This window comes from Endozoicomonas acroporae, from assembly GCF_002864045.1.
Classification (GTDB): domain Bacteria; phylum Pseudomonadota; class Gammaproteobacteria; order Pseudomonadales; family Endozoicomonadaceae; genus Endozoicomonas; species Endozoicomonas acroporae.
Genome location: NZ_PJPV01000024.1, coordinates 1 through 95,468, shown reverse-complemented (window position 1 = coordinate 95,468; position 95,468 = coordinate 1). Strand labels below are relative to the sequence as shown.

Annotated in this window: 75 protein-coding genes and 1 pseudogene; 28 read left to right on the top strand and 48 right to left on the bottom strand. The window is 48.6% G+C overall.

The window, feature by feature from the left end:
* Positions 1 to 222: 222 nt before the first annotated feature.
* Positions 223 to 903, top strand: a complete 681-nt coding sequence (locus tag CX664_RS04580) for a YdcF family protein (protein ID WP_101745593.1) — start codon at positions 223 to 225, stop codon at positions 901 to 903.
* On the opposite strand, the gene CX664_RS04575 is transcribed toward CX664_RS04580, so the two are convergent.
* Positions 891 to 1,229: a hypothetical protein gene (locus CX664_RS04575; RefSeq protein WP_101745592.1), complete on the bottom strand. Its 339-nt coding sequence runs from the start codon at positions 1,227 to 1,229 to the stop codon at positions 891 to 893. The two genes, CX664_RS04580 and CX664_RS04575, sit on opposite strands and share 13 nt — an antisense overlap.
* Before the next feature lie 138 nt (positions 1,230 to 1,367).
* Between CX664_RS04575 and CX664_RS04570 the strand changes: the two genes are divergently transcribed.
* Positions 1,368 to 2,342: a hypothetical protein gene (locus CX664_RS04570; protein ID WP_101745591.1), complete on the top strand. Its 975-nt coding sequence runs from the start codon at positions 1,368 to 1,370 to the stop codon at positions 2,340 to 2,342.
* A gap of 250 nt (positions 2,343 to 2,592) precedes the next feature.
* On the opposite strand, the gene CX664_RS25550 is transcribed toward CX664_RS04570, so the two are convergent.
* The 6 genes from CX664_RS25550 to miaB all read right to left on the bottom strand — a co-directional run bounded on the left by CX664_RS25550 (position 2,593) and on the right by miaB (position 8,772).
* The gene (locus CX664_RS25550) at positions 2,593 to 2,904 is read right to left on the bottom strand and encodes a hypothetical protein (protein WP_145999818.1); all 312 of its coding nucleotides are present in this window, start codon (positions 2,902 to 2,904) and stop codon (positions 2,593 to 2,595) included.
* Between the two features lie 296 nt (positions 2,905 to 3,200).
* Positions 3,201 to 4,763, bottom strand: coding sequence for an apolipoprotein N-acyltransferase (gene lnt, locus CX664_RS04560; RefSeq protein ID WP_101745589.1), 1,563 nt, complete (start codon positions 4,761 to 4,763; stop codon positions 3,201 to 3,203).
* Positions 4,763 to 5,605, bottom strand: a complete 843-nt coding sequence (locus tag CX664_RS04555; protein WP_101745588.1) for an HlyC/CorC family transporter — start codon at positions 5,603 to 5,605, stop codon at positions 4,763 to 4,765. Before CX664_RS04555 ends, lnt begins: the two co-directional genes overlap by 1 nt.
* Before the next feature lie 79 nt (positions 5,606 to 5,684).
* Positions 5,685 to 6,152, bottom strand: a complete 468-nt coding sequence (ybeY, locus tag CX664_RS04550) for an rRNA maturation RNase YbeY (protein ID WP_101745587.1) — start codon at positions 6,150 to 6,152, stop codon at positions 5,685 to 5,687.
* Positions 6,152 to 7,321: a PhoH family protein gene (locus tag CX664_RS04545; protein ID WP_101745586.1), complete on the bottom strand. Its 1,170-nt coding sequence runs from the start codon at positions 7,319 to 7,321 to the stop codon at positions 6,152 to 6,154. Before CX664_RS04545 ends, ybeY begins: the two co-directional genes overlap by 1 nt.
* A 101-nt stretch (positions 7,322 to 7,422) precedes the next feature.
* Complete coding sequence (gene miaB, locus CX664_RS04540) at positions 7,423 to 8,772, bottom strand: tRNA (N6-isopentenyl adenosine(37)-C2)-methylthiotransferase MiaB (RefSeq protein WP_101745585.1); 1,350 nt, start codon at positions 8,770 to 8,772, stop codon at positions 7,423 to 7,425.
* A gap of 382 nt (positions 8,773 to 9,154) precedes the next feature.
* Here miaB and CX664_RS04535 point away from each other — a divergent pair, with 382 nt between their 5' ends.
* On the top strand, positions 9,155 to 9,481 hold the full coding sequence (locus CX664_RS04535; protein WP_101745584.1) for a DUF1820 family protein: 327 nt from the start codon (positions 9,155 to 9,157) through the stop codon (positions 9,479 to 9,481).
* Positions 9,482 to 9,568: 87 nt separating this feature from the next.
* A complete protein-coding gene (locus CX664_RS04530; RefSeq protein WP_101745583.1) occupies positions 9,569 to 11,989 on the top strand; it encodes a hypothetical protein in 2,421 nt (806 codons plus the stop codon).
* Positions 11,990 to 12,366: 377 nt separating this feature from the next.
* Here the strand turns inward: CX664_RS04530 and CX664_RS04525 are convergent, their stop codons facing one another.
* The 5 genes from CX664_RS04525 to CX664_RS04505 form a co-directional block, all read right to left on the bottom strand.
* Complete coding sequence (locus CX664_RS04525) at positions 12,367 to 13,011, bottom strand: hypothetical protein (protein ID WP_101745582.1); 645 nt, start codon at positions 13,009 to 13,011, stop codon at positions 12,367 to 12,369.
* Positions 13,012 to 13,034: 23 nt separating this feature from the next.
* Positions 13,035 to 13,424, bottom strand: a complete 390-nt coding sequence (locus CX664_RS04520) for a DUF4019 domain-containing protein (RefSeq protein ID WP_101745581.1) — start codon at positions 13,422 to 13,424, stop codon at positions 13,035 to 13,037.
* 35 nt (positions 13,425 to 13,459) lie between these two features.
* Entirely contained in the window at positions 13,460 to 14,755 is a 1,296-nt protein-coding gene (gene hemL, locus CX664_RS04515; protein WP_101745580.1) for a glutamate-1-semialdehyde 2,1-aminomutase, read from the bottom strand.
* A gap of 80 nt (positions 14,756 to 14,835) precedes the next feature.
* Complete coding sequence (gene thiE, locus CX664_RS04510) at positions 14,836 to 15,480, bottom strand: thiamine phosphate synthase (RefSeq protein WP_101745579.1); 645 nt, start codon at positions 15,478 to 15,480, stop codon at positions 14,836 to 14,838.
* 121 nt (positions 15,481 to 15,601) lie between these two features.
* Positions 15,602 to 16,918: a dicarboxylate/amino acid:cation symporter gene (locus CX664_RS04505; protein ID WP_241698166.1), complete on the bottom strand. Its 1,317-nt coding sequence runs from the start codon at positions 16,916 to 16,918 to the stop codon at positions 15,602 to 15,604.
* 389 nt (positions 16,919 to 17,307) lie between these two features.
* Here CX664_RS04505 and CX664_RS27725 point away from each other — a divergent pair, with 389 nt between their 5' ends.
* Positions 17,308 to 17,442, top strand: a complete 135-nt coding sequence (locus tag CX664_RS27725) for a hypothetical protein (protein WP_276328470.1) — start codon at positions 17,308 to 17,310, stop codon at positions 17,440 to 17,442.
* Here CX664_RS27725 and CX664_RS04500 read toward each other — a convergent pair whose 3' ends face one another.
* On the bottom strand, positions 17,443 to 17,994 hold the full coding sequence (locus CX664_RS04500; protein WP_101745578.1) for a GNAT family N-acetyltransferase: 552 nt from the start codon (positions 17,992 to 17,994) through the stop codon (positions 17,443 to 17,445).
* Between the two features lie 72 nt (positions 17,995 to 18,066).
* Here CX664_RS04500 and CX664_RS04495 point away from each other — a divergent pair, with 72 nt between their 5' ends.
* On the top strand, positions 18,067 to 18,483 hold the full coding sequence (locus CX664_RS04495; protein ID WP_101745577.1) for a hypothetical protein: 417 nt from the start codon (positions 18,067 to 18,069) through the stop codon (positions 18,481 to 18,483).
* A 91-nt stretch (positions 18,484 to 18,574) separates the two neighbouring features.
* Here the strand turns inward: CX664_RS04495 and ohrR are convergent, their stop codons facing one another.
* Positions 18,575 to 18,985 carry a transcriptional regulator OhrR gene (gene ohrR, locus CX664_RS04490; protein ID WP_276328469.1) on the bottom strand — a complete coding sequence of 137 codons (411 nt, stop codon included), beginning with the start codon at positions 18,983 to 18,985 and terminating at the stop codon, positions 18,575 to 18,577.
* Positions 18,986 to 19,143: 158 nt separating this feature from the next.
* On the opposite strand from ohrR, the gene ohr reads away from it, so the two are divergent.
* Both ohr and CX664_RS04480 read left to right on the top strand, forming a co-directional pair.
* Positions 19,144 to 19,566: an organic hydroperoxide reductase Ohr gene (gene ohr, locus CX664_RS04485; protein ID WP_101745575.1), complete on the top strand. Its 423-nt coding sequence runs from the start codon at positions 19,144 to 19,146 to the stop codon at positions 19,564 to 19,566.
* Positions 19,567 to 19,755: 189 nt separating this feature from the next.
* Positions 19,756 to 20,610: a C2H2-type zinc finger protein gene (locus CX664_RS04480; RefSeq protein ID WP_101745574.1), complete on the top strand. Its 855-nt coding sequence runs from the start codon at positions 19,756 to 19,758 to the stop codon at positions 20,608 to 20,610.
* A 67-nt stretch (positions 20,611 to 20,677) separates the two neighbouring features.
* Here CX664_RS04480 and CX664_RS04475 read toward each other — a convergent pair whose 3' ends face one another.
* The 8 genes from CX664_RS04475 to CX664_RS04445 form a co-directional block, all read right to left on the bottom strand.
* Positions 20,678 to 21,394 (bottom strand): START domain-containing protein, encoded by a 717-nt coding sequence (locus CX664_RS04475; protein WP_163371228.1) that lies wholly within the window; start codon positions 21,392 to 21,394, stop codon positions 20,678 to 20,680.
* 446 nt (positions 21,395 to 21,840) lie between these two features.
* Entirely contained in the window at positions 21,841 to 23,610 is a 1,770-nt protein-coding gene (locus CX664_RS04470) for an SGNH/GDSL hydrolase family protein (RefSeq protein ID WP_101745572.1), read from the bottom strand.
* A 22-nt stretch (positions 23,611 to 23,632) separates the two neighbouring features.
* Complete coding sequence (locus CX664_RS25545; protein WP_180966373.1) at positions 23,633 to 24,097, bottom strand: C2H2-type zinc finger protein; 465 nt, start codon at positions 24,095 to 24,097, stop codon at positions 23,633 to 23,635.
* Positions 24,098 to 24,376: 279 nt separating this feature from the next.
* A complete protein-coding gene (locus CX664_RS04465) occupies positions 24,377 to 25,405 on the bottom strand; it encodes a hypothetical protein (protein WP_145999816.1) in 1,029 nt (342 codons plus the stop codon).
* Between the two features lie 206 nt (positions 25,406 to 25,611).
* A complete protein-coding gene (locus tag CX664_RS04460) occupies positions 25,612 to 26,112 on the bottom strand; it encodes a hypothetical protein (protein WP_101745570.1) in 501 nt (166 codons plus the stop codon).
* 152 nt (positions 26,113 to 26,264) lie between these two features.
* Entirely contained in the window at positions 26,265 to 27,374 is a 1,110-nt protein-coding gene (locus CX664_RS04455) for an anhydro-N-acetylmuramic acid kinase (RefSeq protein WP_101745569.1), read from the bottom strand.
* Positions 27,375 to 27,797: 423 nt separating this feature from the next.
* Positions 27,798 to 29,243 carry an OapA family protein gene (locus CX664_RS04450; protein WP_101745568.1) on the bottom strand — a complete coding sequence of 482 codons (1,446 nt, stop codon included), beginning with the start codon at positions 29,241 to 29,243 and terminating at the stop codon, positions 27,798 to 27,800.
* A gap of 202 nt (positions 29,244 to 29,445) precedes the next feature.
* Positions 29,446 to 30,480, bottom strand: coding sequence for a hypothetical protein (locus CX664_RS04445; protein WP_145999815.1), 1,035 nt, complete (start codon positions 30,478 to 30,480; stop codon positions 29,446 to 29,448).
* Positions 30,481 to 30,873: 393 nt separating this feature from the next.
* Here CX664_RS04445 and tyrS point away from each other — a divergent pair, with 393 nt between their 5' ends.
* A complete protein-coding gene (tyrS, locus tag CX664_RS04440; protein ID WP_101745566.1) occupies positions 30,874 to 32,181 on the top strand; it encodes a tyrosine--tRNA ligase in 1,308 nt (435 codons plus the stop codon).
* 181 nt (positions 32,182 to 32,362) lie between these two features.
* On the opposite strand, the gene amrA is transcribed toward tyrS, so the two are convergent.
* Positions 32,363 to 32,956 (bottom strand): AmmeMemoRadiSam system protein A, encoded by a 594-nt coding sequence (gene amrA, locus CX664_RS04435; RefSeq protein WP_101745565.1) that lies wholly within the window; start codon positions 32,954 to 32,956, stop codon positions 32,363 to 32,365.
* A 161-nt stretch (positions 32,957 to 33,117) separates the two neighbouring features.
* Positions 33,118 to 33,897: an AmmeMemoRadiSam system protein B gene (gene amrB / locus CX664_RS04430; protein WP_101745564.1), complete on the bottom strand. Its 780-nt coding sequence runs from the start codon at positions 33,895 to 33,897 to the stop codon at positions 33,118 to 33,120.
* Between the two features lie 432 nt (positions 33,898 to 34,329).
* Here amrB and amrS point away from each other — a divergent pair, with 432 nt between their 5' ends.
* From amrS to CX664_RS04410, 4 genes are all read left to right on the top strand, one after another.
* The gene (amrS, locus tag CX664_RS04425; protein WP_101745563.1) at positions 34,330 to 35,430 is read left to right on the top strand and encodes an AmmeMemoRadiSam system radical SAM enzyme; all 1,101 of its coding nucleotides are present in this window, start codon (positions 34,330 to 34,332) and stop codon (positions 35,428 to 35,430) included.
* A gap of 127 nt (positions 35,431 to 35,557) precedes the next feature.
* Positions 35,558 to 35,827: a type II toxin-antitoxin system TacA family antitoxin gene (locus CX664_RS04420; protein WP_101745562.1), complete on the top strand. Its 270-nt coding sequence runs from the start codon at positions 35,558 to 35,560 to the stop codon at positions 35,825 to 35,827.
* Positions 35,828 to 35,844: 17 nt separating this feature from the next.
* A complete protein-coding gene (locus CX664_RS04415; RefSeq protein WP_241693331.1) occupies positions 35,845 to 36,357 on the top strand; it encodes a GNAT family N-acetyltransferase in 513 nt (170 codons plus the stop codon).
* Between the two features lie 34 nt (positions 36,358 to 36,391).
* Positions 36,392 to 36,820 carry a YkgJ family cysteine cluster protein gene (locus CX664_RS04410; RefSeq protein ID WP_101745560.1) on the top strand — a complete coding sequence of 143 codons (429 nt, stop codon included), beginning with the start codon at positions 36,392 to 36,394 and terminating at the stop codon, positions 36,818 to 36,820.
* Between the two features lie 295 nt (positions 36,821 to 37,115).
* Here the strand turns inward: CX664_RS04410 and adhP are convergent, their stop codons facing one another.
* From adhP to malQ, 6 genes are all read right to left on the bottom strand, one after another.
* Positions 37,116 to 38,135, bottom strand: coding sequence for an alcohol dehydrogenase AdhP (gene adhP, locus CX664_RS04405; protein WP_101745559.1), 1,020 nt, complete (start codon positions 38,133 to 38,135; stop codon positions 37,116 to 37,118).
* Positions 38,136 to 38,267: 132 nt separating this feature from the next.
* A complete protein-coding gene (locus tag CX664_RS04400) occupies positions 38,268 to 39,617 on the bottom strand; it encodes a carbohydrate porin (RefSeq protein WP_101745558.1) in 1,350 nt (449 codons plus the stop codon).
* A gap of 531 nt (positions 39,618 to 40,148) precedes the next feature.
* Entirely contained in the window at positions 40,149 to 40,640 is a 492-nt protein-coding gene (locus tag CX664_RS04395) for a DUF2244 domain-containing protein (protein ID WP_101745557.1), read from the bottom strand.
* Between the two features lie 410 nt (positions 40,641 to 41,050).
* Positions 41,051 to 44,479 carry a pullulanase-type alpha-1,6-glucosidase gene (pulA, locus tag CX664_RS04390; RefSeq protein ID WP_101745556.1) on the bottom strand — a complete coding sequence of 1,143 codons (3,429 nt, stop codon included), beginning with the start codon at positions 44,477 to 44,479 and terminating at the stop codon, positions 41,051 to 41,053.
* Between the two features lie 29 nt (positions 44,480 to 44,508).
* A complete protein-coding gene (locus CX664_RS04385) occupies positions 44,509 to 45,288 on the bottom strand; it encodes an outer membrane protein (protein ID WP_101745555.1) in 780 nt (259 codons plus the stop codon).
* A 202-nt stretch (positions 45,289 to 45,490) separates the two neighbouring features.
* Complete coding sequence (gene malQ, locus CX664_RS04380) at positions 45,491 to 47,737, bottom strand: 4-alpha-glucanotransferase (RefSeq protein ID WP_101745554.1); 2,247 nt, start codon at positions 47,735 to 47,737, stop codon at positions 45,491 to 45,493.
* Positions 47,738 to 47,868: 131 nt separating this feature from the next.
* Between malQ and CX664_RS04375 the strand changes: the two genes are divergently transcribed.
* The 3 genes from CX664_RS04375 (at position 47,869) to CX664_RS04365 (ending at position 49,074) form a co-directional block, all read left to right on the top strand.
* The gene (locus CX664_RS04375) at positions 47,869 to 48,207 is read left to right on the top strand and encodes a hypothetical protein (RefSeq protein WP_101745553.1); all 339 of its coding nucleotides are present in this window, start codon (positions 47,869 to 47,871) and stop codon (positions 48,205 to 48,207) included.
* A 30-nt stretch (positions 48,208 to 48,237) separates the two neighbouring features.
* Entirely contained in the window at positions 48,238 to 48,468 is a 231-nt protein-coding gene (locus CX664_RS04370) for a hypothetical protein (RefSeq protein ID WP_101745552.1), read from the top strand.
* 174 nt (positions 48,469 to 48,642) lie between these two features.
* Positions 48,643 to 49,074, top strand: a complete 432-nt coding sequence (locus CX664_RS04365) for a hypothetical protein (RefSeq protein ID WP_145999814.1) — start codon at positions 48,643 to 48,645, stop codon at positions 49,072 to 49,074.
* A 686-nt stretch (positions 49,075 to 49,760) separates the two neighbouring features.
* Here CX664_RS04365 and CX664_RS04360 read toward each other — a convergent pair.
* From CX664_RS04360 to malE, 4 genes are all read right to left on the bottom strand, one after another.
* Positions 49,761 to 50,897, bottom strand: a complete 1,137-nt coding sequence (locus CX664_RS04360; RefSeq protein ID WP_101745550.1) for an ABC transporter ATP-binding protein — start codon at positions 50,895 to 50,897, stop codon at positions 49,761 to 49,763.
* A 103-nt stretch (positions 50,898 to 51,000) separates the two neighbouring features.
* On the bottom strand, positions 51,001 to 51,891 hold the full coding sequence (gene malG, locus CX664_RS04355; RefSeq protein WP_101745596.1) for a maltose ABC transporter permease MalG: 891 nt from the start codon (positions 51,889 to 51,891) through the stop codon (positions 51,001 to 51,003).
* Positions 51,892 to 52,169: 278 nt separating this feature from the next.
* Positions 52,170 to 53,726, bottom strand: coding sequence for a maltose ABC transporter permease MalF (gene malF / locus CX664_RS04350; protein WP_101745549.1), 1,557 nt, complete (start codon positions 53,724 to 53,726; stop codon positions 52,170 to 52,172).
* Between the two features lie 34 nt (positions 53,727 to 53,760).
* Positions 53,761 to 54,978: a maltose/maltodextrin ABC transporter substrate-binding protein MalE gene (gene malE, locus CX664_RS04345; RefSeq protein ID WP_101745548.1), complete on the bottom strand. Its 1,218-nt coding sequence runs from the start codon at positions 54,976 to 54,978 to the stop codon at positions 53,761 to 53,763.
* Positions 54,979 to 55,685: 707 nt separating this feature from the next.
* Between malE and CX664_RS04340 the strand changes: the two genes are divergently transcribed.
* The 4 genes from CX664_RS04340 (at position 55,686) to dmsD (ending at position 61,846) form a co-directional block, all read left to right on the top strand.
* The gene (locus CX664_RS04340; protein ID WP_101745595.1) at positions 55,686 to 58,151 is read left to right on the top strand and encodes a glycogen/starch/alpha-glucan phosphorylase; all 2,466 of its coding nucleotides are present in this window, start codon (positions 55,686 to 55,688) and stop codon (positions 58,149 to 58,151) included.
* Positions 58,152 to 58,153: 2 nt separating this feature from the next.
* Positions 58,154 to 60,361: a 1,4-alpha-glucan branching protein GlgB gene (gene glgB, locus CX664_RS04335; protein ID WP_101745547.1), complete on the top strand. Its 2,208-nt coding sequence runs from the start codon at positions 58,154 to 58,156 to the stop codon at positions 60,359 to 60,361.
* Positions 60,362 to 60,408: 47 nt separating this feature from the next.
* Positions 60,409 to 61,158 (top strand): class I SAM-dependent methyltransferase, encoded by a 750-nt coding sequence (locus tag CX664_RS04330; protein WP_101745546.1) that lies wholly within the window; start codon positions 60,409 to 60,411, stop codon positions 61,156 to 61,158.
* A gap of 94 nt (positions 61,159 to 61,252) precedes the next feature.
* Complete coding sequence (gene dmsD / locus CX664_RS04325; RefSeq protein WP_101745545.1) at positions 61,253 to 61,846, top strand: Tat proofreading chaperone DmsD; 594 nt, start codon at positions 61,253 to 61,255, stop codon at positions 61,844 to 61,846.
* A gap of 155 nt (positions 61,847 to 62,001) precedes the next feature.
* On the opposite strand, the gene ydiJ is transcribed toward dmsD, so the two are convergent.
* On the bottom strand, positions 62,002 to 65,079 hold the full coding sequence (ydiJ, locus tag CX664_RS04320; RefSeq protein ID WP_101745544.1) for a D-2-hydroxyglutarate dehydrogenase YdiJ: 3,078 nt from the start codon (positions 65,077 to 65,079) through the stop codon (positions 62,002 to 62,004).
* Positions 65,080 to 65,131: 52 nt separating this feature from the next.
* Here ydiJ and CX664_RS04315 point away from each other — a divergent pair, with 52 nt between their 5' ends.
* Entirely contained in the window at positions 65,132 to 65,560 is a 429-nt protein-coding gene (locus tag CX664_RS04315; RefSeq protein ID WP_244910623.1) for an RDD family protein, read from the top strand.
* 58 nt (positions 65,561 to 65,618) lie between these two features.
* Here the strand turns inward: CX664_RS04315 and CX664_RS04310 are convergent, their stop codons facing one another.
* The 10 genes from CX664_RS04310 to CX664_RS04265 all read right to left on the bottom strand — a co-directional run bounded on the left by CX664_RS04310 (position 65,619) and on the right by CX664_RS04265 (position 82,838).
* Positions 65,619 to 66,395 carry a hypothetical protein gene (locus CX664_RS04310; RefSeq protein WP_101745542.1) on the bottom strand — a complete coding sequence of 259 codons (777 nt, stop codon included), beginning with the start codon at positions 66,393 to 66,395 and terminating at the stop codon, positions 65,619 to 65,621.
* Between the two features lie 7 nt (positions 66,396 to 66,402).
* Positions 66,403 to 67,449, bottom strand: coding sequence for an AAA family ATPase (locus tag CX664_RS04305; protein WP_101745541.1), 1,047 nt, complete (start codon positions 67,447 to 67,449; stop codon positions 66,403 to 66,405).
* Positions 67,442 to 68,593, bottom strand: coding sequence for a DUF262 domain-containing protein (locus tag CX664_RS04300; RefSeq protein ID WP_206679220.1), 1,152 nt, complete (start codon positions 68,591 to 68,593; stop codon positions 67,442 to 67,444). Before CX664_RS04300 ends, CX664_RS04305 begins: the two co-directional genes overlap by 8 nt.
* 207 nt (positions 68,594 to 68,800) lie before the next feature.
* Positions 68,801 to 70,852 (bottom strand): protease Lon-related BREX system protein BrxL, encoded by a 2,052-nt coding sequence (gene brxL / locus CX664_RS04295; RefSeq protein WP_101745539.1) that lies wholly within the window; start codon positions 70,850 to 70,852, stop codon positions 68,801 to 68,803.
* A gap of 34 nt (positions 70,853 to 70,886) precedes the next feature.
* Entirely contained in the window at positions 70,887 to 73,154 is a 2,268-nt protein-coding gene (locus CX664_RS04290; protein ID WP_101745538.1) for a PglZ domain-containing protein, read from the bottom strand.
* A 12-nt stretch (positions 73,155 to 73,166) separates the two neighbouring features.
* Positions 73,167 to 76,838 carry a BREX-1 system adenine-specific DNA-methyltransferase PglX gene (gene pglX, locus CX664_RS04285; protein WP_101745537.1) on the bottom strand — a complete coding sequence of 1,224 codons (3,672 nt, stop codon included), beginning with the start codon at positions 76,836 to 76,838 and terminating at the stop codon, positions 73,167 to 73,169.
* Positions 76,839 to 76,842: 4 nt separating this feature from the next.
* On the bottom strand, positions 76,843 to 80,505 hold the full coding sequence (gene brxC, locus CX664_RS04280; protein WP_101745536.1) for a BREX system P-loop protein BrxC: 3,663 nt from the start codon (positions 80,503 to 80,505) through the stop codon (positions 76,843 to 76,845).
* A 24-nt stretch (positions 80,506 to 80,529) separates the two neighbouring features.
* Complete coding sequence (locus CX664_RS04275; protein ID WP_101745535.1) at positions 80,530 to 81,078, bottom strand: hypothetical protein; 549 nt, start codon at positions 81,076 to 81,078, stop codon at positions 80,530 to 80,532.
* Complete coding sequence (locus tag CX664_RS04270) at positions 81,062 to 81,874, bottom strand: BrxA family protein (RefSeq protein WP_244910622.1); 813 nt, start codon at positions 81,872 to 81,874, stop codon at positions 81,062 to 81,064. The genes CX664_RS04275 and CX664_RS04270 overlap by 17 nt, the downstream gene beginning before the upstream one ends.
* A 397-nt stretch (positions 81,875 to 82,271) precedes the next feature.
* The gene (locus tag CX664_RS04265; protein ID WP_101745534.1) at positions 82,272 to 82,838 is read right to left on the bottom strand and encodes a DUF4202 domain-containing protein; all 567 of its coding nucleotides are present in this window, start codon (positions 82,836 to 82,838) and stop codon (positions 82,272 to 82,274) included.
* 111 nt (positions 82,839 to 82,949) lie between these two features.
* On the opposite strand from CX664_RS04265, the gene CX664_RS04260 reads away from it, so the two are divergent.
* Together CX664_RS04260 and CX664_RS04255 are read left to right on the top strand one after the other, a co-directional pair.
* On the top strand, positions 82,950 to 83,618 hold the full coding sequence (locus CX664_RS04260; RefSeq protein WP_101745533.1) for a Rossmann-fold NAD(P)-binding domain-containing protein: 669 nt from the start codon (positions 82,950 to 82,952) through the stop codon (positions 83,616 to 83,618).
* A gap of 104 nt (positions 83,619 to 83,722) precedes the next feature.
* Positions 83,723 to 85,417 (top strand): VRR-NUC domain-containing protein, encoded by a 1,695-nt coding sequence (locus CX664_RS04255; protein ID WP_145999813.1) that lies wholly within the window; start codon positions 83,723 to 83,725, stop codon positions 85,415 to 85,417.
* Between the two features lie 56 nt (positions 85,418 to 85,473).
* Here the strand turns inward: CX664_RS04255 and CX664_RS04250 are convergent, their stop codons facing one another.
* Positions 85,474 to 85,992, bottom strand: a complete 519-nt coding sequence (locus CX664_RS04250) for a hypothetical protein (protein WP_101745531.1) — start codon at positions 85,990 to 85,992, stop codon at positions 85,474 to 85,476.
* Positions 85,993 to 86,309: 317 nt separating this feature from the next.
* Here CX664_RS04250 and CX664_RS04245 point away from each other — a divergent pair, with 317 nt between their 5' ends.
* Positions 86,310 to 87,485, top strand: a complete 1,176-nt coding sequence (locus tag CX664_RS04245; protein ID WP_101745530.1) for an RING finger domain-containing protein — start codon at positions 86,310 to 86,312, stop codon at positions 87,483 to 87,485.
* Positions 87,486 to 87,690: 205 nt separating this feature from the next.
* Entirely contained in the window at positions 87,691 to 88,845 is a 1,155-nt protein-coding gene (locus CX664_RS04240) for an RING finger domain-containing protein (protein WP_145999812.1), read from the top strand.
* A 346-nt stretch (positions 88,846 to 89,191) separates the two neighbouring features.
* Here the strand turns inward: CX664_RS04240 and ettA are convergent, their stop codons facing one another.
* Positions 89,192 to 90,859: an energy-dependent translational throttle protein EttA gene (gene ettA / locus CX664_RS04235; protein WP_101745528.1), complete on the bottom strand. Its 1,668-nt coding sequence runs from the start codon at positions 90,857 to 90,859 to the stop codon at positions 89,192 to 89,194.
* Positions 90,860 to 90,968: 109 nt separating this feature from the next.
* Here ettA and CX664_RS27350 point away from each other — a divergent pair.
* The 3 genes and pseudogenes from CX664_RS27350 to CX664_RS04225 form a co-directional block, all read left to right on the top strand.
* Positions 90,969 to 91,088, top strand: a pseudogene (locus tag CX664_RS27350) (transposase); the annotation flags it as partial.
* Positions 91,089 to 91,288: 200 nt separating this feature from the next.
* Positions 91,289 to 92,239, top strand: a complete 951-nt coding sequence (locus CX664_RS04230) for a hypothetical protein (RefSeq protein ID WP_101745527.1) — start codon at positions 91,289 to 91,291, stop codon at positions 92,237 to 92,239.
* A 245-nt stretch (positions 92,240 to 92,484) separates the two neighbouring features.
* The gene (locus CX664_RS04225; protein WP_101745526.1) at positions 92,485 to 93,903 is read left to right on the top strand and encodes an SET domain-containing protein; all 1,419 of its coding nucleotides are present in this window, start codon (positions 92,485 to 92,487) and stop codon (positions 93,901 to 93,903) included.
* 49 nt (positions 93,904 to 93,952) lie between these two features.
* Here CX664_RS04225 and CX664_RS04220 read toward each other — a convergent pair whose 3' ends face one another.
* Positions 93,953 to 94,798, bottom strand: a complete 846-nt coding sequence (locus tag CX664_RS04220) for an SET domain-containing protein (protein ID WP_163371296.1) — start codon at positions 94,796 to 94,798, stop codon at positions 93,953 to 93,955.
* Positions 94,799 to 95,468: the final 670 nt, after the last annotated feature.

The window sequence follows — 95,468 nt, the reverse complement described above, 5'->3', positions numbered from 1 at the left end:
CACGGCAACTGCTCCTGCGTTGCCCTAGCTTCTGCATCCATGCAGTCGTGCGGTTGCGATAAATTGGTCTAAAAATTCCTGCTTCTTCGTCAAATAGCCCCGCTATTCTCCTCAGAAGCAGAAATTTTTATCCTCAATTTCTCGCAATCCTCGCTACGGGGTCGCCTAGACGGACGCTTAAGTCCGACAGGCTCCTAGAAAAACAAATGGACTCCTTTTTTCATGTTGCTGATTTGGCTGATCATAATGGGACTGATTTTTAAGTCATGGATTGCCTGGCTGGTACTGGTCATTCTTTATCTGTTCTCAACCCAGCCGGTTGCATCGCTGCTTATTCGCAGTCTTGAGCGTTACCCGGTCTTTACGCCGGGGCAAACACAACCTGTAGAGCCTCAGGCAGTGGTGATTCTTGGTGGTGGTTTACCTCGTATCAGTCCCGAGATGTCAGGATTTCGCCCTTCCATGTTTACCCTGGAGCGACTCCGTTATGGCGCATGGCTGAGCCGTCAGACTGAGCTGCCGGTGATGGTCAGTGGTGGCGGTTTCCGACCGGAAGCCGCCATCATGGCAGAAAGTCTTAAACATGATTTTGCTGTGGAAACCCGGTGGTTGGAGGATCAAAGTACTACAACCTGGGAAAATGCAGTGTATGCCCGTGCAATGCTGCCTGAGGATATTCAGTCGGTTTTACTCGTGACCCATGGCTGGCATATGCCAAGGGCCGTTCTCAGCTTTGAACGAGCGGGTTTTCAGGTGATTCCGGCACCGGGTATGCTGGCCAATGCCTCAAAAGATTTTCGTATCAGTCGATGGTTGCCCAGTGCCCGTCATTTGAGCGACAGTGAACGTGCTTTCAGAGAGTACGCCGGGTATTTATGGTACTGGCTGATCTATCGCAGCTGATTGTTGTGTTTAACCTCGAAGGACAGCCTGGAATGATCGCCGGGTATTTCATTAAACGCGTCTAATACTTGCTGGTTATCCCAGATACTTTCCAATACTTTGGTCTTCAATGGCAGCTGAGAATACAAAATAGTGTTTTCGAGCAACCAGCCATCCCGTTCATAATCCACCGCATCCAGCGAGGCCTGCTGGTCATTCAACAGGAGGTCTCTCAGGCAATATTCCGCTTTGAAGCGAGTCAGCTCCAGTGTTGCTCCGGCTACCTGATAACTCTGAACCACTGCATCCGCTGTGACCGGCTGGCCATTTAATGGCAGGCCCTGCACACCTGGACTTTAAATATCGCCGTTTGACCTTGCAGTGACTTTCCGGTTCCATTTTTTTTATAAGGAATGTTGGACGAAACTTTTTGCTGGATTGCCAATCAAAAGATCAAACTACTTTAGCGTCGAGAGGATATTTTGATGGATGCCCCCGTAACTCAGCCTGTTGATCCGTACAGACATGTGTCTGGAGAGGCGATTGCCAGTGGTGGAATTGCTTCAACTATGGAGCAAGAGGTGCTTGATTTTTCCAGGTGCCGACACGTATCTGATTTTGCTGATAAGGCAAAACCTCTGGCTTCTATGGCTGTTGAAGCATTACGTATTGGCAGGGATGTTGAGTGCCCTTTTGGCATGAACCCTCTTCATTGGGCATGTGCTGCAGCAGATTCTCAGGCATTTCAGGTGATTTGTAATTCAGTTTCCCGTGAGCGGATTGTATCACTGTTTAATGAGCCCAATGGGGCCAGATCAGTCGATGAAATTGCCTATGAAGTTGCTGGTAAAGTGGGTCCGGCAATCAACCGGGACTGTCCGGATCAAATACTGGTTTTTCTGTTAAACAGTGCTCCCGAAGCGCTGCGGGCGGAATATCACCAACTGTTTCGATCCATCAAGGCAATATTAACTCCGGGGGATTTAAAGGGACAGGCTGCCAATAATACGGGTAATAACCGGTTCAATCTGGCAGCCGGTGGCAGGGAGGAGGTTGTGCGGTGGTACTGTGATATGTTCAGGGCTGACCCTGACTATCAAATCGCCATCAATCATCCGACCAATGCGGGTGTAAGACCACTTCATCACGCAGGCAGAAGTGAACATCCCGAGAGGGTTAAAGTATTTGCATTATTGTTAGCAGAAGGAGCCTGGCCGAGTTTGGGAAATCTGGATAACCAGGGTAATTCGCCATTGGATCATCTCAAGCCTGATGAGCAGATGATTGATCAGATAATGGGTTATGTTGTGGAATATCTGGGATTATCCGGGCTGGAAGAAGATGTAAGACAGAGCAGGCTGGAAACGATAGTGTCTGAACTTATCGTTGCGTTTGAACGATTTGAGCAGGAGATGGATTTAATCAGAGGCGTCGCTCTTGGGAGGACAATGGCTCCTTAGGAATTGTCTTTTAATAAGTTCCCGATTTCCGTTCACCCTGAGTGCTGAGCTTGTCGAAGTATCGAAGGGTCGTGCCACCGAACTTCGACAAGCTCAGTCCGAACGGAGTCAGGCAATGAAAATAGGGAAGTTATTTCCAGACAACTCCTTAGGTCGGGATTTCGCCATTATTTTTTTATTTTCAGGCATTAAAATAAACAGAAAAAACCAGTCAGTAGAACCGGCCATAGGGCCGGTTGAAAAATTTCTATTAATGAAAAAGATTAAAATATTTCGAATCTGACTCGGCAGTATTGTGTTGTTGAACTTCAACCCGACCTTTGCTCGTTGCAACCACCTTGCAATATTTTTCATCAGACGTTACCCAGGTTAAATAATGGGATTCTTTGCTATGTCCCTTATCTACTGTCACTCTGACAAGTTCAGGCTGACCTGAAGAAGGGAATATTCTAAAACAAACTTCTGCTCCCGAACCATTTATGCGATACCAGTCGGTAATAATGACTGAGGCCATAGAGGTATTGGCTGTGATTATACTGATTAGTAATAATAATGTTTTCATGTCTTCTCCTTAAGCTATCTTATGGAAAACCATAAAAGGCCAGTTTCCAGCCTGGCCCGATGTATACTCAAGGTTTTCCGTTCATTAATGCTGAGTTATTTGTCAACGGTATTAAATTAGCAATTTGCGTTGACATAAATCACTAACCGTTTAGTTAGTTGCGATAACACCTTGTTCTTTTCAGGGGGGGGAGGCATTAAGAGGCTGTTTTAAAAATCTTTCGGTTTACTCCGCTGTCACTCTATTTGGAATGACAGCGAAGTAAAGCAACCGGTTTTCTGCAATATTGCTTCACTTTATTGACGTCTTTTCCGAAGATTAAAATACAGCGGTAGTATAACCATCAGAAAGCCATGTAATAACACCAGCCAGGAGCCGTAGACCATAAACGGCGTCTGCCCGGTCCGAACCTCTGCGGTTGCTGACAAAACACCATGGGTAAAGCGTGGAATCGTTTTTACCACACGTCCCTTTTCATCAATCAGGGCGGTAATGCCGTCATTGGTGGCCCGGATCATAAAGCGTCCGGTTTCCAGGGCTCGCATCCGGGCAATCTGGAAATGCTGGACAGGGCCAATGGATTTGCCAAACCAGGTATCGTTGCTGATGGTAATCAGCAGCCCACTCTCTTGCGCCATTTGTGCGACAAAGTCCGGGTAAACCGCCTCATAACAGATATAAGGGGCAATGGTTACCTCGCCCGCCTTGAGTAAGGTCTGTTCTGAGTCTCCACGGGAGAATTCCGACATGGGCAGATTAAAAAAATCAATCAGCCCGCGCAGCAGGGAATCCATGGGAACGTACTCACCAAATGGCACCAGCTTCTGCTTGTCGTAGCGGCCGGGGCCGTCTGCGGGTAAATAGCCTTCTCCCAGAGACAGAATGCTGTTGAAGTAACGGGTTTCGCTGCCAGCATTATCATCCACTGGCATACCAAGAATTAATGTACTGTTATTCTGACGGGCCAGTCTGTCCAGCTGGGCCATCAAGCCCCGGGCACGGTTATAAAACAGTGGAATGGCATTTTCCGGCCAGACAATCAATTCCTGCTGCCACTGGTCTTCACTCAGGCCAATGTAATTAATGATGGTGGTGTGAATAAAGTCAGGGTCCCACTTCAGGTTTTGGGGGATATTTCCCTGCACCGCGCTGAAGGAGATATCGCCGGTTTTTTCTGTCCATGTAATGTTGTTGAGCGGCCACGAAAGCCCCCAACCTGCCAGGGCGATGAATAAAGCAATAATATGGGGTGTTCGCTGCTGTTGTTTAGCCGGAATAATCAGGGCAAACAACAGGCAGGCTGTGGCTACCATCAGCAGGCTTAAGCCATAGGTTCCGATAACGGGAGCCAGCGCAGCAAAGGGCGTGTCCAGAAGTGCATAGCCCGATAACAGCCACGGAAAGCCAGTCAGCAACCAGCTGCGCACCCACTCAAACAGCACCCAGAGCCCTGAAAACATCAGTGCCTGCTGCCAGGGTGGCAGTGCCCCGGCTTTTCGCTGATTAAGCCAGCTGTAAAGCAGGAAGGTCGGCATGATCATCAGGGCGGAAATGCCCAGGACAAAAAGCCCGGTCAGCAGTCCGGCCAGCATGGGGGAAGCGGCCCCAAATTCATGGATACTGACGTATATCCATGATGTGCCGGCCCCAAACATCCCGACGCCAAAAAGAAAACCGCACATTGTTGCGGTCTTGATGGGTAATGTTCGGGTCAAAAGAAAGATCATGCCAACAGCCAGCATGGGAACTGGCCAGAAGTCAAAAGGGCTGAAGCCCAGGGGCATGGCCGCACCTGCGGCCAGCGACAGCAGGTAGCGCACCACAACCTGAAGAGATGAACGGGAAGTCGCAGCAGGCATCAGCAGGGGGTTACCCGCAACAGTCGAATCCGACGACCATCGGCGTTCAGTACATCAAAGCGGAAGCCGGAAATTTCCACGGATTCATTGCGGGTTGGCATATGGCCAAACTCCTGCATGACGATACCACCAATGGTATCAAACTCGTCATCCGGGAACCTGGTGGCAAACTGCTCGTTAAAGTCTTCAATGGGCGTCAGCGCTTTGACAATAAACGCGTGTTCAAGGTCATCCGCCGGTTTGATAAAGGTATCTTCATCAACATCGGTTTCATCTTCGATATCGCCAACAATCTGCTCAAGCACATCCTCAATGGTGACCAGTCCGGCAACGCCACCAAATTCATCAATAACGATAGCCATGTGGTTACGGTTGGTGCGAAACTCCCTGAGCAAAACATTCAGGCGTTTGCTTTCCGGGATAAAAGTCGCTGGTCGTAAATGGTTCTTGATATTGAATTTGCCACCGGTGTTAAGAATCAACGGCAGCAGATCCTTGGCCAGCAGAATACCGATAACTTCATCTTTGGTATCGCCAATAACCGGGAAGCGGGAGTGGGCCGACTCAATAACCTGGGGCAGGAACTCTTCCGGGTTCTGGTCTTCATCCACACAGACCATCTGGGAGCGGGGGATCATGATTTCACGAACCTGCATGTCCGCGACCTGAACAGCGCCTTCGATGATGCTTAGCGCTTCATCATCGAGCATGCCCCGGCTTCCGGCATCTCGCAGTATGCCCAGCAGCGCGTTGCGGTCTTTGGGGTCCTGGTGAAATATGCTGGTCAGTTTGTCCATCCATGATGGTGACGGATGATCTTCCGTCGAATGGTCGTCGCTCATTGCCCTCTGTCTTCACGGCTATGCCCACCTCCCGGTGGGCGGTTTACTGATGAATGTGTTAAACGTGATCCAAAGCCTGTCAGGATGACTCTCTGTCCTGATAGGGATCAGGATAGCCGAGCTGACCAAGAATTTCCGTCTCCAGAGACTCCATTTCTTCGGCGTCCTGATCGTCAATGTGATCGTAGCCAAGCAAGTGCAGTGTGCCATGAACCATCATATGAGCCCAGTGGGAATTGAGACTTTTTTTCTGCTCAATAGCTTCCTGCTCAACAACAGGGACACAGATAATCAAATCACCCAGTAATGGCAACTCCAGTTCGGCAGGCAGATCGGAAGGAAAGGACAGTACATTGGTTGGCCCTTCCTTGCCCCGCCATTGCCGATTCAGCTCGGCACCTTCATCTTCATCGACGATCAGGAGGCTGATTTCAGCTTCCTGACGGAGCTGGCCAACGGCAGCTGCGGCCCACTTTTCCAGCTCACTCTGTTCGGGAAGCTGTGTGCTGCAGCTGTTAATCATCACATCGATATGAATCGAGGCCATTATGGTGCGCCTCTGGGTGATGAAGAGCCTTCAGCTGGTAAAGAGCCTTCAGCTGGTAAAGAGCCTTCAGCCAGATGAGAGCGAGCAGGTTGGTGAGCAGGAGGTTGCTTACCCGGTCGGGAATGCTTTCCTGTTGACTGCTCCTGGGTCAGTTTGTCGAAACGGTCATAGGCCTGCACGATCCGTTGTACCAGGGGATGGCGTACCACATCCTTGGCGTTAAACCAGGTAAAGCCGATACCGTCGACCCCTTTGAGGACGTCAATGGCACTGGCCAGACCGGAGCGTGTCCCCCGGGGCAGGTCAACCTGGGTGATATCACCGGTAATCACGGCGGTAGAGCCAAAGCCGATACGGGTCAGGAACATCTTCATCTGCTCCTGAGTGGTATTCTGGGACTCATCGAGAATAATAAATGAATTATTGAGTGTACGACCCCGCATATAGGCCAGCGGGGCAACTTCAATCACATTTTTCTCTATCAGTCGGTCAACCCGCTCAAACCCCAGCATTTCATACAGGGCATCGTAGAGAGGCCTGAGATAAGGATCGATTTTCTGGGACAGGTCGCCAGGCAGAAAGCCCAGTTTTTCTCCCGCTTCCACCGCAGGACGCACCAGCAGAATGCGACGGATCTGTTCTTCTTCCAGGGCCTGTACCGCAGCGGCAACGGCCAGGTAGGTTTTCCCGGTACCCGCAGGGCCGATACCGAAATTGATGTCGTGCTGCAGAATCGACTTTACATAACTTTGCTGGTTAGGGCCCCGGGGCGTAATCAGGCCTTTGCGGGTACGCAGAGAGATCAGCTTGTCTTCGGGTTCTTCGTGTATCCACTCAATGGCCGATTCCTGCAGGAACAGGTGAACCGTGTTCGGGCTGAGGGGGTTGTCCTTACCGGTTTCTCTGAACAGTCGCTTGACTACTTCGCCCGCTACCTCAGCTCGGCCATTGTCACCCTGGATGGCAAAGACATTACCACGATGACGGATGGTGACACCGAGACGTTCTTCGATCTGTTTCAGGTGCTGGTTGAATTGCCCACAGAGTTCGGCGAACCTTTGTGGCTCATCAGGCTCAAGAGAGAAGCGGCAGACGTTTTGATCAGTGGCATGATGGCCAGAGGCGTTGTTACTTCCGGAAGAGTCCTGTCCTTGTGTTTTGGTATTCAAAGTCAGTGTTTAGCCTTTACTACAAGTGGATTCAGGTAAGATATTACGATGGTCTCTGAATGTAAGCCAGTCAGGAATAAGAGGCATTACGCCTCTTTTTCTCAGGCCACGCTGTCCAGCTCGGAACTGATCAGCGTACCACGCAGAGAGTGCGGCAACGCTTCAACAATCTCGACATCCGCAAAGTGGCCAATCAGGCGAGGGTCAGCACACTGGAAATTCACTACCCGGTTGCACTCGGTACGCCCTGATAATTGTCCCGGATCTTTCCTGGAGTAACCGGTCACCAGGATCTTCCGGGTGCTGCCAACCAGACGACGGCTGATCTGAATAACCTGCTGATTAATGCGGTTCTGCAAAATCTGCAGGCGCTGTTTCTTCACTTCCTCGGGAACATTGTCTTTCATGTCGGCGGCGGGAGTACCGGGGCGTTTGCTGAAGATAAAACTGAACGAGGCGTCAAAGCCCACTTCCGCAATCAGGTTCATGGTGTCTGCAAAGTCCTGATCGGTTTCTCCCGGGAAGCCGACAATAAAGTCCGAGGAGAGCTTCAGGTCAGGGCGGATAGCCAGCAGCTGTCGTATTTTCTTCAGGTAGTCTGCTGTGGTGTGCTCCCGTTTCATCAGTTGCAGGACCCGGTCAGAACCACTCTGAACCGGCAGGTGCAGATGGCTGACCAGCTCGGGCACTTCGGCGTAGACATTGACCAGGCTGTCGGAAAACTCCAGTGGGTGAGAGGTGGTAAAGCGGATACGGTCAATCCCGTCAATGGCAGCCACCACCGTGATCAATTCCGCCAGGTCACAGACCGTACCATCGTGTTTTTCACCGCGATAGGCGTTGACGTTTTGCCCCAGCAGGTTGATTTCCCGAACGCCTTTTTCCGCCAGGCCATAACATTCAGCAATAACGTCATCCATGGGGCGGCTGATTTCCGCACCACGGGTATAAGGAACGATGCAGTAAGTGCAGTACTTGTCACAGCCTTCCATAATGGAGACAAACGCCGTTGGACCATCCACACTGGGTTCCGGCAAACGGTCAAACTTTTCAATTTCCGGGAAGGTAACGTCCACCACGGGAATATGGTTGGCCTTGCTGGCATCAATCATTTCCGGCAAACGGTGCAGGGTCTGCGGGCCAAACACCACATCAACCTGGGGTGCCCGTTTACGGATCTCATCACCTTCCTGGCTGGCAACGCAGCCGCCAACGCCGATGATCAGGTCCGGGTTTTTCTCTTTCAGTTTTCGCCAGCGACCCAGCTGGTGGAACAGCTTTTCCTGGGCTTTTTCCCGCACGGAGCAGGTGTTTACCAGCAGGACATCCGCCTCTTCCGGATTGTCCGTCAGCTCCAGGGTATGGGTCTCGCCGAGCAGATCAGCCATACGGGCGGAATCGTACTCGTTCATCTGGCAACCATGGGTTTTGATATACAGTTTTTTGCTCATTTCACACTTTACTGGCTTGTGCCGGGAGGCTGTGTGGGAATAGTCCACTCTGCGGGCGCTATTCCCGGACAGCCTCCTGGAGGGCTCAAACCTGCAGCGAGGCTAAGCCTGTTGTTCATAAACCGGGCATTATAGCTACCCTGCACCATGGAGGATAGTCAAGGATGAGCCCGGTTAAACCGTGATTACATAGATTGTATTGTGGTCATTGCAGAGTCCGGGCGTGGGATGACGAATAATCGATCCGGTCAGATTTGTACATTCCAGTGTATTTAGGCAAACCATTGCGGTCAGGCTTTGTGTTATGATCTGCGCCCTGACATCCTATGGTCAGCTCAAGCCGTAAAACGCCTGGGCAGAATTAACGTGGTACTAGAACCTAATGGCGAAAACCCCCATTTTCCGTGTGATTTTTCAAAATCAGGGCGAAGTGTTTGAAATCTACGCCCGACAGATCTTCCAGAGTGAACTCTGGGGTTTCATTGAGGTTGAGGAGTTTGTCTTCGGTGAGCGCAGTCAGCTACTGGTTGACCCGGGCGAAGAGAAACTGAAGGCAGCGTTTGACGGTGTAAAGCGCAGTTACATTCCACTGAATACCATTATTCGTATTGATGAGGTGGAAAAAGAGGGAACTGGCAAGGTATCCGAAGCACAGGGTGATAATGTCCGACCCTTCCCCGTGATGCCCCATATTCCCAGCAGGGACTGAACTTAACCGCTGGTTAGGCAGTCACAGCTCGTATCCATGGCATCAGCACCGTCATCCTTTGGCCTGTGCTGGTAGTGGGGGGATATTATGGATTCACTGTCAGATTCTCTTAAGTCACTGGAAGTTGGCAGTGCTGTCCCAGGGGGCAGTGATGCGATGTCTGCTTTTGGTTCAGCCTCAGCCATCGTGTGGGGACGAGAGCTGGCAGTGGTTAATGTCTCATCACCGGCATGTTCAGGGCTCCCTGATGCTACGTTCCCCGATGCCGCTCCCTGCACCTCTGCAACCGTTGTATCTGATCATGGCCCCGGGCTGTTAATGGGTAACCCTGTTAACAGCGAAAAGAACAACCATTTATCAAGCCGGGAAAAAGTGGTCGCGGTAATGTCCGCCTTTGGTACATCGCACCCCTTCGATAGCCGGGCGATAATGCGCATTTTAGCTGCATGCATTTGTGATGAAGAAGAGCAATTGTCTCCCTTCGTCAGTAATGGTAAGAAATGCAATTTTCTGTTGTCAGGATTTCTGGCTTTGCAATATGCCGGGGAGCCTGAGGCCACTGAACCCATCCTGGCCAAGCTTAAGAATATTGATAAGGATTTTCTCGACCTTTATCTCAGGGCTGTTGAGCTATATTTGCTGATTTCCGGACAGTCACCCTCTTCTATGGATTATGAGCAGGTGCAGGAGCTTTCTCAGTTGGTCCGGGAGACTGAATTTTTTCCCGCCGCCTGGCTGCTGGTGAAGCTGAGTTGTAATACGGATAAGCTCCTGCTGGTTTCACCCTTTCTTATTCCGCGTCTGCTGGTCCCGTTCATGAGTCGGAGCGCTGAAATGATTATGTTGCAACGGACTTTTGCCCGGGAGCTGATGGATGCATTCACTACCCTCCTCAAGCTGACTAACAAAAACTTCAATAGCTGCCTTGAAAAAATGACGCCACGGGACCTTTTTATGATGGATTTGGGCGGGCTGCTAATGGGTGCCAACACCAAGCCTGAGTTCAAAGCATTTGCTGACTATCCGGAAGGGTTGAGACAGATCATTACTTTGGACTGGAGTGACATTATTCGTTCCCGACAGGAAGGTGGCAGGCTCGAACTTCGCTCCAGGCGCAACCGCTATAACCATAATGATCTCAGGCAAGTGTTTGAGGAAACGGGGGCGAAGTTGCGGGTATCGAAAGGCACAATAAATAATCTGCTTGGCGGGGTATTCAAGGATGCTGGCAAGGGGGATACGAAAAGAAGACTGTATAAGTACTTCGAGCAACATCTTGAGACGCAGGAGTCACGCTTTGTCATTGGGCTCATGAAGTTGACCAAAGGGCTAATGTACCTTTGTTCCACAGGGTTTGAAAAACATCCGCTGATCGCCCTTATACATCTGGCTAATGCGGCAGACAGTGGCTTGTCCCCGCTGCTGCTCAAAGATGCGGGTGATATTAACCTGGGTTTTGGCCGGTTTGAAAAGTCCCGGGAACTGTATCAAAAGCTGCGCAGCTTACCCGGTTTGCCAGAGTCCCTCAGGCGAAGGCTGGATTCATTGATTGAAATCTGTGAGTTAAATATTCCTGCCATCACCAGCACTGCAGCGTCAGATGCTGTTAAAACGCCGGTTGTCGTTGAAGCTGGCAGCACGAAAAGCAGGAAAAAAAGAACAACACGTCAGCGCAGCAGGACGGAGTTCAGAGGGGACGTGGTTGCCCCGAAGCAGCGCAGCCCGGATACGGAGCAAACACCTGAAGTCTCCCGGCCGGTTGAGCAGAGGCATTTGCCGTCGGTGTCAGATTTGCCTGAACAATCAGATTCTGACGACCGCAAACATCCGGATAAGCCCCCGGAAGCGGTACAGATAGACCAACTTTCACCGGTTACACCTTTCAGGCCAGCGCCTGAGAAATTGGTCGGGACAACGGCCCCACGGCAGCTGTTTATGCCAAGGGAGGGGCGCTTCAGCGATAGTGATTTGATGGTTCAGAGGTTTGTTCGGGAGATTAATGCCCATCGAAACAAAAGTGATCTTGCCAGTGAGAAGTTGTGTATTGAACAGTGGCTGATGCAGGACCGGGTCTATGGGCGTGTTTGCGAAGATGCGGCCTGGTTCTATTTGCGGCAGTGCATTTTTCCCGAGCAGATGAACGCGGTCATCCTGGTCGGTGACCAACTGAATGATGAGAAGGAGGCAAAATGGCAAATGCTGCACTTTGCCCTGGATTGGGTCTCCCGGGCCATGGCCTGTTACCTGGCACAGCCCATAGAGAAGCGTATCCTCAGTGGCCGGTTGCAGGAGATGTTGATTCAGCGGCACCATCAGAACCCGGAGCAAAAAAAGGACGCTGAGGCCTGCAAGCGCCTGCGATCCGGATGCTCCGGTTTTGGCCATGTTTTTTCTGAGTTGAGTGGCCTGGTCAGCAGCCACAAGCTAAGAAAAGTTTATGATGACAAGGGGCATGAGTTTTTTGCGTTAAAACGCATTGCTGATCCTCTGTATTACCTGGGGGTGTGATATTGCCTAGTACATGGTTTCAAAGAGTTTGACGTGTACAATCTCCGTTCACCCTGAGCGGAGTCGAAGGGTGCTTGGCACGATCTATCAGAGCCCGGAGTTTCCGCCCTTCGATGCTTCGACAAGCTCAGCACTCAGGACGAACGGAGTGCGGAGGCACGACAACCCTTCAAACTCATTGAAACCATGTACTAGGAGCCTGTCCGAGAATAGCGCCCGTAGCGAGGATGGCAGAAAATTGAGGATAAAAATTTCGTTTTTGAGGTGAATGGCGGGGCTATTTGCCGAACAAAACGGAATTTTTAGACCAATTTGCTGCCACCGCAGTAGGGCAGTCTATTCTCGGACAGGCTCCTAGGTTCCCGGCTTGATAAGGCTCAGGCCGATAACTGCTTGTCGTTGTCGTTTTGATACCGGTTTTTAAAGACCAGATACAGTCCACTGCTCAACAGCAGGTTGCCCAGTCCAATCAGGTATCGGAATAAATCCAGCCTCAGATAGCCAGCCAGTGTGCCTTCAGTACCGATGATCAGCGCGCCGGTAAAATAGCTGGTAACAGAAGCGATGATCAGCCACTTCGGACCGGACTCCACCGATGAACGCAATAGCAGAAATGACGCGAAAATCAGCAGCACAGCCATTTGCAGGTCACGGTAAATAATGTCTAAACCGTACCATCGACAGACTTCGTAAACCACGCACACCCCCAATATCAGCCTGCCCCAGGCGGCCCGACTCCAGCTGCTGACGCTAACGCCAAGACAGGTGGCAATGCCGGTCAGAGGCGGCGCAAGAAACATGGCAGCATTCACCAGCATCTCGTGGGGGCCTGACCAGGCACTGGAGATACCATAACGCAGGCTGCCAGTAATGGATGCCAGTGCCATTAGCAGGAATCCCAACAGGGCAGCAGTGGCAGAAAAGCGATGAACGTTAGCGAAACTCTTTTGCTGCGCCATAAGGAAAACAGCAAAAAGGCAGGCAAAGGCCAGCACGGCATCGGAAATAGCCAGAGAACTCATTGTTTGCAAAATTGCTTAACCAGTCATTTAACAAAATACCCAGCGGGAAGCCATTGCCCGTTTACCTTTGATAATACGACCGTTTCTGTAGCGGTGGCTTTATTTTCAAAGCTGGAGTTAAAGGTCAGTATCCGGTACTGGCCGTCCGGTGCCGCTGCCAGCTCATGGTGATCAGTTGATTTGATCAAATGGCGGGCAGTCAGTGTTCCTAACGGGTTCCGGACTGCTTGAACAGAGGTTGCCCACTCATACTCAGTAACCTGTGATTGCAGCAAGGGGGCTGCTGCATTCCAGCCATCCCGATATGCCCTGGCATCAAGAAGTTTCAGCCACTCGGTGGATGTCTCAAGCGAACTGTCAGCATAAACCAGCGTTGAACAGATGCTCATTAAGAACACAGTAACCCATTTCATACAATACTCCGGAGATCAGATTATCCTGAAGGGACTCAGGATAAGCGGGCGAATGCTTTCTCTGCCGCACTCCATGTAGCGTCCAGCTCTGCCTGACCATGGGCTATGGAGATAAATCCTGCCTCAAATGCAGAGGGTGCCAAGTATACGCCATTATCCAGCATGCCATGGAAGAATTTGGCATAGCGCCCGGTGTCACAGGCCATCACTTTGGTGAAGCTGTCTATGGTATTGTCGGCATGATGCTGGTCGGTAAAAAATAGACCAAACATGCCGCCTACCTGGGATGTGGTAAAAGGAATACCGGCGGCTTCTGCTTTTTCTTTGAGACCTTGCAGAAGTACCGCAGTTTTCTCCGTCAGGGATTCATGAAAGCCATGGGTAGACAGGTTTTCCAGTGTGGCCAGACCGGCAGCCATGGCCAGCGGGTTGCCAGAGAGTGTTCCGGCCTGGTAGACAGGACCCAGTGGTGCCAGGTGCTCCATAATCTCCCGGCGACCACCAAAAGCACCCACGGGCAGGCCACCGCCAATAATTTTACCCAGTGTCGTCAGATCCGGCGTTACGCCGTAATAGGCCTGGGCACCACCCAGTGCAACCCGGAAACCGGTCATGACTTCATCAAATATAAGGACAGTGCCGTATTCATCACACAGCTTTCGCAAGCCTTCCAGAAAACCGGGAACGGGTGGAATACAGTTCATGTTGCCAGCCACCGGTTCAATGATGATACAGGCAATGTCATCGCCTACCTGCTGGAAGGTTTCTTCCACCTCAGCCAGGTTGTTATAGGTCAGGGTAATGGTTTTTTCCGCCAGCGCAGCGGGTACTCCCGGTGAATTGGGCACACCCAGGGTCAGGGCACCGGAACCGGCTTTTACCAGCAGTGAGTCGGAGTGGCCGTGGTAGCAGCCTTCAAACTTGACGATTCGGTCGCGACCGGTAAAGCCCCGGGCCAGACGAATGGCACTCATGGTCGCTTCAGTACCGGAGTTGACCATGCGCAGCAGCTCCATGGAAGGCACCATCGTCCGTACCATCTTGGCGAGCCGGGTTTCCAGCTCCGTGGGTGCTCCAAAGCTCATGCCAGCCAGGGCCTGATCACGCACGGCAGCGATCACATCCGGGTGGTTGTGGCCGAGGATCATGGGGCCCCAGGAGCCGATGTAGTCAATGTATTCCCTGCCATCCACATCATAAAGATGCGCGCCACGGGCTTTTTTAAAAAAGATGGGCTTGCCGCCAACTCCTTTAAATGCTCTGACCGGTGAGTTCACTCCCCCGGGGATGACCGTCTGGGCATCGTCAAAAAGTTGTTCAGAACGAGACATGGTGGCAATTCCTTAACATAGGCTGTGCGGCTTAACCCCGAGGTTTTGGCCGCTATTCTTTATTGTGCAACTGTGGAAGGTTAAACAGCTTTACGCTGTGTATCGTTAAACAGAGCTATAAAATTCCGGGCCCGATCCCGGATATTCTGTGCCGCAAACAGGTTATTAACGACGGCAACCATATCAGCACCGGCAGCAATCACCTCAGAAGCATTGTCCGTGGTAATGCCGCCAATGGCGACGATGGGCAGGTCAAACATTTCCCGTGCCCGGGTCAGGATGGCAAGCTCGGCATTTTTAGCATCGGGTTTGGTTCGGGAGGGGAAAAACTTGCCAAAGGCAATATAGTTGGCACCCTGTTCAACAGCCGCTTTTGCCTTTTCCAGAGATCCCTCACAGCTGATGCCGATAATGGCATAATCACCCAGACGGGCTCTGGCATCGGCAATACTGTCATCCTGCTGGCCAAGGTGAACGCCGTCGGCTTCCACATCAAGGGCCAGCTCAATGTCATCGTTGATGATCAGCATGGCCTGGTATTGATGGCAGAGAACCTTCAATGCCCCGGCCTGTCGCAGTCTTTTACCGGAGTCGAGGCTTTTATCGCGGTATTGCAGGATTTTCATACCGCCCATCAGAGCCTGCTCTACCGTTTCGAGCAGTATTCTGTCATCGGGTTGCAGTTGACTATCGGTAATACCGTACAGGCCGTGAAATCTATGCATGGTCCATACCCAATTATTAAATATCCGGCAGATTATACCAGTTTATCGTCCTTGTCTTTAATGGACGTTCATTATTAACCATAAGACCAGTATTCATCATATTCCGTGGAAAAAATGTGTTCTAACAAACATCAGGTTTGCCCGGTAATGCATCAGCATCGATGGCAGCTCTCTCACTTACTGTTGAGCTATCTTCGTCGGCTTCAGGGTGGGCTTCGCCCACTGAGCAGAGAATGCCGGCAACCGTGTTGCCAACAACATTGGTGACCGTACAGCCAGCATCGGTAATCCGGTCAGTTGCCAGAATAATCGCCATGGCTTCAACGGGTAGCCCCATGGTGTGTAACAGTACTCCGGTGGAGACTGCTGCACCGCCGGGTATACCGCCAGTAGCAACGGCCAGAAGGAAGGTGGTGAAGCCCATGGTGCCCATTTCCAGAAGGCTCAGGTCAATATGCCAGGCATTGGCCACAAACAGGGCGGCAACGCTCATATAGATAGCAGAACCGGACATATTAATGGTGGCTCCCAGGGGAACCGTGAAGCCGGCGATATGTGCCGGGACCTGGAACTTTTCGATCAGTGTCTGATAAGTAATGGGGATGGAGGCGTTAGAGCTGGCGGTAGAGAGGGCAAAAATGACCTGTTCACGGGTGTGACGGATAAACACCAGCGGGGAACGTTTAATCACCAGCCCAATCAGCACCGGATAAATAACAAACAGCCAGAGGCACATAATGAGCAGGCAGGTCAGCACATAGGACAGCACACTTAAAATGCTGCTGCCGTTTAATGTGGCAGCCAGTTTGGCGGTCAGAAAGAAAACCCCGATGGGAGCCATGCTCATCACCATGCCAATCAGTTTCATCATCACGCTGTTGGCCAGGGAAATAGCATTGCTGACACTGTGGGTTTCGTGGTTTTCCAGCTTCTTTATGGCAACCCCGGTAATGATTGCCATAAACAGGATTTGCAGAATATTGCCTTCTACCAACGCCTGAAAGGGGTTTACTGGTACCACGTTAATAATCATATTCAGCAGTGAAGGGAGTTCAGACTGGCCAGAGCGAACCAGTTGGTCAACGTGGCCAAGATTGGCTCCGGTACCCGGTGCCACCATCAATGTGATAACAATGGCTGACAGGATGGCAAAAAATGTATTGCCCAGATAGATGCCAAAGGTTTTAACCCCCAGTCTGCCGACCTGGGTGATGTCGTTAATGCTGCATACAGCGTGGGCAATGGAGACAAAAATAAGGGGGACAACCAGCATTTTTATCATTGCCACGAACATCACACCAACGGCATGAAAGAGGCCGCTGACCAGGTATTCCTGGATAATACCTTCGGGAGAGGCAGCCAGCTGGATAATGATGCCAGTGGCCATTCCCAGTATCAGGGCAATCAGTATTTGAGGGGCTAAATTTTTCTGCATCATACATTCTCCTTTCAATATGAAAGTGAAACGGCTCCGCTGACTTTTGCCCCCTTACTTATTTGGAACGCTTTATCAGTAACAAGTTCCCGACAAAGATGAAAAAATGCTATTTCTTTATGGTAAATCCTTATTTTAGTTGAAAATTATCGGATTTCCTGAAGCCGTGATCAGGGCCGGATTTGTGCAATTGAAGGCATAACCAGCTAGTTTCAGGCGAGTAGGGGGGCTTTTGATGTCCCCCGGAAAAGTATTTCAGCCATTATTCGCTGCTAATGTTGCCAAAGCACTTTTGTTAAAGTTTTGGAGGCCAGGCATGTTGTCACCATGCCTGGATATCAGCGCTGAGGTTTCGCAAGCCCTGGCCTGAGAATGTTGAAACGGCTTATGCCGTGGAGAAAATCATCCGTGATGCTGATGCTGATGCTGATGCTGATGCTAATGCTGTGCCTGCTACCATGGCTATTTTGTACTATCGGATGACATCATTCCTGTCAGCGGCAGACATTGACTTCCCTGTCGCGTGATTACCAGACTTCCGGCTTATTCATCGCCTCGACACAGTGTGGTTTGCCAGCGATTGGCTCAATCTCCTTACTAACCAGCGACTGGCCTAACCAACCTTCCGGATGGGACAACGGCAGAGGTGCTTTGATCACGGTTTCACTGACAGGCGCAAAACCTGTTCGACAGTAGTAACCAGGATCACCGTAGGTGAATACCAACTCTGTGCCATTGTCTTTTAATGCGCGCAGGCCAAAGTGGATCAATGTCTGACCGGTACCTTTACCCTGGTAATCAGTGCCGACAGCAACCGGCGACAGTAGAAAAGCATCAATACCACTGTCAAAAGTTAACCGGGAAAAGATAATGCAGCCGACAATCTGTTTGCCATGTGGTCGGCTATGATCCAGAGCAACAAAAACAAAAAGGTCATTGTCGTCTGTTGTCTTCATTACCTCATAAGCGAGGTTGCCGACTATTGCTCCTTCCGTCTCACTTTCCGAGTCAGTAAATGTCCTGGTAAAGAGATGTCTGATCTCGTCAATGTCACCCGGATGGTAAACTGAAAACTCCACAATGCCTCCAAATTAATTACAGTCTGTCTCTTGTGCTACTCTGAGACTTTCGTGATCCTGAGGAAAAGAATAATGAACATAAGCATTTCTTATACGCCTGCTACTTCCGGGCAGCAAGCTGAAACACCTAACCTGGTAAAAGCACTTACAGGCTATGGGGTGTTCGCAGGGTTTCTTATTTGCATTAAAAAAGTCCAGGATCCAGGATTGGTGACGTTGGCTGCTTCCAGTGCGGTTGGCGCAGGCCTGGGTTACTTATGTGGGTATTCAATCCACCATTCATTATTGGCGGTTGTCGATGGTGTGCGAAATGTTACCAATGGTTTGAATGCGTTGTTCCCGGGTGCAGATAATCACACTGTTACTCCCACAGCAGCCTCAATCAATCAGTGGTTGGAAACCAACGATCAGGATAATAACGTCAGGTTATCTAATAATCCCGGCAACGACGTTGCCCGCCAGACATTGAGTCGACGGCACAGTGTTTAACGGTTGTGTCACATCCTGAAGGCACTGGTATGTCTTTCCCGGGCAGAGAGTGTGCATTGCAGGGGTGTCAGGCCTTTTTTGCATTAATGTTCTACAGCGTTGCAACTATTTTTTCGCACAGCTTTTTTAAAGTGATTAATTCATCAAGGTCAAGCTGGATTTTACATTTCATTTGAGCAGGCACCTGCAACGCCTCTTTTTTTAATCCGGTTCCTTCCTCAGTCAGTTTTAACACGCGCACGCGTTCGTCCTGCTCACTGCGTCCACGTTCAACCAAGCCCTTGCCCTCCAGTCGCTTCAAAAGAGGGGTTAATGTGCCAGAATCCAGATGCAGTCTTGCGCCAATATCCTTGACACTGATGCCATCATTTTCCCACAACACCATCATCACCAGATATTGGGCATACGTCAGATCCAGCTTATCCAGTAATGGACGATAAGTCCGAACCACGGCGTTTGATGCACTATAAAGCGGAAAACACACCTGATGATCGAGCAACATGTGCTCTTCCGCAGAGAGTTGAGTTTTCTGTTCACAGAGAGCCATCAGTCGCACCCATAAAATAAATTGCACACAATATACTTGTCTTTCGCTCTTTTTTAGATAAAATATTGCCAACAATTAAGTTGTTTGCAATATAAATAGCAAAGGATATTACCATGACTTCTATCTACAAAACTCAGGCAACTGCTCTGGCTGGTCGTAACGGGCAGGTAAAAACAGACGATGGTATATTAAGTCTGGAGCTGTCCTACCCAAAAGAAATGGGTGGTACTGGTGCGGCGACGAATCCTGAGCAGCTGTTTGCTGCGGGTTACGCTGCCTGCTTCTCAAACGCCATTCTTCATGTTGCCCGTGAAAGCAAGGTGGCTTTGCAAGCTGCCCCGGTCACATCCGAAGTGGGCATTGGCCCGAATGGCAGCGGTGGCTTTGCACTCACTGTCAGTCTGACAGTAAACCTGGATTTACCCCGGGAGCAGTCTTTGGAACTGGTTCGGGTTGCACATCAGGTGTGTCCATACTCTAATGCCGTCCGTGGCAACATTGATGTTCAGATATCCGTCAATGGTCAGCTTATTTGATCCGGAAATGCACGCCTGAAAATTGTTTTGATGGGACGTAATGATGCATGCAAAAGCGGGCATCATTACTTTTCAATGCAGCCTCCTGGAGTCGGATGTTTTATCCATATTCCGGATGAAGCATCATGCAACCATACAACCATGAATATGTCATAATTCAAGTATCAATCAAATAAAGATGACAAATTCATGAATTCATTAAATGTTACGGCTAACCGGCCCGGCTCAAAAGTTGAACTTATCGCTCAATTTTTAGCAACCAAGGCCATTGCCGGGCAAACCGCATCGGTTTCAACATCTTTTAACCGACAGGTAAGAGTTCAAGACAAGCCTTTTTACTCTGGCATAAAACGTCAGCCCGGCGAAGAAAAGCGTGTGACTCAAGACTTCAGCGAGAAAATATGCACATTAACCACCCGTGCAAACCAGTTTTCTGGCAGACAGGGTCAACTGTTTTCAGGACCGGGTCAGAACAGTCAACGCTACGGGTTTTACCCCTTGGCTGAATGTTATGGGCAAAACTCACAGACCAGTGAACAGGAGTACCAGCCGCCCAGTAAAGTAGCCCTGCCATTAAAAGAAAGAAAAACTTATCGATGTAGATGGGATGGTTGTGGTAAAACATTTACTCGAAGCAATAATATGAAAATACACCAACTTACTCATCAAGGGCTGAAGCCGTTTAAATGTGATTTTGCCGGTTGCAGCAAAGCATTTACCAGGAATTATGATCTGAAATCACACCAATCCGTTCATACAGGGCATAAGCCGTATAAATGTGATTTTGAGGGTTGCATAAAAGCATTTGCCAAGAAGCATGATCTAAAAATACACAAGCGCATTCATACGGGTGAGAAACCACATAAATGTGAGTATGTGGGTTGCAATAAGAAGTTTGCCACAAGGCAAAATCTGAAAGTACACCAATGCCTTCATACGGGTGAGAGACCATATAAATGTGAGTTTGTGGATTGCGGCAGGAGATTTATCACAAGGAAAAATATGAAATTACATGAGCGTCATCATTTAAATAAGAATTCGTGAACTTGGTAAGAGGTTTGCCATGGAGCCAAATCTAAAATAACACTAATGGATTTATAAGGATCAGTCATCATAATACTTCCCGGGTAAAGTCGTTCCAGTCGATCTTTGGTGTACGCCATTTATATTTTGTATCAGAGCCATGGTTCTCTGAAGCCCAGGTGTCGTATTTCAGGGCACAATCATGCAAGTTAGTAATAGTGTCTGGAATCACCTTGCCCAAGAGATTGTTAACCAGCCACGCCGGTATGAAACCCTTTGGATCAGAGTGCGAGATAAATATCAGTTTAGTCCCGCCACAATGGGTCGGTATCATGTAATACCCAGTGATAAATGAGCGAGCCCTCACAAATCCTTCCCGCTCAGGACAGTCTGTATGGTCCACGCTGTGGTTCATAATGATATACTCACCGTTGGTAAACTCCATCCAGGAGCGCATGTTGCAGAAATCACGTTTCGAGATCGGCCAAAGGGGTTGCACTGCGTAGTATCCAATGTCATTCCGGGGATCCAGCTGGCAGATGTTGCGCCCCTCAACCATCTTCTTGTCCCAGGTTTTGCGGTAGTCTGCATCATGCAGTGTGTTGAACAGCGTTTCGGGATTAATATCCTCCCACTGGACAGTTGCACGGACAATGTTGAATCCGGTGCCTTTCTCACCAGGCTTCAGATCCTCTGGCCTGGACTCCACGAGAAGAGCTTTCTGGCTATCCTCATAGACTTTTGTCCACTTGCCATCCTGGCTCCCGGCGAAGTCACGCAGTTTAACGAAGTCGGGCAGTTGCATCAGCTTGTACCTCTGCCCCTTTGATTCAACAAAGACAGGGGTAACCGGACACCTTGCAGCGTTCCCATCCGGGGAATGTGTTACCTGAAAGCTTTGTGATATTTGCCTGTCTTCTAATGGCTTTGTTGCTGATGTTGTTGCTGGTTCCTGCTTGCCCCCCTCAGGTAAGGCTTGAATAGAGTGGGCTACATTCTCTTCTACAGAAACTGAATTAGTATGCCATGTACCAACATCATTCTGACGCTGGGACCCTGGCCTGCTAATTGATCTACTACTGTATTGATCAAATTGAGGATTACCTTGACATGCTCGCATTTTGTAATCGGATAGTCTTAATCAACTCGCACAATGTCACTATAAAAGCCCAGTAATAATAAATGTCAAGTCGAGTATTGTCGGTTTTATCTGCCCTGGTTGTCAGAGCAATCGTTTTCAGCCTCCTGGCATTAATTACTTAAAACCAATTGATGTTTGCGATCTTGTGCCTCTTTTATGGCCAGTGCCTCAGGGTAGTTGCTGGTATCGCAGGGAATGTTAAACCGGTCTTCCAGGATCTGACACACTTGTTCTGCAATGGCATAATGGGCCTCTGCACTCGGATGCACACTGTCGCTGTAAAATGCTGTTTTGCCCGGAGCTATCTGAGACAAATGATTGCGGACGGGGTGCCAGCTGTCATCAAATGCCGCATTGTTTAGCAGTTCCCGGGTAATAATGTTGCGCTGCTGTTCAGCCTCTTTTCGCTTTTGTGCAATAAGGGCCCGGCGATCTAATTCAACCTCTCCATCGTCATCTATACCCGGTATCGGAATATTCAGAATAGGGTGCACAAAATCCCATTGAGGATCTTGTCGCAGAACTTCAAACACTTCTTCACCATCAATTTTCATGACACGATAACCAGAGTGCTGAGGAAATGCTTTCCTTAGCAGGTTGATTCTCATACTCAGGCTGGCATTGTATACCCGCCATTTTTCATGCAGCTCCTGTCGTTCGGGGGCGTTAAGAAACCTGGGCGTGGAAGTGATATCGGGCAGTGAAAACACGATAACCCGCTGAGCACCAGCTTGCAGCACATTGTAAATATCCTGTGCCTGTTCCTGGGCAATATCGTCAGGTTCCTGCCAGTTATTCAGGAAATCATTACCGCCATTAAAAAAGACCACCAGGGTGTCCGGCAGGATCAGTGGGCTGGAAGTGTCTTTACCGACCTTGCCATTGCGCTCATTCAGATAGGACTGCACAATCAGACCCTCGCAAGGGGGTATAAGGCTGCCCTGAAAGAGCGTGACAACAGCATCCATGACCCCCTCCACAGAACTCAGGAAGGCACCGGGTCTGCCCAGCTTACTTTCAGCACAGAGTATCCAGCTGCCTGCCATGGCCCGGTTGTCAAGGTTCACTTTGTGCTGATTCGGGTATGACATCATTCTGACCAGCACCTCGGGCCACATCAAATCCATCTCTCTGCCGGTGGTCCACTTCCCTTCTTCGTAGTGCTGGCTGTCCGGCAGGAGAGGGATCTGGTCTGCAAACTGGCTGGTGGTTGACAGTAAGGTCTCTTCAGCCATGGCAGGAATCATAGAGAACAGGTCTGACCTGATAATTTCACCCAGGGCCTCGGTCTTATTGGCCAGAAGTCTGCTGATACTTTTGATGGAGGGCATCTGACGGGCAATATAGGAATGCTGAATAGTGCGGAGAAAACGGGTGGTGCGTTGTACCGCCCCCAGCAGTGGACTGTCCAGCTTCTGTTCCATGTATTCAAGGCCTGCCAGTATGTTCGTCAGCAGTGATTCCAGCTGGTTCACGGCATGCTCTTCCAACCCGGTCATTAGCCGCCGGATAAAGCTTTGTTCCCGTTTTTCTGCCTGAAGTTCTATCCGATAAAGTGCAAATGTTTGTTTAATATTCCGGATGCTGCTGGCGCGGGAGAAGAACTGGCTCAGATCAATGGGTGGCTCTTCGACCATCGGGTTGAAATCCCCCCTCAGGGTTTTCAGCAGATTGAAGGTAGAAAGCGCTGAATCAGGTGTATGAAAATCATCACCATGACTGTCTGAGAGGCTGTCCCCAAATACCAGTAAGGTATGGGGGCTCCATGGCTCAGGTTTGATTACTACAGGACTGCTTATATTCGGCTCATGGTGCGCACTGGTTTGCAGGGAAAACAAAACCAGGCAGCAGGGGATCAGTGTATACCAACAGGTTTTCATGGTCTGGCCCTGACTGAACTACTTACCCATGTTCCTCAATTTTAACCCAGTTATCATGATTTACAGGCTGAATCTGATGGCAGTTTTTTATATGAGTATATAAGTTAGAAGATTGAGAAAAAGATTTAACGCATATCAGGCAAAGATATGGTTTAACCCCAGAGTGGACATTGGCATGTCTTTTTAAACCAGATTTTTGAGTAAACCGTTTTTTACATACGTGGCATTTATAGTTTTTTGTAATCAGGTGAATCGATCTCTCGTGTAGGCAACGTTTATAATCAAATTTGAATGTTTCACCACACCCTTTACGGCTACATGTAAATTTTTTACCCTTGGAGTCTTTTGCCGCTGGATTGCGTCTGGATAACCTTTCCGACTGGTTAGTTAAATTGTCTGGCTGAGGGGAAGCTAAAGAAACAGGAATTTGTTGATAAAAGGCAGGGCGTGATTGATCATTGGCCTGAGTATGGGCGACAGGAGCCAAGCCAAGGAGGCCGCAAAAACAGATTTGTCGTAAATTATTGTTATTGCTCAACATGGGATGACTGAATTACTCAATAATACTTATGATTACTGATCACTTCTCTTTATAAAAGTTCCTTCATGACAGGCCCTAAGCCCAAGGATGTGTGAGGCTCCATGAGCTGAAATCATTCGTTGAAAGCAGGTTCGGCTCCTGCCCGGTAAAGACTCATCCCATGCCGTAAGCGAGTATTTCTTAGTCAGAAATATATGATTTCATTTGGTTAACTACTTACCTCTTTCAGGGCATAGAGGTAGATTCAAGCCCATTATTTTTTGCTTTATTCCTTACCAGGGCGGCAGCTTGCTTACCAGCGATTTTTGCTTGTTCTTTATCACCGGTCTTCCTGAGAACTTTGTAGTAAGCCTGAATATAAGCCTTCCGTTGCCCGGTCTTTTCGTAAGCCCTCTTGGCAGCCTTCCCTTTCTCGGACTGCAGGTAAGTCTTCGTGACAGCCTTCCCTTTCTCGGACTGCTGGTAAGTCCTCTTGACAGCCTTCCCTCTCTCAGACTGCTGGTAAGCCTTCTTGACAGCCTTCCCTTTCTCGGATTGTCTGTAAGCTCTCTGGTAATCCTTTCCTTTTTTGGACAATGCGTGAGCTTTCCTGGCAGCCTTCCCTTTCTCGGAATCAAGATAAGCCTTCCGGTGAGCCTTTCCTTTTTCGGACTGCTCGTAAGCCTTCTTGACAGCCTTCCCTCTCTCAGACTGCTGGTAAGCCTTCCTGACAGCCTTCCCTTTCTCGGACTGCTCGTAAGCCTTCCAGCGATCCTTCTCTTTCTCGGACTGTGCCCGGGCTTTGGCAACCTTGATTTTCCCGGATTGCTCATGAGGTACAGTGAGCGCGAGGGGCCGAGGTTCATCAGAACCGGACGATTCATGTGCTTTAAACTGACTGGTTTCAATGGTAACTTGCTCTTGAGGGTCTTTATGTAACGGATCAACTTTAGCAACTGGACGTAATGATGGCTGAGAAAAAACAGTTAATGAATTTTCCGGAGGTAACTTATGGGTTATTTGCTCAAAATTTGTTGTGGATGGTAAATGAGAAATTGAAAAATCACTCAGTGAATGTGGAGTCGGCAGTGTGTCCAGATCTATTGCATCCTGATTTAAATACCCATCATAGAAGGAGTCAGATGTATGTATAGAGTGGCCAGCCATAGTTGGCTGTGTATCGACAGGATCATTTGGTATTGAGTGTGCATCCAGAAACGCCTGTAACCATGAGTAGTCAGAAGTGAAAATTGAGTCTGAATCGGGTATGTACATTGAATTAGTGAATTAGTGAATTAGTGAATTATTGATATATTGAATTAAAGCTTAAGACCTCTCATTCTTTATAAAAGTTCCCTTCAGATTAAAGCTGTTTGCTATTTGTGTCAAAAATGCATAAATAATTGATATGGATATCAGCAATAACGATGTAAAATGCCTTGAAAGCGGGCATGGGAGAAATAGAGGTTGATTTAATCTTATTATTTTTTTTTATTCGATTCTTTTATAAAGTCGGCAACTTGATTAGCAGCGATTCTTGCTTGTTCTTTATCACCGGTCTTCCTGAGAACTTTGTAGTAAGCCTTAACATAAGCCTTCCGTTTCTCCAACTGTGCATAAGCCTTCAGCGAAGCCTTACCTTTCTCGGACTGTGCCCAGGCGCGTTTGGAAGCCTTCCCTTGCTCGGACTGTGCCCAGGCTCGTTTGGAAGCTTTTCGCTTCTCGGGCTGTGCCCGGGCTCGTGTGGAAACTGTCGATTTCCCCGACTGCCCGTGAGCTTCTGCAAGCGAGAAGGGCACAGTTGCAACAAAACGGGGTGATTCAGGAGCTTTAAACTCAATAGTTTCAGTGGTAACTTGCGCTTGTGTGTCTTTATTGAACAGACCATCAATAGTAACTGTACGTAATGATGGCTGAGAAAAAACTGGCTGATGAATTTTCCTGGGGGAATGTCTGACCGAAGACAGAATCAGGCAATCCATCAATAATATGGTTACTGGCAGATTCCCTGATGATACTCCTGAAAGGAGAGAACGGCTGGTTCAGACACTGGCGGAGGTTATCAGTACATTTCCAGTCGACTCTTCGGGCACAGCGGTTTGTGGGGAAGCCATCGTGTAATGCATTGCCGCTGTCACGGGTAATAACACCCACCGAGCAAACGCAAACCCGATGCCCCGGTAACCGCAGGCAGGTTGCCGGGTAGCTGCAACATATTCTGTCTTGCTAACCAGGCAAAGGCGATCGCTTCTACCCACTGAGGATCAACACCAAGCTCCGAGGTTGATCCCAGCTTTATGCCGGGCATTTCTTCTTTCAGCATTGCCATCAGGGTGTTGTTATTGGCACCACCTCCACAGGTAAACACTTCATCGGTATCGGGGGCATGCTGCTGTACGGCATCGGCAATGCAACGAGCGGTTAAGCGACAGAGGGTTGCCTGTATGGTGGACGGGGACAGCCCACGAAAGCCTTCGAGCATTGCGTTGAGCCAGGCAGGGTTAAACAGTTCCCGGCCGGTACTTTTGGGAGCGGGTAACCGGAAAAAGGGATCGCTTAACATGGTTTCCAGCAGGATCGGGTCATGGGGCTCCCGGGCAGCCTGAAAGCCATCCTTATCATAAGGTTGCCCCCACTGCTGTTGGCACCAATAGTCCATTAAAAGGTTCCCGGGACCGGTATCAAAGCCGGTTACCGGTTTTTGCTCACCGTTTTCAGCAGGCAAGATCGATATATTGCTGATACCGCCAATGTTGACGATTACCCGGTGGCCGGTTTCGCTGGTAAAAACCGCACGGTGAAAGGCCGGTACCAGTGGGGCTCCCTGACCACCGGCGGCCATATCCCGGCGTCTGAAGTCGGCAATAACGGTAATGCCGGTTTGCTCTGCCAGGATATTAGGGTCACCGACCTGCAGGGTGTAGCCTGACTCGGGTAGGTGTCTGATGGTCTGGCCATGACTGCCAATGGCCTTGATTTGATCAGCACTCAGTCCTGCTTTGTTCAGCAGCGCATTGACCGTTTCTGCAGCGACATAAGCAATGGCCGGGTCCACTTCCGCCAGCAGACGGATTTCATCATGACCCGGCTGGCAGAGCTGTTGAATTTTTTGCTTCAGCTCAGTGGGCCACTCAGTACTGTGGTGGGCCAGGAGTGTTGGACTCTTTCCAGCAAAGTGAACAGCGGCAGCATCCATGGCGTCCAGGCTGGTACCTGACATAAGCCCTATATAGATATCAGACATGGTTCGCCTCTGGAAGGAAGGTTTATCGGGACATTATTGTTAACCACAAATACTCATGACGATTGTTCGTCACCCTCTGGTATGAAAGATTTGCCACGGAGGCACGGAGACACAGAGGTAAAACTTTATCTTGTCTCCGTGCCTCTGTGTCTCCGTGGCAATTTTTCTTTCACGGCAAAGACAGTGAGGCGCAAAGTAAACAACCAGATTGCTTTGCGCCTTACGTGCCCACATTAAGTAGCTAACCATATGAAATCATATATTTCTGACTCCTTGTTCAGGCACTCTGCTTCGTTACAACTCCGGTCACATAGCTACGGCTATGCTCCCTCCGTTGTGCCTCGCATAGCACCTGCCCAAGTAGCCAGAAATATATGATTCCATATGGCCAGCTACTTACGGTTTTTTCAATCACTTGCAGGGTTACTGCGTGGCCAGCAGTGTTTCCCTGTGCTTCTCAAGCCTGGCTATCATCAGTTCGGATTTTTTCCGGAAGTTAGCCATTTCGTTTTTGGCGATAGGGGCTGCATCCGGGAGCTTAACCGTCATCGGGTTTCTGTGCACGCCATTCACACGAAACTCATAATGCAGATGAGGCCCGGTGGCCCAGCCGGTTTTGCCCACATAGGCTATGGTCTGGCCCTGACGAACTCTCTGGCCTTTTTTCAGACCGGCCAGTTTATTGGCATGGGCATACACAGTCACCACATTATTCGGGTGCTGAATAAATACCACATTGCCGAAACCATTCTGCCAGCCGGAGAACTGCACACGGCCATCGCCTGCGGCTTTAATCGGGGTATTCATCGGGGCAGCATAATCGACCCCCCGGTGAGGGCGTTTGGTCTTGAACACCGGGTGCAGGCGGTTGGGGTTAAATCTTGAACTGATACGGGTAAAATCCACCGGAGTGCGGAGAAACGCCTTCTTCATGCTTTTTCCGTCCGGGGTATAGTAGTTGGTATCGCCGTTACTGTCGGTATAACGGATGGCGGTATAGGTCTCCCCCTGGTTGGTGAAGCTGGCTACCAGAATATCGCCATCGCCCAGTTTTTCCCCTTCCAGGTACTTCTCTTCATAGAGCAGATTAAAGCGGTCACCACTGCGGATATCCTGAACAAAATCAATATCCCAGCCAAAAATGCCGGCCAGCTCCATGGTCAGATTCTGGGACAGGCCTGCTTTCTGGCTGGCAAGGAAGAGAGAACTTTCAATAATGCCGCTGGCATAGGTGGGGTGGATTTCCGGTGACAGGGTCACCTGTTCTGCCTGGTAGCCATCGTCCTCCCTGTTAAAGAAGATGCTTTCCAGTCTGGACTTGACGTAGCGCAGCTGGGTCAGGGTTCCTTCCTGATTAATCCGGAATTCCAGGGATTCCCCCGGACGTATGCTGGCCAGTGTTTCGCCATATTTGGGGGTGTTGGCAACCTGGTAAACAACACTGGCATTTAATCCCTGGCTATTAAACAACACCGATAAATTATCACCAGATTTAATGGTGACAATGTGCCATTTTCCCAGTTTTTGCTCCAGGTCGTAGGCGGCTTTTGCCAGAGCCTTGGCTTCTGCTTGCTGTTCTGCTTCTTTGATGGCTGTTTCTGATTGATCAGCGTTCTGATTGCTGGCAAATGAGGGAGATTCGGGAATTGTGGGGCTGCTGGTCAGTTCAGTGTTGGCTTCCTGAGGCTGGAAAGCATCAATGGACATGGGGATTTCATTGCGCCTGGCTTCTACGTCACCAGAAGGTAGAAGAGCCATCAATCCCATGACGCTGGCAGCGATGGTACTTGCCAGCAGCAAGTGTCGCCTGGGGAACTGTTTCAGGCGCTGGTTGATCCGTGTTGCGCCCCTCGGGATGGCTTTATTCATTAAGATTTTAACGCTGTCTTCAGTGTGGTGATCAGTAAATTATAACGATAAAAAATATCGTAAATCATATCTGTCAGAAAAGGTACGTCAATACAAGGCCAATTATCCTGTTTTTTCATTAGAGTCTTGATTATCACGAATCATTCTATTGCCTTGTGGTTGGTCTTTCCAAGGGGGAATGACAATGCAGGGTTGTTCATCGTCAGAGTTTATGCACTGAAACGGATGTTGGCATGCGATCGCCTGTGGGTGGGTTAATAGAAGAGTGTGGGCTGGTTTGTAATAAGGGTTGCTGGTCGGTCTGTGGGAAGGTTGCAGGGCAGGTGGCTGACTGCTGAGTGGTTTGAGCATTGGTCAGTGGCTCATGCAGGGAAGCTGTGCGGTGTTGGTTTTCGGGTTCAGGTTGCTGTTGGGAGACCTGGCTATTATGGCTTGTTTTTACTGCTGGCGATGATGGGGGGCTCTGGCTTGAGGTTACGGCGGTTGGCGGTAGTTCGACAGGGGGATGGCTGGCCGGGTTATCCAGAGGTCGGCTAGCCGCTGCCGGATCAAGGGCTGGGGATTGCCTATCCGGATGGTCAGAAGGCAGAGTTGCAGCCGACTGGAAGAGTGATTGAGGCGAGGGGGGCGTTGGTGTATTGAGATTGATATAAGGTTCTGCCTTAAACAGCCAGTGCGGCGTATGCAGAAGAATTGTACCCACTATGCCCAGCACAGATATGGAAAGGGTTATGGATATGACCATGCCGGCAAGGTCCATCCAGGTGTATTCAGAATCCGGTGAAGTCCCGGACTCCATAAAGTGCTTCCACTTATTGCCACCTTGCCTGACGTACTCTTCCACCGGGGGATTCTGGAGATAAGCCGTTTGCTGTGCTGTATCTTCAGGCTGTTTATCACCAGCAGGCTGCGGGTCAATTCTGTTATTGTCTGCCACTGGTACCTTTTGAACCGTTCTATCCCCCAGGTTCTCATGGGCATATTGCAGGAGTCCGGTCAAACCACCCAAACAAACACTGGACAGGACGGCCACTTTTCTGCAGACAAAATTCAGACACTCAGCGGCTGTTGACAGGGATCGCATGACCACCCAGGCAGCATCACCCACGGAAAAATTTGAACCCGTCTGGCCAGATTTGTACGAAGGTTCTTTTTCCTGGGAGGCTGCGGATGTTGCCGGTAGCGCAGCAGAGTAGGTTGAAGCTGTTGGTGTCGACAGTGGTTGTGGCAAATCCAAGGACTTTTCCTCCCGCTATTGATGGTGCCGGTATTGTGGAGATTTAGCAGAAATATTAAACAGTGCCCGATTGGACAGATTCGTTACGGGGCATGAATCAGCCAATGTATCAGGCATTCGCAGGCACTCTGGATTGATTCGACAGTTAGGAATTAACGTAAGTTCCAGTCTGATCAAGTAAAGGCCTGGTAAGAAAAATAGACTGAAATTTACCTTATTTAGAGGTCAGGCATTTGTTCCGGCACGGTTTTGTTGTATTTTGGGCGGCTTGATTTTTTATTGATTGTTTCCTGTCCACCGGAGCAGGGAGTTGTTGCTTGATTTGATGTCAGAGCCCCTGGCATCCACCGCAGTATTCCGGTTGAATCATCGAATCGTCGCAGGAAAAGGCAAATGTCCGATAGTCAAAACCCGTTGCTGAAAGATCTTCAGGCCCGCCAGCTTATCGCGCAGACCACTGCTGTTGAGGAACTGGACACGCATCTGAGCGAACAGCCCCGGGTGCTCTATTGTGGTTTCGATCCTTCGGCTGACAGTCTCCATCTTGGTCATCTGGTGCCATTGCTGGTGCTTAAGCGTTTCCAGCAGGCGGGTCATAAACCCATTGCCCTGGTGGGTGGGGCCACCGGGCTGATTGGTGACCCAAGCTTCAAGGCGGCCGAACGTCAACTGAATACCCCGGATGTGGTGGCGGGCTGGGTTGAGAAAATCAAGGGGCAGGTGAGTCAGTTTATCGACTTCGATTGCGGCGAAAACTCCGCCGTTGTGGCCAATAACCTGGATTGGACCGGCGACCTCAATGTTCTGGACTTCCTGAGAGATATCGGCAAACACTTTGCGGTGAATGCCATGATCAACAAGGAGTCGGTACAACAACGGCTGAACCGGGAAGGCTCCGGTATCTCCTTTACCGAGTTTTCCTATGCCCTGCTGCAGGGCATGGACTTTGCCGAGCTGAACCGCCGTTATGACTGTACCCTGCAGGTTGGTGGCAGTGATCAGTGGGGTAATATTGTTGGCGGTATTGACCTGGCCCGCCGTCAGAATAAGGCCCGTACCTTTGGGTTAACGGTACCATTGATTACCAAGTCCGATGGCACCAAGTTTGGTAAAACAGAAGGCGGTGCGGTCTGGCTGGACTCCAGAAAGACCTCCCAATATGCCTTTTACCAGTTCTGGATGAACACCGCTGATGCTGATGTGTATCGTTTCCTGAAGTTCTTCACCTTCCTGAGCATGGAAGATATTGAGACCATTGAGCAAGCGGATGCTGAGCGTCAGGGCAGGCCGGAAGCCCAGAGAATTCTTGCCCGTGAAGCCACCCGCCTGGTGCATGGTGAGGAAGGTCTCAAGGCGGCGGAGCGCATCACCGAAGCACTGTTTTCCGGGGACATTACCCAGCTGTCAGAAACCGATATGGAGCAGCTGAAGCAGGATGGCCTGCCCAGTGCCACCATCGAGCACAGCGGGCTGGAAGGCCAGGCTATGACGCAGCTGTTTGCAGAAGTCGGTATGGTGAAGTCAGGCAAGCAGGTTAAAGATGCGCTGGCTAATAATGCGGTGTTCTTTAATGGTGTCGCCCGTGGCTCGGCAGATAATATGAACCTGGCAGAATGCTTTGCAGCCCGGGGTGCCATGTATGACCGGTTCTTCCTGGTGAAATTGGGTAAGAAAAATCACTTTCTGTTTGAAGTGGTTTGATTGAATTGTGCTCTTGTTATTAAAAGCGTGTCATTAAGCGCATACTCCCTGTTTCGGGAAGTTAAAGAAGATGGAACCACGAAGGACACAAAGAGCACGAAGGAAAAGAAAATCTCTTCTTTGTGCTCTTTGTGTCCTTCGTGGTTCCATCGGAAACCCATTGAAAATGGGGGTAAGCTTCTTAATGTCCACCCTGAGAGTTCCTCCTTTCTTTGAACTTGACACACTGATAACGAAAGCACTCCATATCATCAGGCCACAACCCCGGAGTCATACCGGCTTTGCTTTTCAAATGGGCCAGAAACTGCCGGGCGTTAGGCAGCTGTTGCCACACCTGCGGTAAGAAGGTTGCGCTGTATTGAGGGTTGCGAATCAATAATCCGTCGATGCCGGGGTTCAGCTGCTGCAAAAGGTCTTTCTCATCAGCAATGTCCATGCGTTCCTTAGGGGTCAGTACGGAAACTTCAATTTTGATATCGGTCAGCTCGCTTTCCGTCACCGGGGGAAACCGTGGGTCCCGGAATGCACTGGCGAAGGCATTGTGGATCACATCATCCAACAGTGTCCGGTAAGCCTGGGTTGAACCAATACAGCCCCGCAGTTCCTCGCGCTTTTGCAGTGTTACAAAGCTGGCGGCCTGTTGCAGAAAGAAATCTGCCAGGTCTTCTTCCGGTAATGGTTTCGGTGGCAGGCTCCGGGTACAGCCTTCACTGATGGTCTTGCGGGCAAGGCGCAATAATTCTCTTTTCTGACTTTCTGTAGGGGCAATTTGCACAGTAAAAATTCCAGTTTTCCTTCGTTAGAGGCATTGATAGCCTCCTTCTGATTTTTATCGCCACTCAACGGGACCACTGAATAACGGCTTCATGTTATCTGACAGCAGTTGAGCGTCTGGTTTGTGGATGTGTGCAGGGCGGATTTTGCAGGATAATCGCTCTATTGAATAACAAAGGCTCCATAGCCCACTACCCTGCTTTTATCGCCAGCAGTATCTCCGGAGTTGCGTACATCAAGCGTAATAACATCCATTCCCCGATGCTGGGCAACCTTCAACATGCCATTAAGAGGATAGCAGCCACAGGCCTGTCCACCGGTTAAATTACAGCTGAGCTGTTCAATGGCTTTAACCGTCTGGTTATCCCGATAACAGGCCTCTTCATAGGTGTGGTAATGACTGAGGTCGGAGCTGATAATTATCAGGGTCTCCTCTTCTCCCCAGAGGTGTTCGAGCACCTCAGCGACCGCTATAGGGCTGGTGTCGCCAACAACGATTGGAATCAGTTTGAAGTCATCCAGACATTCCTGCAAAAACGGGCACTGGACCTCAAGACTGTGCTCGTGGGTATGGGCTTCATCGACGGTCTCTACCTGGCTGAACTGTTTCAGTTCCTCCATGGCTGCAATATCCAGCGGAATATTACCAAGCGGTGTGGCAAAGGCTTCACAGTCTGGCAGGGCCATGCCCTGCAGGGGAACTCTATGGCTGGGGCCGAGCAGGGCAACCCGGCGAATATTCTTGCGCATTGAGTGCAGCAGGCGGTAGGCGCTGGCTGCGACAGGGCCGGAATATATAAAGCCAGCATGGGGAACGATCAGTACTTTCGGTGAGAAATCCCTGGTGCGGCCATCACTGAGCATCTCTTTGATCATGCTTGCCAGGGCGTTGGGTGAGTCTGGGTAAAAGGTTCCGGCTACAGCGGGTTGGCGAATAATCATTATGGGTTCTCCCCCGGGAGTGGCTGAGCCTACCGGTACATTTCAAGCGAAATAAACCACTCTCTTTATTTGCATCGCTCAAATAATGTCGGCAGAGCCTATAATTATAGCCTTGGTTAGGGCCTGTTGACGTTTCGTTGCGTGCTCAGCGTATCAGGGCGCTCCTATGACGAGGCGCGGCATTGCAGGAAGGCTGGTTGCCTTTCAAAATGCCGCAACGAAGTCATAGGGGCGCCCTGATACGCCCGAAGGGTGGCTCAGAAAGGCGCCATCTGCTTTGTCAGACTTGCTTGGCGTAGAATAACTACGCGCTGCACAAGTCTTTCGCGCATATGACGCCTTTCTGAGCCACTGAGCACGCAACGAAACGTCAACAGGCCCTACTATCATCAGGATGACAATCAGGCAGTGAACCTGGTCTGGAGATGGAACATGCTCAGGGAAAAAACACCGTCCGGAAATGTGTCAACAAACTATTGGCATGCACTTGAGGATGGGCGAATCCAATGTGATCTTTGCCCGAGGGCCTGCAAACTTCGTGAAGGGCAGCAGGGGCTCTGTTTTGTCCGTGCCTGTGAACGTGGTCAGATTGTTCTTACCAGCTATGGTCGCTCCTCCGGTTTTTGTATTGACCCGATTGAGAAAAAACCGTTGAACCACTTCCTTCCGGGAACCCCGGTTCTGTCATTCGGTACAGCGGGCTGTAATCTTGCCTGCAAATTCTGTCAGAACTGGGATATGAGCAAATCCCGTGAGATGGACACCCTGGCCGATCAGGCATCGCCCGAGGAACTGGCGGATACGGCTGAACAGCTGGGCTGTCGGTCACTGGCGTTTACTTATAATGATCCGGTGATTTTCCTGGAATATGCCATTGATGTTGCCCAGGCGGCTCATGAAAGAAATTTGCAGTCGGTGGCGGTGTCTGCCGGTTATATCTGTGATGCGCCCCGCGTTGAGTTTTTCCGCTATATGGATGCAGCCAATATTGACTTGAAAGCGTTCAGCGAAGGTTTTTATCGAAAGATCTGTGGCGGCGCTCTGCAACCGGTTCTTGAAACTCTGGAATATTTGAAACATGAAACCTCTGTCTGGTTTGAGATCACCACATTGCTGATTCCCGGGGAAAATGATTCTGAACGTGAACTGAACGACATGTGTCAATGGATTGTTGAACACCTGGGCGTGGACGTTCCTATTCACTTCACCGCATTTCATCCCGACTGGAAAATGCGGGAGCACCCTCATACACCTGCCGCTACGCTGACCATGGCCCGACAAATAGCGCTGAATCATGGTATTCGCTATGCCTATACCGGCAATGTCCATGATTCTGACGGTGGCAGTACCCGCTGTCATCAATGCCATAGTCTGCTTATTGAGCGTGACTGGTATGTGCTGGGGGAATGGGGAGTTGATGCGTCTGACGGCGAGGGGGTCTGCCAGCAGTGTGGGACAGCGGTTGCCGGTGTGTTTGAACAGCAGCCTGGCGTTTGGGGCAGTCGTCGGGTGCCGGTGAAGATTGTGGCTTGAGTTCTGGTGCTTTGCCAAGTTACATTCACTAAATAATCCGTCATTTATCCGTACAACTTGCTTATAGGAGTGCTCAGGTCTAAGCTTTTCCTATACGGAAGATATCCGTACAAATGGAGGGTGAAATATGGCTACTGCACGCTTGGACCTGAGACTTGATGAGGAAATCAAGGCTAAGGCAGAGAAGGCTTCAGCTCTACTGGGACTGAAGAGCTTGACCGAATACGTTGTCAGGCTTATGGATGAAGACGCTACACAGGTTATTTCTGAATATGAAAAGATGACAGTTGAAAACGATGTCTTTGATCGCTTTACAGAAGCCTGCGAAAAGGCAAAGGCACCAAATAAGGCTTTGCTGGCTGCCCTGACATTTACCGAAGAGAAAGGTGTCAAGTGAGCTGGTCAAGGGAGTTTGTGGAACTCGATAAAGGTATCCACGATAGAGCGTCATTTGATTGTGGTGAAACGGAACTTAATTTGTTCATCCAGACTCAAGCCTCAAAACATATGCAGGCAGGTATCAGTCGTACAATGGTTCTGCCTGCATCAAACCCTTTTCCAAATCAAAAAATACCAATTTGTGCATTTTACAGCATTACGCCAGGCTCAATCTGTCGAGACACTTTACCTGAAGCTCTGGTAAAGAAGCTGCCACGGTACCCTGTTCCTGTGTTTTTGATCGCACAGCTTGCGGTTCATCGAGAATTTCAGGGCGAGGGGTTAGGAAAAATCTGCCTGGTAAATGCCTTGAAATACCTGTGGGAAATAAACGCTCACATGCGTGCATACGCCATTATTGTTGATTGTTTAACCGATGCCGCAGAGACGTTTTATGCAAAATATGGATTTGCAGTTCTGTGTGAACATAATGGTAAAGTTCGCATGTTTCTGCCCATGAAAACAGTAGCCCGGCTTTTTAGTTCGTAGCCAATAACAGGACTTATTACTTATCGTGTCAGATATGGTTAACCGGATCGAAACCAGGGACATCACTGCCAGCAACAAGTGTGATCAGTGTACTGCCCTTTGTTGCTCTTACATTACCCAGGAACTGGACACTCCCCGCAGTATGCACGCGTTTGATGTGTTGCTCTGGCAGGTGGCCCATAAGGGCGTGCATATTTTCAAGGATGGCAATGGCTGGTACCTGCTCTGTCAGACCCGGTGTGAATTCCTGTTGCCGGATAATCGCTGTGGTATCTATGAACGACGCCCCATTATCTGCCGGGAGCACAGTAACGAAGCCTGTGAGAGGGACGCTCCCATTAATGATGGCTGCGAACTGTATTTTCAGACATACGACGAACTGGATGCTTATTGCCGTACACGTTTCAAAAACTGGGACAAGCGGCTGGAGAAGTATGAAGTAGAGCGGGCAAAACGACAGTAGTAGACCATTTTGCCCAGGCTAGGGTTATGGCATAAGGGTTATGGCATAAGACAGATGAAAAAGCGTTTTTGGGAACCACAGAGAGCTAGTACATGGTTTCAATGAGTTTGACGGGTTGTCGTGCCTCCGCACTCCGTTCGTCCTGAGCCTGTCGAAGGACCCATAGGGCCTAAAGGCGGAAACTCCAGACTCTGATAGATCGTGCCAAGCACCCTTCGACTCCGCTCAGGGTGAACGGAGATTGTACACGTTAAACTCATTGAAACCATGTTAGAGCACTAAGTAATTGAATAAATTACTGGGCCAGTTCCATAACAACACGTCCGGCGATATCACCTTTTTCCATTTCGTCAAAAATCGCGTTGATCTCTTCAAGGGTTCGTTTCTGGATAATCGCCTTCACTTTACCCTGGGCAGCAAACTCCAGGCACTCCTGTAAATCCTTGCGGGTACCTACGATGGAACCAACAACAGCAACGCCGTTGATTACCGTATCGAATATAGGAATGGGCATATCCTCCGGGGGGAGTCCCACCAGGACACAGGTTCCTCCCCTGCGCACGGAGCGATAAGCACTGTCAAAGCCCGCTTTGGAGACCGCTGTGCAGACAGTCGCGTGAACACCGTTACCCAGCAGCGACTGAATTTTTTCTTCCGGCTGCTCCCGGATAAAGTCGATAAAGTGAGTGGCTCCCAAGTCCAGGGATAACGCTTTCTTTTCCGCCCCGGTATCCACCGCAATCACATTAAGACCCATGGCCACGGCATACTGAACGGCCAGGTGACCAAGTCCGCCCACACCGACAACGGACACCCAGTCGCCAGGTTTGGTACGGCTGACTTTCAGGGCCTTATACGTGGTAACCCCGGCACAGAACAGGGGGGCGGCATCGACAAAACTGATGTTGTCGGGCACTTTGACCACATAGTCGGCAGCTGCCAGGCAGTACTCAGCATAGCCGCCATCGATGGAGTAACCGGCATTGTGCTGGGCAAGGCAGAGCGTTTCTTTGCCTTCCAGACAGTACTCGCAATAACCACAGGCGGAATAGAGCCAGGGAATACCCACACGGTCGCCCGGTTTGATATGAGTGATCTGGTCACCAACTTCGGTGACCGTTCCCACACCTTCATGGCCGGGCACCAGTGGCAGTTTTGGTTTAACCGGCCAGTCTCCATGGCAGGCATGAAGATCGGTATGACAGACACCGCAGGCATGGATTTTCACCAGTGCATCCCGTGGGCCTGGTTTGGGTAGCGGTAGATCTTCGATGGTAAGCTGATCTTTGAAATGATGAACGACAGCTGCCTTCATGATGGGTTACCTTGTTGTTCCGAATTGATACCTGTTTGGTTTCTTTGTTGCGGGGAGTGTGGAGTTACGCAGTTTGTATTTACGGCTATGCATTCCCACGGAGAACCGTGGGAACGAGGGGAGCTTAATGGGTCAGAACCAGATTTCTCCTTCCACACCGAACTGGTAGGTGCTTTTGTCATTGTTGTAGTTAGGACCCCAGCCATATTTGTCAATAACTTCGTTACTTGAGTCTTTGCTCATGAAAGTAACGAACGGTTTGATCTGTGGTCGGCCGAAGTAATCGGAGTTCACTGTAAATACTGCTGCAATTTCAGCGGCGTAGATATTGGTTTTGTTCTCTACATTGCCAACACCGAGATTTATATCACCCCAGTAGTCTTTCTCGAAGCCGTAAGAAGCGGTGAACTCCCAGCGGAAGTTATCGTTAACCATGTAGGAAGGACGCAGGGCAATCAGCAAACGGTCAACGGTATCACCGTCAGCATTTGGGTTTGCACCGAGGCCCCAGATCTTCTCACCGTGCAGGTAGGTGACTTCAGAAGCCATCTGCCAACGGTCATTGATATTCAAAACACCGTAGGAAGTAAAAAAGATACTATTACCCTTATCGCTATCAACTGTGGATGTGCCACCACTCCATTGACCAAAGTTTACCCCCCGGTTGGCAGCCAACCCCCGGCCATAGGCCAGGGCGGTGGCAGTCCAGCCATCAAGGCCGTAGTAGTTACCGTTATAGGTGATAGCAGCACCAATGCCGTCAGTGGCTTCCTTGTCAGTGTACTTATCTTTATCTCCGGCCATCATGAATTTGACATCAAAGTTAAAGCTGCCACCGAGCGCTTCGTGATTGTAGCTATAAAGGTCTATAGAGTGGAGGGTTTTGCCATCCGGTTTGTTGGTCTTTTCACCAGGGTCTACAGAAACAACCGCAATACCGTTGCTGTTCTGCTCATAACCAAAACCAACACCGGAAGACTGCTTCCAGAATTCACCGGAGAGCAGGCCAGCTGCACGGTTCAGGAAGCGACGACCCGCCCAGATGTCGGCATCTTCTGGCAGATAGCTCAAGCCCCCCAGACGGAGATAGGCTTCTTTGACTTCAAAGGGGCCTTCATTTGTATTGTTGCTGTCTTCACTACCAGTGGAGGAGTAAAAGTTGGAGTCACCATTGCCGTATTCCGCACGAACACCGAGCTGCGACCAGACGCCGTTCTGGAACGTTGTGTTCTTGCTGATATTGAACTCTACCTGGTTAGGGTTTTTTCCGGTAGTAGCCGCCAGATTGTAGTCAGGCTTGCCATATTCATTGTCGGTAGAGGTGCCATTTTCATCCACCCTCCAGCTGGCACGGATGTAGCCATTTACCTTCCAGCCATCGGTCAAAATATCGGTAGGTTTGGAGGCTTCACTGGCCATAGCATTGCCGGATAACAGAGCTATGGCACCAGCCAGAGGTAGAATGCGTAGATTTTTGGTCACAACCAGTTACCTTCATGTGTGTTGCTCTGGCTCCTGCCTTCTTCAGCGTCATGCTGTCAGGGTAAGCGTGATGCTGATTCAATGGCCGCGAAATTGAAAACCGGCAAACATGTAAAGCAGGTAGCCATTCGTTAGTGTGTGTTGAAAAACAAGGCCCGCTGTCCATGCAGGAAGATAAGTAATAGGTACGTCGTATAAATTGAACTGTGTTTAATGATTTAACACAGTCTCGACGTAAGGTTGAGGGTCATCCTGGTTAGTTATTTGTGAGTTGCTCAGACTTTCAATGCTGCTCAGCAGCCTACATTCACCGAGTGCCAAGGAAAACATCAGGCACAACGGAAAATCTACTAATCCAGCCAAGCTTTGAAAGCCATACTCTGCTAGCTGAGCAAAGTTAAAATGTGCTGCCATCCTCGCTTCGGCCGCTATTCTCAGACAACCTCCTCGCCAGCCAGAGTCTTTTAAGAATTTAGTTCAGGGTTTGAAGATGGGCAAAAAAATGTTCACTTTAGTGCTGCTTCTTTGTGGTCACTGAGACATATAAGCGTTGCTAAACACTCTCTTCAGGCGCTCAATCAAGATCAGTTTATCCTGCCGGTTCAGGAAAGATCCCAGCTCCAGTTCCTTGCCGTGAGAACGAATATGAATGGAGGGCGCTTTCCATGGATGAGTCGCTTCACGAATAATCAATTGACACCACAGGCGGTGATAATGGTGAGTGCTCAGTGGTTGATAAAAGCCTTTCTGAATCGTGACCTGATGCTCCTGTAAGGTGATCAGCTCTTTCCGCTGACGTTGCCATGCACAGTAATAGATACCCACAGACAGGGCAGTCACTTCCAGTATGGAAAAAGGCAAGATCACTTTAGCGCCAGCCAGATAGAAGCCGACAGCGATGGCCAGGGACACTAGGGTTATCAGCCCCAGTAACAGCAGATTCTGCCGCCAGCTCATGGAGTTATTGGGCTCCAGTAGTATGGTTCCTTCCTGGCTGCTTCCTGAAAAATCGATCGTCACCATCACTTCTTAACCTTTTTATGGCCAGGCTCTGCGGGTCAAACCGGAGTTTTGAAAAAAACGCCGGTTTTCGTCGCCAGCAAAGTAAATCCTTCGTTGCAGTTCCATCAGGTCTTGAGGGTGTGAATGTCGTGACTGGAGATGCAGGTCAGCGTTCGTGATTTATACGCAGGTGGTGTCATAAAGTGATCACCAGTTCTGGAAAAAACACCAGTTCATTGGAATCACAGTGTGCAGCAGGCATTACCGCTTCAACTTGTGGGGTGAATGCCCCCAAGTCTTCACCGAAGATCAGAAAGAGGACATTGCTTCCCGCTTCCCGCAAAAGCACAAACGGCCTGTCTTTTTCGAGCAGCGGGTGGCGGGCAGCGGGCAGCGCTTATTAAACTGTCAAAGTTATTAAATGACCGTTCCTAAGCCTCATCCTGGACAAAAACGACAATGGACAAAGGCGGTATCCGTAATTGACCATTGGAGGATGTACGGAAACGCTCTGGTATATCCTGCAGCAAAAAGGGGTGAAGTGAATAAGTACCACTTTCAGATTCCGGCAGATCGAAAGCCATTTCGTCACCGGATGGGTTCACAGCAACAATGATCACCTCATACTGGTCATCAATACTCTGAAATGGTGCCTTATCGCTGATGCGCTGAACAATCAAACCCGGAATCTGGTCCGGCCCGGTGTTCAGATAAGTAATCCGGTCGATAACGTCCTGCTCTGTCTTGAGGCGAAATAGAGGAGAACTTTTACGAATTCTCAGCATCTTCTGAAAATAGGCATCTGCGGCAGCTATATTCTCCTTATCCGGTCGTGTGGTGCTATCTGAGATGATCTTTTTAATCAGGGCCCAGTTCGCTCCGTCCTTGTCTTTTCTTGGCAAGCCCTGATTCCAATAGTTATTGTCGTCGTCAGGCATCCGGTTATACCAGTCGCCGGAATCGTAACTGTCTCTTTCCATGGATTTCGAGCGCAACCGTTCGGAGCCAGCATGAATAAAGGGAACACCCTGGCTTAACAGCGTGATGCCCAGCGCCAGATTATGCAGCTTGACACGGTTGGCCGTCGGCATACCTTCAGGAAGCTTGTACATCAGGATATCCCACAGGGTTTGGTTGTCATGCTTTGAGACGTAGTTGATCACTTCCTGTGGGTCGAGGCTATATCCGGCGGGAGCACCGTTGTAGTCAAAATCAAAACCGTAACGAAGGGTGCCGTGACAATCAACAAATCGGAAGTTTTTCAAATTGGCGGCCATACCCAGGCGGATGATATCCGTATGGGCGCACAAAGCCGCCTTTGCCTCTGCTGTTTTGTCGTTTGGGTGATAATGGAGTCCTGAGGCATAGCCCTGGGTTTGCCGCAGAGCATCGCCCTGATCAAAAGGGCTACCACCACGAATCCGGTCTCTCATCCGGTCAGTGAATGTGCCGACCCCTGTCCCGGCCATATTAAACTGATTGGCGTTAATGCCTCTGGCATTGCCAGCGACTTCACCAAACTCCCAGCCTTCACCATAAAAATAGATACCAGGGTTAATGGCTTTAACGGCCATCAGTGCTTTCTCAATATTGCGCTTGAGATGGTGCCCCATCAAGTCGAAACGAAACGCATCCACTTTGTAGTCTTTAACCCAGACCTTGAGAGAGTCGATCATGAGTTTCTCCATCATGTGGAACTCAGAGGCGGTATTTGAACAGCAAGTTGAGCTTTCAACGATGCCGCTGTCGGGGTTTAAGCGTTGGTAATACCAGGGGACAATTCGATCCAGCACAGAATGGTTGCCAACACCGTGGGCATGAGTGTGGTTATAAACAACATCCATTACCACGCCCAGATTTGCAGCTTTCAAAGCTTTCACCATTTCCCGGAATTCAATGATTCGCGTGATCCCGTCTGGATCAGTGGCATAGCTGCCCTCAGGAACGGTGTAATGCAGCGGGTCATAGCCCCAGTTAAAGCTGTCGACAGGGCGGATGTGTTGGTAGAGGTATTGAGCCCGGTCTGTCTCAGAATCAAGGGATTGCAGATAAGCTTGAATGGTTTGGCCTGACTGCGGGTTGCTACAAAAAGTGCGGAAATAGTCGGTATCAGCCTGTACTTCCTTTCTGGCGCACAGTTGCTCCATAGTCTGGGAAATATCAATCCGATTCGCCGGGACTTCATCAACGGTGGCTATATCAAAAGCTGGCAGCAAGTGTATATGGGTCAGGCCTGCAGCTTGCAATTGTTGCAAATGGGTGTTGGCTTTAGCTTCCGTAAAGGCCTTGAATTTGCCAGGATTGGCCAAGCCGGAGGTATTAATGCTGTAATCCCGGATATGGGTTTCATAAAGCACCATATCTTCAGGGTCTTGTTGGGAATATTGAACACTATCCCAACCTTGGGGCTTAAGCGATGGGTCGTTGAGGTCAACGACCTGAGAGTATTGGCTGTTAGTCGATAAACTCAGGGAATATGGGTCAGTCACTTCATAAGTTTCGATCTTGTCAGTCTGAGGATGGAAGACAGTAACCGCATAGCGATAAAAAGATCGGTCATAATCCTTATTGTCAGCTCTGTAGCTCCAGACGCCCGCAGCGCTTTCAATCATGTCATGAAACTTACGGTCGGTTGCTTTGTTTGCAGAAGTTTTGCTTGCAGACGTGGTCACCAGGCGCACATTCCGGGCAGTAGGTGCCCAGAGTTTAAAATCGATACCGGAGTCACCCACAATGGCTCCTAATTCACCGTTGTACTTATACAACTCATCAAGCAAGCCCTGAACCTGAACCTTTGTAGCGTATTTGGGCTGGTTTCCTTTATAGGCCACCGCCAGCAACTGACCTTTCAGGGCTTTTTTAATGACCGCAAGATCGGCAGAAACAGTCAGAGGGCTGCGATTCATCAGGTGGGGGAGTTTTTCTCGCACACTGTTGTTATTGCCGCCTTTGGCAAGTGAAATAGTTTGATATTTTCCAGATATATTACCCTCCTTGAGTATGATGCTGGCGTCGTCTGAATACAGCAGCTCTGCTCTATCAACATCCGAACCGCCACCTTCATTCCAGAGCAGGGTGGCAGAGGAAACCCAGTGCGCTTTTGCACCGTCAACCATCAGAGGCGGGCCGTCCAGTGGCGTCGATGAAATCAGGTTGTAACCACTGTAGGTATAGGCAAGTTGACTATCTGTATCAGAAAAATGCCAGGCCATGTCACCACCAAGGTCTTTTTCATCGCCTTTGTGCACAATAAAATTCAGGCAGTCATCTTGCACCTTGGAAAAAGTGTCCGAAAGTGGTATCCGATAGAGCGCACCATAAGTCCGGGTAATGCTTTCTGGCATCCAGGGCTGGTTCCAGTCGGTATCTGTTTTGCCAAAAGCCTTGCAGTTGTCGTTATTGAACAGATGCAGCCCCCAGCCCTGGTAAATACCGTCCGGACGTTGGTAATAAAGGATGGCTTCTTTGTCGGCAGGTTTACCCGGACTCTCTTCAAAAACATGCACCGATGCTACAGCGCTGGTGAATCGATAAGCCTGTTTTGCCGCGCTGGCTTCAAGCTTAACCGAAAAATCCCCGGTTTCATTGGCCGGGAATCGACCGCTCACCTGACAGATTTCTTTGGCAGAAAGCTGATCAGTACAAGTGCTTGCCGTGATTTTCACCCCCGCAGGCGTTACCTGAAAATCAGGGAGTGTGGTTTTTGACAATGACCTGACCAGCCAGGTCACGGTGGCTTCTTCACCTTTCAGCAGCTGTTCCGGCAAGGCCTGTGTTGCAATGATTTCCACCAACCCGGCGGCATGCAAATGATTGGTCAGAACCAGAGCCGGAAACAGAAGTTTTGTGGCAATATTCATAACAGAGATCCATCAGGGAAACCGGGAATTCAAAAACGCCATGTCAGGCGAGCCTCATACAAATGGAAGGCCAGCGTGTCGTCCACCAGCGGTGAGGAGTACTGACTGCTGTTTGCTGATTTAATCTTGCCCCCATGCAAATAGCGATAGCCTGCCTCCAGGCCCAACGATTCATGGACAGGAACAGCAATCGATACGCCCAGGCTCCAGGCCAGCTGACTTTCTTTATGATCAGAAATATTCAGGGAAGACATACTGCCCTCGGCAGGCGTTATCGAAAATCCTTGAAACTTATTCCAGCCGATGCCAAGACCAAGGCCCAGCTGTATAAAGGTCATTTTGTGGTCTGTTACAGGCAGCTGAATACCGGCTTCAGCCATTAGCTGCCGACTGCGGGTTTTGTAGCGATAATTGAGATCAGTGTTTTCCAGATCACCCGTGGGACCCCTGACGCCTTTGTGTTCGAGCTCGCCCATCTGGTTATAACTAACGGCTAAACGAACTTGATAGTTCTGCCAGGGAATTTCATAGCCTCCGGATAGCAGCCCCAAAAAACCATGCTGGTCGCTTTGCCAGTTTTTAAATCGGTCTTGTAGATCAAACCCGGCATGTTTTAACGTTCGATCATCTTCAAGGCTTCTGCTTAATGCAGTCCCCCCTCCCAATTGGGCAAACCACACACCATTATCCCAGGGATGCTCACTGGCAAAGGATGTTCCAAGGAAGAGAAAAGGCAAAATACCAATGGCAAACACCTTTATGCCTGCTCTTGCAAAATATGCAAAATAGCTGTTTTTGCCGCTTATCATAGGTGGTACCAGATCTGTTGTGTGAAGGAGTAGAGTTGGAGAAGATCTAAGATATATGTACGTTCCAAGTCGTACATAACCGGGACGATGTTGGGTAAGTGTAGTTTACATCTGAAGCGGTTTTAGTTTTTTGGACACTCAAACACGGTTATGAATTTTTGATACGAATTCAGGGTTAATTAAAGACTGTTCCTCAGGGTTTTCAGGCCTTACGGGTCAGCCCAAGATTTTTGAACAATACCCGGTTTTCCTCACTGGCAAATATCTCGCTGATAGTGCGGGTCAGTTTGCGGCTCCAGTTACGGTACTCGCTGCTGGTGCCGGGGACATTGACCGGAGTATCCAGTTCAAGCACATCTTCCAGCTGGATAACAATGATTTTGGATGCAGTTTTGCCCAGGTAGTAGTGGATCTTTTCCATCAGTTCCCGGCTATAGCCCATAGAGTTTAAATCACTGGGGTCTACGCCATAAGGCGCTTCGCCAATATCGGCAAGGGTGTTGAGCAGAGCCAGTTTGTCTTCATGCCGTGCAACTTTTTCCTGTTCTGTTCTGACCCAATCGTAGATACCCAGCTCCTGTCGTAAATCAAGATCATTACAGTTCCACCAGGCCCTGAGTGTGGGAATATCGTGATTGGAAATACAGGTCAGGGCTCGCGATTTGTACTTTGCTGGTGCCAGAAAATGATCTTCGACCCTGGAAAAAAGCACCACTTCATTGGAGTAGCAGTGGGCTGCTGGCAGTGCTGCTTCTATTTCCGGCGGTACGGTTCCCAGGTCTTCACCAAAAATCAGGCACTGCTGTCGCTGGCTTTCCAGTTTAATGATGCCTAGCAGGTCATTCAGTGGATAATTAACGTAGACACCATAGTCTGCGGTTTTATCCGGTGGACACCACCAGAGCCGGAGTATCCCCATCACATGATCAATACGCAGTGCAGCGCAGTGCTGCATATTGGCATAAACCATATCGATAAATGGTGCATAGGCCTGCTCCCGCAGCCTGTTTGGGTTGAAGGGCGGGAGTCCCCAGTTCTGCCCCTGTGGCGCAACGGTATCGGGAGGGGCACCGACGCTGGCATTGAGAACATAGTCATCACGGTGGGCCCAGACATCGGCACCGCCCCGGTCGACGCCTACGGCAAGGTCCCGGTAAATACCGACACGCATGCCGGACTCAACGGCGGCCTGCTGGGCTTCAGCCAGTTGTTGTTCGGCCAGCCACTGCAGGTACATATAAAATCGGACTCGCTCTTTTGAGCGGGCAACAAAATCCTTCACACTCGGGCTGTCAGGGTCCTGATAGTCCGCAGGCCAGCAATTCCAGCCCCAGCTATTGATATCTCTGGATCTGAAGTGCTCAAAGAGGGCTTCATAGGTGGTCTGAAGCTCCAGGTCCTGACCTTTTTCTTCACAGTAATGGCTAAAGTCAGCTGACTTGCAGGATTGATTGGTGCTTTCTTTTTGATCAGAAGCCTTTTGACCAGAAGCATGTTTCTCAAAATAGCTGAAAGCCATTTCCAGTACTGAAAATTTCAGTGAAGCCACCCGGTCATACTCCACATGTGAGCTGTCCCTGGCTTTCTGTAACTGACGCAGAAAGTCGTCACTGTTCACATGTTGCTGTATTTCCGCCGAATCCTGATACTCCTGCAACGCCGTAACATCGATATACAATGGATTAATAAAATTTCGGCTCGATGGGCTGTAAGGACTGCAATGCAGAGGATTGGACGGGTAGAGCGAATGAATTGGATTCAGGCCGACAATATCCGCCCCTTGTGGCCCGAGTTTGTTCACCAGCTGCTTCAGGTCACTGAAATCCCCCATTCCCCAGTTGTTTTCTGAGCGCAGTGTATAGAGCTGGACACTGACTCCCCAGATTTTTTCCGTTGGCCCGGGCTGTTCAAAGCTGAGAATATCAGGCTCGTAGCAGGCCTGTGGCGCGACGATCAGGCGGCAACTGTCGTGATGATCAGCTTCTTGATGAGCAGAAAGAGTAACGGACAGCTGATGGTAGCCTGCCGGCAGGTCTTCCGGCAGCGGGCAGAGCAGGCGTATTCGCTCCTGCTGGTCCACCGAGAGCCGGTCTTCTTCCGGAAGTTCTGACAGGTTTATGGCCAGTGGTATTGAACGGTTGTCTTCCAGAATGATTTCACCACGCAGCGATTCATTCCGATGGGCTTCGTCAACCTGAACGGGAACTGTAAAAAGTGCTCCGCAGTGAACCACGTGAACCACAGGAATCAATGACGACCATTGCTTTCTGAGAATGCCGTCGATGGAGGCCTGGACTTCCAGCTCGTTTCCCGCAGCAACCCCCATGGCTTTTAGCGCATTGAGTTTAAAGTCCTTCTCAATGGTGACTGGGTTGCCAGCGGCATCGATATAGTGGGCGGGAATACCACAAAGCTCGGCGAGGGCATCAATCTGCTTTATCTCGTGCATGGTGGACTCTTTTATGGGTGACTTCAGGGGTAACGAAACATAACCGTTGATAACGGCAGGGCGCAGATATTAGTGAAAACAGTATAGACGGTATCTGAATTGATTTAATGATCAGGCTCAGGTAATTGAACATGGCCAAACTCTCCGCAGGTCAGAAGCGTCGGCAGAAAGAGCTGAAACGTCGGAAGAAGAAACAGGTTCAGCTTAAAAAGAGACAGACAGTAATGGATACCGATTGGTCGGTTCCCGGTCTTCCGAAACTGTCTGAACAGTTTATTGAGTTTGGTGAAGAAATGCTGGATACACCTGAAGCTGACCTGAAGTTTATCGAGAGTACCTTCGGGTTTCGTGATGTGCTGGAATATCGGCTCGGTTTCTGCCGGGCGGGCCGCAGAACTGCGGAAAAGCATGAACCAGACGCTTCAGGAACAGACAGGCACTCTTGTGGAGGAAATCGAGGCTCAGATTGATATGATGATCACCCGGCGAAGAGGTCTTCTATGCCAGTGAACCGGGACTTTCCGGATCAGGCCTGGAGTTACATCGGCTGGGGAGATATCTACAAACCGGTGTACGAAATGTTTCCGCAAGTGTCTGTGGATATTGAGCGAGCCAAAAAGCTCTATCGTATCCCCATTGTTCGTGACCTTGACAATGCCGAACATGTACAGGGTCGGTTGGATGAGCTGTTGGAATATCAACAGGAAAAGAGCATTCTACTGGATGCCTGATGCTCTTGCCGGAGATTGATAATCCGGTTTTCTGACCATAGCCTCCCGGGAAAGTCATTCGCCAGGGCACGCTGGCATCACTGAAAAGCTATGCTCAGAAAACTGGAAAGTTCTTTCGTTCCACATCACAGAGCTTGAAAATAACCTCACTGATAACTTAAACGGTGAATGAAAATGGCAACTATTTCTAACAAATTATTCTATGAACTTGTTGGTGCTCCTCTCAAAAATTACCGTTGGAGTTGGGGAGCTGTCCGTCCTGATAATTCTGTTATGTTGACATGTTGGAACGAAGAGCGTCGGAAAATAAACGGCAAGACGTATGCTTTGATTCTCTGGTCTGATAAGGCTATTGAAGCTTGGCCAGAAAGTAATCAGAAATCACCTGGTATGGCTGAGCGTCGTCATCATGCCGAGATGATTACCCAAGGTGCGAAAACATATATTCGTCTTGCCAGGGGAGAGACTGGTGTGATTGATGATGTAAATGACCGTGGCGATGTATTCATTGGTGGTGATGTATTCATTGATGAAGACGGTGCAATGCTTGTGGCTCTTGATGGTAGAATGCCCATTCGTAAACTGAAGATTTGCTACAATGTTTGATATCATTGTGATTGTGTTGATAGTGTTATCTCCATTAATTATTCACCTGTTTAAACGCTGGATGACAGTTGACCCACAGAATGCATCCAGACCGAGACAGCATAAACCCCGTGAGCATGTACTGCATCAGTACGGATACGACAAGTATGGGAATAGGCTGAAATAGCGGATTTTAACGACCTCTGACACTCCCCGCCCTATCGGGCGAGGGTTCTTGATCGCTCAAGAACGTTTCTGTTTCACAGTCCGTAGCTCAGGGAACAGGCTTGGTTATCGCATAAAAGTTCCACAGTGGGAGCTTTTACGATGGCGAATCAACCCATGCTCCCCAAGTCTCACACGAACTCCGCAGACTTAACATCCCGTCTGCCCGACGGTAGGTCTACAAGACCAGTGAAAAGTAGTAAAGAATGAACAAAAACTCAAGCGGAGCGCTCTACGCGCTCCTGTCTTATATCACCGCCCGATTGGGCGATGCTTTACGACGGATTTGGTAAGAGTAGCCAGTCCTCCCTCTGCCTTTTCCCTCCTGACCCGGATATTTCTTGATTATTCGGGCAATTTGTCTACTTACCCTGAATACTGTGCCAATCACCCTTCGACCGTGCATCCTGAGCGGGGTCGAAAGACGCTCAGGGTGAACGGAGATTTTACACATCAAACTCATCGAAATGATGTACTAGTGGTTATTGATCAATTTCCGGTGCCCGGGTTCGGCGAAAGGCCGTGCCGTTGGCATCGAACAGATAACAATGCTCAGGTGACAGCTCGACACGTATTTTACTGCCTTCTTCCCGGCGAAGGGAGTCTTCTACCCGCACAATAAAATGCTCTCGAATGGTATCGTGGCTCATATAGATAAATGATTCAGCACCCAGGCGCTCCAGAGCTTCAATCCGTCCATCAACGGCATTGCCATTGTCGGTCTCCGCCAAGGTATGTTCCGGTCGAATTCCTAACACCACGCGGGAGCCCGGATCAGCTTTGCTGGTATCGACACAGGCTTTCAGGGTTTCGCCGGTGGTCAGACGAACATGCGTCTCCTGTTCTCCGTTTTTTTCAATGACGCCGTCAAAGAAGTTCATTTTGGGGGAGCCAATAAAGCCGGCAACGAACAGGTTGGCCGGGTGGTGATAAAGTTCCAGCGGTTTGCCCACCTGCTCAAGGTTGCTGGCTGCGCCCTGTGCCAGGGGACTCAATACCACAATCTGATCCGCCAGGGTCATGGCTTCCACCTGATCATGGGTGACGTAGATGGAGGTGGTTTTCAGTCGGCGATGTAATCTGGCAATCTCCTGTCTCATCTGGACACGCAGTGCCACATCAAGGTTTGACAGGGGCTCATCAAACAGAAAGACCCTGGGCTGTTGCACAATGGAACGGCCAATAGCAACCCGCTGTCGTTGACCTCCGGACATGGCTTTGGGTTTACGCTCCAGCAGCGCCTGCAGTTGCAGGATGCGGGCTGCTTCACCCACCCGTTCATCAACCACGCTTTTTTGCGCCCTGGCCAGCTTCAGGCCAAAGGCCATGTTTTCTGCCACCGACATATGGGGATAGAGGGCATAAGACTGGAAGACCATACCCACACGACGCTCATTGGGTGGCCAGTCATTCACCTTCTCGCCATCAATGCTCAGCTCACCGCTGGTGATATCTTCCAGCCCACAGATCATCCTCAGCAGCGTTGACTTGCCGCAACCGGATGGGCCGATGAACGCGATAAATTCACCATTACCAATGTTCAGGTTGATGTCTTTCAGAGTCCAGGTTTGTCCCTGGTCATAACTTTTCGCAATGTTGACGAGTTTAACTTCTGCCATAGGACACCTTTAAAAGATCGCTGCCCGCCGCCCGCTGCCCGCTTCCCGCAAAAGCCGGATTTGCTTACGCTTTTACGGGCAGCGGGAAGCGGGCGGCGTTTTTTTAACCTTTGACGCCACCCGATGTCAGTCCTCCGACAATCCAGCGCTGGCAGGCCAGGAAAATAATGCTAATGGGTAAACCGGAGAGCACGGCGGCGGCGGCAAAGTCGCCCCATAAATAGTTCTGAGGGTTCAGATACTGTCTGGAGCCCACTGCAAGGGTGAGATTATCCATGCTCTGCAGCAGCACCGATGCCACCGGGTATTCGGCAATACTGGCGATAAATGCCAGGATAAAAACAACCGCCAGAATGGGGACGGACAGCGGCAGCAGCACAAAACGGAAGGCCTGCCAGGGCGTTGCCCCATCAATAGCCGCTGCTTCTTCCAGGGAGTTATCGATGGTTTCAAAGTATCCTTTGATCAGCCAGATATGCAGTGCCATACCGCCCAGGTAGGCGAGTGTAACGGAACCCAGGCGATCCAGACCGAGCCAGGGGATGTAGTCGCCAATCTGGTCAAACAGCGAGTAGATGGCCACGAGGGCAAGAACGGCCGGGAACATTTGCAGGATCATCATGGCCGTCAGCATCTGTTGTTTAAACCGGAACCGCAGCCGGGCAAAGGCATAGGCACCGGTGGTCGCCAGAATCAATATCAGGGCAGAGCTGGTGAAGGCGACCTTGATGGAGTTCCACAACCAGGTCAGCACCGGAAACGGTGGTTGCGTAATAGAGCCATCGGCATTCTCCCAGGGGATACCCAGTGCCAGGTACCAGTGTTCAAGGCTGGGGTTTTCAGGGATCAGGGAGCCCGTGGCAAAGTTACCGGTGCGCAGGGAAACCGAGATAATCATGAAAAAAGGGAACAGGATCAGCAGCAGGAAAAGCCACATCACAATACGGCCAGTCCAGACCCGGTACTGCAGATTTCTTGGTTGCACCATTGCCATGATGACTTCTCCTGTATGACTTCTTTCATCTCGTGCCCACGCTCTGAGGGTGTTGCGAAAGGCTTTAAAAAGATGGGAACCACAAAGGCACAAAGACACAAAGTTTTTTATGGGCTTGCCTGAGCTACGCTCGGCAAACAAAAAAGGCTTCCTTTGTGTCTTGGTGTCTTTGTGGTTCAAAAAAATGATTCCCGGCTTGCCTGAGCTACGCTCGGCAAACAAAAAAGGCTTCCTTTGTGTCTTGGTGTCTTTGTGGTTCAAAAAAATGATTCCCGGCATTACTGCAATCGTCGTGTTGCTTTCAGGTTTACCCAGGCAATAAAGCCCACCATCAGAAAGATCACTGTGGCAATCGCAGAGGCCAGACCGTAATCCTGGCCATAGGAACCAAAGGCAATACGGAAGGTGTAACTCACCAGGATATCCGTAGTTCCGGCCGGGGTAGTGGCGTGGAGCATATCCGGAGCGCCACTGGTTAACAGGGCGATCAGAACCAGGTTATTAAAATTAAAGGCAAAGCTGGCAATCAATAATGGAATCAGCGGTTTGATGATCATCGGAATGGTAATGTAGAAAAGGTTCTGGACCGGTGAAGCACCATCAATGGCTGAAGCTTCATAGAGATCATCCGGAATACTTTTCAGTAGTCCGATACAGAGGATCATCATGTAGGGGTAGCCCAGCCAGGTGTTGACAATGATGACCATGGATTTGGCCAACAGCTCATTACTGAACCATTCCGGTTTAATCCCGAAGAGCATATCCAGTAGCAGGTTGATTTCACCAAAGTTCTGGTTAAACAGTCCTCTGAAAATCAGGATGGAAATAAAAGCCGGTACCGCGTAAGGCAGGATCAACAGCAACCGGTAAACACCATTCCCTTTCAGCGGTTCCCATTGTACCAGGCAGGCCATTAACAGGCCGATGACCAGTGTGAAGGCGACAGAAAGCGCGGCAAAAATAACCGTCCAGGAAAAGATCTTCAGGAAAGGTCCCTGAATACCCGGGTCAGTAAAGACCCGGACAAAGTTAGCCCAGCCCGTATAGATGGTAAAACCGGGACCAATCTGCTCTGTACCGGCTTCATTGGTGTAATACCCCGTCGCCATATCCGGGTAGATTATCTCTTCCGTGCGGTTATCGATCAGGGCAAGGTTTTGTTGCGGGTATTGCCGGTCAGTGTGGTCATCGGGACGATAAACCCTGGCAATAGCGCCGAACTTTCTCAGACTGGTCATGGCCAGTTCAGTGCCGTCAGGCAGAACAATATCCAGCTTCTGAAGAGTTGAACGTTTTTTGATGACTTCCCGGATAGGGAGGGCCGCTCCGGTTGGCACATGGATGGATTCAAAGGCTTTCAGTTCCTGAGGCTGATCACTTTCGGTAAATGGCCCGGTCAGATAGTGCGCTTCACCGCCTGCAGCGCTGGTCAGCATCAGCCGGAAGCTGGGGCCTTCCTGATACATCTTGAAAGAAAACGATTCGCCGCCCGTACGGTAGGTTTTCGCCAGGTGTATAGCCCTGACCCGCTCAAGGGAGAGCAGGTGGTTGGAACTGTAATTGGTAAAGGCGACATTGACTGTGTAAATCAGTGGAAAGACGATAAAGGTGATTACCCCCAGCAGGCTAGGGTAGACATAGCGATAGTTGTAGCCTTTACTGCTGATAACAACCCATGAACCTACCGCTGCGAGAACCAGCACGAGCATGGCAAAAGCCAGCTCTCCCTGGGCATACATCAAGGTCACACCGTATAAAAGTACCAGATCAATAACGGCAACAATGGCGATCACCAGATAGGCACCGCTACTGCTGGTAGCTCTTGCTGTGCTCATGGCGTGCTGGCCTCTTTTTACCGACAGAAAACGGTTAACCGATGATGCGTTTGGCCGCGTCGTTCAGCGCTTCACGGTAGTTTTGTCGGCCACTGGTAATATTGCGCAGAGCGGTCTCCATGGCAGACCAGAATTTACCCATTTCCGGAACATTGGGCATGATCAGGCCCTGTTTAACATTCTGGTAAGTGGCCGCGATACGAGGGTCTTTCATCAGTTTTTCCATCATCGCCTTATTAGCCACGGCACCAAGAGGAACGTCATTGTTCATAACGGTCAATCCCTGTTCGGTGAGCAGGTAATTCTCCAGAAACTCTTTGGCGATGGACTTGTTGGGGCTGGCATTATTAAGCGCTGCCCCCCATACGCCAACGAATGCTTTGGCCGGTTTGCCATGAAGTTTGGGCAGTGGTGCAACACCATAGTTGATTTTACTCTTATCCAGATTCGCCCAGGCCCAGGGGCCGGTAATCATCATGGCGACTTTCTGCTGGTTGAAATTGGCTTCCATCACGCCATAGTCAACGCCACGTGGCATCACGCCTTTATCGATCAGGTCGAGCAGCATCCTGGCACCTTCCATTGCGCCTTTGTCGTTTACACCGGTTTTCTTAACGTCATAGCCTTTGGCCGTTTTCTGAAAAACATAACCGCCTTCTGCTGCCAGTAATGGCATGGTGAAGTAGGGTTGAACCTGATCCCACATAATCGTAATGATGCCTTTTTCATCCTTTTTATTGGGGACTGGCTGCTGCTTCAGTTTCCTGGCCAGGGGAAACATTTCTTCAAAAGTGGCAGGCGGTGTTGGCAGGATCGCTTTGTTGTAAATAAGGCTGATGGCTTCCAGAGAGACAGGGTAGCCGTAGATTTTGCCATTACTGGTCATGGCTTCCCAGCCAATGTTGTTCACGCCTTTTTTGAACGCTGGTGATGGGCTGACAGGAGCCAGCAAACCACTCCTTGCCCATTCACCGTATCGATCATGGGCCCAGAAAATAATGTCAGGCCCACTGCCGGAGGCTGCTGCCTGTTGAAAGCGGTCGGTAATATTTTCCGGGATTTCGACTTTAACTTTTATCTCCATGTCTTTGGTGAACTCGGCACCTACCTTGCGAATACCCTCATAGGCTTTGTCGCCGCCAACCCATATCACCAGCTCGTCGGAGCTGAAGGCCGATACGCTACCGGCAAAGATCAGTGACAGTGCTGTCAGGATAACTGGGAAAGTCTTTTTAATCAGCGAAGGGATCATTTCTGATTTCTCCGGGTAAACCAGACTGCTTGAAAGCGGCTGGTTATTCGGGTAAGGGAAGTCGTTAACAGGTTAAAAGAACCATGGTTGATTAATAAAAAACCAGTCAGGTCTTAGCCAGATGAATGAATCGAATACCGACTAATAATAATCGCTGTGTTTGAGTATGCCAGTAAGAATATCCAATACATTAATCAAGTTGATGTTTTGGTTATTAACAGTTTGTTTTTAATGCTTATTCTCCGCTGTGTAGTTTTATTTAAGTGTCAATTGTTGTTTAATTTATATGAATTAATTATTTATCGTCGTTTATATTGTTTAAATTGATATAACCCTAAAAAAAACCGACAAAAGTATACCTAATCAGGGTGAGGCAACTATAACTTACTCATGGTTTTCCATTATTGGTAATGGCGCAAGGATTAACTTTGCCTCCGTGTAAGTAGCTAACCATATGAAATCATATATTTCTGACTCCTTGTTCAGGCACTCTGCTTCGTTACAACTCCGGTCACATAGCTACGGCTATGCTCCCTCCGTTGTGCCTCGCATAGCACCTGCCCAAGTAGCCAGAAATATATGATTCCATATGGCCAGCTACTTACCGGTTCGTAGTTTTTAGTTACTTCTCTCAAGCTGTTTTCTGTGACGACTCCTCTCAATTGATCAATCTGAAAAGCTTGAGCTGCCACAAGAGAATGTTTGATATGGATAGAATCAATGTAGATCTGAGTTCAGTTCGTAATATGGATACGGTTCAGATTGAACAGGGAATTCGTCGTCATCTTGAACAGTCTCTCGGGGTTGAACCCGAGGAAGCGACCCCCGGAGATTACTGGGAAGCATTAAGCCTGCTGGCCAGGGAGATCAATCTGGATCGCACAAGGAGTACCCGGAGGGATGAAAAAGACCAGGGAGCCCGAAGGGTTTACTACCTGTCACTTGAGTTTATGGTAGGGCGCTTGCTGGGCAACAACCTCCATAATCTGGGGATCTACCATCAGGCTGAGCAAGCCATGGCCAGTTTTGGCGTGAGCCTTGCGGATGTTCTGGAATACGAAACGGACCCGGCACTGGGTAATGGCGGGCTTGGACGACTGGCCGCCTGTTTTCTAGACTCACTGACCACTCTGAACGTTCCCGCTTTTGGTTATGGCATTAATTACCGCTTCGGTCTGTTCAAGCAGGGCTTTGTTAGCGGTAAACAGGTGGAAAGCCCGGATGCCTGGCGGGAAGACAATTTTCCCTGGGGCATTGAAAAACCGAAAAGAAAACAGGTTATCCGGTTATATGGCAAGGTCAGGGAAGTTGATGGCAAAAAGCTGTGGGAGGGTACCCAGGAAGTGCTCGGTGTCCCCTGGGACTTGCCAATAACCGGCTATAACACTGAGCGTGTTAACACCTTGCGCCTCTGGGAGGGTCGGGCGACAGAAGGGTTCGACCTGGACAGCTTTGATGCCGGTCGTTATCAGGATTCCAGATTCCGGGAAATACTCGCAGAAAATATCAGTCAGGTGCTCTATCCAAACGACAGTCATCCGGAAGGCAAAGAGCTGCGCTTTATTCAGCAGTATTTCTTCGTTGCCTGCTCGCTGGCAGATCTTATTGCCCGTTACAAGCGTGAGCATAAAGGCTGGGAAGAATTTACCCGTAAAGTCGTTATTCAGTTAAATGATACGCACCCGGCAATTGCTGTGCCTGAGCTGATGCGAATCCTTATGGATGAAGAGGATTTTGTGTTTACCAAGGCTTTGGAAGTATGCCGCAGCGTTTTCTGCTACACCAACCATACACTGCTGCCTGAAGCCCTGGAAACCTGGCCTCAGGGGTTGGTTGCAAGGGTTTTACCCAGACACATGCAGTTGATCTACAAACTGAACTACCACTTCCTGAATAAGGAGGTAGAAGCACAGTGGCCCGGTGACCATCAGATGAAACGACGCCTGTCCATTATTGAAGAGCCGGCAAACCCTGCAGAACCACAAATGGTACGTATGGCATACCTGTCGGTGATCGGCAGTCATAAAGTCAATGGTGTGGCTGCTCTGCACTCAATGCTGGTGAAGGCAAACCTCTTCCCGGAATTTGACCAGCTCTGGCCTGAGAAAATTGTTAATGTCACCAATGGTGTAACCCCGAGGCGCTGGCTTGCCAATTGTAACCCTGAACTTGCTGAGCTGATTGATCAAACACTCAGTGGCGACTGGCGCAGCGATCTTGCCCAATTAAGCGAGTTAAAGACCCGGGCTGATGATCCACAGTTTCAGGAAACATTTGCCCGGATCAAACTGGACAATAAGAAACACCTGGCTGGTGTTATTGATGAGCTGTGCGGTGTCAAAGTGAATCCTGAGGCGATCTTTGATGTGCAAATCAAGCGTCTGCATGAATACAAACGGCAGCAACTGAATCTTTTGCATATCATCGCGATTTACCGTCGTCTGCTTGAGGACCCGGACCTGGATGTACCACAACGGGTGTTTATTTTTGCAGCCAAGGCAGCACCGGGTTACCTGGTGGCGAAAAACATTATCTACGCCATTAACCGTGTGGCAGAGCGGATCAATAATGACCGCCGCATCCGGGACAAGCTGAAAGTGGTGTTCCTGCCCAATTACCGGGTCAGTCTGGCTGAGAAAATCATTCCTGCGGCCAATGTTTCTGAGCAGATATCCACTGCCGGTTTTGAGGCTTCAGGTACCGGGAATATGAAATTTGCCCTGAATGGCGCGTTAACCATAGGAACCCTGGATGGCGCTAATGTGGAAATTGCTGAAGAGGTGGGCGAGGACAATATCTTTATTTTCGGCAAGACGGTGGATGACGTCAGTGATCTGCGTCAGCGGGGTTATAACCCCCGGGATGTCTATCAGCACAATGAAGAACTGAAGGCGATTATTGACTGGCTGGCCTCGGGAGACCTCAGCCCTGACGAGCCGGATGCCTTTCGTCCTCTGGTGGAATCTCTGCTGGATTCTGACTACTTCCTGACCCTGGCTGACTACCAGTCTTACAGTGACGCCCATGACCGGATCGTTCAAGCCTGGAAGAACCCATCCCACTGGTGGCGAATGGCGATCATTAATACCGCATCCATGGGCAAGTTTTCATCGGATCGATCCATTGTCGACTACTGTAAAACTATCTGGAATATTGCTGTTCAGGGGAGCTGATTATGGCTGGTGCCCTTGACGATATCCGGGTGGATTCCGATAGCCGGGACACCGTGCTGGATGACCTTCTGAATACCTGCTGTGCAAGACCCTTTGATTTGCTCGGTTGGCATCCCGCCAGAACCGGTCGGGGGCTGGTGGTAAGAATATGGCAGCCAGATGCCATAGGTGTGGATGTTATTGATGAGGTTACAGGGAATGACCTGGGCCCCGCTAACAATATTGCCCCGGGCCTGTTCGAACTGAAATTTCCGGATATCTCACGGCCTCTGGCATATCACCTGCTGGTCACCAATGCCCAGCATCATCAGTTCAGGGCTAACGACCCCTATCAATTCTCCAGTCTTTGTCGTACAGAGCCGGTCATCCGCCACAACCGGCTGCACCATACCCTGGGTGCTCACCTTCATTCTGTTTCGCTTTCAGGCCATAGCTGGCAAGGCGTGATGTTTCGTGTTTACGCGCCTCATGCCCGCAGTGTCAGTGTGATTGGTTCATTTAACCACTGGGATGGTCGGCTACACCAAATGGCCAGCAGTAACAGTGGTATATGGCAGTTGTTCATTCCTGAAGTGACAGCGGGGGATCTCTATAAATTTGAGCTGAAAGATCAGAGTGGGCAGCTTCTGCCCCATAAAGCGGACCCCTTTGCCTTTTATGCGGAGCAGCCACCGGGGAATGCATCCATTGTCTATGATTGCCGAAAATATCAATGGCAGAATACGGTGTGGCATCAGCGCCAGGGGTTAGATCGACCGGTCTGTATTTATGAGGTACACCTTGGCTCCTGGAAAAAAGGAAAGTGTGGGCAGCTGCTGAATTACACTGAGCTGGCTGAACAACTGGTGCCTTATGTGCAAGGAATGGGGTTTACCCATGTTGAATTTCTCCCGCTTCACGAGCACCCTTTTAATGGTTCCTGGGGTTATCAGCCGGTGGGTTTATTTGCGCCAACCAGCCGCTATGGTGATCCGGATGGGTTGAAAGCCTTAATAGACCGGTTTCATGACGCCGGTATCGGGGTTATTCTTGACTGGGTTCCGGCACACTTTCCCTCTGACAGTCATGGTCTGGCCCACTTTGATGGTACCCACCTTTATGAATATGAAGATCCCCAGAGGGGATGGCATCCGGACTGGCAGACACATATTTATAACTACGGACGCCCGGAGGTCAGAAACTTTCTGATCAGTAATGCGTTGTTCTGGTTTGAACAGTTCCATGTGGATGGTCTGCGGGTGGATGCGGTCGCTTCCATGCTCTATCTCGACTATTCAAGGGGAGAGGGAGAGTGGCAGCCCAATGTTTTGGGGGGTAATGAGCACCTTGAGGCCGTCCAGTTTATCAGGGAGCTGAATGAAGCCGTATATCAGCACTATCCCGATGCCATGATGATTGCTGAAGAGTCTACCAGCTGGCCCAGCGTCTCGATGCCTACTTACGACAACGGACTGGGGTTTGGTTACAAGTGGAATATGGGATGGATGCATGACAGCCTGAATTACCTGGCTCGCTACCCGGAGCATCGTCGTTATCACCATGATCAGATCCTGTTCAGTATGGTGTACAACGACAGTGAACACTTTATTTTACCGCTTTCCCATGATGAGGTGGTCCATGGCAAAGGCACATTGCTCAGCCGAATGCCCGGTGATGAGTGGCAGCAGTTTGCCAACCTTCGCGCTTTGTACGGTTATATGTTTGGGCATCCCGGTAAAAAATTGTTGTTTATGGGCGCGGAGCTGGGTTCCTTCCGTGAATGGAATCACGATGGTCAGCTGGACTGGTTATTACCGGAGGAAAAAGAATTTTCCCGTGGCCTGACGACTATGGTCAGGCATTTGAATGCCACTTATCAGTCCTTACCTGCTTTATGGCATTCCGATTATGACCCAACGGGTTTTCAGTGGTTAATTACTGATGATGTGCTTCAGTCAGTCATTGCCTTCAGTCGGCATACCTTCAATGACTCACCGGTGGTGGTCATTTGTAATTTTACCCCGGTGGTCCGACCCCATTACCGGCTGGGAGTCCCCGGAGCCGGTGTCTGGAAAGAGGTGTTGAATTCCGACAGTCGTGAGTTTGCCGGCAGTGGTGTGTTGAATGAACGGTCACTGGTGGCAGAGCCTGTGCCAATGCATCATCAGTTGCATTCATTAGTGATGACGCTACCGCCATTAGCGACGGTTTTCTTACACCTGACCGAATAATCCATTTCTCTGGATTTGAGCAAACAGCTCATTAAGGATGCGCGAATATGAGTCATTTTTTCACGCCGGATGATTATGCCATTGCAGTGGCTGAGTCCCCCGTTGGCAAATATGTTTACACCCCTTATGTAAAACGTCTGTTTGTGACACACCCGGTAAATTCTGTTCTGGACCTGCGTTGCAGCGAAGGTTTCTTTTCCCGCCTTGCCCTGGCAGCCGGGGCTGAGTATGTGGTGGGTGTGGATCAGTGCCCGGCCATGCTGGATCGGGCTATACAGTTGAGCGAGTCTGCTGAACCGGGTATTGAGTACAAGCAGGCGGATCCAACGACATTGCGACTGGAGCGTTCATTTTCTGCGGTGCTGGCCTTCTGGCTGACCTGTCGCCTGGGCAGCCTGAACCATCTGAAAGAGCTGGCCGAAACCCTCTGGCATCATACGTCACCGGGCGGCTGTAGTTATCTGCTGGCGCTGGATTCTGAGCGTCATGCCCGGGTGCAGGGTAATCCTCAGACACCGGATGACTGCTATGGAAAAAAAGTGGACGCTGTGGCAAACCTGCAGGACGGTGATCCGTTTGAGCTGGCCATTCAAGTCGGGGAAACTGCGGTTCATTTTACCGATTACTGCTGGTCTACCGATACCATTGTTCAGTGCTTGCAAGAGGCTGGTTTGACCAACGTGAATGTGCTTTATCCAGCCGTATCGGAAGAAGGGCTTCAGGCCAGGGGAGGCGACTACTGGGCAGCGTATCAGGCCGATCCGTTTATTGTGGCAATTGAGGCGTTCAGGAAGTGAGGGAAAGGTTTTCGGTATTAGTCCATATACTCAAGAAAATCGCCCGCTACTATAGTTAGTCGTCTGCGTACGTTTGATTTCAGGAAGTGCCGAGTTGTCTGCTATTGCCGTTCTTCCCAGAATGCTGGGAACCCTGTTTTATTACTCTCCAACCTCCGAAGAAGCCGGTAGCGTTATTGCTGAACTGGCTGAGCTGCCTGCTCTGCTGGACTGGCAGAATCCTTCTGTTATTGAAGAAGCTGCTGCACAGCTGTGTTCTGTGGATATAGCGGAATTGACTTATCAATTTTCCCTGTTGTTTGAGGGGCAGGGCTCCATGCCAGCGCCGCCCTGGGGATCGGTTTATCTGGACCGGGAGAATTTGCTGCTGGGTGAAACGGCGCAGGCCTACCGGCAGTTTCTGCGAGCAAACCAGGTGGAACTGGATACCGATTTGAATGAGCCGGAAGATCAGTTTGGCCTGATGATTCTGGCCATGGCTTACTTTATGGAAACGGAGAATGACGATGCGCTGGTGGAATTGCTTGGCACCCATCTGCTGCCATGGTCTGGCCGTTATCTGGAATTGCTGGCAGAGGCGGATGAGAGTGGCTTTTACCGTGCGCTGGCGGTGGTGGCTGATGAATTTCTGAAGGAAGTCTCAGCAGCGTATGATGTGACGGCGGCAACCCATCAGCTATATCGATAAGATTGTTTCACCGCAATATAAGAGGGCTGTCGCACAAGCACTGGAACCACAAAGGCACAAAGACACAAAGTTTTTTATGGACTTGCCTGAGCTACGCTCGGCAAACAAAAAAGGCTTCCTTTGTGTCTTCGTGTCTTTGTGGTTCAAAAAACTGGCTAATTCAAAGCCTGTTGTTTCATCACTTGCAGCAGTGCCTGAACCGGGTGTGGAATCTTGCCATCACCATAACGTTTCACCTGGCTGCGACAGGAATAACCGGTGGCCACCAGCCTGCCATTGTGTTCAGGGTTCTGCACAACCTCCTTCCAGCTCATGTCGTAGAGCTTTCTTGAGGTTTCCTGATTACGGGTCTCATGGCCGTAGATGCCTGCCATCCCACAACAGCCGGTGGCTTTATAGGTGAGTTTAAGGCCCAGGTCACTGAATAACTGTTGCCATTGAGCAGGAGCTGCGGGGACATTGGAGATTTCTGTGCAGTGGCCCAGTAGCACAAAGTCTTCTGCCTCAGCGGAGGCAAGGCTTAATTGCAACTGACGTATTGTTTCTGACTGTTTGGCGAACCATTCGGACAGGAGCAGTACTTCCGGGGATCTGTCGCCCATCACTTCCCGGTACTCATCCCGATAGGTCAGGGTAACCGCCGCATCAATGCCCACCAGGCTGATGCCACTGTCGGCCAGTACTTTCAGCTCCTCACCATTGGTTCTGGCGATTTTTTCAAACCGACCCAGGAAACCATAGACATGGAGTACTTTGCCATTGGGGCGGTAAGGGGCAATCAATGGGCGGTAGCCAAGACGAATCAGCAGCTCAACCAGGTCGGTCAGCAGCGGTGTTTCAAAAAAGCTGGTAAAGGCATCCTGAATAATAATGACGGTTTTATCCCGTTCACTATCGGGGATGGCATCCAGCAACGTGCGGTTGGCAATGGCCGCACCAGCACGACAGCAGTCGTTAACCGGCGATGAACTGGTAATCACCGGAATATCCTGCAGACCAATGGTTTTGCTGGCAAGGGTATTGGCCACTGACCAGCCCATAACCAGATTGTAAGCCGGTTTGATCCTGGCGAGTACCGGCAGCATTGGCTCCAGTAAACCGGCCACATGGTGTTTGACCGGTCTCGGGTAACGGCCGTGGTAAAGCTCAAAGTAACGGGAACGCAGATCGGGCACATTGACCTGAATCGGGCACTGTCCGGCACAGGACTTACAGCTCATGCAGTTATCCAGAGCGCCATACACCTGATGACTGAAGTCCTCTTCACCCCGCCATTTGTTCACCAGGTTTATCAGTTTCTGACCACCGTTGTAGAGTGGGCCCGCCTGACGGAGCTTATGGCTTTCGCCAGCAATATCAGCACCAGCGGCGGTTTGTAACCGCAGCCACTCCCGCACCAGGCCAGAGCGGCCTTTCGGGGATTGCGTCCGGTCATAGGTGGCTTTCCAGGTGGGGCACATGGCGCTGTTGGGGTTGTAATTAAAGCAGGCACCGTTGCCGTTGCAGTACAAACTGCTGGTAAACGCGGCAAAGGCATTGCGCTCAATTTCCCGGTCCTGCTGGCCACGGGTGGGCACTTCATCAATCTTCAGCAGCTGAACCGGTTCGCTGGCGGGGGTGGCAATCTTGCCGGGGTTTAACTGGTTGTAGGGATCAAATACGCCTTTAATTTCCTGCAGCACCGGGTAGAGTTCGGCAAAGAAGTCCGGTGCGTATTCCGAACGGATCCCTTTACCGTGTTCGCCCCAGAGCACACCACCATAACTTCTGGCCAGGGCGGCCACGTCATCACTGATTAACCGGACCAGTTTCTCCTGTTCCGGGTCTTTCATATCGATGGCCGGGCGGACATGGAGAACACCGGCATCCACATGCCCGAACATGCCATAGGAAAGGTGGTGACTGTCCAGTAGTGCCCGAAATGCGTGAATAAAGTCAGCGAGATTTTCCGGAGGAACCGCCACATCTTCCACAAAGGGTATAGGTCGTGCGTCGCCTTTCATATTGCCCAGCAGCCCGACAGCCTGCTTGCGCATGTTCCAGATTTTTTTAACATTGCCGGTGCCGTTCACTACGCTGTGACCGGCACGCCAGATACTGACCGGTTGTTCCAGTACGGCTTTCAGGCGAGCGATACCCTGCTGAATCTCCGCTTCATTGTCGCCGGTAAACTCGACAAAGTTGATGCCGTCAATATCATCACTCTGCCCGGGAAAGAAGCCTTTGACGCTTTCCCAGACACTGTCAGCCTTTGCCAGCCCAAGCACACGGGAGTCGATGGTTTCAATGGAATCTGGCACGGCAGACATCAGTGTCTGGGCATCCTGCAGCGAGTCCTGGAAACTTCTGTAGAAAACCAGCACCAGGGCAGAGTGTTTGGGAATAGGCAGCAGGTTAACTTTGATTTCACTGATGATGGCCAGGGTTCCTTCGGAACCGCAGAGAATGGCATTCAGATCATGCTGGTTATCTTTATTGACAATATTGGCCAGGTCATAGCCGGTCAGGTTTCGATTCAGGTTGGGGAATACGTCAGACACCTGTTGTTGATGTTCGCGGTGGGTCTTTTTCAGGGTGTTATAAATCTCGCCAATGCGATCCTCTCGTTGACACAGTTGCTCAAGTTGATCGTTATCCACTGGTGAGGAGTTCCATACCGTGCCATCGGCAAGCACTGAGGTCAGTTCAAGTACATGGTGTCGGGTTTTGCCATACACCACAGAACCCTGACCGCTGGCATCGGTGTTCACCATGCCGCCCACGGTTGCCCGGTTGCTGGTGGAGAGTTCCGGGGCAAAGAACAGGCCTTCTTTCGCCGCCAGCTCGTTCAGGTAGTCTTTGACCACGCCGGATTGAACCCTGGCCCAGCGTTCTTTGGTGTTGATCTCCAGCACCTGGTGCATATAACGACTGGTGTCCACCATAAAACCAGACGTCAGCGACTGACCATTGGTGCCGGTACCGCCACCACGGGGAGACACGACGATCTGATGGTATGCCGACTTGTTGGTCAGGGTGAGAATCTTGCTGATGTCTGCCGTTGAGCGAGGGTAGAGCACTCCCTCTGGCAGTACCTGGTAGATTGAATTGTCTGTTGCCAGAACGGTCCGGTCGGCATAGCCCAGCTCAATATCCCCGCTGAAGCCAGCAGAGGCCAGCTCACGGGCAAAGTGGCTATATAAAGTGTTTGTTGTTTTCTGATCCAGCCTACTGATCACAGATTTACTCCCCATCAATCCCGTGGGGTATTGTACGTAAAGCAGGGAAAGTAGGGAACAAAAGGTGGTGGGTTTGCGATTAACCTTGGGGCAGCCTGGCTCTTTTATACATACACTGGCAGAATATTTATATATCCCGCTGTCCTTTATTTATGGTGAAGAGTACTGGGTTGACGATAAATTGATATATGGGTTTTGGGATATATTGCCAGGATATGTCGTCCCATTCGCAGCAACCATTTGGTTCTGGTTACGTTATATGGGAGCCCCCGGAAAAATGGCGACCAGATTACGAGTGGTTGATGCCACAACCGGTAAAAAAATGAGCACAGGTCAGGCAATAGGCAGATACTTTGCCTACATTATTGCCATGCTGCCTTTAGGGCTTGGCTTTATCTGGATCGGCATAGACAAGCGAAAACAGGGTTGGCACGACAAGCTCGCAGGAACCGTTGTTATTTGTGATACATCAAAAGAGCCGGTTCAATTTAGGTGAAGAAATAAAAGGTATTGCTCCGGAGCTGGGGCAATACAAAGCTCAGGTTTAGAAGGGGTTATGTATTAATTGCCCTGATTACACAGGTAATTTCTTTGCTGGAATTCCATATATAATAAAAACCACTCGTCAGTGTGATTTCCAGGATGTTATTTATGAGCAGATAGCGATCATGGGAACGGGCAAATCTATTGAATCCAGGAGTGGTTGTATCGCATTGTTGAAGACTCCATAACTTGTTTTTTCTACAACAGCTCCCTATAAATTCGCTATTTCTATCTCCACTGGCTGGCGCGTTTTCTATGTATTGAATTTCAATCTCTTTATTGGGCAATAAGTTAAATAATTGCTCGTTCTCAGTATGATTGGAAAAATACTTATCATAAATTAATATCGTATCAGCATCTTGAAATACACTAGAAAGGTAGTCTTGCAAAAGTTGTCGATTTTCATCATGCAAATGAGTGATAGTATAATTTCGGTTAATATTTTTCTTTTTAATATTCAGAAAAGGAGGCTGATCTTCATCTTCCGACTGAGTAAGAATAAGCTTGAAAAGTGTTTTTTCAGAAAGCTCTCTGAGAGTTAAGTCTTTATGAGACTCTTGAGCAAGCAGCGCCGGATACAAGTCGTCAAATACTTCTTTTGGTAATCCGTGAGAATCTTTGCAGCGCTTGAGTTGAGCAGCATTGGTCAGAATTTTATGTTCAATATTTTCAAGCAATAGCTCATAAGCTTTCCTCTCTTTAGAACTCAAAGGATGTTGAGTTGTAGCTTTTTGATAGATGCTATACAGCTTGTCAGAGAGCACTATTTTGTACTTTGTTTCCGTCATACACCGACTACCTTAAGCTCAAAAGCGTATCAACGCTTGCATCGAAGAAGCCGGTAGGGAAGCTCTGTCGAACTTCGTCCTGATCACAAAAGTGACCAAAAGCATCAAGTAGTAAAGTCTGAAAATGGGTTTCAGAAGAAGGTTTATAATGAACCACCACGTCATCGCTGGAAATATTTTCGTTACTAGCCTCGAGTCGTATACGATTAATCAAGTGCTCACTATGAGTTTCTACAATTAACTGAATACCCTTACTTGCAATAAATGATAGAAAAGCACCAATCAGTGCTTGTGACTTAGGATGCAGGTGTATCTCCGGGTTTTCGATAAGCACCAGGTCCCCTTGTTTTGCCATTAAACAGATAATCAGAACTTTGGCAATATAGCTGACACCTGCTCCCAGGTTAAACGGAGATATCTCACTGCCAATATCGTTAGCACTATAAAAAACCTTTACACGATCACCAACCAGCTCCGTTTTTAGTTCCATTTCTGAACCGGTGATTTCGGTTAACCATTGACTCAACTGATAGCCCAGTGTATTCGAACCTTCATATTTGACTAGATAATCAGGAAGTGACTTTCCCTTAATTCTTTCAAAATGAGAAAATAAGTACTGAGCATACTCACCAACCTTGCGTTGCTGAGACACTGCAGTAAGGTCCTCCGCACCAACACGATTAGCATTCAAATAGAGTAACTCTTGCTGACTCTCTTTTGCTTCAAAGTAATACTGAAGCGATGAGTCGGTTTCTGCTGAATTATCAGTTAGCTCAAGTCGGTGGTTTTGCCCATCAGTACTAATTACTTCAATATATATTTCTTTTGCATTGGTTGTCTTGTTTCGTATTGCAGTGAAATTATCAAGGTGGAGTAATAACTCCTCCATTTTGAAAATATTCACTTCCTGACTATGCCCGATTAGCAGCATTAATGCCTGGATAACAGTAGATTTTCCTGACGAGTTAGCACCAGTCAGAATGGTTAATGGCTTTAGCAGCAGGCCTTCATCTGCCAGGCACTTTAAATTTTTAATGATTAATTTGTTAAGCATAATTAAGCTCTTTGACTATATAGTTGGCAATCTCAAACCGGGCTCTTACATTGTCAGTAGTGTCAATAGACCCGGAGAATAGACCTTCATCCTCTATTTTCAATTTTGCCTGCTCAACCAGATGTAATGCTTCCTCTGGATTTATAGTCGATAAATCCAGTTGCTCAAAAGCAAACACTAATGTTTCAAATAAGCCCATATTAATTGGACGCCGGTTTCCACCTGATTTTGGGGTAAAACGGAAGGCTTCATTACCCAGAATACTATGCACGTTTTTGAGGCCCTTTAGACACGCTTGCTTTACTGTATCAAGGGTGGTGTCAGGCGCTTTCGTGTTTAGAAACCTCATCACCAAGGCTAAAAATGCATCAATATTTGAATGGTAAGTAATCTGCGGCGACAACAGATTATTCTCTCTCAGGTAGAACCCAACAAATCGCAACACAAGGTAGCGATCACGCATTCGGTTGGATTTAACTCCCCCACCAGTTGCGGTTTGGAACTCCGGACTCTCTGCAATCAACCTGATAAGTTCAGTAGATTTTCCCTGGTACAGGGCATGACGCATTTCCTGCTTGTTCAGGTTGACGCCACCACGATTGACACGCTCGAAAATATTGAATTTCACTAGCTCAGGTGTCGGCGGTTGAATAACGTAACAGTGAAGCTGATAGTCCTCCAGTTTAGCCTGTAAAACGGGTGGAATATCATCAAATTTTTTGCCACTTAATTGAGGCAGCATGGTCAATGATGTGAGTGAGAACTGTCCTTCAAGATATCGTTTCAACGCAGTGATACGCTGCTTGCCATCAATGATCTGTCTGATCCCGTTTTCATCTTCGAACAGATAGATCAGTGGGATGGGAATGCCCATTAAAACAGACTCAATCAACTCGGATTGATGCTTCTTGTCCCAAACATCAATACGTTGAAAGTCCGGTGCCAACACCAATGTATTATTTTTTTCCTTGCGCAACAGCTCAAACACACTGGATTGTTCTTTCGCTATACGTACCTCAGTATTGGTACCCATCTGATGAGGGCGAGCATTGAGTTCAAGCTCTTCCTGATTCTCAATTTCAATCTCATCATCAGTAGGATTTACCTTGGTGGCAGTCTCATTGGGCGCAATTGAGTTCATCATATCATCCGGATATTCACTGTGAATCCATTGTCACAGCAGAGAATAAGAGATTCTAGTCTTAACCATCACAACGGCAGCAGCTGCCATAAGTTAAAATAACAATTAAAAACTCGTGACTGCTCATAACGTTACTACTAACTTCATTTTGAATTTCAAACAGAGAAAATCAACGCTGTGTCAAATGGACACAGCGTAGCATCAAGCCATTCAATCCAGCAAAATCGCCTTCTGCATCAACATCTGATTATTCTGATAAAAAGGAACATCAGTGTTGCCCAAAACAGTGGCAGGGATATTAGCCAGCTCCACCAGGTTATCCATAGGCACCACCACCGACTTGGCCCCGTTCTCAGACAACATGGTCAGCTTATCCGCAAAGTTAATGGCCCGCTCAATAGCACCACCCACCGAGATATTCCCCAACACTGCAAGCCCAGCCTTGAGGTTTTTCTTGTAGAGCGCCGAGACAATCGCAATATACACCGCAGAACCAATACCAGATGAAACAGAAGAACCCAGCATATTAGTCACCTGAATGGTGATATCGAAATTCTTCAGCGAGTGCTGCTCACTGAGAATCGTCTTCTCATTGGCCTTAATATACTGGTAGGTGTTCTTGACATTCTCCTTAACGCTGTTGCTGCTAACACCGGTAATGTTCAGCTTGCCAGAGCCGGAAACCGCAACCGCTTCAATCCGCACCAGTGCCACATTATCACCATCACTGGTACTGGTATAACAGACACCCGGCGGCAGCGGCGTATTTTCAATCAGGTGAGAGCCCTTCTCTTCCGGCAGGCCAACAAAATGCTCTTCCTGAGTCTCTTTGTCGATGTAAGAGAAGTTGGTATCCCAGAACTCCATACCGCCAATGCGCTTTAACTGCTCCTTGACTCGACGACGCATTTCCAGGGCGATTTCCAGGTACTCCCGAACATCGTCCTTGGTGTACTCACCATCCGGATGCAACAGCTTGATAAAACCGGAAACCGTCTTCTTAACCGGTTTGGTATCACGCTGCTTCAGGTGTGAGCCAAGGGAATAAAAGTTTTCCAGCGCATCGGTATACGTCACCCGCCGGAACGATTTCAACGCTTCCGAAAAGTAATCCGTACTGAAACCAAAGTTGGCCGTAAAGTGCTGCGGCGCAAACTTGATCATCTCCCAGCCTGGCAGATAAAAATGCAGACGGTCCAGAAACGCCGTATCGTTGCTCACCTCGGCAGACAGCGGGCTGAACAGATGGGAAGTCTGCAACACCGTCTCAACTGGCTGGTTAATGTTACCGTTCAGAATAATCGAAGCCACACCGGTAATCTCACCACCGGCCCCGGCCCGGGAGAACGAGCCAGACTCCATATAGTCTTTCATCAGTGGCACGGCATCTTTGTCTTTAAAGATCTTATCCGTCGCCTCATCAAAACAGATGGCATCCCACTGGCCAACAGCCCCCACCTTGCCGGTAGAGCCATGGACAAACAGCTTGGCCACCGTCCCCTGGCCACCGGAAATCAACACCGCATAAGGCGTCAGCTCTTTAAAGACAAACGACTTACCCGTTGAACGTGGCCCCAGCTCAATAAAGTTAAAATTACTTTCCACCATGGGCAGCAAGCGGGCCAGCAGCAGCATCTTGATCCGGTCATTGACCCCTTCAGCACTGGGCTCATAACCACAGCTGCGCAGCAAAATATCCAGCCATTCACTTTTGCTGAACTCTTTGCGCTTGTTGATAATCTTGCTGTTATCAAAAGAAGAGAGCTGAATCGGTTTGATGCTGGTGACCACAAACGGATAGATATGCTGGCCAATCCGGATATCTGGATCATACTCCACATCGATAATGGCCCAGATACCGCCCATCAGCATCTTTTCGTGCTCTTTCACCAGCCCGTCACGAATATTGCCATGGGTGATATTACTGTTCTGGAGTTTGGCCCAGTAGATATCCTTTTTGGAATCCAGCTCCACCGAAATTTTATCGATAATCTTGTAACGCCCCTTCTCCCGAATCTTGGAATGAATCAGGGCGCTCTCTTCCGGGTTCACATAGTGCTCACTGAGAATGCGCTTTACATTTTCCATGCCTTCCCGAATCTTCTCTTCATCATCGGTAGAGCAGGAGTTGGCGATCAGATACTCAAGCACGAAGACAGGCACGTTAGCACCTACCTTCACCAGCCGCACCAGGTCTTTTTTCACCACGTAGCCCCGGAAATGTTCCAGCAGCTTAAAGTCCAACTCATTCAGCACGGCCATTGCCCATTCCTCAATTCAAATCCTCCCGCTGGCGTCATAGTAACCCGCCTAAATCCCGGTCGTTATTTCGCTTAACGGTCGCCCGGTCAAGATGCTGTTTTGTGCTGGCATCTAATAACTGTACTTCGATCTCATCATAGCCAGAGAAACTGTATTCTTTCACCACGGCACTATCATCGTTCCTGATAGTAATAATATCGCTGGTATTGACTTGCTGTTTACCCGCAAAAAAGACCATCACTACCTTACGTTCACCGGTGAACAGATTATCTTCAGCCGCTTCAGGCTCAAGTTTAATCTGATAATAGTCTCCCGCCACGCCGCTCAGGTCACTCTTGTTAGCGATGGATACTGCCAGCTCCCCGATATCATCAGCTTCCTTCTCCCAGCAGAAGTAAGGGGTGATCAACTCCTGTGGTGCCAGCCCCCCATGAGAAAAACCATAAGTACCAGGCGTCTTGAACGGGTTCATGGTCTGGGCAAAGTACAAATAGCTGAACTCGTTATAATCTCTGGTCCTTTCAATAAACTGAGAGGTCAGGTCAGGCTGTTGCACAGCTGTTCTGACAAATCGTTCATCAATATAGTGTTCACCCGTGGGCTTAACGACAATCTTATCCGCTTCACTGAGCATACCCGTTAATACAAAGCCATGGTCACTGATCAGATAGACTTTGTTATAACCACTGTTCAGCAGTTGCGATACTTTCTCGGCAACAAAAGCGATAGCACCTGGGAAAAATTTCAGTGCCTTATGGTCGATCTTATCTCCCAGGTCATCAATGTCCTTATAAGTGCAGATCAACACCTGACCTGCTCGGGCCTGATCATTCACTTCATCAAGCCTCAGGTAATCGATGGTGGTGTTCCCGGCATTCTGCTCTGTCAGATATTTTTCCCGCTGCCCCTGAACAGCGACAATACTGCCATTGTCCATATAGATATGGCTCATATTGTTTTCAGTTTCAGAGGGGTAATCCGCCAGGATAGCATCCCGGGTCAGCTTAAACTGCCCCTTAACCTGTAAAGCAATCTGCTCAGTAACTTCATAAGCCACTGCATCACCAACAATCACCGCTATCTTCTTGCCAGTATTCTGATCAATAATTCGCTGCAAGGTACCGGTCTGGTTTTCCTGATACTGATCAAAGTACCGGAACCACTTATCCATAAAAATGGTCACCAGCTCTTTATAACGGGTCTGAAACGGCTCCAGCAACTCAGGTTGATTCAGAAACTCGGTGTACAGGTTGCGGATGGCGGTATCCAGCGAACTGAAGTTTGCCTTGTAATAGTCAATACAATCACTTAAAGAACCCAGGCTATTCATCAGTCCTGAATCAACATTCAACAGCGTAAGAAGGTCCGCCCAAAAACGGATACCCAGGGCCTGAGCCTGCTTACTGTGATGTCGCTGCTTCAACTTATCCAGCAGACGTTTATCCAGAGTATTACTCGCCAGCTGTTCTCCGACGGCTTTCAGCCATTGTTCATCCACTTGCCGAAATGGATGATCCGGATGCACATGCCAGATATCCACACCGTTCAGTGTGCCACCTTGAGCTGAATAGGGGCGCAGATAGTCAGGAAACGATGAAGCGTAGGTGTTGGAATCCAGCCAGCCGGTATACACCGACCACAGGGTTTTATCGCAAGCATTGCTGGCCAGGCCATCCAGCATGGCATTCACCACCTCACTGGCCAGTGTCGCCGGCGGCTTGTCCATATACTCCTGGCCCAGCAGGGTATTCACTTGCCGATAGAAGGTTTCCCGTATCTGGGCATCGTAATGGCTGCTGGCAAAGGTATCCGGAGCATGAACAAAGGGCAGCAGTTCCTTCTCCAGGTCAAAAATCTCCGATACGCCCTTATGGCTCAGGTCAAACCAGTAAGACTTATCTTTACCCACACTGACTTTCGCGGCCGCCACCAACTCGCTCTGGGGCAGGTTGATATTCAGATTCAGCGTCTGATGCACCTTATCCTTGATGTAATTCTGCAAATAACGGATTTCAATCACACCGTGGGTTTCGCAGTATTCCCGCACAAACTTCAGCTCATCTTTGGTTCGCTGGGTATAGACCAGGAACTTCTGGCCGGAAGCTGGCTGTGCTTGCAGCGCCTTTTCAATACGGTACTTGGCCTCAAGCTCTTCCAGATCACTGCTCGTCTTATGGATTGTGCAATGGTCCGGCAGGGTGTTCAGCAGAAACTCCGCATCACCACTGGCATCAATAAACACCGCCACCGGGTGATGTGCCAGAATGCGCTGTACATCGTCGTTAAACCAGGAATCAATCATTGTTGGGCATCCTTACCAGTCGGCGTTCAGGTATTTTTTCAGCTGACCGGCATTGAGCACATCGTAAGCCAGCATCTTTTTCTTCTGCAGCGGTGCGATATTTTTACCCACACCATCGTCGAGAATGGGGTTATAGCCTTCCGCCAGTAGCTCATCGATCTTTTTCTTAAAGGCGTCGATCTCTTTTAGCTGTTTGAAGATGTGGGCCTTCTCATTCTGGGCTTCGGCGCTTTCGCTATCAGCCAGGTCGCTCTGACGGTTCGCCAAAGCGCGTTCACGGTTTTCGATATAGACCGAACGCAGGCGCATCAATTTATCACGGCTCCATTTGTAGATAATGATGTAGCAATCAAAGCCTTGTTCCGGGCCGCTGGTTAGATGCCAGATAAAGGGAGTTTTTGGCAGATATTGGAATAAGTTAAGATACTCAGTCAGTTCTTCAAAGAAGTATTTATTTGTGTAGTCATTTATGGTGTGACCTAATACAGAATCAAAGCTGGAATATTGAGCTGAGGTGAAACCTTTTTTCTGAAATACTTCCTCGATACGGTCTATTAGTACTTTCTCACCAGCATTTGAAACCAATGGAACTATTCCATCTTCATCATCCATCAAAATCTCACGAATTATATCAACAAGAAACTCCATGGCTAAGGAATTCATTCGCTGTTTTGGTATGATTTTGCTATTTTTAAACCAGTACCAAATGTTTATAGGGTTGATTTTATGCCGATTGCAAAACCCCTCAAAGTCATTATTTTTTTGATAAAGGTTTGAGAATTCCTTTTCGATAATTTGTTGTTGCTCAGTAGAAAATTCTAAAGTTGAAATTTCTGATATGAAGCCTCTGATATCTGCCACTGATAATTCTGGATGAGATTTCTCAAATGCCAAATATTCTTCTCGCGCTTCTTCCAATACTGGATATGAAGCTATATTCTCTCCCTCTTTCAATATAATAAGATCTTTGTCTTCATCGGTAATTTTATATTCTTTAAAGACAATTTCATCAATTAGCTTTTCAATTATTAGTATTTTGCAAGCCAAGTGATTTTCAATATTTAATAGGTTCTTCGCTGAGTTAGCAAAAGAACGACTAAAATCTTTGACGAAGATGCTCTCAGAGTAATTTGGCTCTATTAATGAGAAAGAGTTTATTGTTTTCTTTATACTGATTATCTCTTGAACGAATCTATCAATATTTCTTTCTGACTCTTTGGGAAAATCAACCAAAGGGACTCGCTTTATGTCTCCAACTTGTGAACTTACAGATGGATTTAGCGATTTCAAAATAGACTGAACCAACTTTGAGTTCATAGTAGCCAGTAAAACATTAAGGTTTGAGAAGCTTTTATCAAACATTGAAGGGGCTGCGCTATCGAAAATCACATCTTTTTCTAAATATCGGAATGAATTCCCTCTGTTGCTAGACTTACTATACGTCACTCCTTCTTGGAAATAATAATCTTTAGCAGTTAAATTTGCGCCATTTTTAATTTGGTTATTTCCTGAATCTTCCCACTTGAGGACAAACCAATTGTTACCATACCACTTATTATAATCCCCCCCCTTAGTGTATAAGTAATAACAGAGATGATCTTCTGTATATGGAAACATTATTTCCCAAAAGTATCTTAATATCTTTTGGTTGTCGTTTGACTTAAACCCTTCGGTTACATGTATTTTACTATTAACTGTCGTACCTTCAAACTTACTTCTGAAAGAATCTGATATCCAGTAAATAAATGGCCAGGACTTAATGGCTTTGAATTTTTCTTGCTCGATCTTGTAGTTAAATGAATCATTTACTCCCTTAATACAGTTAGATAATCGATCTTTGAAATTATTGATCTCTTTATCCCTGCCTCCTGAAGGACTTGATAAGTTTATGAAATTAGAAGTTTGGGAAACCTTATTTTTTTCTAAAACATAAAAAGACGGATAAATTATACCAATACCGAAAACTCCGCCTGTTTGTGGATAGTGTACAAAAATATCTATATGAGTGTTTTGTATAATAAACTCTCTAACACCCTCAAAAGTTTTAATGAACATAAAAGTGTCAGGGTGGATTAATGCGATTTTTCCATTTATAGCAGTTAGATCAAAACACCTTTTTATAAATGATGCGTACAGATTGGTATGGAATTTATTTGGTTTTTTAAAATTAGCTTCAATAAATTTTTTTAGATCAGGGCCAAATTCAGAAGTATCAGTATAAGGTGGGTTAGCTGCAGCAACATCATATTCAGTTGTCAACAATTCAAGAAAAGTGATTGCGTCACGAGCTTTGCTGGTTAAAAAGGTGTTGGCCCCGGATTTGGCAAACTGCTCAACAGCTTTTGCCAAATTAGTAAAAAAAGTAGACGCAAAGTTTTTATGCTCTGCAACATCTACTGCACCAAACAAATCACCACCAACCTTTTCTTCAAGTTGCTTCAGCTGTTGGTTCATTTGATCATTTATATGAATTAGCGAGCCAAATTTATAGGCATAACGTAGATCACCCCAAACTTTTTCAATCAGCTGCTTCTGTTTGGGCATTAGCGATGAACCATTTTCAAAAATAGTACGCACTTCATTGTAGTTAGGTAGGTAGAAGTCAGAAGAGACCACATTAAAGCTCAATTCACCAATGGTACGACGCTTCTTCCGAGCCTTAATATAAAGACCCAACTGAGCCAGCTGCACCGCTCGATCATCCAGATCAATACCGTGCAGGTTATTCTCAATAATCAGTTTGGGAATATCTTTCTCTTCGTAGTCTGCACCGTAGTTATCGATCTGATCCTGATAGAGCGCATAATAAAAATCGAAGGCATAAAGCAGGAAGTTACCCGAGCCACAGGCCGGATCAATAATTTTTACTTCATGGAGTGGCTTGCGCTCACGGACTCGGGTTTCCGGCACATTGGCAATTTTATACGCCTTCTTTATTTCAGAGTCGGGATACATCTCCAGGTACAACTTACCCAGAGAGTTCTGCACCAGAAACTCAACCACCCACCGTGGGGTATAAACCTGGGACTGCAGGGAAACCTTGTCGTACTCGGTTTTCGCCTTGCTGTCTTTATGGGCCTTTTTCTTCTGGTTGTTGTAGCTTTCGTACATCCAGCCCAGCACATCATCACTGAGCCAGATATCGCTGCCCACCTGGGCATCCTGCTCTATCGCATTAAACCGCTCAATAATCTCATTCAGGCTGATGGGGTCCGGCAGCAGGGCATAGGGGTACTCTTTACTGTACAGGGGCAACGTCTGCCCTAGCTCGTCAAAGGCGTGTTTGATATAGTCCCGAATCCCTTCCAGCTCTTCATCCCGCATATGGGGATAGTCTTCCAGCCAGGCCTTATGACCAAAGGAGCGATTACCGTGCTCCATCTGCTTGGTCAGGATCGGGCGGAACAGGCTGGCGGCCTCCATCACTTTGATGGCGGCCAGTCGGTTAAACAGGGTAAAGGTGAGTTCATCAATCAATTTTTCCCGACCACTCTGGTAGCTGCCGGTTTCCCCCTCATGACTGGCGAGCATGCTGTTAAACCGTGCCCGCTTTTGCTTAACTTTTTCCGACAGTTTCTCAACGTCAGTTTGCTTTGTTGAGCCAAAACCAAGACGGGCAAACTGCTTATCGAAGGCACCCTCAATCAGCTCCCGCAGGCTGTCAACGTGATCTGCTAATTTCATGGGATTAAAAACCTTCTACGGCAATTTCAATTTTGTCTTCGGGTTTGGCGGAGGCCAGGGCGGTTAACTGATTGGTTAACCATGTTTTGTATTGGCTCACGGTCATCACACGCCCGGAAAGGTCCAGCGTGATTTTTCTCGGCATGGCGGGGGCGACTGGGATTACCGTGGTACCTGTTCCGGTAGTGCCTTCTTCTTCGCTACCACCGATAACAGGAGGTTTAGGTTCATCTTTGATAAAGCTGCTTGAGATGACTAACAGCTCAGTCTCTTTCAGCGGTGCCTGAGCGGTGTAGTTGAGCATGTCAGACAGGGAGAAGTCGCAATTTGCACAAGTAATGCTGTAATCCAGCACCGGCTCATTGACTATCCGCTTGGTAGTATAAGTTTGCAGGGTCTCCAGCTTTTGCAGATTGAGCTTGTTTGGCTCTGTCGGATAGTTCGCCTTTAACTCCCGCAGGGCTTTATCAATTTTGCCATTGAGTTGCTGGTATTGCTGGCTCATGGTCGCAGCCGCACTTTTTACCAGCTTGAAGTAACCGTCTTTAACGGTTTGTACTTCGTCTTGCAGTTTGCCAAAGTTTTTGACCATATCCGCTTTGAATAACCGGTCAAACTCTTCATGGGCCTCTGCAATGGTGGTGTCTTTGCGGTCTGCCTTATTCAGTTCACTGCGCACATCCTCAATAAACCGTTTGAACGCTTCCACCTTGCGGAAGTTTTTCTTGATAAAGCCCTGGGCTTTTAAAATGGCCTGAATGGCATTGGAGAAGTCATCGCTGTTGTTGAGCAGGTACTCCACTTTTTCGATGTAATTGCTGTCGATGGTTTTGCCGGTAAAGGGTTGCAACACCGATTTCAGTTCGGCCACTGTCGGGAACAGGTTCTCAAACTGATCAACGCTATTATTGAGTGTGCCAATGGCATCAATAAAGTGTTGCGCCATTTGCTGGATGCTGTCGGCCAGATCAAAGTCGTTGGTATTCCAGTCAACTTTTCGACCGATATGGTCAGCGACTTCCAGGTTCATCAGTATCTGAACGGCATTGTCCTTCTGGCTGGAAGTTAATGCCGCAGTAATGGATTTAAAGGAGGCCGACTTGAACTTGGTGGCATTGGTAAAGGCGTTATGTACCTCTTTCTGATCATGGGAGAAATAAGGATCATTGCCACCATGTTTCACTGCCAGACGGCCTGCCCGCAACAGTACCGCTAGTGTGACGACAATGGTACCGTACTGATAACCCCAGGGCTTGCCGTTTAACTCCGACTCCAGGGATTTACCATCCACATAGCGGGATTTAATTTTTTCGTTGATCTCTTCGACGATGCGCAGATGATCGCCAATAAAGTTGCCGTGACCATCAAAGAATTTGAAATCAGCAGCACTGAACAGCTTGCTGAGGCTTTCCTTATCGGCGCTGAAAATTTTGGGCACCAGGGCATCATTTAGCTGGCTGGATACCCGTTTGGTGTAGAGGTTTTTGACCATTTTGCGCTGGTTGTCTGCGATGCTGCCTTTAAAGCTGTTTTCATCCAGCAGGTGGTCATCAAACAGGTAAACCAGAGTGGCGTTTTGATAGGCGCTCTGAATCAGGTCCTGCAGGGTGTTTTGCTTATCCTTCCGAATGGTTTCAAATTCCCGGATGATCTGGCGTTTGGCCTGATCTTTTTCGGAAGCGTACTTCACTTCCATGTAACCAAAGCGCATGATGTCGCCGAGCAGTTTGTCTATGTCGGCGAACTTTGTGGTGTCGGGAATCAGGGTGATTTGGCCTTTCTCATACTGGGTATCCAGTTTGATCTGCTCAATAAAATCCTGACGGTCTTCATTGATGTTAAACAGGCTGTAGGCAACCAGTTTCAGATGTTTACTGCCTGCGGAACCGGTTAATTCATCATCCTGATCGGAAGTGATACTGAACTTGAAGCTGTCACCGGCATCGCTGTAGGACGCAACGCTGTTGAATATTTTGTAATCCTTGATGTACTTGACCAGCTCACGCTTTTTAGTAAACAGCTCAACATCAAAATCTTTCATCTCCTCCAGCATTTTGCCTTCAAGATCGGAGGTGATTTTGTAGTTGTGGTTGGAGAGCAGCAGTACTTTGGCCTCAACCAGCAGGGTTAAAGCGGCTTCGATATTGGGTTTTACCCCATAGTAACTGGCAATATCGGTAATGTAGCTTTTGGTAATGTTTTCTACCGTGGGGGAGACCACTTCTGAATCCGCCAGCAGGTGAATGGTTTTCAGCAGCTTTTCGCCATCGATGGAGCTGTCGTTCTCTTTGAGAACTTTACGGGCACTGTCGTATTTATTAACCAAGTCAACCGGTGGTGCTGTCTGCGCCTCGGTGCAAATGGCAAAGCCTGGTGTAAAGTTGTACAGCGCCTGCTCACGCATCTGTTTACGCAGCACATCGAAGGTGGTGATGATCATCCCACGGGCGGCAATCTGGGTGGCGACCAGCGCATTGGAGCTGAACAGGAATTTCTGCAGAATATCAAACTGATATTTATGGAATGGGTAGTAGGTAGCAAATTCTTCCGCTGAAGTGGTTTTGGTCGGGAAACCAGACTTCAGGTTGGTGCTGTCAGTGATGGCCGCTTCGTTTTTGCTGTAATAATCCAGCAGATCATTGTGCGCCGACCCGGTTTTTTCCAATAGACGGGTGCGGATAATCACATCGACATCGGTGGATTCCAGATGGATTTTGGTTTTAAAGCGGTCGGTAACTTTGGTTAACTGGCTGCGGTTGACGTTGGCGTTGTTAATAACATCATCCAGTTTTTCCTGGGCAATGGCGATGGTCCAGACTTTGCTGTTAATGCTGGATAAAGATTCACTGATGCCTTCCAGGTCCAGCAAGGTGAACTTCTGCTGTTTGATGGCTTCGCTGGCTTCGTCGAAGACAAATACCAGGGTTTCATCGGTGTTTTTCGCGAGGTATTTTTCCAGCTCCGCTTTTAATGTTGTGGCATCAAAATTTTCGATATTAGCGCTGTAAACGTTTCTGGTGTCTTCGTAGTCTTTTTCGCTATGGCCCATTTCAATAAAGGCCTTACGCATCGCTCTGGCAACCAGCCGGTTGTTCTTTTTCAGGTCATCCCACTCTGTGGATTCGATGCGTTCTACAACCGTTTTGAATTCGTCGTAGTTACCTTCAAGAAGAAGATCGAACTCCATGTAACCGTATATATCATTACGCAGACCCAGATGCTTCAAGAAATTGGCAAACAAAGTAAAGGCCAGACCTTTCTCAGTGTTCTGCTTGGCAACATCCAGAGAGATAACGCGGCTGTTAATACTATCAAGTTTGCGGATGGTGCTTTCCAGCAGGGCTTCATTGTTAACACCCTGAATACGGGAAATAAATCGATCTCTGGCCGGTGTGCCTGCAATCGTCGGGTTGCCGATGATATGGCAGAGCATTTTACCAAAATAAGACTTACCGGAACCGTAAAAACCCGATAGCCAGACACCGGTTTCTTTGATGTTCGAGGTGAACTGACCCAGAAACTCATCCAGATGTTCACTAATGCCTTCCGTAACGATGTACGATTCGATTTCCTGTTTGATTTCGATTTCAGAACGATCTTCAAGGTCAATTACGTTTTTAATGTCTTCTTGCAGGTCGATCTTCAGAATATCTTGAATGGCTGTCATAACTTATCCCTGATTAATTGGCCCTTAGTTCACTAATACACAGCGATATTGGGAGGCGGGTTTGAAGTTCAGAAACTGGAGGTTTTCACCGGTGATGGTGGAGGGGTAAAAAATAACTAGCGGTTGCTTAAGACTCATTACATCCCTGTGTTCCATGATATTGACGTTTTCTATACCAGTCCCGTACAGACAGCCGCTGCGAATAAGAAACGGGATTTTTCCACGGGAGCTGGTCTCTTTTATCGCGTCGATAATCAGATCAAACAGATCCGGGGTTTCATCATCGGATTTGAAAACCAGGTACGGGGTGTTGGCAAAATCGTTGTAGTACTCAGCAAACGATGACCAGTCGTCTTCATCAATAAATTGAACCAGTAACCGGCTAATATCGATAAACTCTGTCGTTTCTCCATAAACTTCCCGAGCCTGCCGGATATACAGCATTTCATCCGCAGGAGGGTAAGAGAACAGAATACTGTTTCCACCATTGGCTTTGCGGCGGAGTTGATCCTGGTGGGCAAGATGATGGTTCAGATCAGTAAACTTCTGCTTATGATCAGCGGTATAAGACATCGCATATTTCCTTATAGCTGTGTGTTAACTCAACGTTTAATTCCACCCCGTTGAAACTCATATGAAAAAAGCCCTGTATGGAGAGCTTTTTTAACCGGCTTTGAATATCTTCAGCTGTGATAAAACAGGTGGGCAGCAGACGGCTTTTCAGAATGTTGGCCACTGTGGGTTGGTACAATCTGGCGAAATAGAGAAATAGGGTCAGTGCCTCGGATGAGGGGCGAATTTGGTTAAAGGTTTTGGTTCGGCCTGAGGTGACAAAATCAAACTTGGTCATCAAGCTCAGGTACTTGGTGGCAACCCGGTAAAGGGTATCTTCAGACCAGCTGGGTTTTGAGGGATCGTTTTTATCGGAAATATCTTTAACGAAGGCAATAATGTCTTCCTGGGATATTTGCGCACGCCCTGAGAAATAGGTTTTTACAAATACCCGGGTGGTGATCTCTCTAAACAGTCGGTTATTCAGGCAAAGATGCCAGAAAAAGGCGAACTTTCTGTCCTGATCGGGGATATGTTCCTGGAATACGCTGCTGGCTAATGCTTCGTGGTCTGCGTTGATGAAGTGTAAAACCGTTTTCTGGATGGCCCAGTTGACCTTTGACCGGGTTTTGATGGTGCGGATATCGAACTCATTCCCATCGGTAATCCGGAATTCTGTAGAGTCAGGCTGGGCAAAATGTGCATTAACGATTTTAAAGATTTGCCGGTAATCCTTCAGTCCTGCTATATCTTTGATCGTGGTGTTGTAGACATTGCTTGGCAGCTCGTCTGGTTGGAGGGACTCAGTGTTTGCCAATCTTTATCCTCTCAGATTCGGTGAACGCTGTTCGACGTATTTTGTCCAGGGGCTATTTCCTCTCGAGATTTCTAAGTTTCAGAGACGCTACCGCCCGTGGTTTTTACCATTGTCTTTTATTGACGCCGGGGAGCATGGGACCAGATAGCTCAGAGGAGGATTTTGAGGTAACTGGTTATTGTACGCTTGTGAGGTGATTGGTGGTAGTCGTGTATTTTCGAAGAGGTAACCAAATAAATCACTTTTTGGTCTGCACGCAGGTAAAGCTTGGAAAAAGAGTCCAAAAATCCTGGATTTTTCCGGATCATATGCTGTCACGAACGGTTTTTACCATTCGTTCGTGCAACAATATCCCGATGAATGCGAAAAACGTCCTATAAACTCGTGAAAACAGTTCCTACGCCAACGCCTCCTGAAGAACCTGCAGGTCAGGCTCTGCAAATGGCAACGCCAACGCTTTCTGCTGGGCCTGCTCAGACATTTTCTTCCAGGTTTTCTGCACAATGGCGATCACTTTGTCCCTGGGGTGTTTGGCGGCAAAGGCCGAAAAGTCCCGGGTCAAAAAGACCAGGCAGGCACAGTCTTCCAGCGTCTGGGTGTCGGCATTTCGCTTGATGCCCTGCTTGCGGATAATCGCGGACGCTTGTGCACAGCTTGTTTCTGAATAACCGTTTCTGGCCATGATTTCACCGGCTTTTCGGGCGTGCAGTTTGCCCAGTTCGGTGCGCCACTTCAGGTAGCCGGTGCGTCCTTCAGGGTATTCTGACCGGGGGATTTCCCAGCGGCAGAGGTGCTGACTGCGAACGGCGATCTGCAACTCTTCAGATGCATCCGGAGCCAGCTGTTGTAACCAGTGGGTCATTTGCCGGGCGTAGTTTAATTCTGCCGGGGTATCATCAATGACGCTTGGGTCCATCTGGTGAAGCTGGTCAATGGTGGCCAATGTTTCTGCAAGCCTGGTCATAAACTGCGATCTCATTTTAAAAATAGTTATGCCGCACTTTTTACTTGATTTGCCAGTGGATTTCGACTGGTATTTGTGATTCTACTCAACTGGATAGTCGGGTTAAAAAGGATGAGTAAAGAAAAGCCCCCAAGGGTTGCCATGGTGGTTGGTGCGACCGGTGCCACCGGGCAGGTGTTGATGCAATACCTGCTGGAGCGAAGCCACTACTCCGAGGTCGTTGTTCTGCACTACCGAACTACACAATGGGCGGGTCATGCCAAAGTCAGGGAGGTGGTGCTGAGCCTGGATCAGTTACAGGATCTGGATTTAACCGTTGACGTCTTGTTCTGTTGTCTTGGTACCACCATAAAAAAGGCTGGCTCAAGGTCAGCCTTTGCCAAAGTTGATCGTGACTATGTTCTGGCACTTGGTCAGTGGGCAGTGGACCATGGACAGCCGTCGTTTCATCTGATCAGTGCTTACGGGGCAGATAAGGGGGCGCTGGCCTTTTATATGAAGGTGAAAGGTGAGGCGGAAAGTGGGCTGAAAGCACTGGGGCTTCGCTCTCTGGCTATTTACCAGCCGTCATTGCTGCATGGCAGGCGTGATGAGTTTCGGCTGATGGAGTCTGTTGGATTTTATCTGCTGTCGCTGTTAGGCAGCCTGCCGGTTTCCGGTTTGAAAGTACTTCGTCCCACCCGGATTACAGCACTGGCAACCTTGATGTACCAGCAGTCATTACTGGATGTGTCCGGTTTGCAGGTGTTCCGCCCTTCTGATATTGCTGTCTGTGAATAAGTAGTTAACCAAATGAAATCATATATTTCTGACTAAGTTGTCAATCACTCTGCGGCGTTGCAACTCCGGTCACATAGCTACTGCTATGCTCCCTACGTTGCGCCTTGCATAGTAACTGCCCACTTAGCCAGAAATATACGATTCCATTTGGCCAACTACTTAATAGCGAGGCTGCATTGCACACACCGGTGGTATTACCTGAAGACTATTACCTGACCAATTTTCAGCGGCTGCTTGGTTTTGTTGAGCAGCAGTATGCTGATTTATTGAGTAGCCGCGAAACCGGTTTTCTCAACACCTTCCGACGGCTGGAGGAGGATGCACAGAAACTCTATGTGCGGCTGGTGGGGCGCAAAGGCCCGATGTTTCGGCGGGATAAACTCAACTATCCGGAAATTGCCGCCATTGAATTGGCGGTTAATGAATTGGTTGGTGCGGGTCTTATGCAGGTTAACCCGCCGCTGGATCTGGTTGCGGTGTCCGATCTTATGACCAAAAGTGAGTTACTGTGCTGTTTTCCTGACCAGCTTGGCCCTTACCGAAGCGAACGTAAGCAATCTTTGGTAAACCGGTTGGTGGATAGCGGTAACCCATGCCCTGATCTGCCATTTACCATTCTTCAACCGCTGTACCGGGAAGAGCTGAGAACCTTATTGTTTCTGTTCTTTGGTAACCTCAGTCAGGATTTGACGGAGTTTGTACTTCAGGACCTGGGTTTGAATCGCTTTGAAAGCTATCCGCTAAACTCGCGGTTATTTGACCGCCGGGAGGAGCTGGAGCAGGGGTTGAGCCTGTCACTGCTCTGGCAGGCAGTTGCCCGAGACAATAAGAAACTTGACCTTGATGAGTTGCAGGCCCTGGCCGCTAAATTACCACCGTCGTCTGATTTCAGCCATCCGACCCTTAAGCGACGGTATGCCCGGCTGGTGAATGCCATTGCCCGTGACCTGGAAAGGCAAGGTGCTTTGCGGGAGGCCGTCGCCAGTTTTCAGCAGTCGTATTTGCCTCCGTCCCGGGAACGGCGAACTCGCATTTTGGCCAGACTCAATGATACGGCTGGCGCTTTGGCACTGTGTGAAGAGATAGAGGCTTCACCGGCCAGCAGCCTGGAGCTGGCTTTTGCCCATCGGTTTGCCAAAACCCTGAAGGGCGAGAAGCGCAGGCGGCAAACCACACCGTTTAACGAACGGACTCTTGAGCTGAATGACAATGGTCAGCGGGTTGAATTTCAGGTGCAGGCGCATTTCAAAGATCAGGGTTGGCAGGTGTTTTATGTGGAAAATGCCCTGATCAATGGGCTTGCTGGCCTGTGGTTCTGGGATATTATCTTTGCCGACCGGGAGGGGGCGTTCTTCCATCCGTTTCAGAGTGGACCAGCAGACCTGATGACCCCGGATTTTTATCGGAGCTGCAAGGATTCGATTCATCACCGGCTGGCAGAAATGTCTGAAGGCAATCTTCTGGATACTCTGCTGGCAACCTATAACGGGAAGCAGGGGATCAGCAACCGTCTGGTCATCTGGCCAGCGCTTAGCCCGGAGCTGATTACCCTGGCCGTATCGTTGATACCGATGGCACAACTGCGAGCTATGTTTCAACGACTGATGTTTGATATTGCCCACAACCGAACCGGGTTTCCGGACCTGATCCTGTTTGATCCGGAAAATAGCCGGTATCAGTGGCTGGAGGTTAAGGGGCCGGGAGACAGGCTGCAGGAAAATCAGAAATTGTGGTTAGCCTTTTTTCAGGAAAACGGAATTCCAGCGGAGGTGGTCTATGTCAGATGGGCTGAGGCCTGATTTATGGGCAGGTGAAGCCCACAAATGCAGGTGCAAGTTTTGCATGCGAGATTGAATTATTCTTCTTTTATGATAATCACTTTATTGTTTTCATCCGTCAGTGTCAGATCTTTCATAAATAACACCATGGGTGAACGGTGATCCAGCTCCAGGGTTATCCGGCAATTGTCTGAGCAGTTACCGGCAGGGATTTCAAAGGTATCGGTTGCGGGGCTGTTCCAGGCGTGTCCATGTACTTCATGGCCATAGGCAATGGGCTGACCGTTAAAGTAAATATTGACGATGGTATCTGCTCCCCAGCCAGCCCAGGTGAAGTTGGCAAAGACTTTGTCATGCTCATCCAGTTTCACCGGAAAGCTGACTTTACCGCCCCGGGCAGTCAGCCTCCAGGAGTTATAAGTAAAATTGCAGGCGTATTTGTGATTGTACTCTGGTTGGCCGGTAAACACGCCTGATAACTCATAGGAAATCAATTGATCATTGGCGATAGTGGCGGAGATTTTGCCAAGCTCAGTAGCAAATGCGGAGGACAGGTTGCCAATCATGAGCAGAAATAAAACCCGATACAACTTCATAGGATTCTCCTAACCCGGAAACAGGGTGACAGTCAATAATGATTAAGTTTACTTAGAGCGCACGGCGTTATCAGTGCTAACTAAATGTCCACTAAGCAACAGACCTGGATTTGTCGGTAAAGTTCATCGGAGAAGAAAAAATAATAACTGACTACCCGAACAGGCAGATAGTGATAGTGCTGATCCGGCGGTCAGCTTCATACTCGATTGTAGTTACCATTAGATAGAACGAAACCTCCGGTAAGCCCGGCTATGAACTTTTCACTGTGAAATTAGTCAAAAACTGAAATTCACTTCAGGAAAAGTGGAGATACGATTTGATTAACACCAGCAGTGGGGCACAGCCCAAATACGTTATCCCTGAATCTGCAGCCCCTGCATCAACGTCTTCAGCTGATAATGCCAACTTTAAGGGGCACCAGCTTCAAGCTACACAGTCATCCCGGCGAGTAGAAGCTGCTCTGCAAGGTAAGTGCGCTCTGTGCCTGGAAACTTTCACCAATACTGAAATCAAGCCATTATCCTTGTTGCCATGTTTCCATGTGTACCACTCAGAATGTTATGCTCAAGCATTAAATCAATCCTGTCCTGACTGCAGGGCTCTTGCCAGTCCTTCAAAAATTAAAATTTACCAAAACAGCACATTATTGAGAGAGAATTTGCCACTGGAATGCACTGAAGACCTTTGTCTTGTCGTAGGTGCCAATGCCTCAATCTGCTCCGGCACGCAAGCTCTCTGTCCTTATCCTCTTGCAACTTTCCCATATCAGGAGGCAGAAAACTTTCTGGAAAACAACCATCCCCAAATTATTGAATGGCTCCTTGAGTCATTTGCTCAAAAACACTATACAACCGCTAATGTGCGTTATTACGAAAAATATTGCGGAACAGAATTCGAACACATTCACCATAAACCAGCGATTACGCTTTCTGTGCAGCACAACCCCAACGAGCCCATGAGAGGATTGTACTATTCGTCTGCAGATATTAATAAAGCAAAAACGGCAGAATCTGCTTTCACAAATCTTGTGGAAGACATTCGAACTGATTTATTAATTCTCAGTCTGAGAAACTCACATCCAGCCATTTTTGACTGCAACACAGACCTATACATCTACCGTTATGATTTATGGACATACAACGCTATTTTTATCAATGGCAAAAATAACTCCGTTCCTCTTCGCACCATATTCAATCCATCGACTAAATCTTTTAGCTGGGATAGATTGAAACTGGAGCTGGAAAAACAGGGTTTTGAATATAAGAAGTTATTCGAAACAACGCCTTCTGAAAGATTTTTCGAGCGTAATGAGTTTTCCCGGATGAGATCTTTTCAGAGCCGGGGATTTGATTCTGTTGACGGTTTTCACTCCAACAGCCTGAGGGGAACCGGAGACGCAGAATTTAGCTCGGCCGGCTCTCAACGCCCTGTTAGTGAAAGGGCGTTGGAAATTCCCTCCGGGTATTTTGATACCAATAGTTTCTTATTCTGATCTGAAGAAGCTTAACCGGGTATCACCCGATCACCTCGAATTAACTCCGGTGCGTTAGCAGCAGATAAGCCAAATGGAATTGTATATTTCTGGCTAAGTGGGCAGTTACCATTTAACGAAACCTACTGTAAGTGCGGTCAGGAACTTTTTATTGTGAAAATAGTCAAAAAGATGAAATTAACTTCAGGAAAAATGGAGATACAACTTGATTGACGCCAGCATTGGGACACAGTCTGAATACGTTATCCCTGACCCTACAGCCCATACCTCTGAATCAACGTGTCCAGCTAATAATGCAAACTTTAAGGGGCACCAGCTTCAAGCTACACAGTCATCCCGGCGAGTAGAAACTGCTCTACAAGGTAATTGCGCTCTTTGCCTGCAAACTTTCACCAGTACTGAAATCAAACCATTATCCTTGCTACCATGCTTCCATGTGTACCACTCAGAATGCACTAATAAACTATTAAATTATCAGCAGCCCTGTCCTGAGTGTAAGGGTGTTGTCAGTCCTTCAACGATTAAAGTCTATGATAACAGCACATTATTAAGAGAGAGTTTGCCACTGGAATGCACTGAAAACCTTTGTACAGCCGTAGGAACCAATGCCTCGATCAGCTCCGGCACGAAAGCTCTCTGCCCTTATCCCCTGGTAACTTTCCCACATCAAGAGGCAAAAGACTTTCTGAAGAACAACCATACCCAAATTATTGCATGGCTTATTGAGTCATTTGCCCAAAAACAGTACACAATCGCTGATGTGTTTTATGATGAAAAATGTTGCTACACAGACGAATTCATCCAGCTTCACCCTCAACCAATGATTATCATTTCTGTGAAGTTTAACCCCAACGGGCCCAAGATTGATTTGGGCTATACGTCTGCAGATATTGACAATGCGACAACTCCAGAAGCTGCTTTCACAAATCTTCTGGAAGACATTCGAACTGATTTATTATTTCTCAGCCTGAAAAACACGTATCCAGCTATTTTTGACCAAAAGACAGATCTCTGCATCTTTCATTATGATTTATGGAAACAGAACGCTATTTTTATCAATGACTTAAATAATTCCATTCCTCTTCGCAACGTATTCGACCCATCTACTAAATTTTTTAGCTGGAATAGATTGAAACTGGAGCTGAAAGAAAAGAATCTTGAATATAAGAAATTATTCGACACAACCCCTTCTGAAAAGCTTTTCGAGAGCCGGCCGGTTGATTCTTTTGACGGCTTTTACTCCAATAGCCGGAGTGAAACTATAGACTTAGAATGTTACTCCAGCTCTCAACGCCCTGTTAGTGACAGCACGTTAGACATTCCCTCTGGGCAGTTTGATACCGATAGGTTCTTATTCTGATCTGAAGAAGCTTACCCCTCTATTTTCAATGGTTTTCGGATGGAACCACGAAGAACACAAATATTCATGACGATGGTTTGTCACCCTCTGTCATGAAAGCTTTAGCCACAGAGTCACGGAGACACAGAGGAAAAGCGTTTTTCTGTTCTCCGTGTCTCTGTGCCTCCGTGGCAATTTTCTTTCACGGCAAAGAGCACGAAGGAAAAGAAAATCTCTTCTTTGTGCTCTTCGTGACCTTCGTGGTTCGATCTCTAACTTACCCAAGCGGGGAGTAGGCGCTTAATGTCTACCCTAAGATCAACGCTTAGCTGCGCTGGATGATCGGGTGCATCAGTAGCAGATATCGTCAGGCATCAATACGTTTGTACTTAATACGGTGCGGACCAGCCGCTTCTGCACCCAGGCGGTCGAGGCGGTCAGCTTCGTACTCGGTGTAGTTACCTTCAAAGAAGGTCACTTTGGAGTCGCCTTCGTAGGCCAGAATATGAGTAGCAACACGGTCCAGGAACCAGCGGTCGTGGGAAATCACCATGGCACAGCCGGGGAATGCCAGCAGGGCTTCTTCCAGGGCACGCAGGGTCTCAACGTCCAGGTCGTTGGAAGGTTCGTCCAGCAGCAGTACATTACCACCGTCTTTTAATGTGGCTGCCAGCTGGAGACGGCCCCGCTCTCCACCGGAGAGTTCACCGACACGCTTCTGCTGATCGCCACCCTTGAAGTTGAAGCGGCCAATATAAGCACGGGATGGCACTTCATAGTTGTTGATGCGTAGAATGTCCTGGCCATCGGAAATGGCTTCCCAGACGGTTTTGCTGTCATCCAGCTCATCACGAAGCTGCTGAACGTTGGAGATTTTAACGGTGTCTCCCAGCTCAACGGTTCCGGAATCCGGCTGCTCCTGCCCGGTGATCATTTTGAACAGGGTGGATTTACCGGCACCGTTACCGCCGATAATGCCGACAATGGCCCCTTTGGGAATGCTGAAGCTCAGGTCATCAATCAGCAGGCGGTCACCGAACCCTTTGCTCAGGTTGTTGACTTCAATCACCTTGTCACCCAGGCGTGGACCGGGTGGAATGTAGATTTCATTGGTTTCGTTACGGTTCTGGAAGTCTTGGGACTGCATCTCTTCAAAGCGGGCCAGACGGGCTTTGGATTTGGACTGACGGCCCTTGGCATTGGAGCGAACCCACTCAAGTTCGTGCTCCATGGCTTTGCGGCGGGCATCCTGTTGTTTCTGTTCCTGTTCCAGACGTTGCTCTTTCTGTTCCAGCCAGGCGCTGTAGTTGCCCTGGTAAGGAATACCTTCACCACGGTCCAGTTCCAGAATCCAGCCAGCTGCATTGTCCAGGAAGTAACGGTCGTGGGTGATGGCAACCACGGTTCCGGGGTATTCAACCAGGAAGCGTTCCAGCCAGGCCACGGATTCTGCATCCAGATGGTTGGTGGGTTCGTCCAGCAGCAGCATTTCCGGGCTGGAGAGCAACAGGCGGCAGAGAGCCACACGGCGACGCTCCCCACCGGAGAGGTGGTCAATTTTGGCATCCCACTCAGGCAGACGCAGGGCATCTGCTGCCACTTCCAGCTTGCGCTCCAGATTGTGGGCATCGGCGGCCTGAATAATGTTTTCCAGACGAGCCTGTTCCGTCGCCAGGGCATCAAAGTCGGCATCCGGATCAGCGTAGGCGGCATAAACTTCATCCAGACGTTGCTGAGCGGCCTTGACTTCACCTAGTGCTTCTTCAACCACTTCGCGGACGGTTTTGGCTGTATCCAGCTCAGGCTCCTGAGGTAGATAGCCGACGTTCAGGTTGGGCTGAGGGCGGGCTTCACCATCAAACTCTTTATCCACACCGGCCATAATCCGCAGCAGAGTGGACTTGCCCGCACCGTTCAGGCCCAGAACACCAATTTTGGCACCCGGGAAAAAGGAGAGAGAAATATCTTTTAAGATCTGACGTTTCGGGGGAACGATTTTGCTCACCCGATTCATGGTGTAAACGAACTGAGACATCATGTTTATCCGTGATAAATTGACCTGAATAATACAATACAACCAAGAATGGTAAAACAATGTTGGAGTTGTAAATTCATTCCCGGTGTTTGAATTCTCAATGGTGTAACTACACCTGTCGGTGTCAGCAGCACCGAATATGGTGCCTGGTAAAGTTATGCGGAGAATCAAAGGAAGATCTTTAACCAGGCTGTTTGAGAGTGTTCGGGATTTGAAGAAGCGGTACTGGGAGGCACTTCTGTGATTACAGACATTTTATCCCTGCTCTGAAAAATTCCTCTGGACCCACTTCATGAAAATGGTGGAAAACACCGTTGAAATCAGCATGGAACTTTTTCATAACTGTCAATGTCCAAAATACTAGTAAGTTTCAATCATCATACCAACTTCCATAGGTTGGCCATTTAAATTTTCAATGAGGATTTGGTTATGTTAACGGGACCATCTGCAGATATTACTTCACAATATAATATCGACCTGCGCAAAAAATTGAACACTGATAACACTGATATTGGGCAAATGGAAGGCAATTTTAAGGGCCGACTTATTATCAGCCATAAAGGCTGTTATGAGAAAAATTTAGTGCGTCAGGTATACCTGGACACAAAAGACTTAAGAAGTTTTAATGAAACTCATGGCCCAAAGGAAATGTTTTTCAACCCAATCCCACGTAATGGCCTTTCCCCTGATCATTGCCAATATATGGAGCTGTTCGGGGGTACGGTTGATATGGGACGTACATTAAAAGCACCCATTGTCAAATTTGACAAATCTTGTAAATTAGCTGACGAAGTTGAGGTGAGAACCAGGCTAGCTGAAAATAATGTCACTGAATCAATGGCTAATTTCGTTTGCTCCAACCTGGAAAAAATGGCAGCTTTAGGCAATTGGTCCGGTCAGTCAGTTCCTATGAATGCCAGAATAGTAAGATACACGCTCAATTCAGACTACCCTGAAATAGTGAATATTCCATGGAGTCCTGTCTGGGCCCCTTTATCCATGACAGCAGTCATTTCACCATGCGAGCAGAAGGACGGTAAATACTCCGGTGGAGATCTGCTCTTTGCCGAAAAAGCACCAGAAGCCGATAAAGCACCAAAAACATTTTTTTCGAAGTTTTTTTCTACAGTAAAACATATTCCTGAAACAAAACATCTTCCTGAAACTGTTAAACAATATCCCTATCCAGAAAACGGCTGTCTTATTACAGAAAACGTCTCTTCAATAGCCACAGCTAGTGACATAAAATCTAGTGGGAAATCATGTCAACGCATCGTATTTATCTTGTCCGCATACCCGGATAAACAACAATTTTTGTCCTTTATGAAAGAAAATTCAGGCCAAAATCTAGTGTCAAAAGATAGCCCGGATATTTCATAAGCGTGCTCCCACGCTCCCTTGTCCTTTGATGCTCTGGGAGGCTGTCTGAGAATAGCGCCCGTCCAGGAGCCTGTCGGACTTAAGACTGTCCTACGCGGCAACTGCTCCTGCGTTGCTTTGGCTCCTGCATCCATGCAGTCGTGCGGTTGCAATAAATTGGTCTGAAAATCAAAAAGAATAATAGCGATATTTTTTGAACTTAAAGCTGTTTTTATGGTCAGAAAAAATGGAATACCAATAAAACCATGAAGGATAAATCAATGTTTCTATCTGGATTCGGGTTTGACCAAACACCGACTAGGGGTTCATTTTACTCAAGAGAGAGACAATCTGGTCCAACAGAAAGTACCCCTTCCCCGGCAAAAAAAATGCGACTCGATCAGGTTGAAAGGAATGTAGCAATTAATAATAGCACCCTGCCTTCCGTTATTTCCCTGCCACCCAGCTGCAACCATTGCCTTGGTGATATGGAAACTGTACTTGGTTATTCAATGGTTCTTTTACGCGCCAGAACTACCGAGTTACTGCCCGGGGAAGATTATTCAGGAATGACAAACCAACTGTTAACTCTCAGAAAAATGGTTGACGAACAAATTCAACGTTTAAATCAGGGTGCCGGGATCACGGTTGTTAATGGTCAAGAGGTGGTGTATTTCCCGGACTCTCCTGTTTCAGAAAGGGCAATGACGCCAACATCCCCGGGCACTGATCTCCCTCCCCCGTGCATAAGGTCAACAGAAGGTGTTGTGCATGGTACCGGTGTCATTGCTAACCAAAACTTTAAAGCGGAAGAGGTAATATGCCCTTACGATGGGCCATTGGTGTTCAGAACCCTTAATCAGAAAAATGGCAAATATTTTGTCTTTACCATCAAGGACCCGGGCGATGATGACACTGCGGGTGTTAATATCCTGGAAAACGACACTTATGTTGCATGGTCGAACGTTATTATTACCCAAGCTGGCGTACCTGTCATTGAGCTTGGCCGTGACTGTGAACATGATATCCGATTCCTGAATCACTCCAAGCAACCCAATGTAATGATCAGCTGTACAAATGTGGACTCGTTAGCGTGGGGGGACCGGGAAACTCTTAAGCTGAAGGTTGTAGCCCTGAGAGATATTAAGAAGGGAGAAGAGCTGGTATTTGATTATGATACAAACCAGAAAGACTCTGAAATAGACTTCAGTATCTCGTCGGTAGATAATAAGGCAAACAAACAGCAAAGAAAACAAATAATCCAGAGAGTTAAAAAGCTGAACGAAAAATGTCTAAAGGGTGGGAGGAAAAGGTCGGCAAAAACAAAGGAAAAAGAAGTTGATCTGCCAGAATCACTTGATATTGAAATTGGCAATATCATGGATAAAATTCATGGTATTCGTGATAAATCACATCATCCAGTAAGACTTAATCAACTGGAAGCAGGCCTGGAACCCAATCATAAAAAACTACTGAATATAATTTTATCTAATAACCCGTCAATTTTGGAAGATATTGCTTCTTATTTATCTTCATTAAAAACTGAACTAAGCAAAGATATGGATAAGTTAACAATGAAAAATATTAATGATCTACAACAGTTTTTAATGGATTCAATGTTTAACGGTAAACAAACCTGGATGAGTATTGATGAATTAAAAGAATATCTCGCTTCCTTTAAGTAACATGAAATTGGTTAGGTGCTATCAATAAAATGTTGCCGATAGCAGGCATTTAGCCTGCTATCGTTTTTTGATGAATTTTCCTGACGGCATTACGAATGGCTATTGCACTCTTTTGCCCGGGTTTTTCTACTGTTGATAGCGTAAAGTCAATCTCTGACTCTGGTAGGTCAGGATCGTAATCGAATAGCAGTTCTTCTTCGGGGGCAATGTCTTTCAGGGCAGTAACCCTTAACAGAATCTGATCGCATTGATTAACTGGAAATCTACTCAATACCCGGGGTGTGATGATTTTTACATTGGCATTTTTGGAGTGGTTCAGATATCGAATGGGGCCGACAGCATCACGGCCAATCTCAATGCCGGGCGTTCCGGAATACTTGAGAAAAATGCCAGACCAGGCAGCAAAAGTATCTTTCTCCATAAATCGGGGAACAGGCCCTTTTTTACCCTGTTCCAGTTTGAATACATTGAATTTTTGTTGCTGGCCCGACTGTCGGCTTCTTATTCGGTATATCAGTGGGCCGTGATACAGAGAGATGAATTGACCTTTTTTGAACCGCTTTTTCGCCACAACGCCGGTACCGTGGACGACACCTTGAGTACTGGCCTGGATCCGCGCCCTGAGTTTGTGGCGATGACCGTGGTCAGAACCGTGGGCGGCCCCGACTTCATGGGCAAGCAACGAGACAGGTGACTCCGGGGGAGTAAATGCAGTCACCTGCGTGTTTTCTGTGTCTTGTAACCGAAGTAAGGCGAGATTGGTCATGTCTCTCAGCTTTCGTATTCTGGTAATCGTCTCTTTATTTTGAAATAACGTGAGTTCTGTCGGATTGACAGTAGTAATTGATCTGATGCTTCGGATGGTTTGTAAATCATCCAGAATCTCATCACGCATAAAATTTCCGTGAGGAGGCTTTCTGGTAACTGTCCGGTTGAACCAGTGCTCTTGGGCTTCGGAATCAATGCCAAAACGTTGAAGTACAGGGGGTTCAACGGGTGGTTCAGTCCTGTTGGGTGAACAGATGGCTGGTATCATGTTGTGACGTGTTTTTTGTAGAGTTGGATCTATTCGACCGAGAAGTTAATTGCTGGTTCAAAATGTTTGTCAGCATTTTTTATTATTTCGCTGGATTATCTGTCAGGGGGGGTAACGTTGTTGCTCACACACAGTTCCGGGAGCGGGGCGAATGCACGGCGTATGAGCCATTCCTGAGTCAAAAATCCTTTGGGCCTGTCTTTGCGTAAAAGGGGCGTTAAACAGGGTATTCATCGTGGACATTGAGTGGTTTTTACTGCCGATTTCCTGCGGGCTGTATTAGAATAGTGTTTCACCACCAATATCCAGGCATTTCACAGCCTCTTGGAGCCTGTCGGACTTAAGCGTCCGTAGCGAGGATTGCGAGAAATTGAGGATAAAAATTTCTGCTTCTGAGGAGAATAGCGGGGCTATTTGACGAAGAAGCAGGAATTTTTAGACCAATTTATCGCAACCGCACGACTGCATGGATGCAGAAGCTAGGGCAACGCAGGAGCAGTTGCCGCGTAGGAAAGTCTTAAGTCCGACA

Excerpts from the sequence above, each read along its gene's own strand:
- CX664_RS04580 (WP_101745593.1), top strand. The coding sequence starts at position 223 with ATGTTGCTGATTTGGCTGATCATAATGGGACTGATTTTTAAGTCATGG.
- CX664_RS04570 (WP_101745591.1), top strand. The coding sequence starts at position 1,368 with ATGGATGCCCCCGTAACTCAGCCTGTTGATCCGTACAGACATGTGTCT.
- CX664_RS25550 (WP_145999818.1), bottom strand. The coding sequence starts at position 2,904 with ATGAAAACATTATTATTACTAATCAGTATAATCACAGCCAATACCTCT.
- lnt (WP_101745589.1), bottom strand. The coding sequence starts at position 4,763 with ATGCCTGCTGCGACTTCCCGTTCATCTCTTCAGGTTGTGGTGCGCTAC.
- CX664_RS04555 (WP_101745588.1), bottom strand. The coding sequence starts at position 5,605 with ATGAGCGACGACCATTCGACGGAAGATCATCCGTCACCATCATGGATG.
- ybeY (WP_101745587.1), bottom strand. The coding sequence starts at position 6,152 with ATGGCCTCGATTCATATCGATGTGATGATTAACAGCTGCAGCACACAG.
- miaB (WP_101745585.1), bottom strand. The coding sequence starts at position 8,772 with ATGAGCAAAAAACTGTATATCAAAACCCATGGTTGCCAGATGAACGAG.
- CX664_RS04535 (WP_101745584.1), top strand. The coding sequence starts at position 9,155 with ATGGCGAAAACCCCCATTTTCCGTGTGATTTTTCAAAATCAGGGCGAA.
- CX664_RS04530 (WP_101745583.1), top strand. The coding sequence starts at position 9,569 with ATGGATTCACTGTCAGATTCTCTTAAGTCACTGGAAGTTGGCAGTGCT.
- CX664_RS04525 (WP_101745582.1), bottom strand. The coding sequence starts at position 13,011 with ATGAGTTCTCTGGCTATTTCCGATGCCGTGCTGGCCTTTGCCTGCCTT.
- CX664_RS04520 (WP_101745581.1), bottom strand. The coding sequence starts at position 13,424 with ATGAAATGGGTTACTGTGTTCTTAATGAGCATCTGTTCAACGCTGGTT.
- hemL (WP_101745580.1), bottom strand. The coding sequence starts at position 14,755 with ATGTCTCGTTCTGAACAACTTTTTGACGATGCCCAGACGGTCATCCCC.
- thiE (WP_101745579.1), bottom strand. The coding sequence starts at position 15,480 with ATGCATAGATTTCACGGCCTGTACGGTATTACCGATAGTCAACTGCAA.
- CX664_RS04505 (WP_241698166.1), bottom strand. The coding sequence starts at position 16,918 with ATGATGCAGAAAAATTTAGCCCCTCAAATACTGATTGCCCTGATACTG.
- CX664_RS04495 (WP_101745577.1), top strand. The coding sequence starts at position 18,067 with ATGAACATAAGCATTTCTTATACGCCTGCTACTTCCGGGCAGCAAGCT.
- ohrR (WP_276328469.1), bottom strand. The coding sequence starts at position 18,985 with ATGTTGCTCGATCATCAGGTGTGTTTTCCGCTTTATAGTGCATCAAAC.
- ohr (WP_101745575.1), top strand. The coding sequence starts at position 19,144 with ATGACTTCTATCTACAAAACTCAGGCAACTGCTCTGGCTGGTCGTAAC.
- CX664_RS04480 (WP_101745574.1), top strand. The coding sequence starts at position 19,756 with ATGAATTCATTAAATGTTACGGCTAACCGGCCCGGCTCAAAAGTTGAA.
- CX664_RS04475 (WP_163371228.1), bottom strand. The coding sequence starts at position 21,394 with ATGCAACTGCCCGACTTCGTTAAACTGCGTGACTTCGCCGGGAGCCAG.
- CX664_RS04470 (WP_101745572.1), bottom strand. The coding sequence starts at position 23,610 with ATGAAAACCTGTTGGTATACACTGATCCCCTGCTGCCTGGTTTTGTTT.
- CX664_RS04465 (WP_145999816.1), bottom strand. The coding sequence starts at position 25,405 with ATGTACATACCCGATTCAGACTCAATTTTCACTTCTGACTACTCATGG.
- CX664_RS04460 (WP_101745570.1), bottom strand. The coding sequence starts at position 26,112 with ATGGATTGCCTGATTCTGTCTTCGGTCAGACATTCCCCCAGGAAAATT.
- CX664_RS04455 (WP_101745569.1), bottom strand. The coding sequence starts at position 27,374 with ATGTCTGATATCTATATAGGGCTTATGTCAGGTACCAGCCTGGACGCC.
- CX664_RS04450 (WP_101745568.1), bottom strand. The coding sequence starts at position 29,243 with ATGAATAAAGCCATCCCGAGGGGCGCAACACGGATCAACCAGCGCCTG.
- tyrS (WP_101745566.1), top strand. The coding sequence starts at position 30,874 with ATGTCCGATAGTCAAAACCCGTTGCTGAAAGATCTTCAGGCCCGCCAG.
- amrB (WP_101745564.1), bottom strand. The coding sequence starts at position 33,897 with ATGATTATTCGCCAACCCGCTGTAGCCGGAACCTTTTACCCAGACTCA.
- amrS (WP_101745563.1), top strand. The coding sequence starts at position 34,330 with ATGCTCAGGGAAAAAACACCGTCCGGAAATGTGTCAACAAACTATTGG.
- CX664_RS04420 (WP_101745562.1), top strand. The coding sequence starts at position 35,558 with ATGGCTACTGCACGCTTGGACCTGAGACTTGATGAGGAAATCAAGGCT.
- CX664_RS04410 (WP_101745560.1), top strand. The coding sequence starts at position 36,392 with ATGGTTAACCGGATCGAAACCAGGGACATCACTGCCAGCAACAAGTGT.
- adhP (WP_101745559.1), bottom strand. The coding sequence starts at position 38,135 with ATGAAGGCAGCTGTCGTTCATCATTTCAAAGATCAGCTTACCATCGAA.
- CX664_RS04395 (WP_101745557.1), bottom strand. The coding sequence starts at position 40,640 with ATGGTGACGATCGATTTTTCAGGAAGCAGCCAGGAAGGAACCATACTA.
- pulA (WP_101745556.1), bottom strand. The coding sequence starts at position 44,479 with ATGAATATTGCCACAAAACTTCTGTTTCCGGCTCTGGTTCTGACCAAT.
- CX664_RS04385 (WP_101745555.1), bottom strand. The coding sequence starts at position 45,288 with ATGATAAGCGGCAAAAACAGCTATTTTGCATATTTTGCAAGAGCAGGC.
- malQ (WP_101745554.1), bottom strand. The coding sequence starts at position 47,737 with ATGCACGAGATAAAGCAGATTGATGCCCTCGCCGAGCTTTGTGGTATT.
- CX664_RS04375 (WP_101745553.1), top strand. The coding sequence starts at position 47,869 with ATGGCCAAACTCTCCGCAGGTCAGAAGCGTCGGCAGAAAGAGCTGAAA.
- CX664_RS04370 (WP_101745552.1), top strand. The coding sequence starts at position 48,238 with ATGCCAGTGAACCGGGACTTTCCGGATCAGGCCTGGAGTTACATCGGC.
- CX664_RS04365 (WP_145999814.1), top strand. The coding sequence starts at position 48,643 with ATGGCAACTATTTCTAACAAATTATTCTATGAACTTGTTGGTGCTCCT.
- CX664_RS04360 (WP_101745550.1), bottom strand. The coding sequence starts at position 50,897 with ATGGCAGAAGTTAAACTCGTCAACATTGCGAAAAGTTATGACCAGGGA.
- malG (WP_101745596.1), bottom strand. The coding sequence starts at position 51,891 with ATGGCAATGGTGCAACCAAGAAATCTGCAGTACCGGGTCTGGACTGGC.
- malF (WP_101745549.1), bottom strand. The coding sequence starts at position 53,726 with ATGAGCACAGCAAGAGCTACCAGCAGTAGCGGTGCCTATCTGGTGATC.
- malE (WP_101745548.1), bottom strand. The coding sequence starts at position 54,978 with ATGATCCCTTCGCTGATTAAAAAGACTTTCCCAGTTATCCTGACAGCA.
- CX664_RS04340 (WP_101745595.1), top strand. The coding sequence starts at position 55,686 with ATGGATAGAATCAATGTAGATCTGAGTTCAGTTCGTAATATGGATACG.
- glgB (WP_101745547.1), top strand. The coding sequence starts at position 58,154 with ATGGCTGGTGCCCTTGACGATATCCGGGTGGATTCCGATAGCCGGGAC.
- CX664_RS04330 (WP_101745546.1), top strand. The coding sequence starts at position 60,409 with ATGAGTCATTTTTTCACGCCGGATGATTATGCCATTGCAGTGGCTGAG.
- ydiJ (WP_101745544.1), bottom strand. The coding sequence starts at position 65,079 with ATGGGGAGTAAATCTGTGATCAGTAGGCTGGATCAGAAAACAACAAAC.
- CX664_RS04310 (WP_101745542.1), bottom strand. The coding sequence starts at position 66,395 with ATGACGGAAACAAAGTACAAAATAGTGCTCTCTGACAAGCTGTATAGC.
- CX664_RS04305 (WP_101745541.1), bottom strand. The coding sequence starts at position 67,449 with ATGCTTAACAAATTAATCATTAAAAATTTAAAGTGCCTGGCAGATGAA.
- CX664_RS04300 (WP_206679220.1), bottom strand. The coding sequence starts at position 68,593 with ATGATGAACTCAATTGCGCCCAATGAGACTGCCACCAAGGTAAATCCT.
- brxL (WP_101745539.1), bottom strand. The coding sequence starts at position 70,852 with ATGGCCGTGCTGAATGAGTTGGACTTTAAGCTGCTGGAACATTTCCGG.
- CX664_RS04290 (WP_101745538.1), bottom strand. The coding sequence starts at position 73,154 with ATGATTGATTCCTGGTTTAACGACGATGTACAGCGCATTCTGGCACAT.
- pglX (WP_101745537.1), bottom strand. The coding sequence starts at position 76,838 with ATGAAATTAGCAGATCACGTTGACAGCCTGCGGGAGCTGATTGAGGGT.
- brxC (WP_101745536.1), bottom strand. The coding sequence starts at position 80,505 with ATGACAGCCATTCAAGATATTCTGAAGATCGACCTGCAAGAAGACATT.
- CX664_RS04275 (WP_101745535.1), bottom strand. The coding sequence starts at position 81,078 with ATGTCTTATACCGCTGATCATAAGCAGAAGTTTACTGATCTGAACCAT.
- CX664_RS04265 (WP_101745534.1), bottom strand. The coding sequence starts at position 82,838 with ATGACCAGGCTTGCAGAAACATTGGCCACCATTGACCAGCTTCACCAG.
- CX664_RS04260 (WP_101745533.1), top strand. The coding sequence starts at position 82,950 with ATGAGTAAAGAAAAGCCCCCAAGGGTTGCCATGGTGGTTGGTGCGACC.
- CX664_RS04250 (WP_101745531.1), bottom strand. The coding sequence starts at position 85,992 with ATGAAGTTGTATCGGGTTTTATTTCTGCTCATGATTGGCAACCTGTCC.
- ettA (WP_101745528.1), bottom strand. The coding sequence starts at position 90,859 with ATGTCTCAGTTCGTTTACACCATGAATCGGGTGAGCAAAATCGTTCCC.
- CX664_RS04230 (WP_101745527.1), top strand. The coding sequence starts at position 91,289 with ATGTTAACGGGACCATCTGCAGATATTACTTCACAATATAATATCGAC.
- CX664_RS04225 (WP_101745526.1), top strand. The coding sequence starts at position 92,485 with ATGAAGGATAAATCAATGTTTCTATCTGGATTCGGGTTTGACCAAACA.
- CX664_RS04220 (WP_163371296.1), bottom strand. The coding sequence starts at position 94,798 with ATGCGTGATGAGATTCTGGATGATTTACAAACCATCCGAAGCATCAGA.